Origin of the sequence: Huijunlia imazamoxiresistens (genome assembly GCF_037132455.1) — a bacterium.
In the GTDB taxonomy this organism is placed as follows: domain Bacteria; phylum Bacteroidota; class Bacteroidia; order Chitinophagales; family Chitinophagaceae; genus Flavisolibacter; species Flavisolibacter imazamoxiresistens.
In genome coordinates, this window is the sequence record NZ_JBBBEI010000019.1 from 1 (window position 1) to 111242 (window position 111242).

Annotated in this window: 83 protein-coding genes, 1 tRNA gene, 1 pseudogene and 1 riboswitch; of the genes and pseudogenes, 19 read left to right on the top strand and 66 right to left on the bottom strand. The window is 56.9% G+C overall.

The features are described 5' to 3' along the window. From V9K67_RS19775 to V9K67_RS19785, 3 genes are all read right to left on the bottom strand, one after another. A partial coding sequence (locus V9K67_RS19775) for a lectin-like domain-containing protein (RefSeq protein ID WP_336725462.1) occupies window positions 1-8093 on the bottom strand: 8093 nt, incomplete at its 3' end. Window positions 8094-8387: 294 nt separating this feature from the next. After that, entirely contained in the window at window positions 8388-9452 is a 1065-nt protein-coding gene (locus V9K67_RS19780; protein WP_336725465.1) for a right-handed parallel beta-helix repeat-containing protein, read from the bottom strand. A gap of 416 nt (window positions 9453-9868) precedes the next feature. Further along, entirely contained in the window at window positions 9869-11059 is a 1191-nt protein-coding gene (locus V9K67_RS19785; protein WP_336725467.1) for an aspartate aminotransferase family protein, read from the bottom strand. Between the two features lie 100 nt (window positions 11060-11159). Here V9K67_RS19785 and V9K67_RS19790 point away from each other — a divergent pair, with 100 nt between their 5' ends. Both V9K67_RS19790 and V9K67_RS19795 read left to right on the top strand, forming a co-directional pair. Then, window positions 11160-11690, top strand: coding sequence for a gamma carbonic anhydrase family protein (locus V9K67_RS19790; RefSeq protein WP_336725470.1), 531 nt, complete (start codon window positions 11160-11162; stop codon window positions 11688-11690). Between the two features lie 45 nt (window positions 11691-11735). Next, window positions 11736-11903 (top strand): hypothetical protein, encoded by a 168-nt coding sequence (locus V9K67_RS19795; RefSeq protein ID WP_336725473.1) that lies wholly within the window; start codon window positions 11736-11738, stop codon window positions 11901-11903. A gap of 64 nt (window positions 11904-11967) precedes the next feature. On the opposite strand, the gene rsgA is transcribed toward V9K67_RS19795, so the two are convergent. Beyond that, complete coding sequence (rsgA, locus tag V9K67_RS19800) at window positions 11968-12924, bottom strand: ribosome small subunit-dependent GTPase A (RefSeq protein WP_336725476.1); 957 nt, start codon at window positions 12922-12924, stop codon at window positions 11968-11970. Between the two features lie 523 nt (window positions 12925-13447). Between rsgA and V9K67_RS19805 the strand changes: the two genes are divergently transcribed. Beyond that, window positions 13448-18517, top strand: coding sequence for a hypothetical protein (locus V9K67_RS19805; RefSeq protein ID WP_336725477.1), 5070 nt, complete (start codon window positions 13448-13450; stop codon window positions 18515-18517). Window positions 18518-18739: 222 nt separating this feature from the next. Then, a complete protein-coding gene (locus V9K67_RS19810) occupies window positions 18740-24223 on the top strand; it encodes a T9SS type A sorting domain-containing protein (protein WP_336725479.1) in 5484 nt (1827 codons plus the stop codon). A gap of 110 nt (window positions 24224-24333) precedes the next feature. Here V9K67_RS19810 and V9K67_RS19815 read toward each other — a convergent pair whose 3' ends face one another. The 5 genes from V9K67_RS19815 to V9K67_RS19835 all read right to left on the bottom strand — a co-directional run bounded on the left by V9K67_RS19815 (window position 24334) and on the right by V9K67_RS19835 (window position 30075). After that, the gene (locus V9K67_RS19815; RefSeq protein ID WP_336725480.1) at window positions 24334-25326 is read right to left on the bottom strand and encodes a VWA domain-containing protein; all 993 of its coding nucleotides are present in this window, start codon (window positions 25324-25326) and stop codon (window positions 24334-24336) included. Next, the gene (locus V9K67_RS19820; RefSeq protein ID WP_336725482.1) at window positions 25323-26195 is read right to left on the bottom strand and encodes a hypothetical protein; all 873 of its coding nucleotides are present in this window, start codon (window positions 26193-26195) and stop codon (window positions 25323-25325) included. Before V9K67_RS19820 ends, V9K67_RS19815 begins: the two co-directional genes overlap by 4 nt. A 6-nt stretch (window positions 26196-26201) precedes the next feature. After that, complete coding sequence (locus tag V9K67_RS19825; RefSeq protein ID WP_336725485.1) at window positions 26202-27071, bottom strand: DUF58 domain-containing protein; 870 nt, start codon at window positions 27069-27071, stop codon at window positions 26202-26204. A 95-nt stretch (window positions 27072-27166) separates the two neighbouring features. Beyond that, window positions 27167-28168: an AAA family ATPase gene (locus V9K67_RS19830; protein WP_336725487.1), complete on the bottom strand. Its 1002-nt coding sequence runs from the start codon at window positions 28166-28168 to the stop codon at window positions 27167-27169. Window positions 28169-28230: 62 nt separating this feature from the next. Continuing rightward, window positions 28231-30075, bottom strand: coding sequence for an NAD+ synthase (locus V9K67_RS19835; RefSeq protein ID WP_336725490.1), 1845 nt, complete (start codon window positions 30073-30075; stop codon window positions 28231-28233). Between the two features lie 67 nt (window positions 30076-30142). Between V9K67_RS19835 and gldB the strand changes: the two genes are divergently transcribed. Next, a complete protein-coding gene (gldB, locus tag V9K67_RS19840) occupies window positions 30143-31141 on the top strand; it encodes a gliding motility lipoprotein GldB (RefSeq protein WP_336725493.1) in 999 nt (332 codons plus the stop codon). Between the two features lie 245 nt (window positions 31142-31386). On the opposite strand, the gene apaG is transcribed toward gldB, so the two are convergent. Next, window positions 31387-31773 carry a Co2+/Mg2+ efflux protein ApaG gene (gene apaG, locus V9K67_RS19845; protein ID WP_336725494.1) on the bottom strand — a complete coding sequence of 129 codons (387 nt, stop codon included), beginning with the start codon at window positions 31771-31773 and terminating at the stop codon, window positions 31387-31389. A gap of 99 nt (window positions 31774-31872) precedes the next feature. Here apaG and V9K67_RS19850 point away from each other — a divergent pair, with 99 nt between their 5' ends. After that, window positions 31873-33324: an isocitrate/isopropylmalate family dehydrogenase gene (locus tag V9K67_RS19850; protein ID WP_336725496.1), complete on the top strand. Its 1452-nt coding sequence runs from the start codon at window positions 31873-31875 to the stop codon at window positions 33322-33324. A gap of 108 nt (window positions 33325-33432) precedes the next feature. Further along, window positions 33433-34809 carry a hypothetical protein gene (locus V9K67_RS19855; RefSeq protein WP_336725499.1) on the top strand — a complete coding sequence of 459 codons (1377 nt, stop codon included), beginning with the start codon at window positions 33433-33435 and terminating at the stop codon, window positions 34807-34809. 404 nt (window positions 34810-35213) lie between these two features. Here V9K67_RS19855 and V9K67_RS19860 read toward each other — a convergent pair whose 3' ends face one another. The 3 genes from V9K67_RS19860 to V9K67_RS19870 all read right to left on the bottom strand — a co-directional run bounded on the left by V9K67_RS19860 (window position 35214) and on the right by V9K67_RS19870 (window position 37057). Further along, window positions 35214-35561, bottom strand: a complete 348-nt coding sequence (locus tag V9K67_RS19860) for a translation initiation factor (RefSeq protein WP_336725501.1) — start codon at window positions 35559-35561, stop codon at window positions 35214-35216. A 16-nt stretch (window positions 35562-35577) separates the two neighbouring features. Next, entirely contained in the window at window positions 35578-36438 is an 861-nt protein-coding gene (gene nadC / locus V9K67_RS19865; RefSeq protein WP_336725503.1) for a carboxylating nicotinate-nucleotide diphosphorylase, read from the bottom strand. A 154-nt stretch (window positions 36439-36592) separates the two neighbouring features. Next, complete coding sequence (locus V9K67_RS19870) at window positions 36593-37057, bottom strand: DUF4783 domain-containing protein (protein ID WP_336725505.1); 465 nt, start codon at window positions 37055-37057, stop codon at window positions 36593-36595. A 125-nt stretch (window positions 37058-37182) separates the two neighbouring features. Here V9K67_RS19870 and gpmI point away from each other — a divergent pair, with 125 nt between their 5' ends. From gpmI to uvrC, 5 genes are all read left to right on the top strand, one after another. Continuing rightward, complete coding sequence (gene gpmI / locus V9K67_RS19875) at window positions 37183-38712, top strand: 2,3-bisphosphoglycerate-independent phosphoglycerate mutase (protein WP_336725507.1); 1530 nt, start codon at window positions 37183-37185, stop codon at window positions 38710-38712. A 108-nt stretch (window positions 38713-38820) separates the two neighbouring features. Then, window positions 38821-41022, top strand: coding sequence for a TonB-dependent receptor plug domain-containing protein (locus V9K67_RS19880; protein WP_336725508.1), 2202 nt, complete (start codon window positions 38821-38823; stop codon window positions 41020-41022). Between the two features lie 148 nt (window positions 41023-41170). Next, complete coding sequence (locus V9K67_RS19885) at window positions 41171-41716, top strand: RNA polymerase sigma factor (RefSeq protein WP_336725509.1); 546 nt, start codon at window positions 41171-41173, stop codon at window positions 41714-41716. A gap of 385 nt (window positions 41717-42101) precedes the next feature. Beyond that, a complete protein-coding gene (locus tag V9K67_RS19890; RefSeq protein ID WP_336725512.1) occupies window positions 42102-42683 on the top strand; it encodes a hypothetical protein in 582 nt (193 codons plus the stop codon). A 16-nt stretch (window positions 42684-42699) separates the two neighbouring features. Continuing rightward, a complete protein-coding gene (gene uvrC, locus V9K67_RS19895; RefSeq protein ID WP_336725515.1) occupies window positions 42700-44514 on the top strand; it encodes an excinuclease ABC subunit UvrC in 1815 nt (604 codons plus the stop codon). A gap of 243 nt (window positions 44515-44757) precedes the next feature. Here uvrC and porN read toward each other — a convergent pair whose 3' ends face one another. From porN to V9K67_RS19935, 8 genes are all read right to left on the bottom strand, one after another. Beyond that, window positions 44758-45792 (bottom strand): type IX secretion system ring subunit PorN/GldN, encoded by a 1035-nt coding sequence (gene porN, locus V9K67_RS19900; protein WP_336725517.1) that lies wholly within the window; start codon window positions 45790-45792, stop codon window positions 44758-44760. Between the two features lie 12 nt (window positions 45793-45804). Then, window positions 45805-47355: a type IX secretion system motor protein PorM/GldM gene (gene porM / locus V9K67_RS19905; protein ID WP_336725518.1), complete on the bottom strand. Its 1551-nt coding sequence runs from the start codon at window positions 47353-47355 to the stop codon at window positions 45805-45807. Window positions 47356-47436: 81 nt separating this feature from the next. Beyond that, complete coding sequence (porL, locus tag V9K67_RS19910; protein ID WP_336725520.1) at window positions 47437-48204, bottom strand: type IX secretion system motor protein PorL/GldL; 768 nt, start codon at window positions 48202-48204, stop codon at window positions 47437-47439. Window positions 48205-48320: 116 nt separating this feature from the next. Beyond that, a complete protein-coding gene (porK, locus tag V9K67_RS19915) occupies window positions 48321-49616 on the bottom strand; it encodes a T9SS ring complex lipoprotein PorK/GldK (protein WP_336725521.1) in 1296 nt (431 codons plus the stop codon). Between the two features lie 123 nt (window positions 49617-49739). After that, window positions 49740-51788, bottom strand: coding sequence for a thioredoxin domain-containing protein (locus V9K67_RS19920; protein ID WP_336725522.1), 2049 nt, complete (start codon window positions 51786-51788; stop codon window positions 49740-49742). Between the two features lie 168 nt (window positions 51789-51956). Beyond that, complete coding sequence (locus tag V9K67_RS19925; protein WP_336725524.1) at window positions 51957-52769, bottom strand: uroporphyrinogen-III synthase; 813 nt, start codon at window positions 52767-52769, stop codon at window positions 51957-51959. A gap of 29 nt (window positions 52770-52798) precedes the next feature. Continuing rightward, the gene (locus V9K67_RS19930; protein ID WP_336725526.1) at window positions 52799-54022 is read right to left on the bottom strand and encodes a DUF4271 domain-containing protein; all 1224 of its coding nucleotides are present in this window, start codon (window positions 54020-54022) and stop codon (window positions 52799-52801) included. 31 nt (window positions 54023-54053) lie between these two features. Beyond that, window positions 54054-55829, bottom strand: a complete 1776-nt coding sequence (locus V9K67_RS19935) for a BamA/TamA family outer membrane protein (RefSeq protein WP_336725528.1) — start codon at window positions 55827-55829, stop codon at window positions 54054-54056. A gap of 48 nt (window positions 55830-55877) precedes the next feature. Here V9K67_RS19935 and hemW point away from each other — a divergent pair, with 48 nt between their 5' ends. Further along, window positions 55878-57005 (top strand): radical SAM family heme chaperone HemW, encoded by a 1128-nt coding sequence (gene hemW / locus V9K67_RS19940; RefSeq protein WP_336725531.1) that lies wholly within the window; start codon window positions 55878-55880, stop codon window positions 57003-57005. A 19-nt stretch (window positions 57006-57024) separates the two neighbouring features. Here the strand turns inward: hemW and V9K67_RS19945 are convergent, their stop codons facing one another. From V9K67_RS19945 to V9K67_RS19960, 4 genes are all read right to left on the bottom strand, one after another. Continuing rightward, complete coding sequence (locus V9K67_RS19945) at window positions 57025-58251, bottom strand: acyltransferase family protein (protein WP_336725533.1); 1227 nt, start codon at window positions 58249-58251, stop codon at window positions 57025-57027. Between the two features lie 93 nt (window positions 58252-58344). Next, complete coding sequence (locus V9K67_RS19950; RefSeq protein ID WP_336725630.1) at window positions 58345-59385, bottom strand: NAD(P)H-dependent glycerol-3-phosphate dehydrogenase; 1041 nt, start codon at window positions 59383-59385, stop codon at window positions 58345-58347. Window positions 59386-59454: 69 nt separating this feature from the next. Continuing rightward, window positions 59455-60801, bottom strand: a complete 1347-nt coding sequence (locus V9K67_RS19955; RefSeq protein ID WP_336725534.1) for an efflux RND transporter periplasmic adaptor subunit — start codon at window positions 60799-60801, stop codon at window positions 59455-59457. Between the two features lie 119 nt (window positions 60802-60920). Next, window positions 60921-62357: a TolC family protein gene (locus tag V9K67_RS19960; RefSeq protein ID WP_336725535.1), complete on the bottom strand. Its 1437-nt coding sequence runs from the start codon at window positions 62355-62357 to the stop codon at window positions 60921-60923. Between the two features lie 115 nt (window positions 62358-62472). Continuing rightward, window positions 62473-62727, top strand: a riboswitch (cobalamin riboswitch). Window positions 62728-62846: 119 nt separating this feature from the next. Here V9K67_RS19960 and V9K67_RS19965 point away from each other — a divergent pair. The 4 genes from V9K67_RS19965 to V9K67_RS19980 all read left to right on the top strand — a co-directional run bounded on the left by V9K67_RS19965 (window position 62847) and on the right by V9K67_RS19980 (window position 66314). Beyond that, entirely contained in the window at window positions 62847-64754 is a 1908-nt protein-coding gene (locus tag V9K67_RS19965; RefSeq protein WP_336725536.1) for a TonB-dependent receptor plug domain-containing protein, read from the top strand. Between the two features lie 126 nt (window positions 64755-64880). Next, complete coding sequence (locus V9K67_RS19970; RefSeq protein ID WP_336725538.1) at window positions 64881-65624, top strand: Dph6-related ATP pyrophosphatase; 744 nt, start codon at window positions 64881-64883, stop codon at window positions 65622-65624. 20 nt (window positions 65625-65644) lie between these two features. Further along, window positions 65645-66223, top strand: a complete 579-nt coding sequence (locus tag V9K67_RS19975) for a MarC family protein (RefSeq protein WP_336725541.1) — start codon at window positions 65645-65647, stop codon at window positions 66221-66223. 16 nt (window positions 66224-66239) lie between these two features. Continuing rightward, window positions 66240-66314 (top strand) — tRNA-Arg (locus tag V9K67_RS19980). Window positions 66315-66915: 601 nt separating this feature from the next. Here the strand turns inward: V9K67_RS19980 and V9K67_RS19985 are convergent. Both V9K67_RS19985 and V9K67_RS19990 read right to left on the bottom strand, forming a co-directional pair. Next, window positions 66916-67554, bottom strand: a complete 639-nt coding sequence (locus V9K67_RS19985) for a response regulator (protein WP_336725543.1) — start codon at window positions 67552-67554, stop codon at window positions 66916-66918. 248 nt (window positions 67555-67802) lie between these two features. Beyond that, the gene (locus tag V9K67_RS19990; protein WP_336725545.1) at window positions 67803-68366 is read right to left on the bottom strand and encodes a response regulator; all 564 of its coding nucleotides are present in this window, start codon (window positions 68364-68366) and stop codon (window positions 67803-67805) included. 447 nt (window positions 68367-68813) lie between these two features. On the opposite strand from V9K67_RS19990, the gene V9K67_RS19995 reads away from it, so the two are divergent. After that, entirely contained in the window at window positions 68814-71000 is a 2187-nt protein-coding gene (locus V9K67_RS19995; protein ID WP_336725547.1) for a PAS domain-containing sensor histidine kinase, read from the top strand. Window positions 71001-71013: 13 nt separating this feature from the next. Here V9K67_RS19995 and V9K67_RS20000 read toward each other — a convergent pair whose 3' ends face one another. From V9K67_RS20000 to V9K67_RS20055, 12 genes are all read right to left on the bottom strand, one after another. Continuing rightward, a complete protein-coding gene (locus V9K67_RS20000) occupies window positions 71014-71283 on the bottom strand; it encodes a hypothetical protein (protein WP_336725549.1) in 270 nt (89 codons plus the stop codon). 271 nt (window positions 71284-71554) lie between these two features. Then, window positions 71555-72646, bottom strand: a complete 1092-nt coding sequence (locus tag V9K67_RS20005) for an AI-2E family transporter (protein ID WP_336725551.1) — start codon at window positions 72644-72646, stop codon at window positions 71555-71557. Between the two features lie 133 nt (window positions 72647-72779). Further along, a complete protein-coding gene (gene trxA, locus V9K67_RS20010) occupies window positions 72780-73076 on the bottom strand; it encodes a thioredoxin (protein WP_336725552.1) in 297 nt (98 codons plus the stop codon). A 157-nt stretch (window positions 73077-73233) separates the two neighbouring features. Beyond that, window positions 73234-74433 carry a lycopene cyclase family protein gene (locus V9K67_RS20015; protein ID WP_336725553.1) on the bottom strand — a complete coding sequence of 400 codons (1200 nt, stop codon included), beginning with the start codon at window positions 74431-74433 and terminating at the stop codon, window positions 73234-73236. A 13-nt stretch (window positions 74434-74446) separates the two neighbouring features. Then, the gene (locus tag V9K67_RS20020; RefSeq protein WP_336725554.1) at window positions 74447-74965 is read right to left on the bottom strand and encodes a sterol desaturase family protein; all 519 of its coding nucleotides are present in this window, start codon (window positions 74963-74965) and stop codon (window positions 74447-74449) included. Between the two features lie 122 nt (window positions 74966-75087). Continuing rightward, on the bottom strand, window positions 75088-75627 hold the full coding sequence (gene idi, locus V9K67_RS20025; RefSeq protein WP_336725556.1) for an isopentenyl-diphosphate Delta-isomerase: 540 nt from the start codon (window positions 75625-75627) through the stop codon (window positions 75088-75090). Then, on the bottom strand, window positions 75624-76463 hold the full coding sequence (locus V9K67_RS20030; RefSeq protein ID WP_336725558.1) for a phytoene/squalene synthase family protein: 840 nt from the start codon (window positions 76461-76463) through the stop codon (window positions 75624-75626). Before V9K67_RS20030 ends, idi begins: the two co-directional genes overlap by 4 nt. A 6-nt stretch (window positions 76464-76469) precedes the next feature. Then, window positions 76470-77942, bottom strand: coding sequence for a phytoene desaturase family protein (locus V9K67_RS20035; RefSeq protein WP_336725561.1), 1473 nt, complete (start codon window positions 77940-77942; stop codon window positions 76470-76472). After that, on the bottom strand, window positions 77939-78418 hold the full coding sequence (locus V9K67_RS20040; RefSeq protein ID WP_336725563.1) for an RNA polymerase sigma factor: 480 nt from the start codon (window positions 78416-78418) through the stop codon (window positions 77939-77941). The genes V9K67_RS20035 and V9K67_RS20040 overlap by 4 nt, the downstream gene beginning before the upstream one ends. 133 nt (window positions 78419-78551) lie before the next feature. Next, a complete protein-coding gene (locus tag V9K67_RS20045; RefSeq protein WP_336725565.1) occupies window positions 78552-79430 on the bottom strand; it encodes a MerR family transcriptional regulator in 879 nt (292 codons plus the stop codon). Between the two features lie 95 nt (window positions 79431-79525). After that, the gene (locus V9K67_RS20050; protein WP_336725568.1) at window positions 79526-80257 is read right to left on the bottom strand and encodes a tyrosine-protein phosphatase; all 732 of its coding nucleotides are present in this window, start codon (window positions 80255-80257) and stop codon (window positions 79526-79528) included. Then, window positions 80244-81479 carry a glycosyltransferase gene (locus V9K67_RS20055; RefSeq protein WP_336725570.1) on the bottom strand — a complete coding sequence of 412 codons (1236 nt, stop codon included), beginning with the start codon at window positions 81477-81479 and terminating at the stop codon, window positions 80244-80246. The genes V9K67_RS20050 and V9K67_RS20055 overlap by 14 nt, the downstream gene beginning before the upstream one ends. A gap of 262 nt (window positions 81480-81741) precedes the next feature. Between V9K67_RS20055 and V9K67_RS20060 the strand changes: the two genes are divergently transcribed. Beyond that, a complete protein-coding gene (locus V9K67_RS20060; RefSeq protein ID WP_336725572.1) occupies window positions 81742-83004 on the top strand; it encodes a hypothetical protein in 1263 nt (420 codons plus the stop codon). On the opposite strand, the gene asnB is transcribed toward V9K67_RS20060, so the two are convergent. From asnB to V9K67_RS20195, 27 genes and pseudogenes are all read right to left on the bottom strand, one after another. Continuing rightward, the gene (gene asnB, locus V9K67_RS20065; RefSeq protein WP_336725575.1) at window positions 82989-84896 is read right to left on the bottom strand and encodes an asparagine synthase (glutamine-hydrolyzing); all 1908 of its coding nucleotides are present in this window, start codon (window positions 84894-84896) and stop codon (window positions 82989-82991) included. The two genes, V9K67_RS20060 and asnB, sit on opposite strands and share 16 nt — an antisense overlap. A 109-nt stretch (window positions 84897-85005) precedes the next feature. Beyond that, window positions 85006-86130, bottom strand: coding sequence for an acyltransferase family protein (locus V9K67_RS20070; RefSeq protein ID WP_336725576.1), 1125 nt, complete (start codon window positions 86128-86130; stop codon window positions 85006-85008). Between the two features lie 167 nt (window positions 86131-86297). Then, window positions 86298-87371, bottom strand: a complete 1074-nt coding sequence (locus V9K67_RS20075; protein ID WP_336725578.1) for a glycosyltransferase — start codon at window positions 87369-87371, stop codon at window positions 86298-86300. A gap of 31 nt (window positions 87372-87402) precedes the next feature. Further along, window positions 87403-88593 carry a glycosyltransferase family protein gene (locus tag V9K67_RS20080; RefSeq protein WP_336725580.1) on the bottom strand — a complete coding sequence of 397 codons (1191 nt, stop codon included), beginning with the start codon at window positions 88591-88593 and terminating at the stop codon, window positions 87403-87405. A gap of 49 nt (window positions 88594-88642) precedes the next feature. Continuing rightward, entirely contained in the window at window positions 88643-89482 is an 840-nt protein-coding gene (locus tag V9K67_RS20085) for a glycosyltransferase family 2 protein (RefSeq protein WP_336725582.1), read from the bottom strand. Next, window positions 89457-90560 carry a glycosyltransferase gene (locus tag V9K67_RS20090; RefSeq protein ID WP_336725584.1) on the bottom strand — a complete coding sequence of 368 codons (1104 nt, stop codon included), beginning with the start codon at window positions 90558-90560 and terminating at the stop codon, window positions 89457-89459. Before V9K67_RS20090 ends, V9K67_RS20085 begins: the two co-directional genes overlap by 26 nt. Before the next feature lie 42 nt (window positions 90561-90602). Then, window positions 90603-91760 carry a glycosyltransferase family 4 protein gene (locus tag V9K67_RS20095; protein ID WP_336725586.1) on the bottom strand — a complete coding sequence of 386 codons (1158 nt, stop codon included), beginning with the start codon at window positions 91758-91760 and terminating at the stop codon, window positions 90603-90605. Between the two features lie 3 nt (window positions 91761-91763). Next, a complete protein-coding gene (locus V9K67_RS20100) occupies window positions 91764-93533 on the bottom strand; it encodes an asparagine synthase-related protein (protein ID WP_336725588.1) in 1770 nt (589 codons plus the stop codon). Continuing rightward, on the bottom strand, window positions 93530-94486 hold the full coding sequence (locus V9K67_RS20105) for a glycosyltransferase family 2 protein (protein ID WP_336725590.1): 957 nt from the start codon (window positions 94484-94486) through the stop codon (window positions 93530-93532). The genes V9K67_RS20100 and V9K67_RS20105 overlap by 4 nt, the downstream gene beginning before the upstream one ends. A gap of 24 nt (window positions 94487-94510) precedes the next feature. After that, the gene (locus V9K67_RS20110; RefSeq protein ID WP_336725592.1) at window positions 94511-95446 is read right to left on the bottom strand and encodes a glycosyltransferase family 2 protein; all 936 of its coding nucleotides are present in this window, start codon (window positions 95444-95446) and stop codon (window positions 94511-94513) included. 54 nt (window positions 95447-95500) lie between these two features. Then, window positions 95501-96610: a DegT/DnrJ/EryC1/StrS family aminotransferase gene (locus tag V9K67_RS20115; RefSeq protein WP_336725594.1), complete on the bottom strand. Its 1110-nt coding sequence runs from the start codon at window positions 96608-96610 to the stop codon at window positions 95501-95503. Further along, a complete protein-coding gene (locus V9K67_RS20120; protein ID WP_336725595.1) occupies window positions 96607-97161 on the bottom strand; it encodes an acyltransferase in 555 nt (184 codons plus the stop codon). The genes V9K67_RS20115 and V9K67_RS20120 overlap by 4 nt, the downstream gene beginning before the upstream one ends. Beyond that, window positions 97158-97583, bottom strand: coding sequence for a sugar 3,4-ketoisomerase (locus V9K67_RS20125; protein WP_336725597.1), 426 nt, complete (start codon window positions 97581-97583; stop codon window positions 97158-97160). The genes V9K67_RS20120 and V9K67_RS20125 overlap by 4 nt, the downstream gene beginning before the upstream one ends. After that, window positions 97570-97986, bottom strand: a complete 417-nt coding sequence (locus V9K67_RS20130; protein WP_336725601.1) for a sugar 3,4-ketoisomerase — start codon at window positions 97984-97986, stop codon at window positions 97570-97572. The genes V9K67_RS20125 and V9K67_RS20130 overlap by 14 nt, the downstream gene beginning before the upstream one ends. 40 nt (window positions 97987-98026) lie before the next feature. Next, the gene (locus V9K67_RS20135; protein ID WP_336725603.1) at window positions 98027-98884 is read right to left on the bottom strand and encodes an alpha-1,2-fucosyltransferase; all 858 of its coding nucleotides are present in this window, start codon (window positions 98882-98884) and stop codon (window positions 98027-98029) included. Further along, a complete protein-coding gene (locus V9K67_RS20140) occupies window positions 98881-100143 on the bottom strand; it encodes an ABC transporter ATP-binding protein (protein ID WP_336725606.1) in 1263 nt (420 codons plus the stop codon). The genes V9K67_RS20135 and V9K67_RS20140 overlap by 4 nt, the downstream gene beginning before the upstream one ends. Window positions 100144-100201: 58 nt before the next feature. Next, window positions 100202-101098: an ABC transporter permease gene (locus tag V9K67_RS20145; RefSeq protein ID WP_336725608.1), complete on the bottom strand. Its 897-nt coding sequence runs from the start codon at window positions 101096-101098 to the stop codon at window positions 100202-100204. Window positions 101099-101111: 13 nt separating this feature from the next. Further along, window positions 101112-102053, bottom strand: a complete 942-nt coding sequence (gene fcl / locus V9K67_RS20150; protein ID WP_336725612.1) for a GDP-L-fucose synthase — start codon at window positions 102051-102053, stop codon at window positions 101112-101114. Between the two features lie 67 nt (window positions 102054-102120). After that, complete coding sequence (gmd, locus tag V9K67_RS20155) at window positions 102121-103233, bottom strand: GDP-mannose 4,6-dehydratase (protein ID WP_336725615.1); 1113 nt, start codon at window positions 103231-103233, stop codon at window positions 102121-102123. A gap of 42 nt (window positions 103234-103275) precedes the next feature. Next, a complete protein-coding gene (locus V9K67_RS20160) occupies window positions 103276-104712 on the bottom strand; it encodes a hypothetical protein (protein WP_336725616.1) in 1437 nt (478 codons plus the stop codon). Continuing rightward, window positions 104679-105842, bottom strand: a complete 1164-nt coding sequence (gene rffA / locus V9K67_RS20165; RefSeq protein ID WP_336725618.1) for a dTDP-4-amino-4,6-dideoxygalactose transaminase — start codon at window positions 105840-105842, stop codon at window positions 104679-104681. The genes V9K67_RS20160 and rffA overlap by 34 nt, the downstream gene beginning before the upstream one ends. Continuing rightward, window positions 105836-106474 (bottom strand): acetyltransferase, encoded by a 639-nt coding sequence (locus V9K67_RS20170; RefSeq protein ID WP_336725620.1) that lies wholly within the window; start codon window positions 106472-106474, stop codon window positions 105836-105838. The genes rffA and V9K67_RS20170 overlap by 7 nt, the downstream gene beginning before the upstream one ends. Next, window positions 106471-107388, bottom strand: coding sequence for a glycosyltransferase family 2 protein (locus tag V9K67_RS20175; protein ID WP_336725622.1), 918 nt, complete (start codon window positions 107386-107388; stop codon window positions 106471-106473). Before V9K67_RS20175 ends, V9K67_RS20170 begins: the two co-directional genes overlap by 4 nt. Next, a complete protein-coding gene (locus V9K67_RS20180) occupies window positions 107385-108083 on the bottom strand; it encodes a WbqC family protein (protein WP_336725624.1) in 699 nt (232 codons plus the stop codon). Before V9K67_RS20180 ends, V9K67_RS20175 begins: the two co-directional genes overlap by 4 nt. A 51-nt stretch (window positions 108084-108134) precedes the next feature. Then, a complete protein-coding gene (locus V9K67_RS20185) occupies window positions 108135-110027 on the bottom strand; it encodes a DCC1-like thiol-disulfide oxidoreductase family protein (protein ID WP_336725627.1) in 1893 nt (630 codons plus the stop codon). Window positions 110028-110065: 38 nt separating this feature from the next. Then, window positions 110066-110938 carry a glucose-1-phosphate thymidylyltransferase RfbA gene (rfbA, locus tag V9K67_RS20190; RefSeq protein ID WP_336725628.1) on the bottom strand — a complete coding sequence of 291 codons (873 nt, stop codon included), beginning with the start codon at window positions 110936-110938 and terminating at the stop codon, window positions 110066-110068. Window positions 110939-111017: 79 nt separating this feature from the next. After that, window positions 111018-111242: pseudogene (locus V9K67_RS20195) on the bottom strand (nucleotide sugar dehydrogenase); the annotation flags it as partial.

The window sequence follows — 111242 nt, forward strand, 5'->3', positions numbered from 1 at the left end:
GAAGCGAGCATACCGGTACCGGTCACATCGCCCAGGTTGGTCAGGCTCTTGGTATTGATCTGGAACAGGCCGTTGGAAGGAACACCGTTGGCATCGGTGATCTGCAGCTGCACGCTCAGCGAATCCATGGCATCGGTGGGGTGACCGTTGAAGATCTCCAGGGTACCCTCGAAGGCTTCGCGGGTCATGGTCAGCTGCTGGCTGAACTGCACCTTCACCGAGGCGCAGACGGCAGCCTGCTTTTGTTCTTCCACCATACGCTCTACGGCATCCAGGCCTTTTTCGTACATGCTGTCAATGGAGGCAAAGCCCATGCTGACGGCCCGTTGGTGCGAAACGGTCAGCGATTCGGACCAGCCTTCCACCTTGTTCCAGTTGATGATACCGGGGTATTGGGCATTGGACTCGAACACGCCATTGTTCAGGGCACCTACCGAACGGTTCCAGCGTTCAAAGAAAGCTTGCAGGGTAGCCGGCTGGATCTCGTAGCCGGTCATTCCGGCCAGGATAGCGGTCTGGGCGCCCGGGCGGATGGAATCCAATCCGGTGATATAGGGTTGGATCAAGGAATCCAGGTCTTCCATGGCCTCGCTCAGGGCCATGTCCCCATAGTATTCCCTGGCCCAGCTTTCACGTACCTCGTAGGCATTGATCGAGCTGTCCAGGTTATCGGCGATCTGGATAAAGGCCGCTCCGCCGGGAACACCGGGAAGCACTACCGAACCGCCGCTCAGGGCGCTCATCAGCAGGCCGCTCGACGCGGGACCGCTGCCGCCATCGGTTTCGGTGGCCTCGCAGGTGCGCATGGCCTTCACAATGGCCTTGGCACAATCCATGTCCTTGGGTTTTTTTTTGGGGCTGCACTTCTTGATCTTTTTGTACTTGCCCGAGATGAGGGCATCGCCCACGCAGGACATGGCGCTCATGTACTGGCCTACTTTCTTCAGCTTCTTGCCGCGGGCCGCCAGGCATTTGCCGGCTGCACCCAGCAGGTCGTTCAGGCACTCCACGCAGCTCTTCTTCCCGGTTTCGTATTCGGGCGTGGGGGTCGGCGGGGTGTAGCAGTCGATACAAATAACGGGGCACGAAGCGCAGGGCGGGTATTGGGTCGGCACCCTGCCGCCGCCGCCACCACCGAGCTCGCCGGGAGGCCAGGGGCCGGTAGGCCCGGGCACGCAGGAGCGGCCGTCGAAGGTGAACAGCACCCCACCCTTCTGCCACAGGCCGGTGGAGAAATTACACTTGTACCAGTAAACGATATTGGTAAACTCCTGGCAGCTGCCGGTGGTGGTGGCCGCTATGGTGGCGTACTGGCCGGCATCCATGCCCAGGAACTGGGAGATCGAAGCGATCGAATGGGCACCCGATACCGAGGCGGCGGTACGCAGGGCATCGCGGCGGCGCATGATCACCGGGATCTGGATGCTTTGCTGCGCCAGCAGGCGGGCGGGCACGTAGTTGGTCACGAACTCGTATTCGGGGTCGTTCTGCGGCAGGTTCAGCGCCACGTCTTCGGCGGCTACCAGGCCATGGTTGGTCAGGGTAACGTTGAAGGCGTAGGTTTCGCTGCCCGACAGCTGCGGCATGCGCTTGGGCATGTCGATGATCACCACCGGCACGGGCACATGGGTCTCGAACTGGGTGGTCAGCGTGATGTCGTACACATCCTGTACCGCTGTGGGCACCACGTTCCAGCTGAAGGTGATGGCCTGGTAGTTCAGGAACACGGTGGTCTCGGCCGAACCGCCGGGGTTCACCGTCAGCGTATTGTTATAGGTCTCGTGTTTGTCTTTGGTCACCGTAATGCGGTGGGTGCCTTCGGGCACGCCGGCCACTTCAAACACACCGGCGGCATTGGTTACGCCTTCGGCCAGCAGGGCGCCGGTAAAGTAGTTGCGCACCTGCACGCGGGCACCCTGTACGTTGGGCGCACCCTCAGTATAGAAGGTAAACTGGTCGGTCACGGTCACCTTCACGCTGCCGGTGGATTCGGCCACCCGCTTGTACACAAACGGGATGCTAAAGGAGTTGCCGTTCTGGGCCAGCACGCCGATCCGTCCGTCGATGGGGAATTCAAACGGCACTTCTTCCACGGCCTGGAACTTCAGCACCAGCAGGGCGGTATCGCCGGAAGCCAGGTTGGTGATGTGGGTACCGGAAACGGCGCTCAGCCAGGCTACCTGGGGCAGGTTGATGGTGAGGTTGCCGCTGGCGCCCACACCTTTGTTCACCAGGCGCACTTCCACCAGGCGCTCGCCCTTGCTTTGCGAAACCGGCGCGTCGATCTTCGTCACGTCGGCCACGATATAGGCCTGCGGGGCCTGGCAGTAGTAGAACACTTCCACGGGCTGCACGGTTCCCTGCTGGGCTACTGCCTGCAGGCCGGCCACGTCGAAGTTCTTGCCGGCCGACAGGGCCGTGCCCACTACCCGGTAACCCAGGTTGACGGAAGCGTTGCCGGCAAAAGCAGCTACCGTATCGAATTGGAGAACGGCGCCGTTGGGCAGGTTCACGGGCTTCAGGGTAAACACATTCAGGGTCTGGCCGCTCAGGTTCTGCACCGGCAGGGTTCCCTTCAGGGTATCGTTCAGCAGCACGCGGAACTGGGCGATGTTGCCGTTGTTGACGCGTACGCCCAGGATGTCGAAGGCGTCCTGCTCGGCGGTGGCGCCGATGCCGGGGAAGGAAGCGCCCACGCTGTAGTGGCCGGCTTCGTTGGCCATCGGCACGAACTGGGCGGTATAGTTACCGGAGCCGTTGGTGGTGGCGGTAACGGTGCGGCGCAGGCCGTTGGTAATAATATAGACCTCCACTTTTTCATTGGCGGCCACGCTGCCGTTGTAGCGCACGGCCGAGCCGGTTACCGGGATGGCCGCACCCTTGGTGTAGAAGGGCTGGGCTACCTGGGCGGTGGCGGTATAATCGGGGCTGATGGTCAGGGCCACGGCTCCCGAGGTATTGTTGGTGGTCAGCAGCTCGGTCAGGTCCAGGTCGGGGTTTACCCAGAACAGCAGCTTGTACGCTCCGGGCAGGTTCGGCGCCTGAACGGCATTGAGCACGGGCACGCTCTGGCCGGCCGGGATGGACACGGTCAGCAGGTCTTCCGAGATCAGGGTATCGTCGTCGCTGATGATGTCGTCCTTCGACAGGTAGCCGCGTACCAGCACACCCGTGGGGGCGGTGGCGGCGCCGCTGTTTTTGACGGCAAACTGATAGTTAAAGATGCTCATGGCCTGCACGGTGCTCTTGCCCAGGGTTACCGAGGCCAGCTGCAGGTCGGGTTTGTTCAGGTCCGACACCATCAGCCAGAGCGAGCCGGTGGAGAAGCCACTGGCGCTCACCTGGAAGTACACCTGCTGGTTGCCGTCGGTTACCCCATCATTGATGGTAGTCACCAGCACGTCCACGAAGGCCTTGCCCACGGGGATCACGGCGGTAGCCGGAACGGTAGCCTCGTTGGTATTGGACGACGTCAGGTTCACGGTCAGGGCCGCTGTGGTGGCGGTATTGCGGGTAACGCGGATGTAGCCGGCGTTGGCACTGCCTTCGGGCAGGGTCAGCTGGGTAGCCGTTACCTGCAGCGAAGCGCCGTCGTTGTCGCTGATGGTCAGCGGGGCCGACACCCAGCCCGAGGAAGTGGACGGGGCGCTGCAACCGCAGGAGTTCACGAACAGGGCGGCGGTGATGGCCACCTCGCGCTGGCCGTCGACCAGGCTGTTGTCCACCACGCCAATGGTGAAGGTCTTCTCGTTCTCGCCCGCTGCCAGGGAAATGGCCGAAGGCAGGAGGAGGGTATTGGCCGCACCTGCGGCGAGGTTGGCGGTAAAGGCCACGTTGTTGCTGCCCGCTTTGCGGCGCAAGGTCGCCTGGGTGGCAAAGGCGCCGGCCGATTCGGACACCACGTTGGTATGCACGATCAGCTCCAGCCCGGGCAGGTCGTCGTCCTGCACCTGGATAAGGGCGGTGGTGGCGTTGTGGTCGGCGGCACCGGCGGTGATCAGGGCCTCGACGTCCACCTCAGGGGTATTGTCCTGGTCGAGGGCCACGGTCACCTGGGTAGAGAGGGCGCCGGCCGGGATGGTTACCGAAGCCGGTACCGGGAAGCGGGCCTTGTTGCCCGAAGTCAGGAACACCTGCAGCGGCTGGGCCGGTGCCAGGTTGGTGGCTACGGTAAAGGTCACCGAAGTGCCTTCCATAGCCGAGGCCGGCAGTCCGGTGAGGGACAGGGAGGCCTTATCGTTGTCGAGCAGGGCAAAACCAGCCTTGGCGGCGGTAAAGCCTGCTGCGGAAATACGCAGGGTATCGGTAGTGTGGCCGTCCACGTTGGTGTTGTCCGGGGCCGACAGGGCAAAGGAAGTGCCCGCCTGGCCGGCCGGGATGGTCACGGTAGCCGGAACGGAGAAGCGGCTGCTGTTGCCCACGGTGACATTCAGGGTCAGCGGGGTAGCGATGGAACCGCTGCGTTTCACCAGGGCGGTCAGGCCCTGGGCGCCCTCGGTCAGCTGGTTGGCCGACAGCTCCAGGGTCAGCAGCCTGCTGATGGTCCAGGGGAGCTCCTGCTGGGCGATATTGTTCACGGCGCCGCCGGCAGCTTCTTTAATAAGAGCGCCCGGTACCAGTTCCACTACGAACACGGCCTCGTCACCCAGGTTGAGCTGGGCAGGCATGGTCACCTCGCTGTTGCGGGGCAGGCTTTCGCCGTAGGTCAGCTGACCGTCGGTGGCAAACACGCTTTGCTTCAGCAGGGTGCGGTTGGTGCCGTTGGGCGACTGCATGTAGATGCGCTCGGTCCAGTTGACGGCAGCGGTGCCGGTGCCGGCATTCTTCACGGTCCACGATACGGTCACTACTTCGCCCGGCGCTACCACCGGCTTGCCCGAGATGACGCTCAGCACGGTAATATCCGGGGCGGCCACTACGGCCAGGGTATCCTTCACCACAGGGGCGGCGGCATAGTTGTCATTGCCTTCCTGGCTGGCGATCACAATAACGGATCCCGGGCCGGTGATGGTGAGGGTGTCGTTGGAGATGGTGGCGATGCCTTCGGGGCTGGTGCTCAGGCTGAAGGCCACCGGCAGCCCGGAGGAGGCATGGGCCAGGGCTTTCACCTTCAGGGTGCTGTTTCCGTACGGCTGGTCCGGCAGGGAGGTCAGCGCAATGGTCTGCGGCGCCTTCTGCACCTGGAAGCTTTCGGTAACGCTACCGGTATAATTGCTGTTGTTGATGGTGGCGACCACTTCGTAGGTGCCGGCAGCCACCGGGGCGGTGGACGAGCCGTTGAAAGTGTAGGTCACCTGCAGGCCTGCGGGCACGGTGGTGGCCACCGGCTTTTTGGCGCTACCATTATATATAGTGGTAAGGCCGCTCAGGGAAATGGTGGCGGCGCCCTTTTCCACGGCGATGGTCAGGTCGGAAGTAGCCACGGCCAGGGTATCGTTGCCCCCCTGGGTGGCGCGGATCTTCACGGTACCGGCACCGGTCAGGGTAACGAGATCGCCCTCCAGGGTGGCAGGACCGCTCACCAGGCTGTAGGTAACGGGAAGGTCCGAAGAGGCGGTAGCCGCTACCTTGAACGGTGCATCGCCAAAGGTCTTCCCTCCTACCGGCTGGAAGGTGATGGTCTGCTCCTTCTTCAACTCGTCGTACAGGGTCGACAGCACGCAGACCTTGTGTTCGTTGGAAGCGGCGCCGGTAGCGGCGGTAAAGCCCCAGTATACTTTATTATTACCACCGAAGATGTCGGCTACGATGTTGCCGGAATAAGAGGTACGCTCCACGCCGTCGAAGTAAACGGTCAGCTTGCGCAAAGAAGCGTTCCACACGATGCGGGTGGTATGCCACTGGCCGTCCTCGACGTTGGTGCTGGTAGCACTTGCCTGAACCGGAGGATTCACCAGCAAGCCCGAGGTCACGGTATTGCCGTTTTTATGGATGGCGATGTGGTCGTACCAGGGATCGTCGTTCTGCCAGGTGTCGTACTCCACGGCCAGGGAAGGCGTCAGGCCGCCATAGCCGATGCCCGCGCCGGAGGAGCCGGCACTGGTGCTCAGCGGTTGCAGCACAAAGGCCAGGCCGTCGGCGCCGCCGTTGTTGGTGCCCAGGAACAGGTTGAACGTGAAGTCGAAATTGGCATTCAGGTTCAGGTAGTTCTGGTACCAAACGGAGCCGGCCTGCCAAAGGGCGTTGGGCGTCAGCAGGAAGCAGCCGTTGCCTTGCGAGGCGGCACTGCCGTTGACGAGGTAGCCATTTTCATTAAAGACGATGGTCACCGCGTTGGAGGGCTGGCCCGCGCCGCAGGGGTTGGTATAGGCTACGGTGTAGTTACCGCCGGAAGCGCTGAGGGTGGCGGCGGTGGCGCCTGTCAGGGCTACGCCATCTTTATACCATTGGTATCCGGTAGCGCTGTCGGCGGTTGCATAGGTGGAGGCCGTCAGGGTGCGGCCGTTTTGTGTGATGGTGGGTTTGCCTTTGGGCACACCGCCATAAACCGTTACGTAATGGTTGCGCGAGGTGCCGGCGCCGCAGGCGTTGTTGGCCGTCACGGTCATCTGGTGGTAGCCCGAACGGGTCCAGTTGATGGTGGCGCCCACGCCGGTGGCGGCATCCACGGTGCCGGTGCCGGCAGGCAGTTGCCAGGTCAGGCTGGCGCCCGCTTCTACGCTGCTGGCGCTGTAGGATTGCGTTCCCAGGCAAACCGATGTGGGCCCGGAGATCGAAAAGCCCTGTTCCGGCACGCGGCTGATCTTCAGCACGGCATTGCCGGCAGCGCTGGTATCGAAGGGCGAGGAAGCGATCACGCGGATGCGGTAGCCGCTGCCGGCCCCGGTATTGGCGGGGATGGTTGCGTGAATGGTATCGTTGGCACGGCCGGTGAGGGTGCCGATATTCACGGGACTGGTAAAGCTGCCGCTGCTGTTGGAGAGCTGGGCGGTAAATATGTTGTTGGAGCCGAAGGGCGAATTCACGCTGAACGGTACCGCAACGGGGCCGCCCGCACAGAGGTTGGGCTCCAGGTCGCCCACGGTGATGATCAGCTCGGAAGGCGGATCCACTTTAAAGGAACCGGACCGCACCAGGCTCCAGGCGCCTTTGGCGTCCTGGGCGCGTACATAAATACGGTGGTTGCCGATGGAAATTTCTTCCATGTTCAGGGCAAAGGTCAGGTTGCTGATGTCTTTGCCGGGGGGCAGGGGCACGGTGGTGCCGTTGCCATGGCCGGGATCGCTGTCAATAAAGTATTCCAGCTTCACCACGTCCGAAAGGGCTTCGGCCGGCGTATAGGTTTGTTTGAAGAAAGCGCGGGTTATGGTTTGTCCCCACTGACCATTTGCGTCCTTGAAGCGGGCATAGAGTTGGTGGAAGCCGCCGTTGAGCGCGCTGACGTCGGCAGTAAAGGAAAGGCCGCCCAGGTCTTTGCCGGCGGCGAAGGGAATGTTGGTGCCATTGCCGAAACCGGGGTCGGTATCGAAGAAGTATTCGCCCTTCACCAGGTTGGGTGTATTGTCGCCGTTGGGGATGAGGTTCTGCTTATAAAAGGTACGCACGGGCGTCAGGCTCCAGCGGCCTTCGGCATCCTTAAAGCGTGCATGCAGGTTGTGAAACCCGTTGGAAAGCGCCGACACATCGATGGCGAAGGATACGTTGGAGAGTTCAGCCCCCGGGGTCACCGGAATGGCTGTGCCCTGGCCGAAGCCGGGATCGGTGTCGATAAAGTATTCTCCCCTGACCACGTTGACCGATTGAAAGCCGCCGCCGGCAAAACCCTGTTTGTACAGGGTGCGTACGCGGGTGAGCGACCAGCCGCCTTTGTGGGTGGTGACGTTGTTTTCCGTTACCTGGTACGGCTGCACCAGGGCCCGCACATACAGGTTGTGAAAGCCGTCGGCCAACGCATTGATGGGCACCTGGAAGTTGGACGTGATGTCCGCTCCCGGCGTCACCGGCACGTTGGTGCCCTTGCCGAAGCCGGGATCGTTATCCAGGAAATATTCTACTTTGACCACGTTTTGCGCCCTGAGCGTCAGACCGTTCAGCAGCCAGAAGGCCAGCAGCAGAAAGCAGGAAAGGAGGAAAGAGGAGCTTGACTTTTTCATAATAAGACACCATTATGGTGAACACAGGTTCCTTGAGAATCGAATGGAAAAGGGAGAGAGCGGAGGAAAGGCAAAATGTAGGATACAAAATGTAAAATGTAAAAGAAGGATAAGGCATGCAGTACAGGCAATAGAAGGGCTGCATGCAGTGGTTTCACAGTTTTTCAGGCTGTATAACGGAGACCACTACACGAAACAGAATTCATGTGCCTGCAAAAGCGTCCGTCTCTGTCTTAGAGGAGACGGCCCACTTTTACATTTTACGTTCTATAGTTTACATTTTAAATTTCCCGCTTAGTTGCCGGCCGACTTTACCTTGATGGAAACGTCGATGGGATCGGTATTGCTGCCCACCGGCTGGTTTTCGAAGAAGTAAATGGCGGGCATGGGCGGCTGGCCGGCCAGCACGTAGGGAGTTTGGCCGCTGTACATGCCGGCATCGATGGGGTTGGCGCCAGTGCTGCCGTAACCCGCGCCCAGGGCGGGAGAGCCAGCTTTGAGCTTCCACTGGCCGTCGGGAGAAATGCCGGTGCCGGTGCCCACGAACACGTCGGTCATGGTCACGCTGGCCTGGTTGCCGTTGGTAGCGCCGAACTGGGTGCCGCCGGCCAGGTTGTTGGCCACCAGGTTGGCGGTTCCTTCAAAAAACCCGGTCCACATGATATTATTGGTGATGCTGCTGTTGGAAACATTCAGCTTGCCGCGGCGGAAAATGTTATTCTGGATCAGCAGGATCGCGTTGGCATGAGCGGTCAGGCAGCCGCTGGTAGAGCCTTCGCCGTAGTGGCTGTTGACGCTGATAAAGTTGTTGGTGATCAATATGCCGGTCGAAGCGCTGTTGACACTGATGCTGACGCCGTAATTCTGCGAAATGATGATGTTCTTTACCGCGATGTTGGAATTGGTATTCAGGTAATACAGGCGGATGTCGCCGCAGGAATAGTCCGAACTGGCGCCATTGGTCGTAGAGAAGCGGTTGCGGCGGATGACGATATCATGGGCCTGGACAGTGAGGGTATTGCCCTGGAAATCAAGCCCCATGATCTGCGAGCCTTCCGATCCCACGTTGAAGGTAACCGCAGTGACCTTGGCGGTTTGCGCCAGCGATTGGGTGTTGGGATTTTCGTCCAGGAAATAACCGGGACCGAGGATCACGAGGTTCTTGGTGCAGGTAAGACCGCCGTAATTGGAGGGAGAACCTTCCAGGTGCAGGGTATCGCCGGAAGCGGCGCCGTTATGGGCAGCCTGCAGGGTGGTGAAGTCGGCCGAAATACCCGTATTGTTGTTGACCCGCCAGATCTTGGCAGAAGCCTGGAACGCTACAAAAGAAAGGACAGTTAGTAGAGTTGTTCTCAACATAAACAGTTCGTATTTAAAAAGTTGATTAAGACAGTTTGGTACCGACAATACATACCCGGGGCATTTCAGCAATGCCGATCGCCGTTTCACCCGGAGCATCGTTGGGAATAGCAGGTTTAAAGAAGGATAGAGCAGTTAGACCGTCTTCACAGGAATGGAAATAAACAAAACAGACTGCAAATATAGACCAGGAACTATTAACCGTACAAAGCACACGAATTTTTTTTTGACAAAATCATAACAATCAAATCATACTTCGCAGCGCACCATTACACAAACACATAACACTTCCTTGCCATCCATCATACTCTTCCAAAGATCTGCTTCCTTTTCACACCCGGAGTAGCCTAAGCACACAACGCAAAATTTCCTACTCCGTACCCCTCCCCCACTTCTTATATATTGCCTGTTATTTATTACTTATTGCCTGTTTCCTCCAGTACCTCCAGGATCACCCGGCAGCTTTTTTCCAGTTCTTCCTCCGTAATCACCAGCGGAGGAGATATACGCAGACAGTTAGACGCAAACAGGAACCAGTCGGTAAACACATTTTTTTCCAAACAACGATCAATTACTTTTTTACAGGTTTCGAACGATTCAAAAGCAACGGCCATCCACAACCCAAAAGAGGAAGTGCCCTTGATGGCAGGATGCACCAGCAGCCGCCGGAGCAAGCGCTCCTTTGCCGCCACCCCTTCGATCATCCCTTCCGACAACAGCGCCTCGAAAGCCGCCAGTCCGGCCGCGCAGCAAACCGGGTGTCCTCCGAAGGTGGTAATGTGCCCCAGCACCGGGTTGTCGGCCAGGCAGCTCATGACCGGTTGATCGGCGATGAAGGCCCCCAGCGGCATGCCGCCGCCCAGGGCTTTGCCCAGCAACAGCACATCGGGCACCACCTCAAAATGTTCAAAGGCCCAAAGGGCCCCCGTACGGCCAAAGCCTGCTTGAATCTCATCCATGACAAGGAGCGATCCGGTAGCGTTGCACCGCTCGCGTAATTTTTTCAGCCAGCCTTCCTGCGGGGCAATGATCCCCCCCTCGGCCTGTACCGTTTCCACGAATACGGCGGCGGTTTCCGTAGTAATAAAGGAAAGGTCGTCGAAGGAATTGTACTCCAGGTGGCGGATGCCCGGCAGCAGCGGGCAGTAGGCCGTACGCCAGTAGTCGCTGCCGATCATGCTCAGCGCGCCCTGGGTAGAGCCGTGGTACGAACGGTTGAAGGCTACGATCTCGGCCCGGCCGGTGTAGCGCTTGGCCAGCTTCATGGCGCCCTCCACCGCCTCAGCTCCCGAATTGGTAAAATAGACCGAGTTGAGGGAAGCGGGCAGGTGTTCGGTCAGCTTTTGGGCATAACGCACCTGCGGGCTTTGCACCACCTCGCCGTACACCATCACGTGGAGGTAGGCATCGAGCTGTCGGCGGATGGCGTCGAGGACGGCGGGGTGCCGGTGGCCGACATTGGCCACGCTGATGCCGCCGATCAGGTCTATATAGGTTTCGCCGCCGGAGCCGGTCAGGGTGGAGCCTTCGGCTTTGACGATCTCCAGGGCCAGGGGGGCGGTGGAAGTTTGGGCAACGTGCTGCAGGAACAATTGACGTAAATGCATGATTGGGATTTAGAGAAGGACAAAGATCATCTCTGCACTTTATTTCTGCCCGAAAAAGAATTTATTTGCAGTGGATTCATTAACCCTAAATCATTCTTCCATGGCCCTGATCTTACCAGTAGAAGACAAATCCCCTACCTGGGGCGAGAATTGTTTTATCGCACCCAATGCCACCCTGGCCGGCGACGTGGTCCTGGGCAATGACTGCAGCATCTGGTTCAATGCCGTGCTGCGGGGCGACGTGAACAGCATCCGCATCGGCAACAAGGTGAACGTGCAGGACGGGGCGGTAATTCACTGCACCTACAAAAAAACAAAAACCATTATCGGCAACAACGTCTCCATCGGGCACAACGCCATCGTTCACGGCTGCGCCGTGCACGACAATGTGCTCATCGGCATGGGCGCCATCGTCATGGACAACGCGGTGGTGCACAGCAATACCATCATTGCCGCGGGGGCCGTGGTGCTGGAAGGCACCATTTGCCAGGGCGGCGCCATCTATGCCGGCGTGCCGGCCAAAAAGGTAAAGGACATCCCGCAGGAGCTGGTGGAGGACCAGATCAACCGCATCGCCAACAATTACCTGGACTATTCGAAATGGTTTGAAGCCGTCAACGAGGCCGGGTAAGCAATTAATGAAAAAATATTCCGTTATTCCCAAAACCTCCCCTTCATGAAACACATCCGAATCGCCTTGTGGACAGTCCTGGCCGCGTGGCTGCTCTCTTCCTGCGGCCTGTTCAAACCCAAGTACGGCTGTCCCAGCGATGGCAAAAACGTAGGAGCGGAAAAGCTTATGGATGGCAGCAAAGTGAAGAAGGCGAAGAAGTTTAAATCATAGAGTTCCTAAGTTCCTGAGTTGGGGTTTAACGCTTCGGAGTTACGTCAACTCAGGAACTTTCTTTTTACCAGCTCTTCTCCCCGAGGCTCTCTAATATGTTGTAATAGCTGACGTAGCGGTCTTCGTGGATGGCACCGCTGACGACCGCGTCCTTGATGGCGCAGCCCGGCTCGTTGATGTGCAGGCAGTTGTTGAACTGGCAGTCGTTCAGGCGCGCGCGCATTTCGGGAAAATAGCCCGACAGCTCCTGCCGGTCCACGTCCACCAGGCCGAACTCGCGCATGCCCGGCGTATCGATCAGGCGGCCGCCAAAAGGCAGGTCGTACATTTCGGCAAAGGTGGTGGTATGCAGCCCCTTGCCGCTCCAGCCGCTGACATCCTGGGTGCGGATGTTCAACCCCTGGACGACCGCATTGATAAAGGAGGATTTGCCAACGCCGCTGTGCCCGCTCACCAGCGAGGTCTTGCCCTGCAGCAGCGCCTTTACCTCGTCCACGCCCCTTCCGTCTTTCACGCTCATACCCACCACCCGGTAACCGATGCTGCCGTAAATTTCCGCCCACTCGGCAAACACTTCCTGTTCCTTTTCACGGTACAGGTCGTACTTATTGAATACCAGCACCGCCGGCACGTGGTACATTTCGCAGGCCACCAGGAAGCGGTCGATAAAGCCCTGCGAGGTGCGCGGCTCGCGGATGGTGGCGATCAGGATCGACTGGTCGAGGTTGGCCGCCACGATATGGTGCTGGTGCTTGTGCCGCGGCGACTGCCGGTTGATGTAGTTGCGCCGGTCGTGGATATGGGTGATGATCACGGAGCGCTCCGATTCGCTTTCCATGTCGAAGTCCACGATATCACCAACGGCCAGGGGGTTGGTGGACGTGAGGTTGCCGATCTTAAAAACCCCTTTGATGCGGGCGTTCCATACCCGTCCGTCTTCCTCTTTCACGGTATACCAGCTACCGGTAGATTTGTAAACAATGCCTTGCATGATGAAGGAAATGTACGGAATAATACGCATCGCCAAAATCTTTTCCGGCATCCTGCCTTCCCAACAAGCTCTGCTGCAATGGGTTAGCCCTCCGCTCTTCCATCAAAACTATTGCCTGCCCCGGCTGCGGTTATAATTTTCTTCATTTTGAGCATCGGGCCGCACCCCAGCCTGAGGCATAGCATTTGGACCCCTGCCACGGATAGGGACATTAGAAGCGGATTAAAAGGTGGTGGAAAATTTGTATCCATGAGTCGGTCCTGTTAAATTTGGATTGTCTTTTTGTGCCGGTTCTTTCCCGCCCTTCCAAATCTACGGCCCGCCTGCCCTGATGCCGATACCCCATCCGGACTATGACAGGTTCCGCACCACAGCCGCCCCCTTCCCCGCAATCCCACCCTTTTGAAGCTGCCTTCCCCCGTTGACGGCTTTTGCCCGAACGGATCACGCCGACCCCTACGCGATCCTCTCCGGAATCCTTCTGCCTTAAGGAACTAAAAGAGCATCCTGCCTTATCCCCTGAAGTTTAAATCCTTTTAAAACCACCAACAGTATGAAAAGATTTACCTTTCTTTTTCTAAGCTCTTTGCTGCTCGCAACTTTCTTAAATGCACAGGTTACCCTGATCCCCTTCAAAGACGCCTGGAAGTTCCTCGACAATGGCTCCGCCCCCAGCGCCGCCTGGAACACCCTTTCCTTCAACGATGCCTCCTGGAAGGCCGGCGGCGGCGCCCTGGGCTACGGCCTCCCCGGCCTGGTCACCACCATCAACTTCGGGCCCACTACCACCGGCAAGTTCATCACTACTTACTTCCGCAAAACCATTTCCCTTACCGATCCCTGGCTGTACAACAGCTTTTCCGCCACCGTCAACTACGACGACGGCGTGGTGGTATACGTGAACGGAACCGAAGTGTACCGCAGCAATATGCCTTCCGGCCCCGTTACGGCGGCTACCCTGGCCCCGAACACGGCCAACACCTCCAAAACCTTTACCATCAGCCGAACCGCCTTCCGGCCCGGCACCAACATCGTGGCCGCGGAGATCCACCAGAATAGCGCCACTACCCCGGACATGCTTTTCGACCTGCTGCTGAAAGCCAGCGCCGACGGCACCCCTCCCAAGGCGGCCGGCTCGAACCGGCACAACCCGGCCACCCCCACCTTTAAAGCCACCACCGCCGTCTTCCGCTTTTCGTTTACCGAAAAAGTGAAGGGCGTGGACGCCTCCGACTTCGAAGTGGTCCCTGCCAGCGGCACGCCGGGCGGCACGGTGAACGCCCTCACCCCCTTTGGCACCGATGGAACCACCTATGACGTAACGGTAAAGAATATCTCCGGCACCGGCGCCCTGAAGCTCAACCTGAAGGCCGGCGCCACCGGCATTACCGACGTGGCAGGCAATGCCATCCGGTCGGGCTTTTCGGCCGGCCAGATCTATACGGTGGACCGCAGCGCCCCGCTGATCCAAAGCATCAACCGCCAGACGCCGAACGACACCCTGACCAATGCCGACACCCTGGTGTTCCGCGCCACCTTTTCCGAGCCGGTGACCGGGGTGGATGCCGCCGACTTCGTGCCGGTAGGCCCGGCCGGCACGGTGGCCGGCACCGTAAAATTGGCTACCTCCGTGGGTGAGGGCGACCGCTGGGACATCAGGGTAGTGCCCTCCTCCGGCGCCTCGCGGCTGCGCCTGGACCTCAAAACCAGCGGCACCGGCATTACCGATATCGCTACCAACGCCCTGTCGGGCGGCTTTACCGCCGGGGAAACCTATTACCTCGACCATACTGTGCCGTATGTAAAAAGCATCACCCGCCTGCTTCCCCTGTCCACGGATACCCTGACGGTTGCCACCGTGACCTACCAGGTGGTCTTTTCCGAGCCGGTGATCTCCGTAGGCAATGCCGACTTTACGGCTACCCCCGCCACCGGAACGGCCCGGGGCGCCATCGCTTCGGAGGATGTGAAGCCGGTAGGCACGGACGGCACTACCTGGAGCGTGAAAGTGACCGCCATTACCGGCCAGGGCCAGCTGCGCCTCGACGTCAACACCTCCAAGGGGATCACCGATCCCGCCGGCAATGCCTGCGCCGCCTATACCACCGGCCAGACCTACCTGGTGGACCGGCAGGCACCCCAGGTGGCCTCCATTAACCGCTATGCGCCCACAACGCCCAGCACCAACGCCGCCTCGGCAGTATTCATCGTGACCTTCAGCGAGCCGGTGACCGGCGTGAACACATCCGACTTTACCCTTACCGTCAAGGGTTCGGCCAAAGGCAAACTGACCGCCGATGCCGTTACCCCCGCGGGCACCGAGGGCACTACCTACCATGTGCGGGTGGCCGAACTGAAAGGAACCGGCGACCTGCGCCTGAATGTCAAGAGCAGCGGCACCGGCATCCGGGACCAGATGGGTTACGACCTGGACAAGGGCTTTACCTCCGGCCAGACCTATACCCTGGACGTGCTGCAGCCCACGGTGATCAGCGTCACCCGCCACCCGCTGGCCAAGGAAGTCTCCAATGCCACCTCGCTGACCTACCGGGTCACCTTTTCCGAAGCCATGTCGGGTGTTGACGGATCGGCTTTCTTTACGACTGCCGCCCAGGGTAGCGTCAGCGGCGTGGTCGACCCCTCTTCCGTGATCCCCGTAGGCACTACGGGCGCCACCTTCGATGTGACGGTCAACTCCGTGAAAGGGAACGGCAGCTTGCGGCTGGACGTGAAAAACGGCGGCACTACCATCACCGACGTGGCGACCAACGCCCTGAGGGGCGGCTTTGCCGGCGGCCAGACCTATACCGTGGACCAGGCGCCGCCCTCGGCTACCGCCATTACCCGCCAGCTGCCTGCCGGCGAGAACACCAATGCCACTACCCTTACCTTCCGGACCGTGTTTTCCGAAAAAGTGATGGGCGTGGATACTTCCGATTTCATCGTGACCACCCTGTCGGGCCCTGCCTGCAACGTACAGGTACCCTCGTCGGTCACCCTGGTGGACAGCGGCACCGCCTATGACGTTACGGTCAGCGGCGTGGCTACGCACTCCACCCTGCGCCTGGACCTGCGCAATACCGAAACCGGCATCACCGACGCAGTGGGCAATGCCCTGGGCGCCGGCTTCACCGGCGGACAGCCCTATAGCGTGGACCCGCCTCCCTTCGTGGCCGCCATCAACCGGCAGCTGCCGGCCGGCGAGGCTACCAAAGCCTCCGCGGTCACCTTCCGTGTGAACTTCTCCGAACGGGTAACCGGCGTGGACCTTTCCGACTTTACCCTGACGAGGGTGAGCGGCTCGGTGAAAGGCTCCCTGGCCGCCAATGCGCTGGCAGCGGTGGGCACCGACGGCAAGACCTTTGATGTGACCGTCAGCTCCATTACCGGCACCGGCCTGCTGCGGCTCGACGTAAAAGCCCTGGGTACCGGCATTGCCGACAACAAAGGCAGCAGCTTCAGCGGGGGCTACGCCCAGGGCCAGGTATTTAATATCGACTATGTATCACCGGTAGTGGCCGGCATCAGCCGCCAGCGGCCCGCCGCCCCCACCACCAACGGCACCACCGTCACCTTCCGGGTGACCTTCAATGAAAAAGTGCAGCACGTGGACCTGTCCGACTTTATCCTGACCACCGTCAGCGGCAGCCCCGGCGGCAAGCTGGCCGGCCTGGTGCCCGCCGGCACCGACGGCAAGGCCTACGACGTGACCGTCAACGCCCTGGCCAATATCGGCTCAATACGGCTGGACCTGAAAGCCGGCGGAACCGGCATCCAGGACGAGGTGAACAACCCCCTGAACACGGGCTATACCAAGGGAGAAACCTATACGGTCGAATACACGCCGCCTACCGTGGTGAGCATCAACCGCTCGGCGCCCACCGGCCAGAGCACCGATAAATCGGCCGTCACCTTTCGGATCAGCTTCTCCGAAGCCGTCACCGGCCTGGACCCCGCCGATTTTACCCTGACCACCCTCGACGGCACGCCCTGCGGCGAACTGGACGGTGACGCCATCACCCCCGGCAACGCCCTGGGCAGCAAGTACGACGTGCGGGTTACCTCCATTACAGAGAACATCAAGCTGCGCCTGGACCTGGACAGCATCGGCCATGGCATCACCGACCTGGCCGGCAACCCCCTCAGCGGCGGCTTTACCGCCGGGCAGTCCTACACCATCAAGCCCTCGGCCAACTACGGCTTTAAGGCCACCGAAACCCTCAACACCCTGACCATTGCGGAGAATACGGAGCATAAGCCCCAGTCGAAGCTGTGGAAACATGACGGCCGCTGGTGGGCCGTGCTCACCGCTTCCGGCGGCACCAAGATCTTCCGCCTGGACGGCACCTCCTGGGAAAGCGTGCTGACCATCAACGGCGACGAGGACTTCAAGGCCGATACCTGGGTGGTGGGCGACCTGACCCATATCCTGCTGTTCCGCGAGTCGTCGAGCTCCAGCTCGTACCTGTTCTCGGTGGAATACGATACGGTCCAGCATACCTACCGCCCCTGGAGCCAGCGGCCGGGCCGGGTGTCGGTCTCCCTGGGCGATGATGCCGAAGTAGCCACCCTGGTGGTGGACGACCGGGGCCGCATGTGGGTGGCCGCCGACGGCAACGGCGACGTGGGCATCCGCTGGAGCGACGCCCCCTATACCACCTGGAGCAGCCGCATCAAGCTGGCTTCGGGCGCTACCGCCGACGACATCTGCACCCTGGCGAAAATGCCCGGCCAGATCGGCGTGCTTTGGTCCAATCAGAAATCCGAACGCTTCGGCTTCAAAACCCATAACGACGACGACGATCCCTCCGTCTGGTCCGAAGACGAAAACCCCGGCTCCCAATCGGCCAAGAACGTGGGCATGGGCTTTTCCGACGACCACCTCAATATCGTCAGCGGCAGCGACGGCACCCTGTACTGCGCCGTCAAGACCTCTTACGACACGGAGAACTATCCCAAGGAGTCGGTGCTCATCCGGCGACCCGACGGCACCTGGGACAAACTGTACAAGGTAACCGAATACGAAAGCGGCGGCACCCGGGGCATCATGCTCGTCAATGAAAAGGTAGGCAAGATGCGGGTAGTGTACACCTCCATCGAGAACGGCGGCGATATCCTCTACCGCGAGTCCGGGCTCAAGGATGTAGCCTTCGGGCCGGCCAAGAAGCTGCTCAGCGGCAATTACAACCATGCCACCAGCACCCACCAGACCTTTACCTCGGAAGTAGTCGTGATGGTGACCGACCTGAGCTCGGGCACGAACAAAGCCAAAGGCCTCATCCTCAGCGATGATCCGCTGCCCACCGCCCCGCCGGCCACCCCGGCGCCGGTCAGCGAAAAACCGGCGGAAGAAGCCGACGACCTGGCCGCGGACCTGACCGCTTATCCCAACCCCTTCTCCCGCCAGGTGACCGTCAGCTTTGTGCTGCCCCAGGACGATGACTACAGCCTGGTGCTGCGCGACCTCGGCCATACCCGGACCGACCTGCTCAAACAGGGCCGGGCCGATGGTGGCCAGCGCATCAGCCTGACCATCGACCGGGCCGGGCGGGCCAACGGCCTGTACCTGCTGCAACTGCACACCAGCAAGGGCAGCAAAACCCTGAAACTGATGCTGGAATAAGAACATCAGCTCCCTAAAGGCGCCGGCACCAAAAAGGGTCCGGAACCCTGTAACGGTTCCGGACCCCTGATCGCCCCGGGGCGGCCGGCGCCTTTTTTCTTCCCCTGGTGGAACCGTTGCCCGGATCTGTCAGGGATCGTTTGTGTATGGACTCCCCCCTGGAAACGGGACGATCCGCACCTGCTGTGCAAAATTTTATTCCTTCTATAAACCATTAAGAGTATGAAAAGATTTTTATTCTTTTTTCTCTGCTCTTTGTTGCTGACCTCCGTACCGCATGCCCAGGTGACACTCGTACCTTATAAATCTACCTGGAAGTATCTGGATAACGGCAGCGACCAGGGTACCGCCTGGCAAAAGCTTTCCTTCAATGATGCAGCATGGAGGTCGGACAAGGGCAATTTCGGTTACGGTGTGGAGGACGTGTCCACGACCCTCAGCTTTGGCCCCGACAAACAAAACCGGTACATCACCCATTACTTCCGCAAAACCTTTTCGGTAGCCGAAACCGACCTGTACAACGACTTCACCGCCTCGCTCCAGTTCGACGACGGCGTGGTGCTGTATGTGAACGGAACGGAAGTTTTCCGCAACAACATGCCGGCCGGCGACGTCGGCCACCGCACCCTGGCCACCTCCTCGGCCACCATCCAGAAATCGGTGGTGTTGCCCAAAAGCGTCTTTGTCAACGGCACCAACGTGCTGGCCGTGGAGGTGCACCAGTTCTCCAACACTTCCGCCGACATGCTCTTTGACCTGAAGCTGGGGGGCAACGCCGACGAAACGGAACCCCGGGTAACGGCCATCAACCGCCACACCCCCACCGCCGGCATTACCAATGCCTCCTCGGTGACCTTTCACGTGGCCTTTTCCGAAAAAGTCAGCGGCGTGGATGTTGCTGACTTTACCGTCATGCCGGTCAGCGGCACGCCGGGCGGAACGGTGAGCGCCGTTTCCGCCGCCAGTGCCGACGGCACCCAGTATTATGTCAGCGTAAACGGCATCAGCGGGGGGGGCTCCCTGCGGCTGGACCTAAAGAAAAGCGGCACCGGCATTACCGATAAAGCGGGCAACACCGCCTTGGGCTTTACCGGCGGGCAGCCCTACTCCTTCGACCGCACCCCGCCCGTGCTCATCGGCATCAACCGGCAGTCGCCTTCCTCCGCCCTTACCAATGCTACCAGCCTTACCTACCGGGTCACCTTTTCGGAGGCCATGGTCAATGTACAGGCCAACGACTTCCGGGCGGTAGCCGCCGACGGTTCGGTCAGCGGGGCCGTTACCGGCGTGGAACCCCTTACCTCCAACACCTATAACGTGCAGGTGGGCTCGGTCAACGGCAACGGCAGCCTGCGCCTGGACCTGAGGAGCAATGCCGGCCTGACCGATATCGCCGGCAACCACCTGGCGGGAGGCTACACCTCCGGCCAGACCTACACGGTAGATCATATCCACCCGCAGGTGCGCAGCGTCGGCCGCCTTCTTCCCCTGGAAAGCGTTACCAAGGCGGCCAGCGTAGTGTACCAGGTAGTGTTCACCGAAAAGGTCAGCGACGTGGGCCCGGACGACTTTACCGTGACCACGGTTTCCGGAACGGCCAAAGGCATCATTGCGTCAAAGGGGATCAAGACCTCCGGAACGGAGGGGACTACCTGGGAGGTGACCGTCAGCTCGGTCAGCGGCACCGGGCAGCTGCGGCTGCAGGTACAGGCCGGGGGCATTTTTGACGGGGCAGGCAACGACTGCTACGGATTTGAGGGAGGCGAGCCGTTCAGCGTTGACCGGACGGCTCCCCGGGTGCTGAGCATTGAGCGCTACGCCCCCGCCGCGGTCAGCACCAACGGCAGCACGGTGGTGTACCGGGCCGTGTTCTCCGAGCCGGTGACCGGCGTGGATGCAGCCGACTTTGCCCTGAAAAAAGGCAGTGGTTCCGCCAAGGGCGTCATCGAGGCGGGTGCCGTCACCGCCGTGGGCAGCAACCGCACCACCTATGATGTGCGGGTAAGCACGCTCAGCGGCAGCGGCGACCTCCGCCTGGATGTCCGCAGCTCCGGCACCGGCATCCAGGACCTGGTGACCAACGAACTGTCGGGCGGCTTTTCGGGCGGCCAAACCTATACGCTCGACCTGGTGGCCCCCAAAGTGGTCAGCATCAACCGGCAGTTGCCCACGGGCACGGCCACCAACGCCAGCCAGCTCACCTTCCGGGTATCCTTTTCGGAGGCGGTAACGGGGGTAAAACCGGCCGACTTCCTTACCAGTACCGTCAGCGGCACGCTCACCGGCATGGTGGCCGCCGACGGCGTGGTGGCCGCGGGCGCCGAAGGCACCGACTACGACGTGACGGTGAGCCGGGTGCGGGGCACCGGCGTGCTGCGCCTGGACCTCCGCACCAGCGGCTCGGCCATCACCGACATCGCCACCAATGCCCTGAGCGGGGGCTTCGGCACCGGCCAGACCTATTCGGTGGACCAGACGCGCCCCACGGTACTCAGCATCCTGCGGCAGTCGCCCACAGCCGACTCCACCAACATTTCCTCCATCGTATGGCGGGTAACCTTTTCCGAAAAGATGGCGAACCTGAAGCCCGAAGGCTTTACGCTGGCCGTTCTGCGCGGCGCCCCCAGCGGCGAGCTGACCGCCACCGGCATCAAGGCGGTAGGCAGCACGGGCACGGTCTGGGATGTAGAGGCCTCCGCCATCAGCACCTTCAGCACCCTGCGCCTGGATGTGCCGGACGCCAGCAGCCTGACCGATGCGGTGGGCAATACCGTCCAGGGAGGCTATACCTCCGGGCAAACCTACCATATCGACCCGCCGCCGATGGTGGTGGGCGTGCAGCGGCTGGCGCCTTCCGACGAACGCACCAACGCCTCCGCCGTCACCTGGCGGGTGACCTTTACCGAAGGGGTCACCGGCGTGGACCTGAAGGACTTTACCTTTACCACCCTGAGCGGCAGCTCGAGCGGCAAGCTGGAAGCCGATGCGGTGGTGCCCTCCGATGCCAAGGGAGCGGCTTACGACGTGACCGTCAGCAATATCTCCACCTCGGCAGTGATCCGCCTCAACCTCAAATCGGGCAAGACGGGCATTACCGACGTTTTCGGCACCCCGCTGAGCGACGGCCCCGCCCGCAACAGCAAGGACTTCGAATTTACCGGCTATAAAAAAGGAGAAACCTACACGATCGATAAAACCGCGCCCCTGGTGCAAAGCATTAACCGGCAACTGCCCGCCGGCGCCATCACCAACGGCCAATCGGTCACCTGGCGGGTGACCTTCTCCGAAGCGGTCGAGGGCCTGGGACCGGCCGCCTTTGTCCTCACTACCGTCAGCGGCAGCAGCAGCGGCCAGCTGTTCGCCCGGGGCATTGTGCCCGTGGGCACCACCGGCACCGTGTACGATGTAACGGCCGCCGGCATTTCGGGCACGGGCACCCTGCGCCTCGACCTGGCGAACACCGCCAGTGTGACCGACCTGGTGGGCAATAGCGTCGGCCGCAGCTTTGTCACCGGCCAGCCCTACAACATGGACTACCTGCCGCCCTTTGCGGCCAGCATCAACCGGCAGAAGCCCACGACAGAGGCCGCCCACGGCGCCACCGCCACGTTCCGCGTGCTCTTTAACGAACCGGTCGCCGGCGTGGACGCCTCCGACTTTTCCATCACCACCCTCAGCGGTCTTCCCACCGGCCTGCTGGCGCCCAATGCGGTGGTAGCCGTCGGCTCTGCCGGCACTACCTACGACGTCACCATCAGCGGCATCCGGGAATATGCCACCTTGCGCCTCGACCTCAACCCTTCGGCCACTGCCATCACCGATATCGCCGGCAATGACCTTACCGGCGGCTTTACCACCGGGCAGGCCTTTTTCGTAGACCCGCCCCCCAGGGTGGAAAGCATTACCCGGCAGGCGCCCCTGTCGGAAACGGCCGAGTCGAACGAGATCACTTTCCGGGTGGTGTTTTCCGAAAGAGTAAAAAATGTCGACGGCCCCAACTTTTATGCCACCACCCTGAGCGGCAATGCCCGGGGCACGCTGGCCCTGATGGGCCGCGACCCGCTCTCCAGCCAGCCGGTGCCGACCGTAGCGCCCGTGGGCACCGACGGCAAAACCTGGGACGTGACGGTGCACGGCATTACGGGCAGCGGCGTGCTGCGGCTCGACATGAAGGAAAGCGGTACCGGCGTCAAGGATGCCACCAACGACCCCCTGCTCGGCGGCTTCACCACGGGCGAGTCCTTTACCGTGCGGGCGCCGGCCTCCCAGGCCTTTACCTCCATCCTGGACCTCGGCCCGGTGCCCATTGCCAAGAATACGGCCGACAAGCCGCAGGGCAAAGTATGGACCTATGCAAACAAGTGGTGGAGCGTGCTGTCGACGACCAGCGGCACCAAGCTGTTCCGCCTCGACACCGCGGCCTGGACCCCCGTGCTGACGCTTTCCAACTCCTCGAACGTACATGCCGACTGCCGCGTGGCGGGCAACGTCACCCATATCCTGCTGTTCGAGCCCGAGAACGACTCCTACCTGGTATCGGTGGAATACGATGCGGCGCTGGGCAACTATAAGCAGTGGAGCAGGCGCCGGGACGAAGTGGAACTGGACTTTGGCAAAGGGGCGGAATCGGCCACCCTGGCCATCGACAGCCGGAACCGCATGTGGATCGCCTCGGCCGCCAAAACCGACGTGAACGTACGCTACAGCGATCCGCCCTACAGCAACTGGAGTGATACCTTCCACATCGAGGAAGGCATCACGGACGACGACATCTGCGCCATCACTACCCTGCAGGGCAAGATCGGCGTGCTGTGGTCGAACCAGAACACCCAGCGCTTCGGCTTCAAGACGCATAACGATGGCGCCGACTGGCGCAGCTGGTCGTGGGACGAATCGCCGGCCTCGGGCCAGGCCCAGAGCAAGGGCAACGGCTTCGGCGACGACCACCTGAACATCCTCTGTGCCAGCGACGGCACCCTCTACTGCGCCGTAAAGACCTCTTACGACACGCCGGGCTATGCCAAGATCTCGCTGCTGGTACGCAACATCTGGGGCGGCTGGAGCTTTTACCCGGTCTCCTCCATCGAGGGTACGCGGGGCATCGTAGTGCTGAACGAAAAGGCCAAAAAACTGAAGATCATCTACGGCTCGAAGGAGGAAGGCGGTGACATCGTGTACCGCGAATCCCCCCTTTCGCCCATTTCCTTCGGCCCGCTGAAAACGCTGATCAGCGGCAAATTCCTGTTCAACGAAGCCACCAGCACCCACCAGCCCACCAATGGCGAGGTGGTGATCCTGGCCACCAACCAGGACCTGGAACCGAAGCTGGCGGTAGGCGTGCTGGCCCGCGATGAGGACAGCCCGTCGGCGGCCGCAGCCAGCCCGCAGGAGGCGGACGTCATCCACGGCTTTACGACCCCACCGCTTCCGGCCAACAACCTCCAGGCGGCCCTTTCGGTCTATCCCAACCCGGCAGCGGGCAACGTCCCCGTCACCGTCCATTTCCGGCTGGAGCAGACCGACACCTACAGCCTCCTGCTGTTCGACCAGCAGGGCGCGCAATTGTTGGAATTGAAAAAAGGCAGGGCCAAAGCGGGCCGTCCGCAGACGGTCTCCCTGGACGCCGGCCGTTTTCCCAAAGGCGTCTACCTGTTGCGCCTGCAAACGGCAAGGGGGAGCAGGACGGAGCAGCTGATTATAGAGTGAGAAGTTCCAGAGTTCCTGAGTTGTGTCTTAGTATGGTGATCAGTTGAAAGGTGGAAGGATTGCGCTGGCAACCGTTCCACCTTTCTCGTTTTACGTGATTCCTTGATGGTTTAGGGGAAGGTACGCAGGAGGGTATAGCGCAGCAGGAGCTCCAGGGCCAGCAGCGCCAGGGCGGCCAGGATAAAGGGCGCGAAGCGCTCCTCTACCCGTTCCCTGGAGATGACCTCCACCCGCGACTTTTCCATGCGGTCGATGTACTGGTAAATTTGTTGGAGGCTTTCCTTGTCCATGGCCCGGAAGTATTCGCCGCCGGTCCGGATGGCGATGCGCTTGAGCAGGCCTTCGTCGAGGCCGCCCTCCTGCATGCCTTTTTCCGCCACGGTGGCCGAGGGAATGGCGTTCATGCCGATGGTGTATACCTTGACGCCCTTGGCCCGGGCGATCTCCAGGGCGGTGGCCGGGTCGATCAGGCGGTTTTCGGGCGGCTGCTCCTTGCCGTCGGTGAGCAGGATCACCACCCTGCTTTTCGATTGGCCGGCTCCCAGCCGCTCCACCGAAGTAGCCAGCCCCTCGCCGATCAGGGTACCGTCTTCCAGCATGCCGCTGCGCAGGCTGTGGATCTGCTCCAGCAGCATCTGGTGGTCCGAGGAAATGGGCACCTGCGTAAAGCTCTCGCCCGAGAAGATCACCAGGCCGATCTGGTCCACGGGCCGCGACCGCACGAAATCGGCGGCCACCTGCTTGGCCACCTCCAGGCGGTTGGGAAAAAAATCGGCGGACAGCATACTGCCGCTTACATCCATGCACAGCACGATGTCGATGCCTTCGCCGGCGGTTTGCTTTTGCTGGTTGCGCACCTGGGGGCGGGCCAGGGCCAGGAGGAGGCAGCCCAGGGCCAGCAGCCGCAGCACCAGCGGCACGAACACCAGCAGGTTGCGGAAGGTGGTGACCGTGAACGCCCGGGCCGTAGTCACCCGGAAGCCGGCCTTCAGCGAAGGGGCCATGCGTGCCTGCAGCCAGGCAAAAACGGGCAGCATGCCCAAAAAAGGCAGCACCCATTTATGGGCGAACTCAATACTTTTAAACCAGTCGTACAACATCATAAACTTTCGATTGCGTCAATAGCTTTTTGAACGGTTTGCACTGCCGGCCGTTCCTCCTCTTCGGTCGGCTGGTAGCGGGCGAATTTCACGGCATCGCTGATCAGCAGGGTGTCGCGGAGGTGTTCGAACACGGAGCGGGGCAGCTGCAGCTTCCGGATCTGTGCCGCCAGGTCGTCGGTGGTTTGCGCAAACGACTGGATGCCTTTCCGCTGCAGCAGGTAGGTACGCAGGATATCCACCAGCCGTACATAGAAGGCTTTGGGTTCCAGGGAAGCCCGTTCCTTTTGCAGTTGCTGCAGCCCGGCCAGGGCCTGCTGGTAGGCATCCACCTTCGGGGCCGGGGGCGCTTCTTTTTTCTTCCGGCCCGGGAACACCAGGAAGAACAGCAGTCCGAGCAGCAGGGCGACCACCAGGTACCAGATCCACTTCATCCGCTCGGGGGCTTCCACCTCCCGGATGTCCTTGATGTCGTGGTACTCCTGCTGGGCATCAAAGGAAGTAAAGTTCACGTTGATGGTTACCGGGCGGGTGCGCAGCCGGGTGCCGGGCAAGGGCAGGGGCGGCAGGCGCCAGCTGCCGGAGTCCCAGCTGGTGAGGCGGAGGCGCTGCGACAGGCGGAGGCCGTCGCCGGTATCGAGCGTATCGACCTTCAGGCGCTCCAGCACCTCGAAATGCGGCAGGCTGTCCTGGGAAAAGAAGGCGGGAGCAGCCCCGGGAGCAAAAGAAGCTTCCAGCAGCAGTTCGAAGGGCTCGCCGATGACGATCTTTTCCTTGTCTACCGAAGCCTGTACAAATGGTTTTTTCTGGGCAAAAGAAAGGCAGGAAAAAAGGAGCAAGAAAAGGGATAAAAAGGTAATGCGTTGGTTCATGCCTGCTTAACTTCTGCTGATAAAAAATTTTTGGAGCACTTTGATATAATCCTCGTCGGTCCGGATGTGCAGCAGGTTGCTGCCCGCCTTTTTAAAGGCCGCGTTGCTGTATTCGGTTACCCGGAAGAATTCTTTTTCGTATTCGTACCGCACCAGGCGGCTGCCGGTGTCCACCCATTGCTGCCCGCCGGTCTCGGCATCCTGCACCCGCAGCAGGCCCAGGTCGGGCAGCTGCATGTCCATTTTGTCATACACCTTGATGCCCACCACGTCGTGCTTGTTGCCGGCCACCCGCAGGGCATCTTCGTAGCCGGCATCCACGAAATCGCTGAGGATAAAGGCGATACTTTTCTGGCGGGTGATGTTGTTGAAATACTGGAGCGCCATTTTCAGCTGGGTACCTTTACGTTCCGAGGAAGAGGCCAGCAGCTCGCGCAGGATGTAGAGGGCGTGCTGTTTGCCCTTCTTGGGCGGAATGTAGCGTTCGATCTTTTCGCTGTACAGGATAGCGCCCACCTTGTCGCCGTTGTTCACGGCCGAAAAGGCCAGCACGGCGGCCACCTCGGTGCTGATGCCCTTCTTGCTGGCATTGGCGGTGCCGAAGAGCGAGGAGGCGCTGACGTCCACCAGCAGCATCACCGTCAGCTCGCGTTCTTCCTCGAACACCTTGCTGAAGGGATGGCCGAAGCGGGCCGATACGTTCCAGTCGATAAAGCGGATGTCGTCGCCGGGATAGTATTCCCGCACCTCCCGGAACGACATGCCCCGGCCTTTGAAGGCGCTGTGGTATTCGCCGGAGAACAGGTCGCTGGCCAGCCGCTTGCTTTTGATCTCCAGCTCGCGTACTTTTTTTAATATTTCAGTGGTGGTGAGCAATGATTATCTTCTCCTTCTTCCTTTAAATAGTAAATTGTGAATATACACGCCATCCTAATTCCCAATGAACCCATTAACTCATTCCTTCTGCCCCGCTAGGGCATTTTTACGGTTCCCAGGATCTGGTGGATCACGTCCTCGGCGGTGATGTTCTCGGCTTCGGCCTCGTAGGTAAGTCCCAGGCGGTGGCGGAGCACATCCACGCAAATGCTTTTGACGTCTTCGGGCACCACGAAACCCCGCTTGTTCAGGAAAGCCTGGGCCTTGGCGGCAATGGCCAGGTTGATGCTGCCCCGGGGCGAGGAGCCGTAGGAGATGATGGGCTTCAGCTTGGCCAGGCCGTACTGTTCCGGGTTGCGGCTGGCAAAGACGATGTCGAGGATATACTGCTCTACTTTTTCGTCCAGGTACACTTCGCGCACCAGCTGGCGGGCGGAAACGATCTCCTGCACCGTGACTACGGGGCGGATGTAGGGCACTTCCAGTCCCTGCACGTTCTGGCGGATGATCAGCTGTTCTTCCTGGCGTGTAGGATAACCCACCACCACCTTCATGATGAAGCGGTCCACCTGGGCTTCGGGCAGCGGGTAGGTGCCCTCCTGGTCCAGGGGGTTTTGGGTGGCCAGCACCAGGAAGGGCTCTTCGAGCTTGTAGGTGGTGTCGCCGATGGTTACCTGGCGCTCCTGCATGGCTTCGAGCAGGGCGCTCTGCACTTTGGCCGGGGCGCGGTTGATCTCATCGGCCAGCACGAAGTTGGCGAAGATGGGTCCCTTGCGTACGATGAATTCGTTGCGCTGCTGGTTGTAGATCATGGTGCCCAGCACGTCGGCAGGCAGCAGGTCGGGGGTAAACTGGATGCGACTGAACCGGGCATGGATGGCCTGCGAGAGCGACCGGATGGTGAGGGTCTTGGCCAGGCCGGGCACGCCCTCGAGCAGCACGTGGCCGTTGGAGAGCAGGCCGATCAGCAGCCGGTCGAGCATATACGTCTGACCGATGATGACCTTGCCCACTTCTTCGCGCAGCATATCGATAAATCTTCCCGAATAACCGATCCGTTCATTTAACTGACGAATATCGTCCGCTGTTTTCAGCATAGAGTAAAAATAGATTTAGGTCCCGCCCGGGGCGGGAACGATTTGAAAAGAATGGCCGGCCGTTACGACAGGTACTTGCCCACGATCGGCAACCGGCGACCTACACCAAACGCCTTACAGCTCACTCTTATTATGGGGCAGAACTGATTGCGCTTGTATTCGTTCATATTTACCAGCCGCAGGATGCGGGCCACCAGCTTTTCGTCGAAGCCCTGGGCGATGATCTCGCGGGGGCCTTTGCGCAGCTCGATGTACTGGTACAGCACCCGGTCGAGCACTTCGTAATCCGGCAGGCTGTCGCTGTCTTTCTGGCCCGGCCGCAGCTCGGCGGAAGGCGGTTTGACCAAAATGTGGTTGGGAATCACTTCCTTCTCCTTGTTGAGAAAACGGGCCAGGGCGTACACCTGCATCTTGTACAGGTCGCCCAGCACGCTCAGACCGCCGGCCATATCGCCGTAGAGCGTGCCGTAGCCGGTAGCCAGCTCGCTTTTGTTGGAGGTGTTGAGCAGGATCAGGTTGAACTTGTTGGCCACCGCCATCAGCAGGTTGCCCCGGGTGCGGCTTTGCGTATTTTCCTCGGCGATGCTGAAGGGCAGTTTTTGAAACAACGGCTCCAGCGTATCCATAAAGGAATTATAAATGTTTTTGATGGGCACGATATCAAATGGATGTCCCAGGTTTTGCGCCAGCTCCACGGCATCGGTGACCGAGTGGCCGGAAGAGTATTCCGAGGGCATCATCAGCGTTTGCACGTTTTCGGCACCCAGGGCATGCACGGCCAGCACCTGCACCACGGCGCTGTCGATGCCGCCGCTGGCGCCCAGGATGGCTTTGGAAAAGCCCATTTTTTGGAAATAGTCGCGAATGCCCAGGACCAGGGCATGGTAAATTTCGTCGATATTCTTTTCGTTGGTAAGGTACTGCAGCGTATCCATGTCCGTACCCACTTCCGTGGCGGAATAATACACCGCGGCCTCCCCCCGGCCCTCCCGCGATGGCGGGACAAGCTCTCCGGAGGAGGGGGGGATAGCAGCACCCGGGCTGTGGGTATAGTCGGCCGCATAAGCGGCGGCATGGATCATCTCTTCATTCACATGAGCGGGTTGTTTGGCGGGTGCTTCCGCAATACTATCCGTATCCGAACCTAATAGTTCCTCCAGGTTCACGGTGCAATAGTCTTCTTCAAAGTAGTTCAGTTCTTTTACCAGCCTGCCGCCGGCGGTGTACACCAGGCTGCCGCCGTCGAAGACGATCTCGGTCTGCGAGCCTACGGTATTGCAATACAGCATGGGCAGCCCGTATTTGGCCACGGTAGCGGACACGATGCTTTTGCGCACCACGTCCTGGGCATAATTGTAGGGCGAAGCGGAGAGGTTGATCATGACGTCGGGCGCCTGTTGGATCAGCTCTTCCATCGGCGAGAGGCGGTAGAGCGGGTTGTCGCCCAGGTTCCAGATGTCCTCGCAAATGGTCACCGCCAGCTTTTTGCCCTTGAATTCAATCACCTTCCAGTCGAAGGCCGCCTCGAAATAGCGGTTCTCATCGAACACGTCGTAGGTAGGCAGCAGGGTCTTGTGCACCTCGGCCTTGATCTGCTTTTCGTGCAGGAAGAACACGGCGTTGAACAGGTCCTTGCCTTCCTTGCGTTCGTTGCGGGCAGGACTGCCCACCAGCACGCCGATGGTATCGGCATGTTCCTTAATTTGATCCAGGGTGTGGTAGCACTGGGCGATAAAGTCGTTGAACTCCAGGAAATCCCGCGGCGGGTAGCCGCAGATGCTGAGTTCGGAAAACACCACCAGGTCGGCGCCCTCCGCCTTGGCTTTTTGGATACCTTCAATGATCTTCCGGCCGTTCGCTTCGAAGTTCCCGATATGGTAATTTTGCTGCGCTAATACTATTTTCATATTGTTACTCATTGGTATCGTTTCAAAGTTCTGTAATAAATTACTAACTCTGCCTTTTATACCGTTTATGACAAGATTTTTCCTATTTGCAATATTCGTGCTGCTTCTTTCGTGCCGGAACGGTAAAAACAAGCCCGACGTCTCCCACATCAGTGCCCCGGTGACGATCGAGCGGTTTGAACAGGGCTTTTTCGCCCTCGATACCAACAACCTCGCTGCCGGCCTGCCGGCCCTGCAGGCGAAGTTCCCCCTCTTCTACCCCGACTTCTTCCAGGGCATCCTGCAGGTAAACCCTACGGATAACCGAAGCTATCCTGTCATCAAAAACGTGCTGTCGGCCTACCGCCCCATCTACGACTCCCTGGAAGAAAAGTACCGCAACCTGTCGGGGCTCCAGGAAGAACTGAGCGAAGGCTTCCGCTATGTAAAGTATTATTTCCCGCAGTACCGGATGCCAAGGGTAGTGACGTATATCGGCACGTTCGACGCGCCGGGTGTCGTGCTCACGCAGGTTTGCCTGGGCATCGGCCTGCACCAGTACGCGGGCAAGCAGTTTTCGGTCTACAGCGCCCCGCAGCTCCAGACCCTGTACCCTGCCTATATCTCGCGGCGCTTCGACCGCGAGTACATTTCCGCCAACTGCCTGAAAGCCGTAGCCGACGACCTCTACCCCGATGCCACGGCCGGCCGGCCGCTGATCGAGCAGATGATCGAGAAAGGAAAGCAGTGGTACCTGCTGGATCACTTCCTGCCCGACGCCCCGGACAGCGTGAAAACCGGCTATACCCGCAAGCAGCTGCAGTGGCTCGAAGAGAACGAGGGCAATGCCTGGGCCTACCTGCTGAAGAACGAGAACCTGTACAGCATCGAACCCTACGTGATCCAGACCTATCTGGGAGAGGCTCCTTCCACGCAGGTAATGACCGATGCGGCCCCGGGCAATATCGGCCAGTGGATCGGCTGGCGCATAGTGCAGAAATATGCCGGGGATCATAAAGATATGAAGGCGGTGCTGCAGGCCTCGCCCAAAACCATCTTCGAAGAAGCGAAGTACCGGCCGAAGTAAGCCTCCCCCGGCCCCCTCCGGTGGAGGGGGAGTTGGGGCGCATCCCGCTTGTTTCAGCCCTTTTATCCAACCGGGCACCTACATATAATAATTATATAGCACCCACACATATAAATAAAAAAGCACCCAACAACAATTGAGTGCTTTTTTATTTATATGTGTTATTTTTTTAGGCCTTTTTGCTAAAACCGGCGAAGTGCGGCCTCATCTCCTTCCCAACCGGGGGAGGCCGGGAGGGGGCTGGACTAATTGTTCTTAAAAGGCGTGATCATTTCAAAAGCGGGGATGTTGACCTCGAACATTTTTTTCGTATCCAAATTCTCCATTATATATGTTCCGTGCATCCGTCCCATCTCACTTTTCAAGTTGCATCCGCTGACATATTGATAATTATTTCCGCTGCTGATGGTTGGCTGAACCCCCACCACGCCCTCGCCTTCCACTTCGCGGTATTCGCCGTTGCTGTCGAAGATATACCAGTGCCTGCTGTGCAGTTTAACCGGGAAATCGTTATGATTTTCAATGGTTATGCGGTAGGCAAACATATATTCGGACAGAAGCGGATTGGAATAGTCCTGCTGGTAGAAGGTCTCTACACTGATCTCGACACCTTTGGAAATTTTGCTGATCATATCGCATCCATTTGGGTAAAAGTAAATAGTTTATTGAAGACGCCAACCTCTCATTGTATAATCCACCATATATTTGAAAAGCAAAAAATTATACCAAATATGAAAATAGCAGTTGCCAAAGGAGATGGAATTGGTCCGGAAATCATGGACGCCGTACTTAACATATTCACCGCCAACAAAGTAGAGCTTGAATACGACTTTGTGGACATGGGGAAATGGGTTTTCGACAAAGGATTTTCCAATGGCATGACTCCCGAGGCCCAACAGAAAATTGAGGAATTGGGGATACTTTTCAAAGGTCCCATGGAAACTCCGAAGGGCAAGGGCGTAAAAAGCGTAAACGTTACCGCCCGAAAAACCTGGAACACGTACGCCAACAAACGCGTCTTCCAGACCCTGCACGGCGTGGACACCGTTTTCTCGAAAGCCGGAGTACCGATCGATGTAACGATCGTGCGCGAAAACATCGAAGATACCTACGGAGGCATTGAGCATATGCTTACTCACGATGTGGCGTTAAGTCGGCGATTTATCACCCGTCCCGGAAGCCTGCAAGTGATCAAATACGCCTTCGAAATGGCGAAGAAAAAGAACGCCCGCCGCATCACCTGCGGTCATAAGGCCAACATCATGAAGCTGACCGACGGCCTGTTCCTGGAGTGCTTCTACGAAGTAGCCAAAGACTATCCCGAACTGCAGGCCGACGACAAGATCGTGGACGACCTGGCCATGAAGCTGGTGGTGCGCCCCGACGAATTCGACGTGATCGTGCTGACCAACCTGCAGGGCGATATCATGTCCGACCTCTGCGCCGGCCTGGTCGGCGGCCTGGGCTTCGCCCCTTCCGCCAACATCGGCGACCACATCTCCATCTTTGAAGCCGTACACGGCACTGCTCCCGATATTACCGGTAAAAACATCGCCAACCCCACCGCCCTGCTGCTGAGCGGTATCGCCATGCTGCGCCACCTGGGCTTTATGGAAAATGCCGCCGTTATTGAAAACGCCCTGCTGTATACCCTGGAACAGGGCGTACGCACCGGCGACTTCGGCGACCGCAGCAAGCCGGCCCTGAATACCACCGAATTCGCCGATGCCATCATCGCCAACTTCGGCAAAAAGCCGCAGGTGGGCGCCAAAGAGGTGCTGCCCAACAAACCCATCACTCCCACCGTGTTCAAGCTGGAGCAAAACGCCATGATGGTGTCCCAGGAAGAAGCGACCGAAAAGATCGTGGGCGTGGACATGTTCATCGAAAGCAGCGAACAACCCGAGGTGATCGCCCAGAAATGCCAGCACCACGGCGGCAACAAGTTCAAGCTGATCAACATCAGCAACCGCGGTACCCAGGTATGGCCCACCGGCTCGCGCTTTACCAACCTGGTAAACCTGTACAACGTGCGCTTCGAAAGCCTGAACGAACAGCCGCTGACCCAGCTGGATGTGGTCGGCCTGTACATCACCCTCTGCGGCGACTTCAAGATCTCTTCCTTTGAAATGCTGAATATGTGGGGCGCCAAGAAAGCCTACAGCCTGGCACAAGGACAATAAGCAGTTTACCGTTTTTAGCGTATAGGGCCTGCGGGATATTTCCCGCAGGCTTTTTTTTTCCGCCCGGCAGGCTTACCTTTCGTAGGATTTTACCAACCGCTACTTATTATGAGAACGATCTGCCTGCTCCTGCTGTTGCTGTCCGGCAACGGCGTTTTCGCCCAGAATTATTTTGAAGAGGTCCCTTTTGCCGAGGCCCTGCAACAGGCAAGGGAAAAGGGCAAAATGCTCCTGGTACGGTTCGATGCGGGAGCAAAAGGCTATGGCAATGAAATCACCGAGAAAAGCATGTCCGATAAACAGCTGTCGGAAAAACTGCAGCGTACGTTCCTCTGCCTGAAGATCGGCGAAAAACACCCCGACCGCCCCTGGCTGTACCGCCGGTACAACATTACGCTGGGCTGCCTGTTTTTCGACCCTTCCGGGATCGTGGTCTATAAAATCGAAGGCGCCAGCTCCAGTCCAGACTTTTATATGAAGCATATAGAGGCGGCCCTGGTAACGGCGGGCGAACCGCTGAAGCTCAACCTGCTGGAAACGGAATACACCAATGGGAACCGGCGGCCGGACTTTTTGGAAATGCTGCTGTTCAAAAGAAGAGAACTGGGCATGGTCACCGACTCGCTGCTGGAAGAATACACCTTCCTGTTGCCTCCCGACTCCCTGCGCTCGGTGCGCACGCTGCGGGTGCTGTACCAGATGGCGCCGGTCCTGGAATCCAAAGCCAGCCGGGCCCTGAATGCCGACAGCCTGCTGTTGAAAAATACGGCCGGGCAGTTTTCAACGACCGAGCTGTATTGCCTGAACGCCGAGATCATCCGCAAATCGCACACCCATGCTATACGGCGCCGGAATGAAGCCCTGGCACTGCGGGCAGGCGTCCTGGCCACCCGCCTGCGCGCACAACCGGTGCCGGCCACCAAAGAAGCGTTACGCTGGTCCGGCTTGTTTCCGCACGGGTATGAGTCGGCCCGGCTGTTCTATTACCTGGGCATTCGGGACACGGCCCGCGGCTTTGCCCTGGCAACCGAGTTTTACCGGAACTATTACCAGCACCTCTCCCCCGATTCCGTAAGGGCGGGCGACTCGCTCGAGCGGGTGCGCCTATTCACCAGCAAGACCATAAAGGCGGATACGATCTGGAAGGACAATAAAATGAGGATCCATAGAAGTATCGCCTATGTTTCCCAAGCCAGCAACTTTTCCAGCGAGCTGAACCAAATGGCCAGCCGGTACTACTACCTCACCAACGATCCCGTGCGCCTGTCCGAGGCGGCCGGATGGGCCAAAAGAGGGCTGGACTTCCTGGCACACTCCTCGGCCTATAACCGGTATGCGCTCCTGCTCTATAAACTGGGCCGGCAGCAGGAAGCCCTGGCACAGCAAACCTTGGCCATTGCCGACCTGCAAAAAAAGGGGGAATCAGCCCATTTGTTTCTGGAGCAACTGGAAAAGATGAAACGGGCCGAAGCCCGGATCGAATAATACCCATTTAAAGTAGGTTGGCCGGGGAGTACCGGAAGCCCGACAGGGCTTCACTGTGCATAGCCCCGGGTGTAACCCGGGGTCAGCAGTAGTACGCCACCTCAACCCCAACGGGGTTAATTGTGGGACCCTCAAAAAAACAAGCAGTCCGGGACCCGGAAGGAACTCCGAAGAATCCTTCGAAACTGAAAACTGCTGTAAATCGAACAGGACACATTCAACCCCATCCGGGGTTGCGGTAACGAACTACGGCTGATCCCGGGTTTCACCCGGGGCTATTCACAGTGAAGCCCTGTCGGGCTTCCGGTTCTCCCCGGCCAACCTACTTTAAATGGGTTATAAGGTCTATAAAAACAAATCCCCCGTCTTCCGGAGACGGGGGATTTGCTTTTATAGAAAGAATACTATCCTATTTTTTTGGAATTCTTATAACCGTTCTTCAGCAGCCACTGCAGCACCTTTTCGCGCTGGTCGCCCTGGATGATCACCTCGCCGTCCTTGGCCGAGCCGCCGGTACCGCAATAGTTTTTCAGCTTCTTGCCCAGGTCTTCGCGGTCCTCGTCCGTACCAACGAAGCCTTCCACCAGCGTTACGGTCTTGCCGCCGCGGTGCTTGGTTTCGAGGCGCACCTTCAGCTTCTGCTGCTGCGGCGGCAGGGTTTCCTGCGCTGCGTTTTCCTCTTCTTCAAAGCGGAAGTTGGGGTCGGTGCTGTACACGAAACCGTTCTTATCCCCCTTATTTTTCTTGCTCATATTGATGGATTACCGGTTAACGAATCACTGCTTTCAAACTCAGGTCCAGGCTTTGGGCCTGGTGGATCAGGCCGCCTACGCTGACGTAATCCACGCCGGTCCGGGCATAGCTTTCAATGGTGTCGAAGTTGATGCCGCCGGAAGCTTCGGTCTCGAACGCCCCGTCGATCAGGCGCAGGGCCTCGGCGAGCTGCCCGGGGCTGAAGTTGTCGAGCATCACCCGGAATACCTTGCTGCGGCCCACCTGCAACACTTTCTCCACGTCGGCCAGCGAGCGGGTCTCCACCTCGATTTTCAGGTCGGGGCGGTTGTTCTGCACGTAGCGGTGCGCCCGGTTAATAGCTTCTTCCAGGCCGCCGCAATAGTCGATATGGTTGTCCTTCAGCATGATCATGTCGAACAGCCCGAAGCGGTGGTTGACGCCGCCGCCGATGCGGACGGCCTCTTTTTCCAGCAGGCGGAAGTTGGGCGTGGTCTTGCGGGTGTCGAGCAGCCGCGTCTTATAGCCTTTCAGCTTGTCGGTATAGCGGCGGGTGAGGGTAGCGATGCCGCTCATGCGCTGCATGCAGTTCAGCACCAGCCGTTCGCACTGCAGGATGGTGTGCACCGAGGTTTCCACTTCAAAGGCCACCTCGCCGGCCTTCATATCGTCCCCGTCCTTTTTATAGCGGGAAAAGCGGGCCGAAGGCTGCTTGTAAAGAAACACTTTCTCGGCCACGTCAAGGCCGGCCAGGACGCCGTCCTGCTTGATTTTCAGGATCGCCTTCCCCCGGGCATCGGCGGGAATACAGCAAAGGGTGGAGTGGTCGCCATCGCCCACATCTTCTTGCAAAGCCGCATCAATCAGTTCGTGCAGGTGCTCGTCGAAATTCTTCATGCTACAAATTTAGAAGTTCACGAGTTTACAAGTGCACGGGTTCACAAGTTCGGGGGGAGAGAGTTCCTGGGTTAGGAGTTCCCTGGCTCGCAGGTTTTGCGGGTTGCGGGTGGGTTCGATTGCCTATTGCCTATTGCTTATTGTCCATTGTCCGCTAAGCGGGCTGAAACTGGATGGCCTTCACCGACTGGCGGCCGTTCTTGGTTTTCATGAAGATGGTGGTGCGGTAGGCGCCCGAGCGGGTTTGCAGGTTGCCGATGCAGAACTGGTTGTTGCTGTTGCTGCCCCGGTGCTTCACCTCGAAGGTGAGCACCTTGTTGTTGGCGAAAAAATCTTTCAGGATGACGAGGGCCTGCGCCCGGCTGTAGGTATCGCTTTTGCCGGGAAGGGTGATCTCCACGTCGTCTTCAATGTATTTGGCCATTTCGTCGGCTTTGCCGGTACGCAGGGCCTCAATGACGTCGTCCAGGCCGTATAGCGGCACCTCCACCCTTTCGGTAGCGGGGCCGGGCAGCCCGAACGTATTTTCCTCCGTCCCGCCGACCAGCGTCCCGAGGGGACTGAAGCCGCCCAGGAGAAAGACAAGGGCCACACAGCTGAATAATATGATTTTTTTCATAAGTGCCGGGGACTTTGCCTGCCCTAGGCGAAAAGTGTGCCATACAACACTCATTTCCCGATATGATGTTAATAATAATCAAAAAGTTTTTCATTTTCATAGCTTTGCCCCTCAAATCATCATTTATGCCGAACCGTAAAGTCATTCTTGTGATCATGGACGGGTGGGGTCTGGGCCAGGTTAAGTCCTCCGACGCCATCCAAAACGCCAACGTTCCGTTCGTACAATCCTTATACTCCAAATATCCCAACGCCACCCTGACCACCTGTGGTGAGGCCGTAGGGCTGCCGGAAGGCCAGATGGGCAATTCCGAAGTAGGCCACCTGAACCTGGGCGCCGGCCGCGTGGTGTACCAGGAACTCCAGCGCATCAACGTTGCCATTCGTGAAGGCATCCTCGGCCAGAACCCCGAGCTGCTGGCCACGCTCCGCTATGCCCGCGAAAGCAAAAAGCCCCTGCACCTGCTGGGACTGGTGAGCGACGGCGGCGTGCACTCCCACATCAACCACGTGAAAGCCCTGCTCGACGTTTGCCAGGCCAACGGCCTGAGCGAAGTGTACCTCCACGCCTTCACCGACGGCCGCGATACCGACCCGAAAAGCGGCCTGGGCTTCATCAAGGAACTGGAAGACTATGCCGGCCAGACCGTAGGCCGCATCGCCACCGTCAGCGGCCGCTACTATGCCATGGACCGCGACAACCGCTGGGAACGCGTACAGCTGGCCTACGACGCCCTGGTAAAAGCCCAGGGACCCACCGCCACCTCCGGCGTAGAAGCCGTACAACAGGCCTATGCCCAGAACGTTACCGACGAATTCATCAAGCCGACCGTGATCACCGAAAACGGCCAGCCCGTGGGTCCGATCAGGGAAGGCGACGCCGCCCTCTGCTTCAACTTCCGCACCGACCGCTGCCGCGAAATCACCAAGGTGCTCACCCAGGCCGACTTCCCCGACTTCGGCATGCACAAGCTGGCCCTGTACTACACCACCATGACCGAGTACGACTCCACCTTTACCAACGTGCACGTGGTGTTCGAAAACGATAACCTCAATAAAACCCTGGGCGAGGTGCTGCAGGAAGCCGGCAAAAACCAGATCCGCATTGCCGAAACCGAAAAGTACCCGCACGTCACCTTCTTCTTCAGCGGCGGCCGCGAAGAAACCTTTGAAGGCGAAAAAAGGATCATGGTGCCTTCCCCCAAGGTAGCCACCTACGACCTGAAGCCCGAAATGAGCGCCATCGAGCTCACCGACGCCATCGTTCCCGAGATCGAAAGCGAAGTGCCCGACTTCATCTGCCTCAACTACGCCAACGCCGACATGGTGGGCCATACCGGCGTATTCGAAGCCGCCGTCAAAGCCGCCGAAACGGTGGATAAATGCGTGGAGCGCGTGGTGACCGCCGCCCTGCAACACAACTATACCGTGTTCCTGACCGCCGACCACGGCAACGCCGACTACATGGTCAACGGCGACGGCAGCCCCAACACTGCCCATACGCTGAACCTGGTGCCCCTGTTCGTGATCGACAACAAGTGGAAAGGCATCGTGAAACCCGGCAAGCTGGGCGACGTGGCGCCCTCCATTCTTAAGATGATGGACCTCCAGGCCCCGGCCGAAATGACCGGCAACGTCCTGGTGGACTACGATTAATTAAGGGCAATGGATAGCGGCAACGGGTAACCGAAAATTTCCCGCTTTTGTAATCCCCTATCGTCCTGACAGGCAGGTGTGCAGGCGTTTTTTCATTAGATTTAGCCAATGAAGAAACCCTTGCACGCCTGCCTTTTTATTTTGCTGGCGGCCGGCGCCTCGGCCCAGGACTCCCTTACGCCCAAAAGCCTGGACGAAGTGCTCATTTATTCCGGCAAATTCTCGGAACACCGGAAATACGTCGTCCAGAAAGTCGACCTGATCACGGATAAGGACATCGCCGCCCTCAACGCCCAGAATACCGGCGACCTGCTGATCCACACGGGCAACGTGTTCGTGCAAAAGAGCCAGCAGGGCGGCAGCAGCCCGGTGCTGCGGGGCTTCGAGGCCAGCCGCATCCTGCTGGTGGTGGACGGCATCCGCATGAACAACGCCATCTACCGGGCCGGCCACCTGCAGAACGTCATTACCGTGGACCAGAATATGCTGGAGCGGGTGGAAGTACTCTACGGCCCGGCCTCTACCCTCTACGGCTCCGACGCCCTGGGCGGCGCCATCCTGATGCGTACGAAAGCGCCCCAGCTGGCGCAGGCAGGGAAGCTCAAAATTGCAGGATCGGCCTTTACCCGCTACAGCAGCGCCAACGGCGAAAAGACCGGCCATATCGACCTGAACCTGGGCGGGAAAAAATGGGCCTGGCTGCAGGCGTACAACTTCAGCGACTTCGGCGACATGAAGGTGGGCCGCAACGACCCGGACGATTATCCCGGTTTTGGCAAGCGCCCCTATTACGTGGCATCCGTCAACGGCATCGACTCGGTGGTCCGAAACAACGACGACCGGGTGCAGCGTTTTTCCGGCTACCGCCAGTGGGATGGGGCCCAGAAGCTGCTGTTCCGCCCCAGCGAGAACGTAGCGCACCTGCTGAACCTGCAGTACTCCAGCTCCACCGACGTTCCCCGCTACGACCGCCTGCAGGACGTACGCAACGGCAGCCTGCGGTACGCCCAGTGGTACTACGGCCCGCAGCAACGGGCGCTGGCAGCTTACGAACTGTCGGCAGCAAAACCCCTGTTTTTCGACGAAGGAAAACTGGTAGCCTCCTACCAGCACCTCGAGGAAAGCCGCCATACCCGCGAGTACCGCCGCTACGACCGCCTCGACCACCGCTGGGAAGCGCTGGAGGTGGCAGGCCTGACCGTCGATGGCCGCAAGCGCTGGCAAACCCACGAGCTGACCCTGGGCGCGGACGCCCAGCTCAACTGGGTGCAGTCCACCGCCCAACGCGAAAACCTCCTCACCGGTGCCCGCAGCAAGCTCGACAGCCGTTACCCCGACGGCGACAACCGCATGAACTATTTCGGCGTTTATGCCCAGCACCTGGTGAAGCTGGCCGGCGGCAAACTGATCCTCAACGACGGCCTCCGCCTGCAGGCCGTACAGCTGCGGGCAGAAATCCGGGACAACTCTTTTTTTAATTTTCCTTTTACGGACATAGAACAGAACAATACGGCCGTTACCGCTAATGCCGGGGCCGTGTTCCTGCCCTCCCCCCGAACCCGTTTTACGGCCGGTATCGCCTCGGGCTTCCGGGCACCCAACATCGACGACCTGGCCCGGATCTTCGAGTCCAACTCGGCCTCCCGGCAGCTGATCGTTCCCAACCCCGACATCCGGCCCGAATATACCTGGACTTTTGATGGGGGCTACCAGCAGCTTTTGGGCAAAGTAGCCGAGCTGGAGTTCAGCGGCTTTTATACGCGGTTCAGCAATGCCATCGTGCTGGCGCCCTTTGCGTTCAACAAGCAGGACTCGATCCTGTACAACGGCAGCATGAGTAAGGTGTTTGCCAACCAGAATGCCCACAAGGCCTTCCTGTACGGCCTGCGGGGCGGCTTCCGCCTGTTCCCGGCCAAAGCAGTGGAGGTGTACGCCACCGCCAATTACCAGTACGGCCGTATTCAAAAAGCCGGCGGCGACCTCCCGCTCGACCACATCCCGCCGGTGCACGGCAAGGCCGGCATCCGCTGGAAGGGAGCGCCCGTGGAGGCCGAGCTCTACACCCTGTTCAACGGCTGGAAAAAGCTGAAGGACTACAACCCCACCGGGGAGGACAATGCCGCCTACGCCACCCCCGACGGCATGCCGGCCTGGGCTACGCTGAATGCCAAGGTCAACTGGAAGCTGCACGCCGCCCTCACCCTGCAGGCGGGCGTGGAAAACATCCTCGACCGCAACTACCGCTATTTCGCTTCGGGCTTTTCGGCCCCCGGCCGCAATGTAATGGTGGCGCTCAGGGCAGGGTTTTAAGGATAGGTTCCCCTGCGCTCCCGGCAGTCAGGACTGCCGGGAGCTTTTGCCCTGTGGAAAAAATGTTGCAACACCTACGTCTAAAATTGCTTAAATTACAGGTACTGGAGACTAGAAGATGAATGAGGAAGCGATTTTACAGGGTTGTTTGACAAGAGAGCCGTCGGCACAGAAGGCGCTCTACGATACCTACAGTGCGAAGATGATGGCGGTTTGTTACCGGTATGCCCACCACCGCGAGGACGCGGAAGACATGCTGCAGGAAGGCTTCATCAAGGTATTTGCCCAGATCCATACCTTCCAGAACCGGGGCGCCTTCGAGGGCTGGATCCGCAAGATCATGGTCCATACCTGCATCAACCACCTCAAGAAAAACAAGAAATTCAACGAAAGCGTCGACATCATCCACGCCTCGGGCCTGCCCATCCGCGAAGACATCATCCCTTCGCTGATCCAGGCCAAGCAGGTAGTGGAATGCATCCGCCTGCTGCCCATCGGCTACCGTACCGTCCTGAACCTGTATGCCATCGAAGGCTTCTCCCACCGCGAGATCGGCGATATGCTCGATATAGAGGAAAGCACCAGCCGAAGCCAGTACACCCGGGCCAAAGCCCTGCTGGAAGACATCCTGGTGAAAAAGAATATTTTACAGAAACCGAAGGAACCGGTTCTGCTGGCTGCCGGCGGTCAATGATTTCCTGGCTGTTAATGCTGACTGATTATGCAGAGATACCTAATGAACGATAGCCTTGATTTTCCTGACGATAGCCTTGAACAATTTTTAAAAAAGAGTGTCCGTGATTACCAGATGCCCCCCGCTCCCAGCGTATGGAAGGGCATCGCCAAAAAAGTCCCGACCGGAAAAAGCCGGTTGTACCGGGCGTTCTCGCTCTTTTTTTCAATTTTTCTTGCCGGGCCCCTCTTTCCCGGGCGGGAAGGACTGTTGCCCCCTCCTACCGCCCTGAATTCCCGCCCCATCGGCCCGCTGCTGCCCGTGCCCCCTGCACCTGCAGAGGTTTGACGTTTCTTTACCGCCTTTTTTGCCCCTTTTTGCAGACTTTTGCATTTTGAACCACTTTATGAAAAGAGCCGCCGCTTTCCTCACCGTTTTCCTGGCCCTGGCCGCTGTTTCCTGCAAAAACAAAAAAGCAAAGGAAAAGGAAACCTCCTTTTTCCCGGCCCTCTCCTTTATCCGCAGCCAGGTGGCGCATGTCGACACCTCCCTCTACACCATCATGAAGATCGTGCGGACCGACAGCCTGGCCGACACCAGCTACCTGAAACGGGAAGAGTTCCGCCAGGCGGCACAGGACTTTCTGTCGCTGCCCGACATTTCCTCGGGACAGCTGAAAGAGGAATACGAGGAAACCCAATTCTTTGACGCCGACCTGAACCAGGCTGTGCTCAACTACATGCCCAAAGCCGACGACGGAGCGATCCGCCGGCAGGAGGTCATGATCCAGCCCAACCCCGGCGCGGACAAAGTAAGCGCTATCTTTGTGGACCTGGTAAAAACCGACGGCGACAGTACGCTCAAAAAGGTGCTCTACTGGCAGGTAGACAAGCGCTTCCGCGTATCCACCACCGTGGAAAAGCCCGACTTTCACGGCCCTACGCAGACCCTGGAAGTGATCTGGAACGACTTTCCTTCGGCAAAATAATTGTGACTTTTGACTTATGACGCAGACTGAATTTCAGAACATCGCCGCTACCCTTCCCAACCTTCCCGGGATCTATAAATACTACGACGCGGCCAACACCCTGCTGTACGTGGGCAAGGCCAAGAACATCCGCAAACGGGTCAGCTCCTACTTCACCAAGACGCTGGGAGTGAGCTATAAAACCCACGAGCTGGTGCGGCGCATGCAGAAAATCGAATTTACCATCGTCAATTCCGAACAGGACGCCTTCCTGCTCGAGAACTCGCTGATCAAGCAGTTCCAGCCGCTGTTCAACATCAACCTAAAGGACGATAAGACCTATCCCTATATCGTCATCAAGAACGAGCTGTTTCCCCGGGTGTTCCTTACCCGCCAGAAGCTGGAGGACGGCTCGCAGTATTTCGGTCCCTACACCTCCATCGGCAAGGTGCGGGACCTGCTCAACTTCATCAAGCAAACGATCCCCTTGCGCTCCTGCCCGCTGAACCTGACGGAACGCAATATCGAAAAGGGAAAGTTCAAGGTGTGCCTCGAATACCACCTGGGCAACTGCCTGGGCCCCTGCGAAGGCTACCAGTCGCTGGACGATTACAACGAAAACATCGCCCAGCTGAAGAACCTGCTGAAGGGCAACCTGGGCCCCGTAGTCCAGCACTTCAAAAAGGAAATGAAGGGCTATGCCGAAACCCTCGAATTCGAAAAGGCGGCCCTGGTGAAAAAGAAGATCGACTTCCTGGAGAACTACCAGTCGCGTTCCATCGTGGTGAGCACCTCCCTGGGCAGCCTCGACGTCTTTTCCATTGCCCAGGAAGGCGATACGGCCTACATCAACTACCTGATGGTGCAGAACGGGGCCATCGTGCAGACCAAGACCCTGAAGGTGGAGGCCCAGCTCGATGAAACCCGCGAGGAGATCCTGGCCTTTGCCATCGCCCAGCTGCGCTCGACCTTCAATTCGGAAGCGGCCGAGATCGTCGTGCCCTTTGAAATGGAATACGAGGAGCCCGGCACCGCCCTGACCATCCCCAAAGGCGGCGATAAGAAAAAGCTGCTGGAGCTGTCGGAAAAGAACGTGCAGTACTTCATCGACGAGGTCAAGAGCAAAGAGCGGCTGAAGCTGGGCGAGAAGGGCGACCGCAGCTCCGTGCTGCTGCAGATCCAGAAAGACCTCCAGCTCACCCAGGTGCCCCACCATATCGAATGTTTCGACAACTCGAACTTCCACGGCAGCTACCCGGTCTCGGCCATGGTATGTTTCAAAGAGGGACAGCCCAGCAAAAAAGATTACCGCACCTTCAACATCAAGACCGTGGAAGGCATCAACGACTTCGCTTCCATGAAGGAAGCTGTTTTCCGGCGCTACAGGCGCCTGGTGGCCGAAGGGGAGCCGCTACCCCAGCTGGTGATCATTGACGGCGGCAAAGGGCAGCTAAATGCGGCCTGCGAGGCCATTGAAGAACTGAGGCTGACGGGCCGCATGACCTTTGTGGGCCTGGCCAAGAATATTGAGGAGATCTTCTTTGTCGGCGACAAGGAATCGCTGAAGCTGCCCTACGACAGTGAAAGCCACAAGATGATCCGCCGCATCCGCGACGAGGTGCACAACTACGGCCTTACCTTCCACCGCAACAAGCGCAGCAAGGGCACCTTCAAGGATTCGCTGCAGGAGATCAAGGGCATCGGCGCCTCCACGGCCAACCGTCTGCTCAAAACCTTCCGCTCGGTCAACAACATTCGCCAGCAGTCGCTTGAAGAGCTGTCCAAGGTGATCGGCGTGTCCAAGGCCAAAGTGGTCAAGGAATATTTCGAAAAGGAAAAGCCGGTGGAATAGGAATTAAGGAATTGGGGTATTAGGCTATTAGGCTATTATGGAGGAGGATATAAAAAGAAAAGGGGCCAGGATAAAAATCCAGCCCCGTTTTTAAAATCCAATATCCTATGAAAAACCGAGGTAAATGTACAACAATTCGGCCTATCCGGACGTTGCGCCGGCACATTTTTTTAAAGTTAACAAGGCGGGGCAGGGACAAAAAAAATCCCGCCGGCGGCGGGATTTCCAGGTAATAAGGTGGTATTAGTACGACCAGAGGTCCTGCTCGTAATTGAAGATCTTCTCTTTCACGTTCTCGCCTTCCAGCAGCGCCAGGATGGGGTCCTTGACCATTTGGCGGATGTTCCGGTTTTGCGGGTTTTCCATGGTCGACTTCACGATATAGCTGCTGAACATGCGGCTTTCGAACAGCTCTTCCCAGGTCTGGCTGCCATACCCCATGTTCTTGCTGTTGTACACCTCGTGCTTCGCCAGGGTGGGACGCAGGTCGGGATAATACACCCAGAACATAGTGGACGAACCTCGCTCCTGCCCGTTGGGGAAGTACAGGGTTTTTACCGGGGCGATGCCCAGGATCCGTACCACCATGCGGCTGGTTTCGCGGTCGAACACCCACTCTTCCTTGATGCGCAGCTTGGTCACGCCCTTAGAATCGAAGGTGGCCCGGGTCACCACGTATTTTTCAATAACGTTCGGGTCATCCACTTTGCGAACCGCAACCGTATCCGCGCTGCCTACGGTCAACTGGCTGATTTCGCCCAGCGACATCGGCGTGGTAAAGCGGTCGTCGGAGAAGGTGGTCACCTCGCCGGAGTTTACGGCCCGCAGCAGGATGTCCATGAAGATCTGGCTGCCTTCATCGCTTTCCGCCTGGTAGCGGAAGGGTTGGTTCATTTTTTCCCGCAGGTCCAGCTCACGCCAAACCTTTTCCGAGAAAAGGGCGTCGTCCCAGCGGATGTGGTCGTAGGCCAGGGGCACACGCTCTTTGTTGGTAAACGCGCGGTCGTAAATATTGTCCGGGCGGGCCGACTTGCGGATCACCGAATCGGATACACCCGTCGAATCTACCTCGATGGGAATATTGCCGTAGGGGTTATAGCCGGAGGGCGGCGGGGGCGGGGGCACCTGCTCGTTGCCACCCGGGGCAGGCTGGCCCGGCTGCTGCTGGGTTCTTTGCGCATCACCACGGCGACGCGAGGGGCGCTGGGCGCTTACTTCAGTTGCCAGCGAAGCCAGCAACACGAAACACAGGCAACCTTTAAGAATATGTTTTTTCATTATCGGAATGATTTATTTGATGTAATAAACTAAGGAAGGCAGCTTCCGGCTTCTTCCATCAGGACCGGTGGCCCGGATGTTGTCGATCGTCACCATTCTGCCTGCTTTCAAGCCCTGGACAATGGAACGGGCCTTGGCACTCCAGGTATTGCCGGTACAGGGAGCTTCCAGGATATCGCCCTGGTCGTCGTCGGCGGTAAGGGTAAAGCTGGTAACCGAATATTTCAGTTCGAAGGGGAAGTCTTTGATATAAGCGCCCACACCGCCCTGTGCCCGGAAAGCACCGGCATTGACGTTATCACCGCTGGCGAAACCGCCTACAGTGGCCACCGGATCGGGAATGGTACGTACCCGGAAGTCGGAGGCGCCGGCCACCTTACCGCTCACCGATACGGTAATGCGGCAGTTTTCGGTGGGTGAGTTCACACGGGCAATGTACTTGCCGGGACCTACCTTGGTCAGCGAGCCGCCGCCACCGGAAATGGAAGGCTGGATCTGCTCGGCACCGCCGCTGGCAGCGATGGTCACCGGGTTGTCCACGCCAATGTACAGCACGTTCATTTTATCCAGGGCGATCGAAGCGTTGGACTGGCCCACGGTATATTCAATGGTCTTATCAATGGTCTTGGTGGATCCGTCCTGGTCGGTATAAACGATCCGCACCGGGATGGTATGTGCGCCCATGCCGCCGGCAGCCATTTTCAGGCGGGCAGCGCCGTCGGGACCTACAGTAGCACCTTGTCCGCCGATCGAGATCCGGGGAGCGGCGGCCTTGCTGAAGGCGCCTACGCCGGCAGTGATCTCAATTTCCTGGCCGGGCATCAGGTAGCTGGAGCTCTGGCCTACCACCGCTGCATAGGTGTCGAAGCGGACGGCCACTTTACCTACCTGCTCGTGGCACTTGGAGACCACTTTGTTTTCAGTCGTTTTAATATCGTTCTGGAACTTGCTCAGGATGGTAATGGCGGCAACTGTAGGCACCATGCGGAAATAAGCGGCCTCCCAGCTTTTGTTGGACTGGTCCTGTACGCGGGGCATGGCGGTATTCACCAGCACCTGGTTCTGGAACTCCTGGCGGATCACGGGGTCGATGCCCAGTATCTGGGATTTAAACGCCTCCAGCTTTGCCAGCAACTCCTTGCCCTTGCCCTCCTCCACCATGATGCGGGTGGCAATATCCAGATTGTCGGCTTTAAAGGTAGAGTCCCTTTTTCCGTCGACCAGGGGCTTGTTCTGGGGATCGAATTCCGACGCTTTGAGGATCTGCTCTCTCAACCCCTGCACATAATCATAGGCGTCCTTGCTGATGGCACGGGCCTGCTGGGCCTTGGGATACCAGTAATTGGCCTTGGCGGCAGAGGAAGGATCCGACTTCTTTTCATTCAGTGATTCGATGATTGCATCCGTGGAGTAATTGATGGCCTGGTTGGTATTGATCAGGCTGTCATCCACGGTCCGGAAGGCGTTCAGGATCTCCGCCGATACATTCAGTGCCAGCAGGGCTGTCAGCACCAAATACATCAGGTTGATCATTTTCTGTCGTGGCTCTTTAGGTAGTGCCATAAATTATTTGCGATTTACAATTTTGGTTTACGGTTTAGGTCTCAAAATGCAAAGCAGCCGGAACAGGCGCTGTTGCCGGGCTTAGCGGCCCTGCATAGCGGTGAGCATGTTGCCGTAGATGCCGTTCAGGCGGCCGAGGTTGCTGGCCAGGGCAGCTACCTGCTCCTGCACTTTCTTGGCATCGGCCGAAGTGGTGGTCATCACGGTAGCTGTTTCGGTCAGCTTGCCGTAAAACTGGTTCAGGGTTTTGAGGTGGTTGTTGCTTTCCTGCAGCTCCAGCTCATAAATGGTATTCAGCGAACCCAGGTTCTTGGTGAGCACCTGGATCTGGTCGTGGAAGGTGCGGGCGCTGTCGGAAGCGGCATTGAAGGCGTTCACGGAATTGGCGGCGCCCACGTAGGCATCTTTCACCTGGGTCAGGGCCTGGGTGACTTCCTTGGTGCGCTGGGTATAATCGCCGGTAACGGCCACCACGTCGGTGATATTGTTCATATTGGTGATGGTGGTGTTCAGCTTTTTAAAGTTCTCGCCCAGGCGGTTCAGGTTGGCAGGGGTGATATCGGCTTCCATCAGGGCCTTGTCCATCTTGCCCAGTACATTGGGGGCGGCACCGGCTTCCGCCAGCACCTCTTCGCGGTGCGAGGAATCCTTAACAGCGGGATAAATGAGGTATAAAACGCCATAGCCGAGGAAAATGATGGCTTCCGCGCCCAGGCCGAACTTCAGCCAGAAATCGGCGTCGGGAGCGTGCAGGATCTTTCTTAAGGCGCCCCAGATTACAAAAGCGGCACCAAAGGAAACCAGGACGTCAACGAACTTACTTACTTTAGGGGGAATTGCGGCTGCCATAAAAAATTGATTTTTAAAAGAAGGTTTAGGTTAAATGTGATTTGAAATTGAAACAGGGGGTTAGGTGGCAGCCGGAAGGCCGGCTGCCCCTGTAGAAATATGTACTGAAGGAAGGCTTATTTTCTGTTGGCCTGGGCGGGCAGGTCGATCACGGTACGGAAACCGATGTACGACTTGGAAGTGTCCTGGTATTCGTAGGTGCGGGTACCGGTTTGCAGGTAGAAGCCCACATCTTTCCAGCTGCCGCCGCGGATCACCTTACGTTTCATTTTGGGAGGATCGGAATCCTTGGCGTTCCAGCGTACGTCGGGGTTCATATCGTGTTGGAACAGGTACGAACCTTCGTAGTAGATCGAGGAGGTCCACTCGGCTACGTTGCCGGCCATGTTGTACAGGCCGTAGTCGTTGGGCCAGTAAGCATCGGCGCGAACGGTGTAGAAGCCGCCGTCCTCGGAATAGTTGCCGCGGCCGGGTTTGAAGTTCGCCAGCAGGCAGCCCTTCTTGTTGCGCAGGTAGTAGTTACCCCAGGGGAACATCGACTCGGAACGGCCGCCGCGGGCAGCGTATTCCCACTGTGCTTCGGTAGGCAGGCGGAAGTCCGACTCCTGCGAGCGCTTTTTGGATTCGAGGTACGAGTTCATGTAATGCGTTCTCCACTCGCAGAAAGCGGAGGCCTGGTGCCAGTTCACACCTACTACCGGATAATCACCGTAAGCGGGGTGCGAGAAATAGCGTTTGGTCATGGGCTCGTTGTACGCGTAGGAAAAGTCGCGGATCCAGGCCAGCGTATCGGGGTAAATGGCTACGTCTTTTTTGACAATGAAGGTCGAGCGGGGCTTGCCGGCGTTCTCTCTTTTGGAGGCCTCACCCAGGTCGAAGCGTTCGGAGTGGTATACCAGTTTGGAAGCGTCGATCTCTTTCTTGCCGAAGACGCGGTCCTCCGGAGAGAGGATCAGGTCGGTGGAGCTCAGTTGCTCCATCGTCTTGGGATCATTCAGCTTGAAGTTCTTCATCTTGGTCTGGTCTACGTATTCCACGCCGTCGGAACCGGTTTTTACATAACCCATTTTCTTGGCGATCACGGAATCACGCACCCAGTTCACAAACTGGCGGTATTCGTTGTTGGTAATTTCGGTGGCATCCATCCAGAAGCCGCTGATGGAAACGGACCGGCTGCGGGAGGAAAACGCATAAGCCGGATCTTCGTCGCTGGGGCCCATGTGAAACGTACCTTGCGGAACGTAGACCATTCCCGTGGGCTTGGGAAGGACGTAACGTCCGCCGGGGGCGACGCCGTGAAGCTGGCCGTCGTTGGGCACGCCGCCTTTATCCTTTTTACCTAGAGAGGCACAACTGGCAAGGCTCAGGCTCGCCAACACGAGGATAGTCAGGTAATGGTTTTTCATTTTCATCGTAAAGGGTATTGGGCGAAAATTTAATTTTGCCGCAAGGTTAGAATTATTTTTTCTCATTTCCAAAAGACGAGATTTTAGGCTTATAAAGTCAAACGGTATCATAGCACAATTATTGTATGGTTATGAAAAAATTTTAACGCTCAAAAGTTGTTTAAATTCTTCAATAGTACTAACGGGATTTTGACACGTATAGTTTCTACATAAAAAAATTAAGGTGTCTCCATTATTTTCTTTCGAACGCAGCAGGGGGAATTTTTCATCAGCGGTCACGGAAGCCAAAATGAGGCTGTGCGGCAAGTACAGGCGGAGCACGTTTTTTAAATAGGATTTAACATCTGGTCCGACCAGTGCTATCTCATTGGTTCCCAACGTAATTTCCTGCAATGTGGTTAGCCATAGGCCAAAGGAAGTAGGATATTTCACGGCCAGGCTGCCAAAGGCAGCCATCATCGCATCGGCTTTACGCCTCCAGGTAATCTCATCTGTAACTATAGAAAGTTGATACAAATTCAAGGCCATCATTGAATTGCCGGACGGAATTGCGGCATCGTACACCTCTTTTTTTCGCAACAGGATATCATCCTGCCCGGCATGGGTATAATAAAACAGTTCCGACCCTTCGTCGGCAAAGTGTTCCAGCACGTATCCCGTCAGCTCGCCGGCCTGCTGCAGCCAGTGCAGCTCGCCGCTAACCTGCCCCAGGCACAGCAGCGCCTGCACCAGGCAGGCATAGTCGTCCAAAAAGGCCCGGTGCCGCGCCCGGCCGTTCTTCCAGGTATGGTAAAAACCACCGCTCCCATCCGCAAAAGCCTCCAGTAAAAACCGCATATTGGTTACGGCCTTTTCGCGGTAGCCCTCCTCGCCGGTAGCTGCATAGGCCTTGCTGTAGGCGAGGTTCATCAGGGCGTTCCAGGACAGGATCACCTTGTCGTCCAGGGCAGGACGCACTCTTTCGGACCGCCGGCGGAACAGCGCGGCCTTCGCCCCATCCAGAAAGCTCCACAGGTTTTCGGGGTGGATGTTGTGCTGGGCGGCAAAATCGGCCAGCGAGGCGGAGGTATGCAGGATGTTCCGGCCTTCCCAGTTGCCTTTTTCGGTTATATTATAGTACTGGCAAAACAGGGAGGCATCGCTACCGAGCACCTGTTCCACCTCTTCGGCTTCCCATACGTAGAATCGCCCCTCCTCCCCTTCGCTGTCGGCGTCGAGGGCGCTGAAAAATCCGCCCCCTTCATGTTGCAGCTCGCGTTCGACGAACCCCAGGGTTTCGGCCAGCACCTCGCGGTAGCGTTCGTTGCCCGAAAGCTGGTAGGCCTCGGCCAGCAGGGCCGCCAGCAGCGCATTGTCGTACAGCATTTTCTCAAAGTGGGGCACCAGCCAGCGGCCATCGGTGGAATAACGGGCAAAGCCGCCCCCAAGCTGGTCGTAAATGCCGCCCCGGATCATTTTGTCGAGGCTGAGAAAAGCCTGCTTCAGCGCCTCGCGGTTGCCCGTGAGGGCGCCGTAGCGCAGTAAAAAGGTAAGGGTAAAGGTCTGGGGGAATTTGGGCGCCTGTCCAAAGCCGCCCTCGACGGTATCGGCTGCGGCCATAATGGTCCGGAAGGCGGCATCCAGCTGGCCGGGATCATAGGCGAACCCGTCGGCGGGCCGTCCCAACTGGTTGTTGGCCTTCAGGTGCTCGGTCAGTTCCGTGGCCTGCCCTTCGATCTCGTTGCGTTGTTCTTTATAGGCCTGGTGCACGGCCTGCAGCACCTCGGTCCAGGAGGCGCGGTTGAAGGCCCGGGCCGGCGGGTAGTAGGTACCCCCGTAAAAGGGCTTTCCTTCGGGGGTGAGGAAGACGTTCAGGGGCCAACCGCCGCTACCGGCGATGGCCTGGACGGCATCCATATAGAGGTGGTCCACGTCGGGCCGCTCTTCGCGGTCGACCTTGATGGACACAAAATGTTCGTTCATGAGGGCGGCCACGCCGGGATCTTCGAAGCTTTCGCGCTCCATGACGTGGCACCAGTGGCAGGCCGCGTACCCGATGCTGACCAGGACGGGCTTGTCTTCCTGTTTCGCTTTCTCAAACGCTTCGGTCCCCCAGGGAAACCAGTCGACAGGGTTTTGGGCATGCTGCAGCAGGTAGGGGCTGCTTTCGTGGATCAGACGGTTGTAATTCGTTGGCATGCAGACTGTTTTGGTTGAAAAGGCGCACAAGAATCATACTATTCCCCAGGGCTGCGCTTCAAATGTAAGGCAAGCAGGTGGAAATACCGATGCGGCGGTCTTTTTCAGGGGCCCATAAAAAAGGCCGTCCCACTGCTGGGACGGCCTGAATATCAGAACGTTTAACGCTTATTTCTTTTTGTCTTCCGACATCACTTTTTTATCGGCGGAGAGGAACTGGTCCAGGGCGGCCACCATCGAGGGCGCCTGGGGCTGGGGAGCCATGATACCGAGCTTGAGGCCCGCTTCCTCCACGGCTTTGGACGTATTATTGCCGAAGGCGCCGATGACGATGCCGCTCTGCTCGAAGCCGGGCACGTTGTCGAACAGGCTTTTCACGCCGCTGGGCGTAAAAAAGCAGATCACGTCGTAGTTGTTGCGGTCCAGCAATTCCTTTACGTCGTTGCTGGCGGTGCGGTACATGAAGGCCAGCGAGAAATCGCAGTTGTTGGTCTTCAGCCAGCCGGTGATGTCGCTGTCCTGCTGATTTTCCGAGCAGATGTACAGGAACTTCTCGTTCCCCTTATGCTTGTTGATCACATCGAACAGGCTTTTGTTGGAGCCGTCGGCCCCGTAAAACACCTTCCGCTTGCGGTACAGAATAAACTTTTGCAGATAGAGCGCTACGGCCTCCGTAATGCAGAAATACTTTGTATCCTGGGAAACGGCAACTTTCATCTCCTCGCAGATGCGGAAGAAATGATCGATGGCATTACGGCTGGTAAAAATGACCGCACTGTGAGCCGGTATATCGATCTTTTGTTTCCTGAATTCCTTGGCGTTGATACCCTCGATCCGGATGAAGGGATGAAAGTCCAGTTCTACATCGTATTTCCTGATCAGCTCAAAGTAAGGAGACTTGTCGCTTTCAGGCCTGGGCTGGGTGATCAGAATCCGTTTCTTGGTCTTTCCAGCAGGCTTATTGACCCCGTTTTTTACCATGGTTCGGCTAAAATTGGCGGCAAAGTTAATCAAGATTCGCCGAAAAACGTAAACAACAGTTTGTTAATGAGCAAAAGCGGCGCAATTTCAAAGGCCAGCAGGTAGAGGCAGAAATGGAACAGGCTGAATTTGATGGACTTATGCACCGAGAGATAGGATAAATAATACCGGTACAAAAAGCACAGGCCCACCGCCGCCAGGCTCAGGGTGAACGCCATTTGGTAAAATACCCCCGTCATGAACGCCAGCGCGATGATGCAGGGAAGCAGGGCGATGCCCAGTACCTTGTTGGTGGTGAACACAATGAAGATGTAGGTATTGGTGGCCTCGGGCAGGCGCAGCAGCCAGCCCATCAGCTTCAGCACCACGAACTTCACGGTATAAATAACGGCCAGCCCCAGGGCACCGTAGGCAAACACCAGCCAGAAGGGATACCCTCCCGCCCGGCCATAATGCTGCAGCACCAGGTAGAGGAACAGGCTGCCGCTCAGCACGAACAGGCCGTTGAACAGCAGCGACGGCAGGGGCGCCCCCACCAGCTGGTCGCGCAGCTGCCGCTGCTTGAGCGAGGTGCGGAAAAAGATTTTGTACAGGTCGCTGAGGTAGCGCGAAAAGGCATTCTTGGCCAGGGCAAACAAGAGCAGCAGCCCCAGGGTGCAATAAAACAGGCTTTCCTTGCCGGTCCACTGCCGGCGCACGGCAATGACCCGGGAAGGGTTTTCAAAGCGCAGGTAGGGATTGCGGCGGTATAGCGAGGTATCCACCCTGCGGGCAAAGGCCCTCAGCTCGCGCTTCAGCAGCGAGTCCCGCACAAACACCGCCCGGCGCAGCGAGTCCTGCTGCCGCCGGAGGAGTGAATCCTTAAGGGCCGCCAGCGAGTCGGCCTTGCGGGCCTTCACCAGCGAGTCGGCCGTCCGCAGCCGGGCCAGGGAATCGGCCTTACGGGAACGCACCACCGAATCGGCCCGGCGCATGCGGGCCAGCGAGTCCGCCCGCCGCAGGCGGGTCAGGGAATCCAGCCTGCGGGTCCGGGCCAGCGTTTCCGCCCTGCGGGCATGGGCCTTTGCCAGCGAATCGGCACGGCGCACCCGGGCCAACGAATCGATCCTGCGCGTGCGGGCCTGCACCGCCGCCTTCCGCCGGGCAGCGGCCTTGGCCACCGAATCGGCCCGCCGGGTAGCGGCAGACGGAGCGGTTTGCGCATAGCAGCACAACGACAGGAACGTAAACAGTAGAAGAAGGAGTTTTTTCACCAGTGGATGCAAAATTATCGTTTCAGCGCACTTAAAAATAGTTTACGAACCCAAAATGAATTTTTGACTGGCGCAGGTTCAGCGGCGCATCGCTGCGCCGGCCCACCGCCCAGGCCAGGTTAAAGATCCCGGCCCTGGTTTCCAGCGACAGGCCCAAGCCCGAACCAATGTAATTGTAGGTGCTGCCGGGGCCCAGGGGGTTGCGGGCCCAGCCCCCGTCGGCAAAGACAAAAAAGTGCGAATTGGGCCCCACCAGGTAGCGGTATTCCAGGGTGCCGACGGCGTACTGGGAAACGAACTGGCTTTCCTCGGTAAAGCCGCGCAGCAGCTTGTAGCCACCGATCATGAACAGCTCGTTGAGGTAATAGCTGCCGCTCTGGAACAGCCCGGCATTCAGGCCCGTTTTGAGGGTCGTTTGCCGGCCGGTGCGGAAGTAATGGGCGCCGGACAGCACCACCCTCAGCTGGTAGGTGCGCAGCTTCACGGTATCGTACAGGCTTTCAAAGGTAAAAGCAGGGTCCTCCTTGTCTTTCAGTTCCAGCACCTGGTTGTTTTTTTTCACCTGCTTGGTGCCGGCCGAGGCGGTCAGCGTGAGCTCGTTGCCCTTTTGCGGGTTGAGGCGGTAGTTGGTATTGTTGTAGCCGAAGGTCACGCCCAGGTTGGAGGAACTCACGTCGCCCAGCGGCGGCAGCTGGCGGGTGCGCAGCAGGGCCAGCGTATCGACGCCGTTGACGATGGTCTGGCGACGCTGCAAAAATACCCCTCCCGACTGGCGGGTGCCGGCGCCGTACTCGGCCCCTACCTGCAGGTTGATGTTGACAAAAGAGCTGTCCTTGCGGAACATGTCGAAGCCCAGGTTCAGGCCCAGGGGCGAACGGAACACGTAAGGGTGGCGGTACGCCAGGTTCAGCCGGGGCGACTGCACCTGCAGTTGCTGCCAGTTGGCGCCGATGGTTTCGCCGGCCCCCAGCGCATTGTGCAGCAGCACGTTGGCTTCGCCCGTCACCTGGAAGCGGCGGCTGGCCAGGGCATCGCTGTTGGGCAGCAGGCCCACCAGCACGTTCACCTGGCTGCTTCTTTTGGGCTTCAGGTACAGGTTGAGCACGGCGCCGGTAGCGGTGAAGCTCAGGCTGGAAGGCAGCTGCGCCTCCACGTACGGGAGCTCGCTGATCTTTTTGTCCACCTCCTGCAATTTCTTTTTGTTGTACAGGCTGCCATTGGGAATGTCGAGGTAGCGCTGCAGGAACGCCCGGCTGATCTTCGTTTCGCCCTGCAGCCGGATGCTGTCCATCTTATAAGCGTTTCCCCGGTCGATCCGCAGCAGGGCCGATACGTCGCCGCCTTCCAGGCGGATGCTGTCCAGAAAGACGCGGGCAAAGGGATGCCCCGCCCCTTCCAGCAGGTCGAGCACCTGTTCCTGGCTGGCCTGCAGGGCGGCAAAGTCCACCGGGTCGTTGCGGAAAGCCCCCCGGGGCCAGCGGGCCTCCTGCAGCAGGCCTTCGTCGGCCGGCAGGGTGCGGATGCGGGCCCATTTATAACGGTTGCCCAGGAACAGCCGCACCCGGGCGCTGTCCCCCTCCAGCTGCAGGCTGTCGACAGAAGCCCCGATATAGCCCCTGCTTTGCAGCAGCCGGGGCAAAGAAGTCAGGTAATCAGTAGCTTCGCGCTGGGAAGGAAAGCTATGCTGCAGGGCATCGGCGGGCAGGGAGGCGGAATCGGCGAAGACATAACGGACTCCGTATGACTGCGCGGACAGCCGCAGCCCGCAAGCCACGCACAGCAAAAACAAAAAGCTTTTCTTCGCCATCAGGTGCGGTAAAAATATTTCTTTCCGAGGAATCAAATCAAATCGACATTGGCCGGAATCTATTTACACATTCCCTTTTGCAGGCAGGCCTGCGCCTATTGCAATTTTCATTTCACCACCTCCCTCCGCTACAAGGACGACCTGGTGGGCGCCCTGCTGCACGAAACCGGGCTGCAGCAACACTTCCTGGAAGGGGCGTCGGTCTCCACCATCTATTTCGGGGGCGGCACGCCCAGCCTGCTGGACGTGGGCGACTGCCGGCGGTTGCTGGACCGCATCCGCCAGACCTTCCCGGTGGCGGCGGATGCCGAGATCACCCTGGAAGCCAACCCCGACGACATTACGGCCGACAAGCTGGCGGGCTGGGGCGAGGCGGGCATCAACCGCCTGAGCATCGGCATCCAGTCGTTTTTCGAAGAAGAGCTGCGCTGGATGAACCGGGCCCACAACGCCGGGCAGGCCCGCCGCTGCATCGAGCTGAGCCAGGAGGCGGGCTTTCACAACCTGAGCATCGACCTCATTTACGGCAGCCCCCTCCTCTCGGACGATATGTGGGCGCAAAACGTTTCCACCGCCCTGGGCTACGGCGTCCCCCACCTCTCCTGCTACGCGCTGACGGTGGAGGAAAAGACGCCCCTGCACCAGCAGATCATCCGGCACCGCAAGGAGGACGTGGACGCCGACAAGCAGGCCCGCCAGTTCCTGCAGCTGATGCACCGGCTGAAAGAGGGAGGTTACGAGCATTACGAGGTGTCGAACTTTGCCCGCCCGGGCTTCCGCAGCCGCCACAATTCATCTTATTGGAAGGGGGAAAAATACCTCGGCCTGGGCCCCTCGGCCCATTCCTACGACGGCCTGAAGCGCCAGTGGAACATCGCCAACAACACCCGCTACATCCACTCCATCGTGCAGGGCGTCCTGCCCACCGAAGCCGAAGTGCTGACGCCGGTGCAACAGCTGAACGAATACATCATGATCGCTTTACGTACGATGGAAGGCATGGACCTGGAACGCATCCGCTCCTCCTGGGGAACGGCGCAGGCGGCCGCCACCGAGCAGCGGCTGGCGCGCTACCAGGCCGCCGGCCTCCTCACCCGTACCGGCTCCCGCGTACAGCTCACCGAAGAGGGCATGCTGCGGGCCGACGGCATCGCGTCGGATTTGTTCCAGGAGTAGCGGCGCCCCGTCCGCAGGATTAAAAAGACTTGCCGGGGGCGCTTTCTGCCACGCCGTTTTCCACGCCGGCAGGGGCAGGTTGGTATTCCTCGACGGCCCGCCCGCTCTTAATATTGGTGAATTTTTTATCCTTCAGCTTTAGGAACCAGCTCTCGAAATAAAAATAGGAAAGGTAGCTGAGGCCAATGCTTAGACCGCCTATCAGGGTGTATAGCAGCAGGTTGTAGCCCAGGGAGCCCTTGGGCTGCATGCCGGTGCCGTGCACCAGGGCAAAACAGAAATACATCACAATAGGATGGTACATATAAATGCCATAGGAAAGGACGCCCAGCCGGTCCAGGTATTTGCTGCGCAGGTTGAACTTGATCCGGTTGCTGTCCTGAATGATAAACAGGATCAGTGTGCAGAAAAAGAAACCCAGAATAAGATGGTGAACGGGTCGCAGCAGCAAGGCGGCAATAATCGCCAGGTTGGCGATAAACAGGGCCGGACGGGTAAATAGCTTTTGCAGGCGCTCCTGGTGGTAATAAAGGAAATAGGCACCCAAAGCTCCTACTGCCATCAACTCGATCACAAAGGAGGCTAAAAAATGCCGCACCATTTTTATGGCCGCAAATTCATTCCCTGCACTCACCCATTTGAACGCGGTCAGCACCAAAATGATGGAAACAAACAGGTAAGGGAGATAGGTTTTCCGGACCTTATTTACCAGGTGAGGCCAGAGCAAATAAAACTGTTCCTCCACGCCCACCGACCAGGATTGTGCGGCCCCTACCACTGCATACCGGAGGGTAAGGGCCAGGTTGGGCAGAAAAAACAGGAAGAGAAAGAAAGGTGTGTAGAAATCGTTTTGTAAAAGCAGAATGCGGTGGTAATAGCCCGATTCCGCGGCCATGGCCGGAATGTTTTGTGCCAGTAGCGGCAGCAAAAAGAAGGAAAAGAGCAGCACCGTATAATAAACCGGCCATATGCGCAGAATACGCCTGACGTAGAATTTGGCAATATCAATGAAACCGTTCCGCTCTTTCTCTGCCAGGAGCAGGTAGGTAATTAAAAATCCGCTTAGCACGAAGAACAGGTAAACGCCATTCTTTCCCAGTTTATCAATAAAAGGGGCCAATGCCGTATCATATAAGCCATTTATATGATCCCTGCTTTTATACAATTCAATGTGATGGAATAAAACGGCCAAAGCGGCTAGGGCTCTTAATTCGCTAAGTCCTTTGAAAAAAATTCGTTTATGCATCACGCTTTCTCTTTGTATGAGGGCGCAAGATACTAAAGCCGGGTGAATACCTGTTCACCTGGCGCCATTCCCATATGACAAAAAATCATCCGGTTACACCATCACCCTTTCCACCTTGCAAAAGCCGTCGGAGGGGTGCTGGCGCTCCCAGAGCACCTTGTACACCGTTTCGGCTATGGGCATATCGGCCTTGATCTTGCGATTGAGGTTGTAAATGCATTTGGAGGCGTTGTAGCCTTCGGCCACCATGTTCATTTCCAGCTGGGCCGACTGCACCGTATAGCCTTTGCCGATCATGGCGCCGAAGGTGCGGTTGCGGCTGTAGGGCGAATAGCAGGTCACCAGCAGGTCGCCGAGGTAAACGGAGGCGGCGTAGTTGATGTCTTTCTGGTGGGTGATGGGGTCGGGCTGCTGGTGCTCGCCCACCACGATGTGCTGGATGCCCACCTTGCGCAGGAAGCCCGCCATTTCATCGGCGCAGTTGGCGATGTATACGCTCAGGAAGTTGTCGCCGTACTCCAGGCCGTGGGCGATGCCCGCGCCCAGGGCATAGATGTTTTTCAGCACGGCGGCGTATTGCACCCCCAGGATGTCGTCGTTGGTGACGGTATTGATGTAGGGCGTTTTGAAGCAGGACGCCAGCTGCTGGGTAGCGGGGCCGTCCACACCCGAAAAGGTGAGGTAGGAGAGCTTTTCCGCGGCCACTTCCTCGGCATGGCAGGGCCCCAGCAGCGAAAAGTAATTCTCGATCAGCACGTTGTAATGATCCTGGAGGTACTGGTTCAGCAGTACGTCGGGCCCCGGCACCAGGCCTTTGATGGCGGACAGGATCTTTTTGTCCGTCAGGCCGCCCTCCTTTATCGATGCCAGCACGCTTTGCACATAGGCCGAGGGCACTACCGGCACCAGCACGTCGGAGGCGTCCACCACGGCATTGAGGTGGGACGACAGGTTCAGCCTTCCGATGTCGAAATAAGCCGAGCTTAAATAATGGGGGTTATGCCGGCGTCTCTTTATATGGGCGATGGTATTTTCGTTTCTTACCCACCAGTTTACCTGCTGGTTGTTGTCGGTCAGGATCTTTACCAGGGCTGTAGCCCAGCTTCCGCTGCCAATAATGCCAAAACTCTGCACCAAAATAGTTACGATTTACGGATGATGATGTACAATGGGTGGGCAAGGTAAAAAGAAGTTGGGAGTTCCCTATTCTTTTTCAAACAGCTTGTCGCGGGGTACCACGGTTACTTTCGTGCCGGTTTTGAGGTCTTTGCTGATGGCGGTGTAGGGAGCGGTAATCACCTGCTCGCCCGCCTTCAGGCCGGCAACGATCTCGATATGGTTGCGGTCCTGGATGCCGGTGGTCACCACCCGTTTTTCTACTTTGTCCCCTTCCTTCAACAAAAAGACCACCTCCTGTAGAGCTTCTTCCACAGATGAGCTTTCCTCCCCTCCTTTCTTCGCGGCAGCCTCTTCGCCCCCCTCCTCTTCGTCCTTATCCCGGGCGGCCACGGCGGTAATGGGCACGGCGATCACTCCCGGCTTGGTACGGGTGCGGATATCGGCGCTGGCATTCATGCCCGGGCGGAAGGGGAACTTCCGCGGACGGGCGGGGTCCAGCAGGTCCTGGTAGTCGGCGGGCAGCAGGCGGATGTGCACTTCGTAGCTGGTGACGTCGTTGGAGGTGGTGGCGGTGTTGCCGGTCTTGTTGGTGCTGCTGGCGATCTGGGTCACCACGCCCCGGAACTTGCGGTTGTTGTAGGCGTCCACCTCCACGTCGGCGGAGTCGCCGATGTTCACCTTTACGATATCGTTCTCGCCCACGTCCACCCGCACTTCCATGGCGCCCATATTGGCCACCCGCATCATTTCGGTGCCGGCCATCTGGGCGGTGCCCACGACCCGTTCGCCTTTTTTCACGCTCAGCATGGACACGATGCCGTTCATGGGAGCGGTGATGGTGGTGCGGCCCAGGGTCTTATCGGCCATCTGCAGGCCCGTGCGGGCGCTTTGCACGGCGGCATCGAGGCTGCGGATGTTTTGCAGGGCGGCGCTGTACTGCGCCTGGGAGGTTTTGAATTTCGTTTCGTACTGCTCCAGTTCGGCCCGGGAGATCACCTTGCCTGCAAACAGCTCCTTATTGCGGTTGTAGGCCAGGCGGTCCTGCTCGAGCTGCGCCTTCAGGGCGTCGAGGGCGGCCTGGCTGTTGGCCACGGTAGCCTGGGTTTGGGTCACCCGGGTGGAGGCCTCGTCGCGCTGCGAGGCATAGATGTCGGCATAGATGCGGGCGAGCACCTGCCCCCGCTTCACGCTGTCGCCCTCGGCCACCGTCAGTTCCACGATCTCACCGGAAACGTCGGAGCTGACCTTGACTTCCACCTCGGGATAGATCTTGCCGCTGGCATTGACGGTTTCCACAATGGTGCGGGAAGCCGCCTGTTCCACGGTCACTTTAACGCCTTTGCTTCCCGGCCTGTTCGCCAGCCTTCCGGCTGCCAGGAGCACGGTCAAACCGCCCAGGCCGATCAGGCCCCATTTAACTGCTTTGTTCATGAACCGATAATTGTGAATGGTGAGTAACCACAAACTATAAACTTAAAACTTAAAACCTAAACGGTAAAACCCTTCCCGCCAACTCGTGAACGTGTAAACCCGTAAACGCGTCAACTGATTTACAATCGGATCCCCTGCCCTTTGTAGAATTCGAGCACCTTCATTTTGAAGACGTAGTCGAACTGGGCCAGGAGGCGTTCCTGCCGTGCCCGGTAAAGGTTGGACTGGCTGATGATCAGGTCGAGGCTGTTCAGCAGGCCGATGTCGTAGCGTTTGGTGGCAAACTCAAAGGCTTTCTGGGCCGCCTCGGCGCCCTTGGTGGTGGCGGTGAACTTTTGCAGCGAGGTCACCGCATCGGTATACGCCTTATAAATATCCTGCTTCAGGGTCAGGTTTTCCTGTTGCTGCTGCAGCTCGTAGGTCCGCACATTCAGTTTGGCCCGTTGCCAGCCGGTGCGGGCGGCGCCGCCGTTAAAAATGGGAACCGACAGGCTGAGGCCGACGCCGTTGCCGAAGTTATTGGAAAACTGGGTGCCGAAGGGGTCGGCGTAGTAGGTGTACTGGGGCACCCGCACGGTGGTCAGGACGGGGGCGTTGGAGCCGGACACCTTGCCGATGGTATCGGTGCGGGTCAGGGGCTCCAGGGCCAGGGCCTGGTTGCGGGCCGTGGAATAGTTCGTCTGCAGGTTGGCGCCCAGCGACAGGGAGGGGTACATAGCGCCGCGGGCCGCCGCCACGCTTCGTTGGGCCGCCAGCAGGCGCAGGCGGTTGGCCCGTTGCTGCGGCAGGTTGGCCAGGGCCTGCTGGTACACTGCCTCGGGTTGCAGGCTGGCGAGGGGCTCCAGCGGAATGAGTGCTACCGGGGGGGTGGCAATGGCGAAGGGCTGGCCCGCATCCATGCTCAGGAGGGCCTTCAGGTACAGCAGCGACTGGGTTTCGGCACCCTGGGTCGTAATGAGGGTGGCGCTGTCCTGGGCCAGTTGCGCTTCCAGCTGGGCGGCGTTGAGCTCGGGCACCGAGCCGGCTTCCACCTGCTTGCGGGTATTGGAAAGCTGGGCGGCGGTTTGCTGCACCTGCACCTGGCTGATCTCCACCTGCTGGTGGTTGAGCAGGATCTGCAGGTAGGCGCCGGCCACGTTCAGGGCCACGTCGTTCCGGACCTTGTCTACCGTGGCCGTGGCCGCTTCGGCGGCAAAGCGGTTGGCGGCAATGGTATGCTGCTGGCGGTGGAAGTTAAATACCTCCACGCTGCTTTGCAGCGAGAAGCCCGAATAGAAAATGCTTTGGGTGGTAAACTGGTTGGTGGTGCGGTCGATGGAGCGGCCGGTATTGAGGCCGGTGTTGTTGGTAAAATGCAGGGAAGGATACCGGGCCAGCCGGCTTTGCTCCAGGGTCAGTTGCTCGAGCCGGGCCTGTACGTCCTGCTGCTGTACCGATAGGTTATTCGACAGGGCGTACTCCACACATTGCTTCAGGTCCCACTTTTCCTGGGCGGAACCAAGGAGGGGCGAAAAAAGCGCCAACAGCGCCGCAAAGGCAATTTGTTGCTTTCTCATTCAGCGAAAATAACAGCAAAGGTGCCGAATAGCGCAACGCCAAAAACCTTTTGGGAAAGATTTTTTGACCGGACGGGAAGCCGCAAAAAGATTTTGAGGGCCGGTTTTCTTGCCTACTTTTGCGGCCGCAATGGGTTCTCTCCGCTTCCGGCGGGAGATTAAAATGGGAAGTCCGGTGTGAGTCCGGCGCTATCCCCGTAGCTGTAAGGTTCAGCGAGTAGTGTAAAGTAAGTAGCGCGCAGTGCGCACTTCCGCTTAGTGCACATCTACCGCAGCCTGCTAAAAAAAGGCCACTGTTCCGCCTCCTGCGGAATGGGAAGGCTTTAGCAGGGAACCGAGCCAGAAGACCTGCCTCTTGCCATTTATCATTAATGCTTTCGGGTGAAGAGCATGGAATGTAACTAGCATCCCGGGTCAGTTATATTTCTACCTTACCTTTTTCCGAAGGCAGTCACAATCAAAAAAGAAATGAAAAAGAACGCACTTCTTGTGACTGCAATCCTTTTCTGCAGTTGGGCGCAAGCGCAAAAAGACAGCCTGGTAAAATCACTGGACGAAGTAGTACTGACCGCCAACAAGTACCCTGTCAAGCAAAGCCAGACCGGCAAGGTCATTACGGTCATTTCCCGCAGCCAGCTGGAAAAAAGCACCGGCAAGACCCTGGGGCAGGTACTGAACGAACAGGCGGGCCTGAACATTGCCGGCGCCCTGAACAACCTGGGTACCAACCAAAGCATCTTCCTGCGGGGCGCCGCTTCGGGCCGTACCCTTATTACCATTGATGGCGTGCCGGTCAGCGATCCTTCCCTGATCAACAACGAGTTCGACATCAACCTGCTGGCCATCGGCAACATCGAGGAGATCGAGATCTGCAAGGGCTCGCAGTCCACCCTCTACGGCTCCGACGCAGTGGCCGGGGTGATCAACATTATCACCACCAAAACCGATATCAGCAAACCGGTAAATATGAAAGCCACCGCAGTCGCCGGCAACCGGGGCTACCTGAACGGGAACGCCCAGGTATACGGCAAACTGGCCAACCAGCTGACCTACAATGTCCGGTATGCCAAGCTGTATACCAACGGCTTTTCCTCTGCCTGGGACAGCAGCGGCAAAAAGAAGTTCGACAACGATGGCTATAATGGCGACGTGGCAACGGCCAACCTGACCTGGAACGCCACCAGGGAACTTACCCTGAAAAGCTTCACGCAGTACAGCGGGTACGTGAACGAGATCGACAACAGCGCCTTCAGCGATGACCGGGATTATTCCTTCCGCAGCAAAACCCTGATGGCCGGCGGCGGCTTTGTATACAAGCTGCCTGCCGCAACGGTAACCGGCAATTATTTGTACAACCAGGGCAACCGCACCTTCCTCAACGACAGCTCCGATAACTTCAAGGCCTACCTGGACGACAGCTATAAAGCCCAGACCCAGTTTGTGGAACTGTACGGCTCCTTTAACCTGGGCAAGGGCTTTACCCTGCTGCAGGGTGCCGACCACCGCGCCGCCTTCATGAGCAAAAAGCTGCTGTCCATCTTCCCCCCCTATCCCGATTATGTGGACCCGCTGGCGGAAAAGAAAGCCAGCCAGACCTCCATCTACAGTTCGCTGTTTTATACCAGCAACTGGGGACTGAATGCCGAACTGGGCGGGCGCCTCAACACCCACTCCGCTTACGGCAGCAACTATACCTACACCTTTAACCCCTCGTACGTGATCGCGCAAAAAGTAAAGCTGCTGGCCTCCGTTTCCACCGGCTTTAAGGCGCCGACGCTGTACCAGCTGTATTCGAGGTATGGTACCGATTCGCTGAAACCCGAGAAGTCGCTGCACTACGAAGCGGGCGCACAGTTTACCAACCACATGGTCAATACCCGCCTGGTGTACTTCAACCGGGAAACCGACGATGCGCTGGACTACAACTACACGAAGAATAAATATTTCAATATCAGCCACCAGGAAGCCTATGGCCTGGAGTTCGAGAACAAGCTTCAGCTGGGCAAACGGGTAAGTGTAAACGCTAACTATACCTGGCTGAAAGTAAAGGAGCAGTCGCAGCACCGCATCACCTATAAAGATACCGCCTACCGGTACGGCTTAAGAAGGCCCGAGCATACGGCCAATATCACCCTGGGCTTCCAGCCGGCAGACCAGTTCTTTGTAAGTCTGTCGGCCCATTACGAAAGCAAGCGCATGGACCTGGGCGGCTATATGGCCAAGGACGTTTCACTGGATCCTTTCTGCATCCTGAATGCCTACGCCGAATACAAGCCGGTAAGCTACCTGAAAGTGTTTGCCGATGCCAAAAACCTCACGGATAAGAAATTCTTCACCGTTTACGGGTACAACTCCATCCCCTTTTTGGTATCCGGCGGTATCAGCATCAGCTTATAAGTCAAAAGCGCAACCTTCACCAACAAATAAAGGAAAGCCCGGGCTTTCCTTTATTTGTTTCTATGGAAAACTAAATTCAACTTTCCCCGCAACCCGTAAACCCGTAAACCCGTAAACTTGTATTCCATGGCCCATAAATCTTACTTCAACTGGAGCGGCGGCAAGGACAGCGCGCTCGCCCTGTATCATGCACTTCAGGACAGCAACTACGCCATCGAAAAGCTGCTGACCAGCGTCAATGCCCAATACCGGCGCATATCCATGCACGGTGTACGCGAGGAGCTGCTGGAGCAGCAGGCCGCCGCCATCGGGCTGCCGCTGCAAAAGCTGGTGCTGCCCGACCAGCCCTCCATGAGCGTATACGAACAGCAGATGGAACAAACCGTCACCGGTCTCCTGCAGGAAGGCTTTACCCATTCGTTCTTCGGCGATATTTTCCTGGAGGACCTGCGGGCCTACCGAGAAACCCAGCTGGCGAAAGCCGGCCTGCAGGCGGTGTTCCCGCTATGGAAGCGCAATACCCGCGAGCTGATGGAGGAATTCCTTTCCCTGGGCTTTAAAACGGTGGTCGTGTGCACGAAGGCCGAAGTGCTGGACGCCAGCTTTGCCGGCCGCATCATCGACCGGGACTTCCTCAACGACCTGCCTCCGGGCGTGGATCCCTGCGGCGAGAACGGCGAGTTCCACACCTTCGTTTTCGACGGCCCTATTTTCAAAAAACCCGTCCCCTTCCAGGTAGGCGAAAAGGTGCTGCGGCAGTACCAGGCCCCGAAGGAGCAGAAGGACAATTGCTTTTCGGCCCAGCCGGCGCCGGCGAACATGGGCTTCTGGTTTTGCGAACTGTGCGGCCCGGTTTTTTCGGGCCAGTGAAGCAGAAAATGAATGAATTTATGGACATCAAGCTGAAGGAAATTCTGACCGTTGGTTTTACCCTGTTCGCGGTGATCGACATTGTGGGGGCCATCCCGGTACTGATCTCGCTGAACAAAAAGCTGGGCGGCATCCGCGAGGGCCGGGCCACGATGGTTTCCGGCATCCTGATGATCCTGTTCCTGTTTATCGGCGAGCCCTTCCTGAACCTGCTGGGGCTGGATGTAAAGTCCTTTGCGGTGGGCGGCTCCATCGTTATCTTTTTCCTGGGCATGGAGATGGTGCTGGGCGTGGAATTCTTCAAGGCGGAAACCGAGGTACGGGCCGCCACCGTAGTGCCCATCGCCTTCCCGCTGATCGCCGGCTCCGGCACGCTTACCACCATCATTTCCCTCAAGGCCAACTACGACCAGTTGACGGTGCTGCTTGCCATCTTTTTTAACCTGATAATCGTTTACGTTGTGTTAAAATCCCTCAGAATTATCGAAAAAATTTTAGGACCGGCAGGATTAATTGCTGTAAGAAAATTTTTTGGCGTAATTTTGCTCGCCATCGCGGTAAAGATCTTCGCCAGCAATGCAAACGGACTGATAAAATAGCAAGATCAACCCTTTTGGCCTCGTAGTACAATGGATAGTATAAGAGTTTCCGAAGCTCCAGATACAGGTTCGATTCCTGTCGAGGCTACCAAAATCAGCAGAACCGCCTTAGATCCCCGGTCTAAGGCGGTTCTGCTTTTGGGGCCATCCCGACCCGGTGCCGTTATTATACCCTGAGCCTCCCCGTTATATAAGGTAGATATGCACACTGTTCCTTCCTAAAAAGCTGTAAATCAGCAAACTTAAACGTGGATAAAAAAAACTTACTGTTCCCGTGGATTTGGTGCCCGGCGTTTCCCTTCCACCCCTATCTTTGCCGCCCCTAAAACATACGATTAATTTATAAAGTCATGCTAACGACCAGCCATCCCGCAGCAAGGGAACCTAGAATCCGTCGCCAGGAATTATCTGCAGAAGCCATCCTGAACCGCCTGCTGAAAGAACAAACAGCGGTAGAATCCCCGGAAAATCAGCCGTCGAAATCGCCGGCCCGAAACGCCAAAAAGCCAGCCCTGGTAAGGGTTATGGGCAATTACAATTGCCTGTAGCTGCCGGGCGAAAGCCACGGAAGCCAAAGAAAAAAGGAAGGGTCACCCCTTCCTTTTTTTCGTTACCGCCGGCCGGTGGTTTCCGATCAATAAGCAATTAGTCCGGCTGCTGTTTGGTAAATGGCGGATTTTTGTAACCCGGGCTTAAAGGGGCAGGTAGCGGTTGATATAATCCACCAGCGCCGCTGCATTCTTTAAATCCAGCTTTTTTAAAATATTATAACGATGCACCTCCACCGTCTTAACCGACAGGTTGAGGATATTCGCGATCTCCTGCGATGAGTTGCCCTTCTTGATATAGTCAATGATCTCCAGCTCGCGCTGCGACAGGGAACTGAGCTTGGCCTGGTGCTCCTCGCCGCCGATCATCATTTCCGACAGGTTGTTCTTGATCTCCTTGCACATGTACTTGCGGCCGCCATGCACTTCCAGCAGGGCCGTGAACATTTCATCGCGCGAAGAGCTCTTGGTCACATAGCCCATGGCCCCCTTCTGCATCATCTTGCGGGCATAGGAAGGCTGGGTATGCAGCGATACGCCCAATATGCGGGAACCAGGGGCAAACTTGCGGATCTGGAAGGCCGCTTCAATGCCATTCATCCCCGGCATGTTGATATCCAGTATCACAACGTCGGGCCGCAGCTCCCTCGCCATGCGTACCGCATCCTCTCCATTGCCGCACTCCCCTACTACGGTAAAGCGGTCATCGGAGTTCAAAATGAAGCTCCACGTTTCCCGCACCAGCGTATGGTCATCTGCGATTAAGATGGATATCTTGTCCATGATATAAAATAGTTTTGGTACGAACTTCTTTGTTACGAATGCATGCCTTGGCAGCACCCGGCAAAGCGTTTCCGGCAAGGATGTCAGCAACACTTCCCCTTCAGACACACCTTCTCCGTTATGTAATCTGTCCCTACATGCAAAAGGGTAACAAAAACTTAAAAAAAATTTTAAAGGAATTTTTATAAGAGATTTTACCTAGGCAAAAAGCAGTGATTTGTCCTAGGAAATACCCGAGCCAGGAGGCATTATACCGCTACCGGTAGCGGCAATACAGGCTTGCTGCTGCGGCCGGGGAAATGACCGGGCACGTTGCGCCTTTTCATAGCGTCAAGCATTTCCAGCTCCCGCTGCGACAGCGAGCCGGTCCCGGAAGGCCCCTCCTCGCCGGCGCTCTTTCTTTCCGACAGGCTATGATGGATCTCCCCGCACAGGTACCTGCGGCCGCCATGCACCTCCAGCAGGGCCGTGAACATTTCCGCACGCGAAGCGCTTTTGGTTACATACCCGGCCGCCCCTATCTCCATCATCTTGCGGGCATAAGAAGGCCGGGCGTGCATGGAGGCAACCAATATGCGGGAACCGGGAACGGATTGGAGAATCAGACGGGCGGCTTCCATACCGTTCATGACCGGCATGTTGATGTCCAGCAGCACAATATCGGGACGTAGTTCCCGGGTCAGGCGAACCGCCTCCCGGCCATTGTCGCACGCCCCCACCACGGTGAAGCGGGCGTCGGTATGGAGGATGAAACTCCAGGTTTCCCGCACCAGCGTGTTGTCTTCAGCAATCAGAACGGAAATTTTTCCCATAATATAGGTTTTGTAGTTTTGGTCTGAACTCGGTTGCCGGGGATCCCTACCTTTTCAGCTTCCGGCCGGGCACACACTCCCCGGAAATGGAATCTGCATCATCCGCCAAAAGGGTAACAAAAAAGTAATACTTTTTTTTGCAGGACACCTTATATCCCGCCCCTTCCACACACCCGTTCTCCCCAAAAACTCGGGCAGCCGGACTTTATTGCTTGTCCGTATTTTGCTTGATAAACTTACAAGTATTTACACCTAGAAACACTTAGTAATTCTACATAAATACCGCTTTTTTTCAGACAGGTGTATTTTAAAAAGTGCCTGCGGATTCCATCTTTGTATCACAAACTGCCGGGAGGGCAAATGTGGGATACAGGTTAACGTAGCGCCCTGAACGCAGTTGACCGGGAGCATATAGTGCCGGCCAAAAGGAAAATCCAAACTTCTGCCATGAACCCGACACTTGACCCCTTCACCAACCAGCCCGGAGGCCCCTTTGACACCTCGCTTTTCTTTACGCTTTCCTTCGACCTGTGCTGCATCGCAGGCCTGGACGGCTATTTCAAAAAAGTAAATCCCGCCTTTATCCACCTGCTGGGTTACAGCGAGGAAGAATTATTATCCGCGCCCTTTACCGCATTTATTCACCCCGACGACCGGGAGGCTACCGCCCATGCCCTCCTGTTCCACGACCTGGAAAACCACCCCTTTGAAAACAGGTACCGCAGGAAAAACGGCGACTATTGCTGGCTGTCGTGGTCCGGCCGCCCCAAACGGGAAGAAGGGCTTATTTATGCCGTAGCCCGGGACATCACGGAGAAAAAAGGGTACGAAGGCCGGCTGGCAAAGTCGGAATCGGAAACCAAAAGGATCCTGGACAGCATCACCGACGGCTTCTATGCCATTGACCGCATGGGCACCGTCACCTATATCAACAAGGCTTCGGAAACCTTCACCGGGAAGCTAAGGGAAGAAGTGGTGGGACGCCACATCTGGGATGCCTTCCCCGAAGCCGTGAACACCCCTTTCTTCCCTTTGTACCAGGAGGCCCGCCACCTGTCGCATCCCGCGCATTACGACTTCTTTTACCAACCTTTGAAAGAATGGGTGGAGGTGACCGTTTATCCTTCGGCCGAAGGGCTTTCGCTGTTCCTGAGGATCCTTACCGAAAAAAAGAAAAACGAACAAAAGCTCAAGGAAGCCCACGACCTCTATGAACTGATCACGGAGGCTACCTCCTCCTCGGTATGGGAGTGGGAGGTCGGCGCCCGCACGGCCTTCTGGCACGGCAAAAAAATGAGGGAACTCCTGGGAGCACCCGATCCTTCGGCCCCGCAATCCTATGAACGCTGGGAACAAAGGGTGCATCCCGAAGACCTGCCGCAGGTGTACCAGCGCTACGAAGAGGCGATAAAAAACGGCGAGGAATATTATGTGAACGAATACCGGTGCCTGAACAAACAGGAGGAATATATCTATGTGCGCAACCGCTGCCACGTGCTGCGCAACTACCAGGGCGATGTCATCAAGATCGTGGGGGTGATGGACGATATCACCGCCCAAAAGGAAGCCGAACATTCCTCGGCCCGGACCGAAAGGGATTACAAGACCCTGTTCAACAATGCCCCTCTTCCCCAGATGATCCTGGACCTGGAAACCCTCCGCATCCTGAACGTGAACGAGGCGGCCGTGAAGCATTATGGCTATTCGCTGGAAGAATTCCTGCAGATGACCATTTATGACATCCGGCCTGCCGAAGACCACCTGGCCAGTACCCGGCTGACGGAACACCTGCGCCAGAACCCTACCCCTTTCCGGATGACCATCACCCACGTGAAAAAGGACGGCGAACGGATCACCGTGGAATTAAACAGCACGGCGGTCAACTACAAAGGCTATAATGCCCGGCTGGCCACTATCAACGACATTACCGAAAAGATCCGGCTGCAGGAACGGGTTACCCAGCTGCGGGTACAGGAACAGCGCAAGATTGCCCAGGCCACCTTCACGGCCCTGGAAAATGAACGGGATTTTATCGGCAAGGAGCTGCACGACAACGTCAACCAGATGCTGACCAGCACGAAGCTGTTTTTGGAGCTGGCCCTGGAGCGCGAAGACATCCGCCTGCAGCTCATCGAAACCTGCACCCGCACCCTGGTCAATGCCATCCAGGAGATCCGGCTGTTGTCCAAATCCCTCACCTCCCCCATCATCAGGGACCTGGGGCTGATCAGCGCCCTTACCGATGCCCTCAGCCCCTATATATTGTCCCGGAAGTTCGAGGTGCATTTCACGGCCCGCGGAAAGATCAAGGAGCTGCAACACGATATCCAGTTCGCCCTGTTCCGGATCGTACAGGAGCAACTGAACAACATCAACAAACATGCGGATGCCTGCAACGTATGGCTGGATATTTCCACGCCGAACAACCATGTGGAAATACTCATAAAGGATGACGGCAGGGGCTTTGACCAGCTGCGGAACGGCGATGGCATCGGGCTGAAGAATATCCGGAACCGGGCGGAATTCCTGGACGGGACGGCCGAAATTATCTCCGCTCCCGGTAAGGGCTGTACGGTAAAAGTGCGGATCCCCCTGCAGGCCCGAACCAATGGCCATCCCTCGCTGGGAGAATAAGGCCGGGCCGGCTTCAGTCGAGCAGTACGTAGATCTCCGACAGGTCGATCTGGTCGAGGTAGAAGTCGAGCCGCCGGTAACTGCTGAAGGCGTTCACCCGGAGCACCCGGCTTTGGCGTTTATGGAGCCATACCTCGCAGTAAAAACTATTCAGCTGGAAAAGAGCTACCCGGCATTGCTCGGCATTGCGGTATACATCGAGGTACACGCCATATTCCTGCAGCACTTCCATCTGCTCCTCGGTTTCCAGGGCGATAAACTGGTGTAGGGTCGGTGGCTTCATGGGCAACACGGTTTCCTACAATTTAAGAAAGAAGTTTCACTTTGCCCAATGCCCCCTTTTCCAGGGGTGGAAAAGAAAAAGCCCGCTAAGACTAGCAGGCCGATCAATTAACCTATTCAAGAAAAAATCTTTACTCAAAGGTAACCGGCTGCCGGCATCGAAAAAACAAAGGCTGAGGAGAATCAGTTGCCCCCTGCGGGGGGCTGACTAAAGTCATATGGGCCGGTAGGAATTGGTTGATTGGTTAGTTGGTTAATTGGGGGCAGACCGTTCAGGCTTTGGAGCGAGAAAACCACTTTTTCAGCCATTCCAGGGAACCGTGGGGCTTTTCGCGCTTTTCCATGCCCAGCAAAAAGCCATACGGGTTCAGCCCTTCCACGTTGTCGCAAATGATCTTGGCAATGCCCAGGACGGGAATGGCCAGCACCATGCCGGGGATGCCCCAGATCAGCTCGCCCGCTACCAGGCCCGCAATGGTGAACAGGGGATTGATGTTGACGCCGGCGCCCACCACCAGGGGTTCGAGCACATAGGTCTGGAAAAACTGGATGGAGAAGTAGGTGACGATGACGCCCAGGACCATGGCGGGGCTGCCTCCCTGAGCAAAGACCATCAGGATGGTGATGGCATTGCCGGTAAGGTTGCCCACGAAGGGAACGATCTCGAGCAGGCCGCAAAGGATGGCAAAGAAAATGGCATTCTCGACGCCCACGATGGAAAAGCCGATAGCGTACAATACCCACAGGCAGGCGATCATGGCGGTAAGCCCCGACAGGTATTTCTGGGCCACCCGGCTGCAGTTGGACATGAGTGCGGCGGCATTTTTCTGCCGGCCGGGAGGCAGCAGCATCAGCACGAATTTCTTTAAATGGCTGCGGGAATACAGGAACAGGAACAGGTACACCAGGAACAGCACCACGTCGGCCACCAGGCTGCCCAGCCCCAGCAGCAAACGGCTGAACGTATCGCCCAGGCCGGTGTACGAGCCGCTGTTCAGGAACTGCCGCTGCTGGTGCTCGGATATGCCGAAGGACCGGCTGATGTAATGGCGCAGCTCCTCCAGCTGCCGCACCAGGTTCTTTTCGATGCGCCCGGCATCCTTGGCCACATCGGACACCTGCCAGTACAGCAGGCCAAAGATGGCCGACGCCACCAGCAGCAGCACCAGGATGCACAACAGGATCGCCACCACCTTGTGCACGCCCCTGTTCTCCAGCCAGCGGCTCACCGGGAAAAAGAGCATGGCCATCAGGCCGGCAAATGCAAGGGGCACCAGGAACGGCCGCGCATAATACAAGCCCGCAATGAGCAGGAACAGCAGCAACAGCAGGTGCACCCACTTTTTCAACATCAAACCTTCCATTACCGGCTAATATAGCATTTAGATCAGGGAATTGGTTCATTGGTTCATTGGGAATCGGGAAGCCTCCCCAATAAACCCGGCAGGTTTGCGGTAGCCGAAGGAACGCGTAAACTTGTAAACCCGTAAACTATTTTCAGTTATGCTGCTGTATGACCTGGACCAGTGTCTGTGCCGGGACGACGCCGGACTGCCGCCATTTTACCTGGCCGCCCTTGAATAAGATGAGGGTGGGAACGCCCTGGATCTGGAAGTGCCGGGCGGTATCGGGGTTTTTGTCGATATCCACTTTGATGATGGTGACCGCATCGCCCAGGGCCTCCTTCGTTTGCTTTAATACCGGGGCCATCATTTTACAGGGGCCGCACCATTCAGCGGTAAAGTCTACCAATACCGGCTTGTCGGACTGGAGCACTTCCTGGAAACTTTTCATGTCTTTTTAGCTTTTTGGAGCAGAAAAGGTACCAAATTAAAGTTTACGCGTTCACCAGTTGAGTTCCTGGGTTTCTGAGTTCCTATGTTCCTGAGTTCCTGAGTTAGGAGTTTGCCCCCTAATTCCGAATATCCCAATGAACCAATTAACCCATACCTTACTGCCCACCTGCGTGCGCCCACAAATGCTGCACTGCCGAGCGGAAAAAGGGAAAGGTGGGCAGGGTGCAGAGGAGGCGGAGGTCTTCGGGCAGGGAGGTTTCGTTGTCCAGGAACTTCAATACGCGGGGCGTGGGGTTGCGGCGGAACAGCTGGGCAAAGATCCGGTCGCCCGGAAGGCTGTTTTTATCCAGGATGTTCAGCAGCACGCTATCATAAAAGTGAAAGCGAGGGGAACTGCGGGGCGAAAAGGGGGTGCCCGTCCGGACCAGGTGCTGCACCATGGCCGCCGACTGCTTTTGAATAAAGCGGAAGGTATAACCGCTGGAACCCTTGGTCTGGCCACCGGCGGTGCCGATATGCAGGATGTTGCCCTGAGAAGAGGGGAAGGAATAATTGGTCATCGGAATAACGCCGAACTCCTTTTCGGTGATGGAATAATTGCGGAGCTGCAGCCGCCCCTCCACGTATGCTTTCAATTCTGCTTCATAAGCGGTATCGGGCAACAGGTTTTTTGAAAATACCGTGTACTCCACCAGCGCGCGGTTGGGCGCCACCGGCAGCACGTAAAAAAAAGCGGTGCCATTTTTCTGGCAGGTGCGCATATCCATCAGGGTGGCCACTCCGGGCGAAAATGCCGCACCGGCAGTCTCCACCATCCATCCCTTGAAATGCTGCAACAGCCAGTACTGGTGCGGCAGCAACCGGGGCTGCGGTGGCGGCACGCTGTTGAAAATATAATCGGCGTACAGCTTTTGACCGTCCGCCTGTACAAAGGTTTCGCCCGGCCGGCTTTCCATGCCTTCAATGGAAGCCCGGGTAAAGGAGATGCCCCCGTGCTGCGCCAGGATGCTGCGGCTGTAGTGGTAAAAGTCAATGCCCCGGATCATCTTGTACGTATAGGGCGCCGGCGTCAGCAGCCGCGAAAGGGCGTTCGAGTGGAACCACAACTGGTCCCATTCCTTGCAGACGATGGGTTGAAAAGGACCCGCTTCTTTTTCCCAGAAACACCAGGTGCGGTCGTTCCTGTTTTTCAGGTCGCTGTCGATGACCAGGATGCGTTTGTCCTGCAGCCTGCCGGACTGTACCAGGTGCACCAGCAGGCTCAGGCCGGCGCAGCCCGCACCGGCCACGATGTAGTCGTAGCGGTCCTGCACCGCGGCGCGGGGCCAGCCTATATCCTGTAATTGTTGTTCCAATGGTATCGGTGATTTACGGGCGCCCCGCATCCGCTTCGGGGGCGTAGCCCACCTTTTTGCCTGCCATCAGCTTTTTATCGTTCCGCACCTTCTGCCAGTACTTTTTGTGCACGTACAGCATGCCGAAGCTTTCGCCTTCGTGCCGGTCGAGGTGGCGGTGGTGCATTTTGTGCGCCCAGCGGATGGCGCGTACGTAGGTATTGCGGCTGCGGCGGAACCATTTGAAGCGCTGGTGGATGATCACGTCGTGCACCAGGAAATAGGCCGCTCCGTAGGCCATGATGCCGAAGCCGACGGCCTGCATCCACCAGGCAGGCGTATAGGTTCCGAAATAGATCAATAAAATGCTGGGAACGGCAAAGATGACGAAGAACCAGTCGTTCTTTTCAAAAAAGCCGGGCTCCTTCTGATGGTGGTCGCGGTGGAGGTACCACAGGAAGCCATGCATCACGTACCGGTGCGTGGCCCAGGTAACCGCCTCCATCAGGCAGAAGGTACCAAAAAGGACAAGTATGTAATAAACGGGAAGCATTTTGTAACGTTTTTCGGTTGAAGATTCCTGATAGTTCCAGAGTTCACGAGTTCCAAAGTTCCTTCGGCTACCGGCAGCCCCAATTCCCAATTAACCAATTAACCAATATCCCAATATTCAAATTACCGGCCCCCGGCCCCATACCGCTGCAGCCACCAGGTTTCGATGGTGGGAAAAGCCAGCCGGAACCAGGCGGTGAACCGGGCGGGATGGGCGATGATGGTTTCCTTCAGGTGCGGCATGGACTGGTAGGTATAATCGGCCACCTCCTGTTGGTTGAGGGTAAGGGGTCCTTCGTATTCGCCGGCAAACACATGGTCGAACTCGTGCTCCACCAGGTTGTTCTCCACCTCTGCCCGGTAGGTAAATTCGAAAATCTTTTGCAGGGAGGTGGTAAAGCCCAGCTCCTCCTGCAGGCGCCGGCGGGCGGCGGCCTCCACCTCTTCGCCGGGGAAGGGATGGCTGCAACAGGCATTGCTCCACAACCCGGCGCCATGGTATTTCTGCAGCGCCCGCTGCTGCAGCAGCATGCGGCCCTTTTTGTCAAAAACAAACACGCTGAATGCCCGGTGCAGCAAGCCTTCGCGGTGCGCCTGCATCTTTCCCATCGTGCCTGCCGGCTCGTCGTTTTCCGTAACCAGTATTACTTGCTGCTCGCTCATATCATTCGTAAGGTATTTCTGATGCTTGCCTTGAAAAGAATATACGCCTTGTGGTAATCGGGCACGCGGATCCGCTGGTGCAGGATCAGGTGCGGCCGGGTACCTTTGATCTTGTTGAACAGGCAATAATAATACTTAAATGCTACATAAACGCCAAACCGGGCCTTGAGCGGGAGCTGCAGGATCCCCCCCTTTGCCCGGCGGAAGTCGGCCTCTATTTCGGCTTCGATCCGCTGCTTGTCCTGGTGGGTGAACCGGTGAAAGTCGCAACCGGGAAAATACATCCGCGACAGGTCGTGGAAGTCACTCTTGATGTCGCGCAGGAAGTTCACCTTCTGGAAGGCGGCGCCCAGGGCCTGGGCCGGCGCACGGAGACGCTGGTACAGGGCGGCATCCCCTTCGCAGAACACGTACAGGCACATCAGTCCTACCACTTCCGCCGAACCGTAAATGTATTCCTCATACCCCTGGCGGTCGTAGGCCTGGCGGGTAAGGTCGGAGGCCATGCTGGCAAAAAAAGCCCGGATCAGCCCGTGGTCGATGCCATAGGCCCGGACAGTCTGCTGGAAACTGTTCAGGATCGGGTTCAGGCTGATCCCCCTTTCCAGGGCATCAAAGGTCTGCTCCCGGAACTGTTGCAGCAGCCCTTCCTGGTCGTGCCCGTGAAAGGTGTCGACGATCTCGTCGGCCAGGCGAACGAACCCATAGATATTATAGATGGGCCCCTGCAGGTCGGCATGCAGCAGCCGGATGGCGGAAGCAAAAGAAGTGCTGTACAATTTGGTGACCGCCTGGCTGCAATGGCTACTGGCCTTGTCATACAGATCAACCGTCATATGCGCTTAGTTTAACAGTTTCAGAACTCTGCCGGAAGTCACCTCCCCGCTGATAAGACTGGGCGGCACTCCCGGTCCCGGCACCGTGAACTGGCCGGTATAAAAAAGGCGTTTTACCTTTTTACTTTCGCAGGACGGCCGGAAGATGGCCGTCTGCCCCAGCGTGTTGGCCAGCCCGTAGGCATTGCCTTTATAGGAGTTGTACCCGGACACGAAATCGCTGACCGAAAAGGTCTTTTTATACACCACATGCTCCTTTATGGACTCGCCGGTATGTTGCTCCAGGCGGCGGACCACCTTGTCGAAATAGTGTTCGCGGAGGGCTTCGGTATCCTGCTCCAGGCCCGCGGCCACCGGTATCAGCAGCACCAGGTTCTCGCAGCCTTCGGGGGCGGCCGAAGGGTCGGTGACCGAGGCGGCGCTGACATAGAACAGCGGCTCCTCGGGCCAGCGGGGCTGGCGGTAGATCTCCCCGGCATGGCGGTCGAAGGGCACGTCGAAGAACAGGGCGTGGTGGCACAGGCGGGGCAGTTTTTTGCCGATGCCCACGTAATACAGCAGGCAGGAAGGCGCCAGCACTTTCTTGTCCCACCAGGCCTCGGGATAGCTGCGGAAGGCCGGCGGCAGCAGGTGCTTTTCGGTAAAATAATAATCCGCCCCGCTGATCACCGCGTCGGCCCGGTAGGTGCCCTTGTCCGTGGCCACGCCCCGGGCGGCGCCTTGTTCCAGAACGATCTCCCGGGCCTCCTCGCCAAAACGGAACGCCACCCCCAGCTCCACCGCCAGCCGGTGCATGGCCTCCACTACCGAATACATGCCGCCCTGCGGGTACCAGGTGCCGCCGACGATGTCGGCAAAATTCATCAGGCTGTACAGGGCGGGCGTATTCCGCGGCAGCGCCCCCAGGAACAGCACGGGAAATTCCATCAGCTGCCGCAGCTTGTAGTGCCGGAAATATTTGCCCACGTGCCGCTCCATGGAGGTAAACACGTCGAGGCGGAACAGGTTGCGGAGCACCTGCCAGTCGAGGAACTCGGTCACCGACCGGCCGGGTTTGTAGACGATGTGCTGCACCCCTACCCGGTACTTGCAGGCGGCTTCTTTCAGGTAGCGGTCGAGCTGGCGGCTGCTGCCCGGCTCAATAGACTCGAACAGGCTTTGCAGCTCACTGTAGCCGGCGGGAATATCGGTGCCTCCATCGGGCCAGTACACCCGGTACGAAGGGTCGAGCCGCGTGAGGGTGTAGTAGTCGGACACCTGTTTGCCAAACTGGGCAAAAAAACGGTCAAACACATCGGGCATCCAGTACCAACTGGGGCCCATATCAAACGTAAATCCCTGCGCCTGCAGCCGTGCGGCACGGCCGCCGGCGGTGGCGTTCTTTTCCACGACCGTTACCCTATAACCGGCCTTAGCCATAAAGGCAGCCGCCGACAAGCCGGCAAAGCCAGCGCCTATGATGATGACCGATTTATTCACCGTTCGATTTGTTTTTGTAAGATTTTCCGGGCAAAGTGGATGCGGCTCTTCACCGTTCCCAGCGGCTCGTCCAGCGCCCGGGCGATTTCCTCATACTTATATCCCTGCACATGCAGCACAAAGGCGTTCTTATACACTAACGGCAAACCGTACACCGCGGCATGCAGCTCTTTTATCCGCCCGGGCTCCGGCAGGTAGGAACCATTGCTGTACTCAAAATACCGGACCGTCTCCAGCGCCGCTTTTTTGCGCTTTTCCCGGCGGTAATCATTAATAAAGATGTTGCGCATGATGGTGTACAGCCAGGCTTTGATGTTGGTCCCAGCCTGGTAATGGGTCCGGTACACGAATGCCTTGCACAGGGTTTCCTGGCACAGGTCCCGGGCCGCCTCGTAATTGCGGGTAAGACTAACGGCAAAAGGCGTCAATCCTTCCGCGTTGTTCAATACCAGGCTCTGAAATTCAGGGATGCTCACTTTGTTGAATATTTTTTCAGATAAAATTAAACAAAAATGAGGCCTAAAACAAGCTCATGCAGGAGAAACTTTCAAACTACAAAAGTCTCGGAGACTTTTGTAGTTTCTCCGGTCTCCGGTAGTTTTTGCAGGGCTATTGGGCGGAAAAGGCGTATTCCATCAGGTCCTGGATGGAGGAGAGGAAGTCGACATTGGCGGGGAACTTTTTGGGGTAGCGTGCCGGAACGGGACCGGAAAGGAGGATGCGGGCGCCGTTACTGCCATGGGAAAGCTGGGTCAGGAACTTTTCGAAATGCAGCTGCCGGGGGAAGGACACGAGGTGGAGGTAGAGAAAGGCGGGTTTCTTTTTGTTGACCACGTAAAACAGGTCGTCCAGGGGCAGGTTGGCCCCCAGGTAGATCACGGGCAGCGACCGCTCCTTCAACAGGTAATATACGTACAGCAGGCCCAGCTCGTGGTGCTCGTCTTCGGGCAGGAACAGCAGGAAGAGGGGTTCGGTGCCGTGCACCAGGGGCAGGGCGTCGATGCCGGCAATGATCTTTTCGCGGATGATGTTGGAGACGATGTGCTCCTGGGCGGGGTTGATGGAGTCGGCCTGCCACAGGATGCCCACTTTTTCCAAAAAGCTGAAGATGACGGTGGTGATGGTTTTGGCCAGGCCGTGGCGGTGGATGTGGCGGTCGAGCACCTCCTGGAAGCCGGTCTGCTCGACGTTGACCATCAGGCCGATGAGCTCATTGATCAGTAATTCGTATTCCGCTTCCGGCACCTGCAGGTTCAGGGCCGCCGCCGTCCGCTGCGGGGGCGTCATTTCGTCGATGCGGGAGATCTTGTAGCCATGCTTGTTCAACAGGGCCACCGTCAGCAGGGTTTTTAATTCTTCGTTGGAGTACGTGCGGATATTGGTGGCCGTACGGTCCGGCTTCAGGAAATTATAGCGCTGCTCCCATATGCGGATGGTATGGGCCTTGACCCCGGAAAGCGCCGCCAGTTCTTTAATCGTGAACGCCATGATTTTATCCTTACAACTAACTTACAAAAAAGTTTACGAGTTTACGAGTTATTTCCAGGCCTGAAGAACTCGTAAACTCGTAAACTCGTAAACTCCTACAGAGAACTGTTCATCCACTCCCGCTCCTGCAGTTCGCGGTACAGGGGCGAGGAGGAGAGTTTGTGGAGCAGGGCCAGCTGGCGGTCGTGGTGGGCATCGGTGCCGGCCAGCTGGTAGTAATCGTTTTTGAGGAGGTACTCGGCCAGCTGGCGGCTTTCGTCGCCGTAAAAGCCGGTCAGGGAAAGCAGGTTCAGCTGGAACAGGCAGCCGGCATCCCGCAGGGTGTCGAAATATCCTTTTTTGCGCAGCAGGTAGGTGTAGCGCTCCGGGTGGGCCAGCACGGGCTGGTAGCCCTGCAGCTGCAGTTCAAAAAGGGTATCCTGCAGGTCCAGGGGGGCCAGCACCATGGAGAATTCCACCAGCACCAGTTTGTCGCTGAGGCACAGCAGCGGCGCCTTGGCCTTCACCTGGGCCGAAAAGTGGTCGTCCAGGAAGTATTCGGCGGCGGCCTTCAGCTCTATTTCCAGGCCCTCGCTGCGGGCGGCAGCCTGCAATTGGGCCAGCGCCGGGCTGATGGTTTCGGGCGTGTTGGGATACAGCTCCCAGTAAATATGCGGCGTGCTGATGATCCGTTTGTATCCCAGCTGCACGAAGGCCCGGAGCATGTTCAGCGAGCTTTCCATATCCGGGGCGCCGTCGTCCAGCCCCGGCAGCAGGTGGGTATGCATGTCGGTATGCAGCCAGCCCAGGTCGACCGTCGTCGGCTGCTTTTTTCTAAAAAAAAGCATTGCGCAACTTTTTTTGGAGCGACCGGCCGTTCTGCTTCCGCTCCAGGAGTTCGTAATACAATTGGGACATTTCGTTCATCAGGCGCTGGTAGCTGAACCGCTCCATCACGTACTGGCTGCTGTTGCCGCCCAGGCGGAGGCGCAGGCGGTCGTCCTCAACCAGGCTCAGCAGGTTTTGGCAGAAGGTGGCTTCATCGGCGATCTCGGACAGCAGGGCCGTTTCCCCTTCTTTGACGATATCCTGGATGCCGCCCACTTTTGTGGACACGATCGGCTTGTTGGCGGCCTGGGCCTCGATGAGGCTGACCGGCGTGCCCTCGTTAAAGGAGCAAAGCGTAATGATGTCCAGTCCGGCGGTGATGGTATCGACGTCGCTGCGCCAGGAGGTAAAGATCAGGGGGTGCGGGTGGGTGGTGTCGGTTTCGGTGGAAAAGCCGATGCCCGCCGCTTTGGCCGCGGCTTCCAGGTCGGGACGGGTTTCGCCGTCGCCTACGATAAAGGCTTTGACCTTTTTGGAAGAATGCTGCAGCACGTGGGCCAGCCCTTTCAGGAACAGGGCATGGTTCTTAATGGGCACCAGCCGGCCGATGATGCCGATGGCGATCTCGTCGTCGGCTACGCCGAACTCTTTTCGGAATTGGATGCGCTTGGCGGGCTGGTTGTGCTGGAACTTGTCCAGGTCGAGGCCCAGGCGGATCAGGCGGAACTTTTTCTCGGGGGCAATGCGGAAGTCTTCCACCAGCTCTTTCTTTTGCTGGTCGCTGATGGTGATGATGGCGTCCGACTTGCGGGCCAGGAAGCGTTCGGTATTGATGAAGAACTGGGTCTTCACGGCGTTGAAGTACGAGTGGAACACGTGGCCGTGGAAGGTGTGCACGATCGCGGGCACGTTCATGGCCGAAGCGGCCAGGCGGCCCAGGGTGCCGGGCTTGGCGGCATGGGTATGCACGATATCGGGCTTGAAGTCTTTTATGAGTTTTTTCAGCTGCTGGTAGGCGCCAAAATCCGAGGTGGGATTGATGGAGCGGCCCATGCCCGGGATGACGTGATAACCGATGCCCAGCCTGTCGGTCAGGAAGTCGGCGCTCTTTTCATGGCTTTCCCGCTCTCCCACTACCAACAGTGTTTCGAACTCCGAAGGCATGTATTTGGTCAGGTACGTGGCATTCAACACAGGTCCGCCTACGGCCAGGCGGTTCAATATACGTAAGACTCTGGGCATTATTCGCTTAGGTTTACAGGTTCCGGATACGGATTTAGATAAAGGTTAAGACGCTATTTTGCAAATAGGAGGCAAAAATATGGTAGTATTGCAAATTTTTTAATTATTTTATTACTTCCGCAGACCAGAGACGTGCATTATGCAGTATTTATCGATATGGGATCTTTTCCTGACGCCAATATATCTGATTGTTCTTTCGGCAATCGCAAAGAACCAACGGGATAAAAGATACCCATTCGGACATCCCTTACGGAAATATTATATGCAGGGCCTGTACCTGAAGTTTGCCGGCGCCATTTTCATTGCCCTGGTTTACCAGTTTTATTATGGCTCGGGGGATACCTTCTTTTATTTCAAGCATGCACGCGGTATTAATGCGACCTTCAGCGAATCCCCTTCCATCTGGTTCAAGCTGCTGCTGCGCACCCCGCTGGAGGAGGCCCCGGAGTTGTACGCCTACATTCCCAGGCTGCCCTTTTACAAAGATCCCGCCTCCCATATGGTAGGAGCGATCGCCGCGGTCTTCGGCATTTTGAACGGGAACACCTATCTGCCCATCGCCGTGCTGTTCGCTTTTTTATCCTATACCGGCATCTGGGCCATGTTCCGCACGTTTGTCAATATTTATCCCCACCTGCACAAACAGCTGGCTACTGCCTTCCTGTTCATCCCCAGTACGTTTGTATGGGGGTCCGCCATCTTCAAGGATACCGTCTGTATGTTCGGCCTGGGCTGGCTTACCTACACCTCCTTCCGGGTATTTGTGAACCGTGACTTTTCGCTCAAGAACTTAATCTTGTTTTTCCTGAGCTTTTACCTGATCTTAAAGGTAAAGGTATACATCCTGCTGGCCTTTGTTCCGGCCTTGTCCATCTGGCTGCTGACCACCTATTCGTCGCGGATCCAATCCAGTGCCTTGCGCTTCATCGCACGCCTGGCCTTCATGGCGATGGCTGCCGGTGGCTTTTTGTTCTTTACCCGGATCTTTGCCCAGGAACTGAACCGCTACTCCCTGGAAGATATCGCCCAAACGGCCAATACCACCCGCAACTGGATTTCCTACTCCTCCGGCGATGAAGGATCGGCCTATGACCTGGGCGCCTTTGACCCCAGCATCGGGGGGATGCTGAAAAAGTTTCCCCAGGCCGTGGTGGTGACCCTGTTCCGTCCCTTTCCCTGGGAAGCCCGCAAGATGATCGTGATGCTGTCGGCCGCGGAAGCACTGGTCTTCCTGTATTTTACCATCAAAGCCTTTCGGCGCCGGGGCCTGGGGAACAGCTTCCGCCTGATCTTCAAAGATCCCAACCTGTTCTTTTGCCTGATCTTCTCGCTGATCTTCGCCTTTGCGGTGGGCATTTCGTCGTACAACTTCGGGTCCTTATCCCGCTACAAAATCCCCTGCCTTCCGTTCTATGCCGCCCTGCTGGTGATCATGCTGCACGATGACAAGCAAAAAAAAGCCGCCCAACGAACACGTCAGGCGGCGGAACTCAGTAAGCGGGAAGCGACTCAGGAGGCCATATAGCGCTTCCACCAGTTCTGGAACACGATCAGGGCCCAGATGATGGCGTGGCTGTCGCCCGGGTTGTTCGACAGCAGTTGCTTTTTCAGGCTGCGGGTGGCTTCCAAGCTGAAGATGCCCTGCTGTTCCACGAAGGCATCGCTCAACAGATCGTTGTCGATCAGGGGCCACAACTCTTTCCGGAACCAGCCCAGGAGCGGGATCTCGAATCCCTGCTTGGGACGGTTATAGATCTCTTCGGGCAGGAAGGGACGGAAGGCATCCTGCACCAGTTTCTTTTTCATGGAGGCGTCGATTTTGAAATGGGTGGGCAGGCCAAAGGCAAATTCCACCACGCTGGTATCCAGGAAGGGGCTCCGGATCTCCAGGCTGTTGGCCATGCTCATCAGGTCCACCTTCACCAGCATATCGCCCTGCAGCACCAGGTTCATATCGGCCAGCAGCACTTCGTTGAAGTCGGCGCCCTTGATGGGACCGGCAAATTCATTGCGGATCTCGTCCAGCCGGGCGGTATTGATCTGCTGTTTTACCCGGTCGTGCAGCAGGCTGAGGCTTTCGTTCCTGCTCTGGAAAGCCGCCCAGCGCCAGTAGCGTTCGGCGGGCGTCAGGCGGGCGCCGATGGCGTAGCGGTGCAATTGCCGGAACTTGTTGGTCAGCTTGTTATTGCGGCTTTTGGGCAGCAGCTCCAGTACGGGCGCCGCCTTTTTGACCAGGGTGTTGAGGGCGCCGCCCTGGCGCATCCGCCATTCGGCCGCGTGCTTGTTGTAGCCGGCAAACACCTCGTCGCCCCCGTCGCCGGACAGGGCCACGGTCACGTGCTTGCGGGTATGATGACTCAGGATATAAACCGGGATGGCCGAGGAGTCGGCAAAAGGTTCGTCGATATAATCCAGCACGGACTGCACATGTTCCAAAAAGTCATCGTTGCCCAGGGAGAAGACGGTATGCTCGGTCTTGTATTTTTTGGCCACCAGCTTGGCATAATGGGTCTCGTCGAAATACGGGTTGTCCTTGTAGCCGATGGAAAAGGTATTGAGCTTGTTGGTATGGCGGGCCGCCAGGGCTACCACCACCGAGGAGTCGATGCCCCCGCTGAGGAAGGAGCCCAGGGGAACGTCGGCGATCATCCGCGACTGTACCGATTCGTCCATCAGGTCCACCAGCTTTTTCTGGGCCGTTTCGTAGGTGAGACGGCCGTATTCCTGGGGCTTCAGGTTCAGTTCGTAATAGGGCCGCGAGAACACCTGCTGGCCCGGGCGCACCACCAGGAAGTGCCCCGGCTTCAGTTTCTGCACATTTTTTACGAGGCTGTACGGCTGCGGGATGTAGTTCAGCTGAAAATAGACCGGCAGCAGGTTCCAGTTGATCTCTTTGGGAATGCCGTTCTCGAACAGGGCCTTCATTTCCGAGGCAAACAGCAGCTTCTCCTCGTCGAGGTAAAACAGCAGCGGCTTTTTGCCGTAGCGGTCGCGCACCAGCACCAGCTCGCCGGTTTGGTTATCGTAGAGGGCGGCGGCAAAAAATCCCTGCAACAGCTCGAACGCCTTTTCCTTCAATTGGGCGTAAAGGGCCAGGAACACCTCGGTATCGGATTGCGACCGCAGTTGCTGCTGCGCTTCCGGGCTCAGGTACTGTTGGCGCAATTGCTGGTAATTGAAGATCTCGCCGTTGAAGGCGATGGTATACCGGCCGTCGGGCGTGGTCATGGGCTGACTGCCCGCGCAGGATACGTCAATAATCGATAACCGGCGATGGCCCAGCGCCACATTGCCGCTGAGGAAAACATCACCCCCATCCGGCCCCCTTTTTACAAGTGCCGCGTTTGCTGCCGGCACCTTTTCCAGGAACCCGCTACCTTTCGCATTAAAGGCGAATCCACCACTTATACCGCACATAGTCTGTTGAATTTATTATGAAAAAAAGAAGCCAGGCACGTTGAAATGAACCAGGGAACGTTTGTGATTGCGCAGGAATGCAAACAAATCGCACCCGACATCCAACTATCTATTGCTGCCGGTTCTGTAAAACGGGATTTAAGGAAACCCTCTGCAATTCCAATCTATTGATTAACCATTTGCCCATTCGCTGCATAGGTTGCTCCACAAAGCGAAAAATAAGGCTGGCAATAAGAGCAACCAAGCCTAGTACCACGAAAAAACGGATACAATAGTTTGCCAGGGCAAAAGGAAACGAATTCGCTGGCACAAAATCAACAAATGAAAACTTTGTCATCCAGTGTAGAATGCCGAAATGAACGATATAGGCACTGTAACTGATCCGTCCAAAGAAAGTGAAAAAAGGGTTTACCAGGAAGGTAAAATCATTCCGCGATAGAGCCACCAACAGCAGGGAGAAGGCTATTCCGAAAAACATTACGGGCGAGATCATGGCTCCCAGGATGATGTTTGCGGCTATCAGAAGGGAAACTGCCAGCAGGTTACCTGCACTGACCGCGTAATCCCGCTTTACAACAATAAAAAAGGCAATAATCCCACATGCAAACACAGGCAGTTGGCTGGGAAGATAAAGGCCGATGTATTGGCTCCATATTTTTTCCGTAAAACCCGAATTGAAATGACCAAGCATCCGCGTCAGGAGAAAGTTTAGCACTACAGTGCCTACAAAAAAAGTAATCGCCTTGTTCAGTGAACTAATATACTTCAATAGCACAGGTACCAAGCAGTAAAACATCATTTCCACGGTAATCGACCATCCGCCCGGGACCAGCGAATTGAACCAGTTAGGATTAAATCCATGCAAAAACAAAAAATTGGAAATAATATTGCCGGTTTCTATTTCGTGGGGACCACCTAACCAATGGTTCACTTCGCCATTAAATTGCCAAAAGTAGTAAGCAATCCCAAGGTAATACACCGGCGCTATCCGGAAAAACCGTCGAATAAAGAAGTTTCTTGTAGGGTGCAGCTCACCTTTTCGATTCCACCCGGATAGAAATAGGGTAAATGCACTGGCGACAAAGAATAATTGTACTCCCCTTGCTCCACTTTTAAATAGGGCAATAATAATCGGATGATTATTGTTGGTTCCATATTGCATGGTATGAATTGCTATTACCATTAAAATAGCCAGTCCCCGGAGAGCATCAATATAGTTCAGTTTTTTTTGCATAAAAAAAATGAATAAACAATTAGTCGAAGGCTGCGCGCTTGATGGTCATGTTGCCAGCTCGGCTTCGAATTATCTTCAGGTTTTATTACAATTATTTCTTCACTTTCCTAACAGCAACATTCTACAGGAAAAATAGTAATACAAGTAAAATGGAACGCAAGAGTGTATTATGAAAAAAAGGAAAGGAAATTGGCCGCATTGGACTGGACGCTGTATTCGCCGACGATCTTTTCCCGGCCGGCCTTGCCCATGGCCCGGCGCAATCCGGGGTTTTCCAACAGGGTCTTCAGGGCTTCGTACCACTCCTGTTCGCTGCTGCACAGGAAGCCTGTTTGTCCCTGCTGCACAATATCGCGGTTCACCCCTACGGGGCTGGCTACGGAAGCGATGCCCAGCGACAGGTATTGAATCAGCTTAAAACCGCATTTGCCTTCGCTCCAGGCGTCGGCAATGAGCGGCATCACTCCTATATCCATTTTTATCAGGTCGTCGATCTCGGTGCTTTCCTGCCATTTCATGAATTTCAGGGACTTCAGCTCGAAAGCCGGCGGCTGGTTGCAGATGACCAGGAACTCGAAGTCGAATTCCTTTTCCAGCCGTTGCAGCACCGGGTAAATGATATCGAGGTACTTCAGCGTCGAGTGCGAGCCGGTCCAGCCGATGACCACCTTACCCGAAGCCGGGGCTTCCCGCAGGCGGTTGAACCTTGTTTCCACGTCCACGCAGGTAGGGTTGACCACCACGCGGTTGTTGTAGCGCTCCGACCAACCGGCCAGGAAGCGGTTGCCGGCGGAAACCTTGTGCGACCATTTACAAATATAGGCCACCTTCCAGAAGCACTTGACCGACCGCGCCAGCTTGTTGCTTTCGGTGACGTTCGGGATCCAGATGGCGTCGTCGAAGTCGAAAATGACCTTTTTGCGCAGCACCCGCGCCAGCAGCCACTCGAACACCGGCGGGCCCAGGGGCGACGCTTCCCGGTGCACGAAAACGAGGTCGTACTGCCGCGAATCGAACAGCACCTTGCGGAAACGTTTTAAAAACCCTTTGACCACCGCCAGGCCCTTCTGCAGGGAAGAGCCCCCCTTGTACAGGATATCCCAGGCATCCTGGTCCAGGAATTCATGGGTATCGTAGGGGATCCGGTGCTGTTGCAGCAGGCTGAAAAACGCTTCTACCCGGAAACGCTGGGAGGGCGCCTGCTTCAGCGGATAGGGCAAAATAAAAAGTACCTTTTTCAAAGAAGTGAATATTGTCTGTGCCGGTTGCGCGTTACAGCAACCCAAAATGTTTATACGCCTCCACGCAGCGTTCCAGGCTGCGGTAGCGGCGGGCGACCTCGGCAATGGCTTGCCGGCCGTTACGCATCCGCAGTTTTCCTACCACCGTTTCCAGGTACCGGTCGTCGCGGTCCTGCCAGTCGAGGGGAAGCACCGCCCCGATCTGCTGGCGGCCGATGATGTCCGAATCGTCGCCCACTCCCGTGGTGATCAATACGGGCAGTCCGTTGGCCCAGTACTCGCCTACTTTGATGGCCGAACAGAATTTGCGGCTGGGCGCCGGCTTGATGGTGGCCAGTGCAAAATCGGCGGCCGACAGGTAATAAGGCACCTCCTGGTGGGTAGCGGTCAGGATGCGGAACCGCTCCTTCGGCAATCCGAATTTTTCGATCTTATCGAACAGGGCCGCATGGTTGTCGGGCGTCAGGATGATGATGACCAGGGAGGGCACTATTTTCATCAGCCGCCTGAATAATTCGAAGGCCTCCTCGTCGTAATAGATCCCGCCAAACTTACCCACGTAGATACTCACCAGGGCCCCGGGGGCTACCTGGAGCTTTTCGCGGATGCGCTGCCGCTGCCCGTCATCGAAGGCAAACCGCTGTAGGTCCACGCTGCAGGGGACCGTAACGATCCGGGAGCTGCAGACGCCTTCGGTTACCAGCTGGGCTTTATAATTTTCCGCCACCGGCATCAGGCCGGCCGCCGTGGATTTGATCTTTTCTTCCCATTTCTTCTGAAACAGGTAGCGGGGGTCCGACTTGCGCCAGACATCCGACTCCAGCATGTAATCGGCGTGCGGCTCAAAAGATTCGACGTAATAAGGGATTTGCTTTTCCTTACAGATCTTATACACCAGCGCCCCGGCCGGTGAGCCCCGGGCAATAACCTTTTTAATGTCGAACTCGCGGATAAGGGATTTCAGCGCGCCGGGGAAAATGACAAAATCATTGATCTTGTTGAGCAGGTTGACCGGAAAGTTCCGGCTCACCAGGGGCCGGTAAACCACCTTGGGATGGCCGGGAATTTCCGCCGGGTTGCCCCCTGCGCCGTTCCGTTCGATGGTCACAAAGATGATCTGCTCCACCTTGTCGGAAGCTGCCAGCAGCTTCAGGTGGGGAAAAACCGTTGCCTGGGTCAGTCCTTCCGACAACCCCCAATAACAGAGATAAAGTATATTCACTTTTGGTCCTTATTCAAATAATGTAAGCGCAAAATTATATCCCGGGAGCTTAGGAGGCAGCAGCGCTCCGGAAAAGCCGGCCCAGCTGCGACAGGCCCTTTCCATATTGGCGGGCGGCGACAAAGGAAAGCAATAGGATCCGCATGATGCGCAGCTCCAGCCGCTTCCAGTCCAGGAAACCGACTTCCGGCATTTTTTTCACCTCCCCGAGGATCCGGTTGTAGCCCTTTTCCAAACCGGCCAGGTTACTCATGGCCGAGCTATTGCTTTGCCGGTACAGGTAACAAACTTCCGGCAGGAAGTGGTAGACCAGCTGGTAACGGACGGCATTATTCAGGTAGAACAGGTAATCTTCGCCATGGGTCAGTCCTTCCTTCATGGGTAGGATCTGAAAATTGTTGCGCAGGAATACGTTGGGGCCGAAGAAGCAGGCACTGTTCAGGGTGATCAGGCCTTTCCACCACAAGCCGGAATAGGCGGGGGCATACGTGCGCAGCCGTTTGGAAAAATCGGCGTTGTACACGTCCACCTGCGAATCGAGCATCTGCACGCCGGGATGCTGGTGCATAAAGGCCAGGCGCCGTTCCAGGCTGGTGGAAGGCAACAGGTCATCGGCATCCAGGAAGCAGAGGAAATCGCCCCGCATCTGTTGCAGGCCCAGGTTGCGGGCACTGCTCACCCCGCGGTTCTGCTGGTGAAAATAGCGGATGCGGGCATCGTTGAAGGAAAGGACCACCTGCTCGGTTGCGTCTTTGGAACCGTCGTTGATCACCAGCAACTCCCAGTGACCGTGGCTTTGCTTCAATACGCTTTCAATGGACGCGCCAATGAAGGGTGCCGCATTGTAAGCAGGCATGATGATACTAACCAAGGGGTTTGTCGCAGACATCTTTTACCAGTTCAATGATTCGGAATAATTGGTTGCCGTAGGTATGGTTCCGGGCAAAGGCAATTCTTTTCTGCCGCTCGGCCTCGTTGTTGTAGTCGCCGAGGTTCGAGATCACTTTTTCAAACAGCGCCACATAATCGGCATTCTCATCGGACATGGCCAGGAGCTCGCGTTTATCCTTATACTCATCCATATAAGTGGACACGATGGTTTTGCCGCTGGCCAGGTATTCCACCACCTTGTGCGGGCTGGCCTGGTCCTGGTGGTGGGCCTGCTGGTAAAGCACCATCAGCACGTCGGTTTCGGCCATGTAGTCCTTGATGCGGCGGCTGTCCACCTTGCCTTCCAGCCGGCAATGAGGGTAGTTGCTGATGCGGCGGTAAAAGGCCTTTTCCTTCTGGTAAGGACCCACGAAGGTGAAGGTCACCTGCGGAAATTTCTTCACCACGGCTTCCAGCAGGTCCAGGTCCAGGAACATCATGTCCAGGTTGCCCACGTACAGGGCGTTTACCGTACCGTTTTTGGCGCGGCCGGGGGCCGGCGGTTCCGCCGAAAAGGCATTCTCCGTGACGCCGTGGTGGATCTTGAAGGCATTGCGGTTATACGGCAACAGGTTATTGCGGATCAGGTCGGTTGTACAAAAGCAGATATCCGCGGAGGAAGCGGCGGCTTTGAGGTTGAAATTCTGGTTCAGGTCTACCTGGTGGTAGATCTTCAGCACGTTCCGGGGCAGGAAGTTAAAATCGAAAAAGCGGGAATTCTCGAAATTCCACACAATGTCAAAAGTGACGCCTGCCGCTTTTTGCAGCCGGTCGATCAACAGGGCATCCACCTTGCGGGAAAGAAAGGCCGGGAAAAACCGCTGGCCTTTCACCAGCGGCTGGTAATCTACGGTAAAAATATGCTTATACCCCGGGGCCGGCTGCACCTTCAGCCCGCTGGCGGCGCCCGGCGGGTTGAGGAAGTACACCACATGCCCTTTCTTACTCAGCTCGATGGCATAGTGATGCTTGCTCACGAAGATATGCGACCAGGGCTCGGGGGAGATCAACAGAATATTTTTCGGATAAAAACTCATCTTGCTTTTTTACTTATAGTTTAAAGGGGCCCTAAGGTGGCGTCACCCTACTGCGGCTGCGGAAGCGGACGCAGCATAAATGGAACCCAGCTTCTTCATTTCGGTTGCCCGGTTGCCCCGTTCCAGGATCCTTCCCGTGCACAGGTCTTTATTGACGGCCGTCCGTCCTTCCAACACTTCCCCGATGGTACGGGCCAGCTCCGCCGGCTCCCAGGAGGAAAGCTTCAGGATGGTATTGTCGAAGATATCGGGGTCATACGCCAGGTTGCTGACGATCACGGGCGTGCCGCACAGCATGGCTTCCATGGCGCTGACCGGCGCACCGTCCGACAGGGGATTCATGACCACTGCCGAGGCTCCTTTATACATTTCCCAGATCGACTCCTGCCGCTGCCGGTTTAAAAACAGGAACCGGGCCTCAGGGTCCTGATCCATCAGGCCCCTGATCTTTTTTACATAGGCCGTATCGCTGCTGTCCTGGTCCACGAATACAAAACAATACTGCGCTTTGATCGCCTGGGGCAGCAGGCGGATGGCGGCGAGGCTGAACTCGTGGTTGTACAGCGGGCGCATATTGCGGGGAAAGAGCACATAACGGACACCGTTCAGCTCTTCCGGCAGGTGGCTGCGGTTGTCGGCCAGGATGCGTTCGGCCTCCACGCCGGTTCGGATGATCTCCACCGGGCTGCCGGGCGCCAGCTTCCAGACGTTCTCCTTCTGCAAATGCGAGGTGCAGGTAATCTTGTCGAACTGCTTCAGGGCGCGGCGGTACATCCAGGCGATGGTACGGTTCAGCAGGTCCTTGCGGCCGGCATGGGCCGGGATGGCCTTCAGGATGTCGGTGCCCCGGGTGGTCAGCAGCCAGTAGATAGGGCTTTTCGCCGGGCGGAAAAAGCACCAGAGCGCATTGGGCTCGGCGTACATGATGTGGAAGATATCGATCCGGTGCCGGTCCAATAACGCCTTCAGCTTGTCCCACTCCTTCAGCGTCCGCAAAAAGTGGCGCAGGGAAAAATCTTCCAGCGCCCCCACTATGGTTACCCCGTATTTTTGCCGGAACGATTCGTAGTCTTCGGGCCGCCAGGATTCCAGGTGGTGCTTCCGGGCCACCAGGAAGCAGGTGTACTGCGACGTAAAATAGCTGATCCACTTCAGGTCGTGGACAGAATTGGGATCGGCAAGGAAGAGGATATTTCGCATAAATTAACCCAGACTGATTTTGTTTTTCTTCATCCACAGATCAATGCCCGTAAACGCCAGCACCATCTTCTTGATATCGATATGCAGGTCCTTTTTTTCCAGGGCTTTCGACACCTGCTTATGAAAGACGGGGAATACCAGTTCTTTCAGCTCGCTGTTGTTGAAAACGTCGCGCAGGAAGTTGCGCACCTGCGCATCATCGAACCACGATACGTTCTGGTTGTTCAGGCCCACCTTGCTGCGGTAGATGAAATCCGGGGAGATATAATTCTGTAAAATCTTTTTCAGCGGGTATTTCACGATGTTGTCGGTGCTCTTTTCCTGCCAGCTGTACCGGCCCTGGTCTTTCAGGATGCTGGTGTAGAGGAAGGGAAAGATCACTTCTGCGCCGGGATTCACGTCATACACCTTTACGGTCGTTTGCTTGGCGGCGTACAGGGCCAGCTTCAGGATGGTATACTGGGCGTATTCACCGTTTTTGCCCGTTTGATCCAGCAGGTTGTAATACCACTTGTACTTGGACGCCAGGCTTTGGGTATACGCCTTTGCGTTTTTGAAACAGGCGTTCCCGAAAGGTCCCAGGTACCATTGCAGCTCCAGTAGGTTGGTATCTTCCTCGAAGCTGTCGCGGGGTATGAACCGGTCGTGCAGGGGAAGGTTATAAAACCGCAATACGCTGGACACGTATTCGCCGGCGCGCAGCATCCAGAAAGGCTTCTGTTCGCCCTTGATGATGGGTTTATTGTAATTTTTGCTGCCATAACAGCTGTCGGCCGCGGTTCCATCCACAATAGCGTTGATGGGAGTGCCATTGAGCTTGTGCCGGAAAAACGAACCTACGAATACCGAACCCGTATTGTCGATGACCGGCTGGATCAGATGCCCTGCCGCCAGTTCCATGGAGAGCACAAAATCGCTGCTGTCCATTTGCCAGATATGCAGGTCGGCCTTGGTGCCCTGGATGGCCCATTTGGCAAATTCAATTTCCTTATCCTCCTCGCCGAAATAAATGTAGTGGGCATTGTACGCGGAGGAGGTATGGCGGTTGTATAAACTGTTCAGCAGGGTGGAGTCGATGCCGCCGCTGATAAAGATCTGGGGCTGTTCCTGGGCTACCTGCTGCATGATGCCGTCCATCAGGCGTTCGGTGGTTTTCAGGTCGCCGCCTTCGAAGCTGTATTTATGGCGGTAATAAAACTGGAAGGCCGAAAGCGGGATTGCTTTTTTGGCCAGCATTTCTTCCAGGGTGCCGGCAGTGAGCTCCAGGAAGGTAGAGCACGGGAGGGCATGGATATCTTCCACCACGGTAAAATACTCCGGGGTTTCGCCGTACTTCAGTACGCCGAACAGCCCTTCGCGGCTCAATTTCTTTTGGGAATAAGGCAGCAGTTCCCGCAGGTCGTCGGAAAAGAAGAACGAATGGTCGCGGTACACATAATACCACCGGGCCCGGGAAAACTTGACGGAATTCAGCACCAGCTTAAACCCGTCCGCATCCCACACGACGTCCGCTCCCAGCAGCTCGTTTTCCAGGGAAGAAAGCAGCTCCTTGAGGAAAGGGATTTCTGAAAAAGCGGTCAGCTTTTTAAATTCCTGGCGGCCATCCAGTACCACAGGAAGGTCGGAGTAAAACTGAAACCGGTGCAGGTGGGTGTGGGTCACGCATTTCCTGCCTGCTTTGCGGAAGGCTATTTTGAAATGGCCCTGATCCGCCACCGGCATAAAATCAGCGCTGATTTCCGCTAACCGGTTTCCAACTTGAATGACACTCATGTAAACTTTGTTTGGATTTTCTTACGAAAGCAATAAAACAGGGTGCGGTAGTTGACCACCTTACCCGGCGACACCTTGATGGCGTCTATGGAAGCCTGGATGGCTTTGTCGTAGAGTTTGCTGTACATAAAGGAGCCGGCGTAGTACCGGTAAACCAGGGAGGGGTCGTTCTGGTAGGGCTGCAGCAGCTCCTCCATCTTGCGGTTGAGCAGGTCCAGCCGGTTGTCCATGATATCATCGGTTCCCTTCTGTTGGCGTTGTTTCCCCAGGTACTGCACCAGGTCGTAGGTAACGATCCTGCGGGGATCGATCTTTTTGGAGTTGGAGTTGGGGTTCATGCGGTAGTAGTACAGCACTTCGGGGATGTTCTCGCATTCATACTTTTCGGAGATCAGGTAGGCGAGGTCGTACACCTGGCAGGGCAGGCCGTCAAAGTATTCCCGGAAATAGCCCACTTCATCCAGCACTTTCTTCGGAACGAGAATCGTGGCCTCGCCAATGGGATTAAATTTCTTCATCCCTTCCTTTATTTCTTCGTTGGTCACCGGCTTCGAATTCACGCGGATAGCGGTTCCCGATTCGTCCATAGCCTGCACCCAGGTGCCGCAAAACCCGAGGTTGGGTTTTTGGGCAAACCGCGCCACCTGCTTTTCGAGGCGCTGGGGGTGGTTGGTGTCGTCCGCATCCATAAAAGCGATCAGTTCGCCTTTGGCATGCGGCAGCAGCTTATTGCGGGTCTTTAAAACCTTCAGGTTCTTCTCGTTGTGGAAACACCTGATCCGCGGGTCGGTATAGGAATCCAGGATGCGCCGCGTGCCGTCGGTAGACGCGTCGTCGGCCACCAGCAATTCCCAGTTGGTATAGGTTTGATTGAAGATCGTTTCAATAGTTTCCCTGACATACTTTTCTACATTGTATGCAGGCATGATGATCGATACCAGGGGTCCGTTCATGTACTTGAGATAAAAGTTTACAATTTACCCTTTTACAAAACGCACCAGGCCGGCGCGGATCAATAAAGAGTACAAATAGCTTTTGGGAGAGAAGGTTCTGCGGTTTACTTCCCGCAGCAACCTGGCGCTGGCAGCGGCGTCGTAGCGCAGCAGTTCAAAACACTTGTCCCGGATTTTCCCGATCAGCAGGCGTTTGAGCGGCTGGCCGGCGCCTTCGTCCATCCGTTCCAGCTCGTCCAGCAGAATTCCAATCTTGTTTTGCAGCAGGCGGGCCTTCTTCGTAGCCATCAGCGAGCCCGAATGGATCCGGTACTGCACGTTCGGCGATTCGTAATAGCCGTAAGGGTTATTTTTCGAAAGGCGCAGCCAGAGGGGAAAGTCTTCCTGGAAGTACCTGGGATCGTACCCGGCCGGCTTCAGGGCGCTGGTGCGCACCATCACGCCGGGGGCGGGGATCTTTACTTTTCCCAGCAGCACCTGTGCGTAGCCGTTCTCAAAAAAATGAACTTTCCGGCTGCTCGGGATACTCCCCTCTCCTGCCGGCAGGCGTTCACCTTGCCCGTTGATCAGGAAAACCGGCGTGTAGATAAAAGCAGGCAGCTTCCCTTCTTTTTCCAGGCTTTCGAACTGGTCTACCAGCTCTTCCACATGGTGCTCCAGCATGACATCATCGCTGCCGAACAGGATAAAGTACTTGCCGGAAGCCCGGGACAACAGCTTGTTCGCAACGCCCACAATCCCGCTGTTTTCCTGATTCACCTCCAAAGAAACCCGGCGGTTTTGATGCGTTCCGATCCAGGCTTCAATCACCGCCGGGGAGCCGTCGGTGGAACGGTCATCCACGACCATGATCTCCAGGTTGGGATAACGCTGGTGGTAAACGCTGGAAAGCGTTTCGGTAATATAGGCGGCGTTGTTATAGGACGCAACGCCAATGGTCACTAAGGGATATTCTTTCATAATTCAACTGCGATGAGTTCCGGACCTGCCTTGCCGGGAAGGTGGCGCCCACGCTTAAGCGTTGGCGAAAAAGCCTTTGATGGCGGCGGCCACGGCGGCCACCTGTTCCTGCTCCATTCCCGGCCACAGGGGCAGGCTGAGGCAGGTATCGGCAATTTCTTCCGCTACCGGGAAGCTGCCCTTGGGCAGGTTCAGGTGCTGGTAGGCTTCCTGCAGGTGGGGCGGAATGGGGTAATGGATCAGGGTACCGATACCCAGCTGCTGCAAATACTGCTGCAGCTCGTCCCGCTTTTGGGTACGCACCACGTACAGGTGGTACACGTGGGTGGCACCGGCAGCGGTATAAGGCAGCACCAGCCCGTCGATATCCTGCAGCGCTTCATCGTACCAGGCAGCGATCTGCTGGCGCTGGCCCGTCCATTCGGACAGGTAGCGGAGCTTGATGCTTAAAAAAGCGGCCTGGCATTCGTCGAGCCGCATGTTGAAGCCGACCACCTCGTTGTAATATTTTTTTACCGAGCCATAGTTGCCCAGCATGCGGGCCTTTGCGGCCAGCTCGGCGTCATTGGTGGTCAGGGCGCCGGCATCGCCGAAGGCACCCAGGTTTTTGCCCGGGTAAAAGCTGGTGCCACTGATGGTGCCCCAGCCCCCGGTAAGCCTGCCGTTAAAGGCGGCACCCTGCGCCTGTGCATTGTCCTCGATTACATAAAGTTGGTGGCGGCCGGCGATCTCCATGATCGCTTCCATCTCGCAGGCCTGCCCGTACAGGTGTACCGGCATGATCGCCTTGGTCCGAGGCGTAATGGCCGCCTCGATCAGGCCGGGCGCCAGGTTGGCGGTGCGGATATCCGGCTCGACAAACACGGGCGTGGCGCCGACAAAGGAAACCGCCAGCGCCGTGGCGATAAAGGTATTGGACGGGACGATCACTTCGTCCCCGGGTCCTATGTTCAATGACTTTAAGGCTATATGCAAAGCATCCAGTCCGTTGCTGACCCCCACGCAATGCTCCACCTGGAGGAAGGCGGCGAACTCCTGTTCGAATTTTTTTACGTTCTCTCCCAGCACATACCAGCCTTTATCGAAAAACGCTTCGAAAGCGGTAAGAATCTCTCCTTTGATTTGCTTGTTTACTTCCGTGAAAGACAGAAATGGAATACTCATAAAGCGCTTAAATTGCCATTAGTTAAAATAAATCTGTTGCCGGCGGAATCCGAGAATTCCCCCGGTTGGGTTTCCGTAAGCTTGTTGCCCTTGACATCGAGCCAGGCGGCGACCTTTGCCGGGTTGCCTTTGACCAGGGCATAGGCCGGAACGTCTTTGGTCACCACGCTGCCCGCGGCCACGATGGCATAGCGCCCGATGGTAGTGCCGCCCAGGATGGTGGCGTTGGCCCCGATGGAACAGCCCTTTTCCAGCCTTGTTTTCTGGAAGGATCCGGGGTACTGCTTCGAGCGGGGATACTTGTCGTTGGTGAACGTGGCGTTGGGACCGATAAAAACGTTGTCCTCCACCTGCAGGCCGTCCCACAGGTATACGCCGCTTTTGACGGTTACATTGTTGCCGATGGTCACATCATTTTCGATGAAGGTGTGGCAGTTGACATTGCAGTTCGACCCGATGACGGCCCCTTTCAGGATGACGGCGAACTGCCATATGGTGGTGTCTGCCCCTATCGAAGGGCTTTGAACGTCGGCTAAGGGATGAATCTTCATTGTGCCTGTTTGTATTGGAGAAATTCCTGGTAATCGCGGAGGTAGTCGGCCGGGTCGTAGCTATGGGAAGCCAGCACCAGGCAGATGGCCCCGGAAGAAAAGTTGCTCAGGTCCCTCCACATGCCCGGCTTGATATGGAGCCCCATATAGGGCCGGTTCAGGTTTACGGTCTTTTTGTTCCTTCCGTCGTCGATGGTGATGTCGAAGCTGCCGCTTGCGGCAATGATCACCTGCTCCAGGTTTTTATGGGCATGGGCACCTCTCGACTCGCCGCCCGGAATATCGTACAAGTAATAGATCCGTTTGACGTCGAAAGGGATCTCTATGCTGTTCTGCACCGGGGTGATGTTCCCGGCCCTGTTATGGATTTTCGGGAGGTGAAGAATGTGGCAGTCGAAAACCGTAAATTTATTTAAGCTCACGTCTCATTGATTTATAGGTATCGAAGTCGCGGATGTACTGCGACGCATCATAATAGGTATCCGCCACGATCAGGGCCAGCGAATTGGTGGAAAAGTTTTCCATATGCCGCCAAATCATCCGGGGAACATACAAACCGTGGTAAGACCTGTTGAGCGTAAACTTTTTTTCTTCCTTTCCATCGTGCAGCACCACGTCGAAGCTTCCCGACAGGGCGATGATCACCTCCTGTATATGGTGGTAGGCATGGCCGCCTCTTTGCTCGCCGCCCGGGACATCATAAATCCAATAAGTCCTTTTGATCTCGAAAGGGATCTGGCCGTTGCTCTGGAAAAAGGACAGGTTGCCCCGGTCGTCCAGGATTTTCGGCAGATCCAGCATCTGTATACCAGCCGCAGCCTCCATAATAATCTTCTTTAGTATTTGCGGAATGCACCCTGGCGCCTTAATAGCGGATCCAGGTTGCGGGGACGAATTCGTTCATCGGGTTCTCGCCTTTGGCAAACCATATTTTCGGCGCCACCACCACCTTTTCGGGGTTGCGGTTCAGCCAGGCACCCCACCAGCTGAACCCGCTGTTGGCGATGATGTTGTGCTTGCAATTGCGCATCAGCTCGATATCCCAGTAATTTTTGTCGTTCTTGTTGAAATCGATCACTTCGTAGGGCAGGTCAAACTTCATGTTCTCAAATACCCAATCCGGTTCATCCGAAAAAAGGAACAGTTGCGGGTTGTCGAGGTTTTTGGTGACCGTCTCGATCGCCTTGAGGTAATATTCCTTGCTCAGGATACCGTGAAAGGCGGTGAGCTTATAATCGCCCCGGCGGAAGTGGATACTGACGGAGTTGGTGTTCCGGATCTTCTCCAATACCTGCCGGTTCCGTTCATCGGGCTGCTCTTTGGGTGTAAACTCCTGCAGCAGTTCTTCGCGGATCCCTTCAAAATATTTGAAACTGTTCCAATAGCCGTCCAGCACCAATTTTTTGCCCGAGGCCAGCACCCCGGGGTCGAAGCGCGTGTGGTCCTTTTCTTTGACCACCGGCAGGGAAAAGGGGTTGTACTTCCGGAACCGGCTGGTCAGCTTCAGCTTCCAGAATAAGCTGGAATTGTCCACCTGCGCATAGTTCACCTGGAAGCGATCCAGCTTGAACTCGCGGGGAAATTCCGGGCGGTGAAAGGCCCCGTAGCTAAACCAGGATGTATCCAGGTAGAGGGGTGCGCCATACTTGGTGCTGATTTGCTTGCCCACGGCGTATTGAATCATCTGGCCGGCCAAACCGCCGTATACCTTAGTTACGATCATATTTTCTTTTGTTTCCAGGTGAGTTTAGGTCGCATCATTCCGCCCCATTTTCCGAGGTAGTTTTCCGTCCGCTCCCTTTCGTTGAGCGTGAAGGAAAGGGCGTCATCCACCCGCATCAGCACTTTGCCGCCGTCCTTGATCACCAGGAAGATAATGGAATAGGTGTTGTCGTTTAACAGGCTTTGGGGGAAGATACATTCTGTTTCGTACGCGCCGGTTTCCAGGTTGAACACAGGCGACAGGCTCGCAAAGATGGTAAAGCCGTTTTCATCGCAGACGGAAATGTTGAAGGAAACATTTTCCATGGTTCCCTCCATATCCATGCGGAAAACGATCTTCTGCTCTTCCTCGATGTAGAGGATGTCGGAAGCGGGGTTCTCGCTTTCGATGTGCACGGAATTCAGGGTGAGGGTCGCATCATGGAGCGTCGCCTTCTTGTTGAACTCCCTCCTGGTTTTCTCGGTAAAGTTCAGCTCGGTATATTTTTTCAGGCCTTCGTCGGCAGTGCCGTGGAAGTACATGGTACCGTTGCGCATCACCATCACATTGTCGCAAAGCGATTTGATGGCGGTCATGTTGTGGCTCACGAACAGTACGGTCCGGCCTTCATTGTTGCTGACGTCCTTCATCCGGCCGAGGCATTTTTTCTGGAATTCCGAATCCCCTACCGCCAGCACTTCGTCCACGATCAGGATCTCGGGTTCCAGGAAAGCCGCCACGGAAAACGCCAGCCGCACATACATGCCGCTGCTGTACCGTTTTACCGGGGTATCGATATAACGGTCCACGCCCGAGAACTCCACGATCTCGTCAAACTTGCTGCGGATCTCGGATTTGGTCATGCCCAGGATGGCGCCGTTGAGGAAGATATTCTCCCTCCCGGTCAGCTCGGGGTGGAAGCCGGTACCCACCTCCAGCAGGGAGGCGATGCGGCCCTGTACCTTGATGCGGCCGGCGCTGGGAGAGGTAACTTTGGAAAGCACTTTCAGCAGGGTGGACTTGCCGGCGCCATTGCGGCCGACGATGCCCAGCACTTCGCCCTGGGATACGCTGAAGTTGATATCCTTCAGTGCCCAAACATAATCGCTGGTTCCCTTTACGGTGCGGTCGTTGGTTTCGCCCACCTTGGCAAAGGGATCGGCCTTGCCCCTGATCCGGGCAAACCACCGGTTCAGGTCATGGCTGATGGTGCCGGTGCCGATCTGGCCCAACCTGTAAAGTTTACCGATTTCTTCGGCTTTGATGACTATATCGCTCATTACTGCTTTATTTATTGGTATTTGCCTTCTGATTAAAAAGTTTCACGCCGGAAGGCAATTACATCGTATCTGTAAAACTCTTTTCCACCTTATTGAAAACCAGGATGCCGATAACCAGGATCAGCATGGTTTCCACCAGGCTGATGCCCAGGTTCGACCACTCGAACGATCCCACGCCCAGGTAGGCGTAGCGGAAGGTTTCCACGATGGAGGTCATGGGATTCAGCAGCACGACCCACTTGTATTTTTCGGGCAGGCTGCTCAGGGGGTAGATCACCGGGGTGGCATACATCAGCAGCTGCACCCCAAAGGTGAGCAGGAAAATCAGGTCGCGGTACTTGGTGGTCATGGCGCTGATCATCATGCCCATGCCCAGGGCCATCAGGCCCATCAGCAGCACCAGGCAGGGCGTCAGCAGCACCAGCAGGTTGGGATGCACCACGTCGCCCTGGAAATAATAGTAGCACCAAACCGAAATAAAGAGCCCAAACTGGATCAGGAAGCGCAGCAGGTTGGAAATCACAATGGAAAAGGGCGCCGTCAGGCGGGGAAAATATACCTTCCCGAACATGGCCGCATTGTCTTTAAACACGGTAGCCGTTTTGGTCAGCGTTTCGGAAAAATAGTTCCAGATGGTGATCCCTGCCAGGTAAAACAGCATCATGGGAAGACCGTCGGTGGAAATTTTTGCCACCTGGCCAAAAATCAGCACATAGGTCAGCGTGGTCAATAAGGGCTGCAGGAAGAACCAGATGGGTCCGAGAATGGTTTGTTTGTAGTTGGCCACGAAATCGCGGCGCACGAACATCAGTACCAGGTCCTTGTAACGCCACAGCTCCTGCAACCGCAGGTCGAACAGGCTGGTTCGGGGCTGGATAATCTCCGTCCATTCTTCCGGCTGCGTTTTCTTCTCCTGCGTTCCGGGTACGGACTGCAATTCGGCAGTGTTGATCATTTGCTAACAGTCTTTATAATTTTTCCAATTTTGATTCGAGAAATTTTTCCGTGTATACCCTGCGGATCCCTTCTTCCAGGGGGATGGCCGCCTTCCAGCCCAGGGCATGGAGCTTGGATACATCCATCAGCTTACGGGGGGTACCGTCTGGCTTTGAAGTGTCGAACACGATGGTTCCCTCGTACCCCACGATGTTGGAAACGAGGAAGGCCAGCTCTTTAATGCTGATGTCCTCTCCCACCCCGATATTGATCGGGCCCGGCTCGCTGTACCGCTCCATCAGGAAACAGCAGGCGTCGGCCAGGTCGTCGGCATGCAGGAACTCCCGCAGGGGTGTTCCCGAACCCCAGACCACCACCTGGTCGTGGTGCTGCTCCTTGGCTTCCTGGAACTTGCGCAGCAGGGCGGGCAGCACGTGCGAGTTGTTGAGGTCGTAATTATCGTTGGGGCCGTAGAGGTTGGTCGGCATGACCGAAATGAAATCGCAGCCGTACTGGCTCCGGTAGGCGTCACACAGCTTGATGCCGGCGATCTTGGCAATGGCGTAGGGCTCATTGGTCGGCTCCAGGGGCCCGGTCAGCAGGTACTCTTCCTTCAGGGGCTGGGGCGCCAGCTTGGGGTAAATGCAGGAAGATCCCAGGAACATCAGCTTTTTCACCCCCGACACATAGGCCTGGTGGATGATGTTGTTCTGGATCATCAGGTTGTCGTACAAAAACTCGCCGCGGTAGGTGTTGTTGGCGACAATGCCGCCCACCTTGGCCGCCGCCAGGAAGACGTAATCCGGTTGTTCCTCCGCAAAAAAAGCGGCCACGGCCACCTGGTCGCGCAGGTCCAGCTCGGCCGAGGTACGCAACACAAAATTGGTATACCCCAGTCCCTCCAGCTTTCGCAGGAGCGCGCTGCCGACCATGCCGCGATGGCCGGCTATGTAGATCTTTTCGTTCTTTTTCATTGATTCAGGGTTAAAGCAGGACGGAATAGAAAGGCAGCCAGGCTGCCGGGTGCGATCCGGTGCGGGCCTATTCGTACTGCCGGGCCACCGAGAAGCCGTTTTTGATAAGGATCTGCTCCTGACGGAACGCTTCCAGGTCGCGGCTCACCATTTCGGTTACCATTTCCTTCAGGCTGTATTTGGGTTTCCATCCGAGCTTTTCCTGGGCTTTGGTGGGATCGCCGATCAGCAGGTCCACTTCGGTAGGACGGAAATAACGGGGGTCGATCTTCACCACTTCCTGGCCCGGCTGGAACGAAAATTCACCGGTGCAGGAACGCACGATACCGGTTTCGTTCACGCCTTCGCCGGTGAATTCCAGTTCCACGCCCACTTCCTCAAAAGCCAGGCGGATAAAATCCCGGACCGAAGTGGTGATGCCGGTAGCGATCACGTAGTCTTCGGGCTTTTCCTGCTGCAGGATGCGCCACATGGCCTCTACATAATCCTTGGCATGGCCCCAGTCGCGCTTCGCATCGATGTTACCCATGTACAGCTTGTCGGTCAGGCCCAGGGCCAGTTGCGCAACGGCACGGGTGATCTTGCGGGTCACGAAGGTTTCGCCGCGCAGCGGGCTTTCGTGGTTGAACAGGATGCCGTTACAGGCAAACATATCATAAGCCTCGCGGTAATTCACCGTAATCCAGTAGGCATACATTTTGGCGACGGCATAGGGAGAGCGGGGATAGAAAGGCGTGGTTTCCTTTTGAGGGATCTCCTGCACCAAACCGTACAACTCGGAAGTGGAGGCCTGGTAGATCTTTGTTTTTTTGGTCAGCCCCAGCAGGCGTACGGCCTCCAGGATGCGGAGCGTGCCGATACCGTCGGCATTGGCCGTATACTCAGGCGTATCAAAGCTCACCTTCACATGGCTCATGGCCCCGAGGTTGTAGATTTCATCCGGCTGCACCTCCTGGATAATACGAATGAGGTTGGTGCTGTCGGTCAGGTCACCGTAATGAAGAATAAAGTTCAGCGACTTTTCGTGGGGATCCTGGTACAGGTGATCAATACGGTCGGTATTGAATAAAGAAGCCCGTCTTTTGATCCCGTGGACGATGTAGCCTTTGCTTAACAAGAGTTCAGAAAGGTACGCACCGTCCTGGCCGGTAATTCCCGTGATTAATGCAACTTTAGACATAAGATAAATTAATAGGCAAAATTATTTCTATAGGGCCGGTTCTCAGGCGGTCTTTGCCGAAGGCCGGAATTTATGAACAAGCGCTGCGATGATAAACAGCAGCCCCAGCTGGTGAAACAGGTAAAACGGTACGAAAAACCGCCATTCGATAGCGCCCAGCAACAGGGGGAAAAATACAATCAGGAAAAGGGTGGGAAGCAGGAAAATAAAATTGGCCCGCTTTTGCCGCACCATGAACACCAGTCCCAAAAAGCCCAGGAACAAATACACATAGTACAACAGGGACTGGGACAGCTTCAGGAACACCTGCCAGGAACGATAACAGGAAAAGCTCTTGTTGACCGGCAGGTAATACGAACCGCTGTTCAAAAGGAACTTCTTCACCCGGATGACCGGGTTCCAAACATAAAACCGCAGGGGAAACTGCGCTTTATAAAAATTCAAAAACGAATCGGCCATTCCTACCACCGCCGAGGCGGCCCTGCTGCCCGACAGGTTCAGGATGCGCAAATTTTCGATGTTCTGGAAAGTAGCCTCGTCGGTGGAAATATAGGAGGGGTAGCTATACTTCGAGTTTTTGGCATGGCGCGGGTGAAAATAGCTGGCCGCAGTACTTTTATCCCAAAAGCTGTTGCCGTCTTCACCCAGAACGGTCAGCACCTTGCGAATCGCCAGTTCGTCCTCGTCGTAATGGTAACCGGCGTAGGGGTCCTGCTGAAACAGGATCACCCGGTGCAGCAGGTTGTAATTGCGGACCACCCAGGGCGCCAGCAGGAGCACCAGCGGCAGGGCCAGGATCAGCCCGCTTTTGACGGTAGGCGCAATCACCCAACGGTTTCTCCAGACCTCCGCGATGCCGGCAAACACATATACCAGGCACAGGTACGGCCGCAGGCAGGTGGCGATGGCCAGGAATACCGAGAACAGCAACAGGTCGCGTTTCGACCGGCCCCGGGTGACATAATGATAGTAATAATAGGCCGCTATTACCATGAAGTTGGCAGCCATGCCATCGGTGATCGTACCGAAAGAATAGATGGTAATGTATAAGCTGACGGAAGAAAGCAGCAGGCTGCCATAATAAGCCCATTTCCGTTCCGTGATCTCATAAGCCAGCAGTCCCAGCAGGATGATGGCCACTGTTTCCACGGCCAGCTGGAGGATCACGAACAGGTTCAGGGCACCTTCAGGGGAAAGAATCTGCCGGAACAGGTAATAGGGAATACTATAATGCGGCAACCGGCCCGCGAATACCTGCTCGCCCTTGCTGTTGACGAAAAAATACACGCCCTTGGTCACGTAGTTTTCCATGGCCCCGATATAGGAAAAGGAGTCGCCTGCTATGCTGGCCAGGGCGCTGCCCTTAATGGCGGGATCCTGGCAGAAAGTGAGCTGGCCCAGGTACGCAACGGTCAGGAATTTGACCAGGAAAACAACCGAAAATGCTACGAGAATGTTTTTTCTGTCCGGGAAGCGCATAAGGAAACGAATTGGTTACAGATCAGGTTTATTTGCGAGGGTTCAAGCTCGAAATACAGGGGCAGCCGTACCAGGCAGTTGCTGTACCGGTCGCTGTTCACCAACGGCCGGTCGCCATGGATATCGGCATAAAACGAGCTGGCATGCAGCGACAGGTAATGGAATACCGGGTGGATGTTGTGTTTTTTGCAGTGCTCGATCGCCTCGGTCCTTTCTGCCAGGCCCGGAAAAACCACGTAGAACATATGGGCATTGTTGGTGGCATAATCCGGCAGCAGGGGCAACTGGAAAAAGCCCGGAGCCTCGCTGCTGAGCCTGTTATAATAACTTTCCCAGATAAACTTTCGCTTGGCCTGGATCTTGTCCAGGTTCTCCAATTGCGCCCAGAGGAAGGCGGCGATCACTTCGCTGGGCAGGAACGAAGAACCCATGTCCACCCAGCCGTATTTATCCACTTCGCCCCGGAAAAAGGCCGAGCGGTTGGTTCCTTTTTCCCGGATGATCTCGGCGCGCTGGATAAACCGCTCGTCGTTGATCACCAGCATGCCGCCTTCGCCGGAAATGATGTTCTTGGTTTCATGAAACGAAAAGGCGGACAGGTGACCGATAGCCCCCAGGGGCTTGGTGGTGCCATCGGGAAAGGTATAATAGCTGTCCACGGCCTGGGCGGCATCTTCCACCACGTACAGGTTATATTTTTCCGCCAGGCGCATGATCTTGTCCATATCGCAGGCCACGCCGGCATAGTGCACCGGTACAATGGCTTTGGTGCGCGGGGTAATCAGTTCTTCCAGGCCGTCCTCGTCGATGCCGGGATGGTCCGGGCGGCTGTCGGCAAAAACGATCTTTGCGCCCCGCAATACAAAGGCATTTGCGGTGGACACGAAGGTATAAGAAGGCATGATCACTTCGTCGCCGGGCTGAATATTGATCAATATGGCCGCCATTTCCAGCGCATCGGTACAGGAAGTGGTCAGCAGGCACTTTTTAAAGCCGTACTTCCGCTCAAAGAACTCGTGGCATTTCCGGGTAAACATGCCATCCCCGGATATTTTTCCCGACGAAACCGCTTCCTTTATATACTCGCACTCCTTGCCTGTCAGGTAGGGTTTATTAAAAGGAATCACCATAAATTAAGTTGTTTTTGTAATTGTTTTTGCGGATTACCGATCACGGAAACATTGGCTTCAATGTTCTTTGTGATGCAGGAACCGACCCCGATCCTCGATTCGTTTTCGATGGTGAGGCCGTTCGACACGGTAACACCCGCACCCAAAAAGTTTTCCGATCCCATCTGCACGTTGCCGCAGAGGGTAACGGAAGGGGAAAAATAATTGCACCTGCCAATGACGCCGTCATGGGAAATGACCACCGAATTATGCAGGATATTGCCATCGCCCAGCACCACGTTCTGGTCGATATTGCATTGGGGAAAAATCAGGCAGCCCTCGCCGATTTGGGCATAAGGGCTGACATAGGCCGTGGCATGGATGAGCGACGGCAGGCGGCGGCCCAGGCTTTTGAGGTCGGCCAGGATCCGGTTGCGGGCGGCCAGGTGCTTGTAGCCAATACCCACGTAAAAGTCGTAGTCCCCGAATTCCGGCTCGCGGTAGCGGGCAAAGGGATACACCGTTTCCACCGCTGCATGGGCCCCGATCGTATCATCAAAGGCAATGACCTGCTGTACCGGTCCCGCCTCTTTCAGGAAGTTGACGAGTTGCTGGCCCAAAACGCCAAAGCCGATCACGGCAACCTGTTTCATATCGATTGTGCCTCCAGGAAGTTGGGTCTTTTAGTGGTTTTGAGGTTGATCCGCTGGATGTATTCGCCGATAATTCCCAGGCCGAACAGCAGGAAGCCGAAGCCCAGCCCGCAGACGATATTAATGGTGGCAAAGCCGGGAATCAGGTCGTTGAAGAAGACCTTCCGCACCAGGATATAGAACGAATACAGGCACGAGAGCAGCAGGATAATGATGGAGGTGACCGTCAGGATCCGGATGGGCAGCCTGGAAAAGGTGACGAAGATGTTGATGGAATGTTCCACCAGCTTTTTCAGGGAATACGAGCTTTTTCCGGCCTGTCCTTCACTGTGGCTGACGCCCGTGCTGGCCACCTTGTTGGTGATCCAGGTGAGGTAGCCGTCCAGAAAGGTATAGGAGTTATTCATCTTCAGCGTTTCCCGGGCAATGCGGGCGCGGATCAGCCGGAACGAGGTATAATCCTTATGCAGCTCGGGAATGCCGATGGCCAGCATCCGGTTCAGCAGGTAGGAAGTCGTGTTGCGGAAAATGTTGTGCTTCCGCTCTTCGTAGATGCCGTACACCACGTCGTAATCCTGCTCCTGCTGTTTGCGGATCAGGTACAAAATATCCTGCGGGTTGTGCTGCAGGTCTTCGTCCATGGTGATCATGAAATCGCCTTCCGCATACTTGAAGCCGCAGATGGTGGCATTGTGCTGTCCGAAATTGCGCGACAGCTGCACGCCCTTCACCTCGTTGGGATATTGCTGCTTCAGGTCCCGGATCACGCTCCACGAATTGTCCGGACCGCAGTCATGGACAAAGATCACCTCGTATGCCAGTCCTTCCGCTTCAAAGAACGCCTGTACCTTTTGAAACAAGAGTACAATTGTTTTTGCGCCCCGGTACACGGGGATTACCACTGAATATTTCATTTGGAAAAACTCTTCATTAAAGTTGACGCCTTCTCGCCGGCGTTAAAAATCAGGTCGAGAATGCTGACGCCGTGCTCAAAGGGCGGGTGGATCTGGTCGTATTGCGGGTAACCGGAATAGTCCATCCAGGTTAAGCGAATGCCGGCCTGTTCGAACAGTTCGGGCACGATATAGTCTTTGGCCGCCGGACCGCTGAGGTATTCTTTGCCGTCCAGTTGCTGGATGAGATCGATCAGGCGCTCCGTCTTACCTTCCAGCAGGGTATAATCGCTGGACCAGGTCAGCTTGGTAGGAATGTGCAGCACCTGGTTGATGGTCGAAATAAAGCGGTAATTGATCTCGCTCAGGTAGGGAGTGGTGCAATTCAGGTACAGCTCCTCGAATAAGGGCTGGTAGGTCTTGAAATACGGGGCCTTGGAATAAAACTGTTTCAGGGTGGACCAGTGCTTTTTACCCCAGCTGTCATCGGCCACCTGTGTTTCCCGGATCTTTTGCGACAGGCTGTGCTGGCGCACCGGTATGGTCAGCCAATGCAGGCCCTTGGGCGACTTGATCTTATTGCGGTTCCTCCAGTCGTTTTTCGTGTACTGCATGTCATCGTAGAGCACAAATTCGTCTACACTGTTGATCAGGTCGAAATAACCTTTCCAGGGAATATAATTCGTTTGAAGGATAGCGACTTTCTTACCGCCCATTGTAAATGTTAATTGATTAGCTTTTTGGAATAGTTTATCGGTGCAACGTCCTTACTCTTTATCAAAATCCGCGATATCCATCAGGAACTGGCCGCCCTGCCACTTCGCGCCGCCCACATTGATCCAGGAATGGCTGATCTGCTTTTGCAAAAAGTCTTTTTCCCAGCCGGTAGGGGTGTCCACTTCTTTCACTTTCACGACGAATTCCGCCTGGTTGAAATCGATCCCCTGCTTGTACATCCAAAAAGCGGTAAACCGCTTCAGCCCTTCCCTCAGCCTGTTGGGGGTCACCTGGTTACCGTTGATGCGGAAACCCCATTTGGCCCAGTTGGGACCGATTTGCAGCCAGCCCGGGAAGCCGTCCTCGTCGGTGATCGGCAGCAGCACTTCCCTGCCCTCGGGGTTTTTATAGGAAACCGAAATCAAATGATTATAGGATTCGAAGTGGCTGTCGATGAATACGGCATGCGCATGCACGCCAAACAGGATGTTGGAAATATCCGCCATCCGCCAGGTTGCCCCGGCCAGCACCCTGCCGGGCAGGGTAGCGTCCCAGTTCACGGCCGTGCGGGCCTGCCGCATCAGTAAAGAGTTGTAGGTAACCGACACCTGCAGCAGCACCAGGATGGTCATGCCCAGGGCGATCAGCCGTTTGCGCAGGGTGCCCACGGTAACGGTCCGCAGCAGCTTGATGTCGTCGCTATTCCGTACCGTCACGGGAGGCGTATAGCCGCAGTTGGCTTCGGTGCACCGCTCCGTATGCCGGTTGCCCGCCACATAGGTATACAGCTTTCTGGCCAGCTGGTAGATACCCGGGACACGCAGCAGCCAGCTAAGCGGCTTCAGGAACCAGATAGCCCGGAACACCCGCAGGTAGGTATCCACGCCTTTATACAGCCTGCCGCGGCTGTCCACGCCGTAGATCTCGTTCAGCAGGTCGTCGTAGGCAATGCCCGCCAGGGCGGGCTCCTGCGCGCTGTAGCTTTGCACGCTCCGGAATTCCACTTTTTTAAAATGGTCCAGCGAGCTCAGAACGATCCTGGTACGGATACACAGGGGACATTCGGCGTCGTAATAAAATTTCAGTACCGGCGGGCGTTGTTTGCGGGTCAGCAGCTTTTTCCACCAGCCTGCGGGAACCATCAGTATATAAATGGCACAGACACCCAGGGCGAACAGGGGAATGGGAAACTCCACCAGGATGCCCAGGTGCAGCCCGATGCCGATGATCATCAGGGGAACGCGCCAGCGTTTGAACCAGAAAAGGAAAATGAACACGACCTCAAACACCAGGGTCAGGTAGCCCAGGAACTTCACCAGCAGCTCCTGGTTCAGGAGCCAGGTGCTTTTGAAAATGGTGATCATGGGTACCGAGGACGGCAGCCACAGGCCCAGTCCCTTCAGCCAGAGCGGCGATGCCAGCTTGTAGAAGATGGAATCGAAGTACACCATGGCGATGCCTACGAACACCGGGATGAAGTACGCCAGGGAAGAAACGGTCGATTCGGGCGTGTATTGGAAGCGTGTGTTGGAATATTTCAGCTTCAGCAGGATCCGGTCCACCGAAAAGGCTTTGGATACCGGAAGGAAAACCATCAAGGTGTTGATGCCCATATAGATATACACCATATGGTACTCGAAGCTGGAAACGCAACCAAAAAATACGACGGAAAAGATGTAGTTGATGAGGGTAGCCACCCGGGTAAAGGCCCCGAAGATGAGGAACACCAGGGTAATCATCCAGAATACCAGTACCGGCCCCAGGTTCAGCTCGAAGGGAACCTTGTAGGGAATGGGGTCGTACATTAAATGCCTGAAGTAATGCAGCAGGCCTACCTCGCACAACAGTACCGAAAAGTACAGTATCCTGAAAACCGCCAGCCCCGTGGCATCCACCTTTTTCTCGTAAGCCTTGTCGATCCTGTTCTTAATAAAACGTAGCATGGAAGATCCGTAGTTTTTTGCTTGCGGCAAGCGCGCTGCTATGCCAGTACGATTTTTGAAACCTGTCTGAGGTATTCACCGTAACCGCTCTTCTTCAGTTCTTCCGCCCTTTTCAGTAATTGTTCTTTATCTATAAAGCCCATGCGGTAGGCAATTTCCTCGATGCAGCCGATCTTGGTGCCCTGGCGCTTTTCAATCACCCGCACAAATTCGGTGGCATCGCTCAGCGACTCGAAGGTTCCCGTATCCAGCCAGGCCGTTCCGCGGTCCAGGATGGCTACTTTCAGCTTGCCTCTTTTCAGGTATTCCTTGTTGACATCGGTGATCTCGTATTCGCCGCGGGGAGAAGGCTTGAGGTTTTTGGAGATCTCCACCACCTCGTTGTCATAAAAGTACAGACCCGGCACCGCGAAATGCGATTTCGGCTGCAGCGGCTTTTCCTCGATGGAAAGCACGTTGTTTTCCTGGTCGAACTCCACTACGCCGTAACGCTCGGGATCGGACACCTCGTAAGCGAACACGTAACCGCCTTCGATGTTGTTCAGCGCCCGCAACTGGCGTCCCAGGCCGGTTCCGTAGAAGATATTATCACCCAGCACCAGGGCAACCTTGTCGTCGCCGATAAAGTCGGCTCCGATCACGAAGGCCTGGGCAAGGCCGTTGGGCACTTCCTGTACGGCGTACTCGAACCGGCAACCTACCTGGCTGCCATCGCCCAGCAGGCGACGGAACTGTGCGCTGTCTTCGGGAGTGGTAATAATGAGAATTTCCCTGATGCCGGCCATCATCAGAATGGACAGGGGATAATAAATCATCGGCTTGTCGTAGATGGGCATCAGCTGTTTCGAAATAGCCTTTGTAATGGGATAAAGACGGGTACCGGAACCACCGGCCAGGATAATACCTTTCATAGAAAGAGGGAAAATGAGTAGTGTAAATGTTGGAAAATGAGAACAAGGCAGGACGCTTGCACGTCCTGCCCTGTTGAATTTAAAAGCTCCAGTACGTTCTGCTCTCCAGCTTGCCGCGATACATTCCTTTCAGGTCCGCAATCAGGGCATGAGGCTTGGTAATGGAATTAAAGTATTCGTCTTTCAGCTGCTTGTAAGGCTCGTGACCCACGCACACAATCACCGCGTCATAATCCTGCCCGGCGCCTTCCACCAGTCCGAAGCCGTATTCGTGCTCCAGCTCCTGGCTGTCGGCATGCGGGTC

What these genes read in the sequence shown, in the direction of transcription:
- V9K67_RS19860 (WP_336725501.1), bottom strand. Translation starts at nt 35,561, where the DNA reads ATGAGCAAGAAAAATAAGGGGGATAAGAACGGTTTCGTGTACAGCACC.
- V9K67_RS20085 (WP_336725582.1), bottom strand. Translation starts at nt 89,482, where the DNA reads ATGTCTGCGACAAACCCCTTGGTTAGTATCATCATGCCTGCTTACAAT.
- gpmI (WP_336725507.1), top strand. Translation starts at nt 37,183, where the DNA reads ATGCCGAACCGTAAAGTCATTCTTGTGATCATGGACGGGTGGGGTCTG.
- V9K67_RS20115 (WP_336725594.1), bottom strand. Translation starts at nt 96,610, where the DNA reads ATGAGTATTCCATTTCTGTCTTTCACGGAAGTAAACAAGCAAATCAAA.
- porM (WP_336725518.1), bottom strand. Translation starts at nt 47,355, where the DNA reads ATGGCACTACCTAAAGAGCCACGACAGAAAATGATCAACCTGATGTAT.
- V9K67_RS20120 (WP_336725595.1), bottom strand. Translation starts at nt 97,161, where the DNA reads ATGAAGATTCATCCCTTAGCCGACGTTCAAAGCCCTTCGATAGGGGCA.
- V9K67_RS19935 (WP_336725528.1), bottom strand. Translation starts at nt 55,829, where the DNA reads ATGGCGAAGAAAAGCTTTTTGTTTTTGCTGTGCGTGGCTTGCGGGCTG.
- V9K67_RS19815 (WP_336725480.1), bottom strand. Translation starts at nt 25,326, where the DNA reads ATGATGTTGTACGACTGGTTTAAAAGTATTGAGTTCGCCCATAAATGG.
- V9K67_RS19810 (WP_336725479.1), top strand. Translation starts at nt 18,740, where the DNA reads ATGAAAAGATTTTTATTCTTTTTTCTCTGCTCTTTGTTGCTGACCTCC.
- V9K67_RS19995 (WP_336725547.1), top strand. Translation starts at nt 68,814, where the DNA reads ATGAACCCGACACTTGACCCCTTCACCAACCAGCCCGGAGGCCCCTTT.
- V9K67_RS19985 (WP_336725543.1), bottom strand. Translation starts at nt 67,554, where the DNA reads ATGGACAAGATATCCATCTTAATCGCAGATGACCATACGCTGGTGCGG.
- V9K67_RS19945 (WP_336725533.1), bottom strand. Translation starts at nt 58,251, where the DNA reads ATGCATAAACGAATTTTTTTCAAAGGACTTAGCGAATTAAGAGCCCTA.
- V9K67_RS20100 (WP_336725588.1), bottom strand. Translation starts at nt 93,533, where the DNA reads ATGAGTGTCATTCAAGTTGGAAACCGGTTAGCGGAAATCAGCGCTGAT.
- V9K67_RS20140 (WP_336725606.1), bottom strand. Translation starts at nt 100,143, where the DNA reads ATGAGCGATATAGTCATCAAAGCCGAAGAAATCGGTAAACTTTACAGG.
- V9K67_RS20185 (WP_336725627.1), bottom strand. Translation starts at nt 110,027, where the DNA reads ATGCTACGTTTTATTAAGAACAGGATCGACAAGGCTTACGAGAAAAAG.
- V9K67_RS19850 (WP_336725496.1), top strand. Translation starts at nt 31,873, where the DNA reads ATGAAAATAGCAGTTGCCAAAGGAGATGGAATTGGTCCGGAAATCATG.
- V9K67_RS20000 (WP_336725549.1), bottom strand. Translation starts at nt 71,283, where the DNA reads ATGAAGCCACCGACCCTACACCAGTTTATCGCCCTGGAAACCGAGGAG.
- gldB (WP_336725493.1), top strand. Translation starts at nt 30,143, where the DNA reads ATGACAAGATTTTTCCTATTTGCAATATTCGTGCTGCTTCTTTCGTGC.
- V9K67_RS19855 (WP_336725499.1), top strand. Translation starts at nt 33,433, where the DNA reads ATGAGAACGATCTGCCTGCTCCTGCTGTTGCTGTCCGGCAACGGCGTT.
- V9K67_RS19880 (WP_336725508.1), top strand. Translation starts at nt 38,821, where the DNA reads ATGAAGAAACCCTTGCACGCCTGCCTTTTTATTTTGCTGGCGGCCGGC.
- V9K67_RS19785 (WP_336725467.1), bottom strand. Translation starts at nt 11,059, where the DNA reads ATGCATTTACGTCAATTGTTCCTGCAGCACGTTGCCCAAACTTCCACC.
- V9K67_RS20070 (WP_336725576.1), bottom strand. Translation starts at nt 86,130, where the DNA reads ATGCAAAAAAAACTGAACTATATTGATGCTCTCCGGGGACTGGCTATT.
- V9K67_RS19805 (WP_336725477.1), top strand. Translation starts at nt 13,448, where the DNA reads ATGAAAAGATTTACCTTTCTTTTTCTAAGCTCTTTGCTGCTCGCAACT.
- V9K67_RS20135 (WP_336725603.1), bottom strand. Translation starts at nt 98,884, where the DNA reads ATGATCGTAACTAAGGTATACGGCGGTTTGGCCGGCCAGATGATTCAA.
- V9K67_RS20005 (WP_336725551.1), bottom strand. Translation starts at nt 72,646, where the DNA reads ATGGAAGGTTTGATGTTGAAAAAGTGGGTGCACCTGCTGTTGCTGCTG.
- V9K67_RS19780 (WP_336725465.1), bottom strand. Translation starts at nt 9,452, where the DNA reads ATGTTGAGAACAACTCTACTAACTGTCCTTTCTTTTGTAGCGTTCCAG.
- V9K67_RS20175 (WP_336725622.1), bottom strand. Translation starts at nt 107,388, where the DNA reads ATGAAATATTCAGTGGTAATCCCCGTGTACCGGGGCGCAAAAACAATT.
- rfbA (WP_336725628.1), bottom strand. Translation starts at nt 110,938, where the DNA reads ATGAAAGGTATTATCCTGGCCGGTGGTTCCGGTACCCGTCTTTATCCC.
- V9K67_RS20090 (WP_336725584.1), bottom strand. Translation starts at nt 90,560, where the DNA reads ATGAGTTTTTATCCGAAAAATATTCTGTTGATCTCCCCCGAGCCCTGG.
- V9K67_RS19890 (WP_336725512.1), top strand. Translation starts at nt 42,102, where the DNA reads ATGAAAAGAGCCGCCGCTTTCCTCACCGTTTTCCTGGCCCTGGCCGCT.
- V9K67_RS19795 (WP_336725473.1), top strand. Translation starts at nt 11,736, where the DNA reads ATGAAACACATCCGAATCGCCTTGTGGACAGTCCTGGCCGCGTGGCTG.
- fcl (WP_336725612.1), bottom strand. Translation starts at nt 102,053, where the DNA reads ATGAAAAAGAACGAAAAGATCTACATAGCCGGCCATCGCGGCATGGTC.
- idi (WP_336725556.1), bottom strand. Translation starts at nt 75,627, where the DNA reads ATGAGCGAGCAGCAAGTAATACTGGTTACGGAAAACGACGAGCCGGCA.
- rsgA (WP_336725476.1), bottom strand. Translation starts at nt 12,924, where the DNA reads ATGCGTATTATTCCGTACATTTCCTTCATCATGCAAGGCATTGTTTAC.
- rffA (WP_336725618.1), bottom strand. Translation starts at nt 105,842, where the DNA reads ATGGTGATTCCTTTTAATAAACCCTACCTGACAGGCAAGGAGTGCGAG.
- V9K67_RS19790 (WP_336725470.1), top strand. Translation starts at nt 11,160, where the DNA reads ATGGCCCTGATCTTACCAGTAGAAGACAAATCCCCTACCTGGGGCGAG.
- V9K67_RS19870 (WP_336725505.1), bottom strand. Translation starts at nt 37,057, where the DNA reads ATGAAAAAAATCATATTATTCAGCTGTGTGGCCCTTGTCTTTCTCCTG.
- V9K67_RS19830 (WP_336725487.1), bottom strand. Translation starts at nt 28,168, where the DNA reads ATGCTGAAAACAGCGGACGATATTCGTCAGTTAAATGAACGGATCGGT.
- apaG (WP_336725494.1), bottom strand. Translation starts at nt 31,773, where the DNA reads ATGATCAGCAAAATTTCCAAAGGTGTCGAGATCAGTGTAGAGACCTTC.
- V9K67_RS20045 (WP_336725565.1), bottom strand. Translation starts at nt 79,430, where the DNA reads ATGGCGTTCACGATTAAAGAACTGGCGGCGCTTTCCGGGGTCAAGGCC.
- V9K67_RS20030 (WP_336725558.1), bottom strand. Translation starts at nt 76,463, where the DNA reads ATGACGGTTGATCTGTATGACAAGGCCAGTAGCCATTGCAGCCAGGCG.
- V9K67_RS20130 (WP_336725601.1), bottom strand. Translation starts at nt 97,986, where the DNA reads ATGGAGGCTGCGGCTGGTATACAGATGCTGGATCTGCCGAAAATCCTG.
- V9K67_RS20095 (WP_336725586.1), bottom strand. Translation starts at nt 91,760, where the DNA reads ATGCGAAATATCCTCTTCCTTGCCGATCCCAATTCTGTCCACGACCTG.
- porL (WP_336725520.1), bottom strand. Translation starts at nt 48,204, where the DNA reads ATGGCAGCCGCAATTCCCCCTAAAGTAAGTAAGTTCGTTGACGTCCTG.
- V9K67_RS20110 (WP_336725592.1), bottom strand. Translation starts at nt 95,446, where the DNA reads ATGAAAGAATATCCCTTAGTGACCATTGGCGTTGCGTCCTATAACAAC.
- V9K67_RS19820 (WP_336725482.1), bottom strand. Translation starts at nt 26,195, where the DNA reads ATGAACCAACGCATTACCTTTTTATCCCTTTTCTTGCTCCTTTTTTCC.
- V9K67_RS20060 (WP_336725572.1), top strand. Translation starts at nt 81,742, where the DNA reads ATGCAGGGCCTGTACCTGAAGTTTGCCGGCGCCATTTTCATTGCCCTG.
- uvrC (WP_336725515.1), top strand. Translation starts at nt 42,700, where the DNA reads ATGACGCAGACTGAATTTCAGAACATCGCCGCTACCCTTCCCAACCTT.
- V9K67_RS19925 (WP_336725524.1), bottom strand. Translation starts at nt 52,769, where the DNA reads ATGGTAAAAAACGGGGTCAATAAGCCTGCTGGAAAGACCAAGAAACGG.
- V9K67_RS20180 (WP_336725624.1), bottom strand. Translation starts at nt 108,083, where the DNA reads ATGGGCGGTAAGAAAGTCGCTATCCTTCAAACGAATTATATTCCCTGG.
- V9K67_RS19835 (WP_336725490.1), bottom strand. Translation starts at nt 30,075, where the DNA reads ATGAAAATAGTATTAGCGCAGCAAAATTACCATATCGGGAACTTCGAA.
- V9K67_RS19960 (WP_336725535.1), bottom strand. Translation starts at nt 62,357, where the DNA reads ATGAGAAAGCAACAAATTGCCTTTGCGGCGCTGTTGGCGCTTTTTTCG.
- porN (WP_336725517.1), bottom strand. Translation starts at nt 45,792, where the DNA reads ATGAAAAAACATATTCTTAAAGGTTGCCTGTGTTTCGTGTTGCTGGCT.
- V9K67_RS19955 (WP_336725534.1), bottom strand. Translation starts at nt 60,801, where the DNA reads ATGAACAAAGCAGTTAAATGGGGCCTGATCGGCCTGGGCGGTTTGACC.
- V9K67_RS19920 (WP_336725522.1), bottom strand. Translation starts at nt 51,788, where the DNA reads ATGCCAACGAATTACAACCGTCTGATCCACGAAAGCAGCCCCTACCTG.
- trxA (WP_336725552.1), bottom strand. Translation starts at nt 73,076, where the DNA reads ATGAAAAGTTTCCAGGAAGTGCTCCAGTCCGACAAGCCGGTATTGGTA.
- V9K67_RS20145 (WP_336725608.1), bottom strand. Translation starts at nt 101,098, where the DNA reads ATGATCAACACTGCCGAATTGCAGTCCGTACCCGGAACGCAGGAGAAG.
- V9K67_RS19970 (WP_336725538.1), top strand. Translation starts at nt 64,881, where the DNA reads ATGGCCCATAAATCTTACTTCAACTGGAGCGGCGGCAAGGACAGCGCG.
- V9K67_RS20160 (WP_336725616.1), bottom strand. Translation starts at nt 104,712, where the DNA reads ATGCGCTTCCCGGACAGAAAAAACATTCTCGTAGCATTTTCGGTTGTT.
- V9K67_RS20105 (WP_336725590.1), bottom strand. Translation starts at nt 94,486, where the DNA reads ATGAACGGACCCCTGGTATCGATCATCATGCCTGCATACAATGTAGAA.
- porK (WP_336725521.1), bottom strand. Translation starts at nt 49,616, where the DNA reads ATGAAAATGAAAAACCATTACCTGACTATCCTCGTGTTGGCGAGCCTG.
- V9K67_RS20170 (WP_336725620.1), bottom strand. Translation starts at nt 106,474, where the DNA reads ATGAAACAGGTTGCCGTGATCGGCTTTGGCGTTTTGGGCCAGCAACTC.
- gmd (WP_336725615.1), bottom strand. Translation starts at nt 103,233, where the DNA reads ATGTCTAAAGTTGCATTAATCACGGGAATTACCGGCCAGGACGGTGCG.
- V9K67_RS19975 (WP_336725541.1), top strand. Translation starts at nt 65,645, where the DNA reads ATGGACATCAAGCTGAAGGAAATTCTGACCGTTGGTTTTACCCTGTTC.
- asnB (WP_336725575.1), bottom strand. Translation starts at nt 84,896, where the DNA reads ATGTGCGGTATAAGTGGTGGATTCGCCTTTAATGCGAAAGGTAGCGGG.
- V9K67_RS20050 (WP_336725568.1), bottom strand. Translation starts at nt 80,257, where the DNA reads ATGCTTTTTTTTAGAAAAAAGCAGCCGACGACGGTCGACCTGGGCTGG.
- nadC (WP_336725503.1), bottom strand. Translation starts at nt 36,438, where the DNA reads ATGAAGAATTTCGACGAGCACCTGCACGAACTGATTGATGCGGCTTTG.
- V9K67_RS19990 (WP_336725545.1), bottom strand. Translation starts at nt 68,366, where the DNA reads ATGGGAAAAATTTCCGTTCTGATTGCTGAAGACAACACGCTGGTGCGG.
- V9K67_RS20055 (WP_336725570.1), bottom strand. Translation starts at nt 81,479, where the DNA reads ATGCCCAGAGTCTTACGTATATTGAACCGCCTGGCCGTAGGCGGACCT.
- V9K67_RS20020 (WP_336725554.1), bottom strand. Translation starts at nt 74,965, where the DNA reads ATGCTTCCCGTTTATTACATACTTGTCCTTTTTGGTACCTTCTGCCTG.